This window comes from Arsenophonus nasoniae (assembly GCF_004768525.1).
Lineage (GTDB): Bacteria > Pseudomonadota > Gammaproteobacteria > Enterobacterales > Enterobacteriaceae > Arsenophonus > Arsenophonus nasoniae.
Window position 1 is genome coordinate 1 of sequence record NZ_CP038615.1, and the last position, 85,190, is coordinate 85,190.

The 85,190-nt window shown below is 41.0% G+C and carries 114 protein-coding genes and 12 pseudogenes; 87 read left to right on the top strand and 39 right to left on the bottom strand.

Translation table 11 applies throughout. The features are described 5' to 3' along the window. Nucleotides 1-32: 32 nt before the first annotated feature. From ArsFIN_RS20840 to ArsFIN_RS28925, 4 genes are all read left to right on the top strand, one after another. Nucleotides 33-617, top strand: a complete 585-nt coding sequence (locus tag ArsFIN_RS20840) for a helix-turn-helix domain-containing protein (protein ID WP_026824114.1) — start codon at nucleotides 33-35, stop codon at nucleotides 615-617. Further along, nucleotides 595-1,821, top strand: coding sequence for a PBSX family phage terminase large subunit (locus ArsFIN_RS20845; RefSeq protein WP_407062050.1), 1,227 nt, complete (start codon nucleotides 595-597; stop codon nucleotides 1,819-1,821). The genes ArsFIN_RS20840 and ArsFIN_RS20845 overlap by 23 nt, the downstream gene beginning before the upstream one ends. Nucleotides 1,822-1,948: 127 nt before the next feature. Then, nucleotides 1,949-2,554 (top strand): recombinase family protein, encoded by a 606-nt coding sequence (locus ArsFIN_RS20850; RefSeq protein WP_135678475.1) that lies wholly within the window; start codon nucleotides 1,949-1,951, stop codon nucleotides 2,552-2,554. Then, nucleotides 2,536-2,619, top strand: a complete 84-nt coding sequence (locus ArsFIN_RS28925; protein WP_370520691.1) for a helix-turn-helix domain-containing protein — start codon at nucleotides 2,536-2,538, stop codon at nucleotides 2,617-2,619. The genes ArsFIN_RS20850 and ArsFIN_RS28925 overlap by 19 nt, the downstream gene beginning before the upstream one ends. Here ArsFIN_RS28925 and ArsFIN_RS20860 read toward each other — a convergent pair. Together ArsFIN_RS20860 and ArsFIN_RS20865 are read right to left on the bottom strand one after the other, a co-directional pair. Next, nucleotides 2,616-2,897, bottom strand: a complete 282-nt coding sequence (locus tag ArsFIN_RS20860; protein WP_135678477.1) for a HigA family addiction module antitoxin — start codon at nucleotides 2,895-2,897, stop codon at nucleotides 2,616-2,618. The genes ArsFIN_RS28925 and ArsFIN_RS20860 overlap by 4 nt on opposite strands. A gap of 7 nt (nucleotides 2,898-2,904) precedes the next feature. Beyond that, nucleotides 2,905-3,186, bottom strand: coding sequence for a type II toxin-antitoxin system RelE/ParE family toxin (locus ArsFIN_RS20865; RefSeq protein WP_135678479.1), 282 nt, complete (start codon nucleotides 3,184-3,186; stop codon nucleotides 2,905-2,907). Nucleotides 3,187-3,201: 15 nt separating this feature from the next. On the opposite strand from ArsFIN_RS20865, the gene ArsFIN_RS20870 reads away from it, so the two are divergent. The 5 genes from ArsFIN_RS20870 to ArsFIN_RS20890 are packed head-to-tail and all read left to right on the top strand — an operon-like array spanning nucleotide 3,202 to nucleotide 7,441. After that, a complete protein-coding gene (locus tag ArsFIN_RS20870) occupies nucleotides 3,202-4,641 on the top strand; it encodes an anti-CBASS protein Acb1 family protein (RefSeq protein WP_135678481.1) in 1,440 nt (479 codons plus the stop codon). Next, entirely contained in the window at nucleotides 4,598-5,476 is an 879-nt protein-coding gene (locus ArsFIN_RS20875; protein ID WP_167876732.1) for a phage head morphogenesis protein, read from the top strand. The genes ArsFIN_RS20870 and ArsFIN_RS20875 overlap by 44 nt, the downstream gene beginning before the upstream one ends. Next, nucleotides 5,463-6,647 (top strand): DUF2213 domain-containing protein, encoded by a 1,185-nt coding sequence (locus ArsFIN_RS20880; protein WP_135678485.1) that lies wholly within the window; start codon nucleotides 5,463-5,465, stop codon nucleotides 6,645-6,647. Before ArsFIN_RS20875 ends, ArsFIN_RS20880 begins: the two co-directional genes overlap by 14 nt. Beyond that, entirely contained in the window at nucleotides 6,647-7,126 is a 480-nt protein-coding gene (locus ArsFIN_RS20885; protein ID WP_135678487.1) for a structural cement protein Gp24, read from the top strand. Before ArsFIN_RS20880 ends, ArsFIN_RS20885 begins: the two co-directional genes overlap by 1 nt. A gap of 3 nt (nucleotides 7,127-7,129) precedes the next feature. Beyond that, the gene (locus ArsFIN_RS20890; protein ID WP_246067524.1) at nucleotides 7,130-7,441 is read left to right on the top strand and encodes a DUF2184 domain-containing protein; all 312 of its coding nucleotides are present in this window, start codon (nucleotides 7,130-7,132) and stop codon (nucleotides 7,439-7,441) included. A gap of 155 nt (nucleotides 7,442-7,596) precedes the next feature. Here ArsFIN_RS20890 and ArsFIN_RS20895 read toward each other — a convergent pair whose 3' ends face one another. Both ArsFIN_RS20895 and ArsFIN_RS20900 read right to left on the bottom strand, forming a co-directional pair. After that, nucleotides 7,597-8,799 carry an IS91 family transposase gene (locus tag ArsFIN_RS20895; RefSeq protein ID WP_135678014.1) on the bottom strand — a complete coding sequence of 401 codons (1,203 nt, stop codon included), beginning with the start codon at nucleotides 8,797-8,799 and terminating at the stop codon, nucleotides 7,597-7,599. Between the two features lie 9 nt (nucleotides 8,800-8,808). Further along, the gene (locus ArsFIN_RS20900; protein WP_135678317.1) at nucleotides 8,809-9,267 is read right to left on the bottom strand and encodes a hypothetical protein; all 459 of its coding nucleotides are present in this window, start codon (nucleotides 9,265-9,267) and stop codon (nucleotides 8,809-8,811) included. A gap of 82 nt (nucleotides 9,268-9,349) precedes the next feature. On the opposite strand from ArsFIN_RS20900, the gene ArsFIN_RS20905 reads away from it, so the two are divergent. From ArsFIN_RS20905 to ArsFIN_RS20920, 4 genes are read left to right on the top strand one after another with little or no spacing between them, the layout of a single operon-like run. Further along, a complete protein-coding gene (locus tag ArsFIN_RS20905) occupies nucleotides 9,350-9,817 on the top strand; it encodes a recombinase RecT (protein ID WP_276489436.1) in 468 nt (155 codons plus the stop codon). A gap of 1 nt (nucleotide 9,818) precedes the next feature. Further along, nucleotides 9,819-10,277 (top strand): hypothetical protein, encoded by a 459-nt coding sequence (locus ArsFIN_RS20910; protein ID WP_026824131.1) that lies wholly within the window; start codon nucleotides 9,819-9,821, stop codon nucleotides 10,275-10,277. Between the two features lie 60 nt (nucleotides 10,278-10,337). Beyond that, on the top strand, nucleotides 10,338-10,580 hold the full coding sequence (gene relB, locus ArsFIN_RS20915; RefSeq protein WP_026824132.1) for a type II toxin-antitoxin system RelB family antitoxin: 243 nt from the start codon (nucleotides 10,338-10,340) through the stop codon (nucleotides 10,578-10,580). Beyond that, nucleotides 10,567-10,830 carry a type II toxin-antitoxin system RelE family toxin gene (locus ArsFIN_RS20920; protein WP_211229687.1) on the top strand — a complete coding sequence of 88 codons (264 nt, stop codon included), beginning with the start codon at nucleotides 10,567-10,569 and terminating at the stop codon, nucleotides 10,828-10,830. Before relB (ArsFIN_RS20915) ends, ArsFIN_RS20920 begins: the two co-directional genes overlap by 14 nt. A gap of 244 nt (nucleotides 10,831-11,074) precedes the next feature. On the opposite strand, the pseudogene ArsFIN_RS20925 reads toward ArsFIN_RS20920, so the two are convergent. Continuing rightward, a pseudogene (locus tag ArsFIN_RS20925) lies at nucleotides 11,075-12,186 on the bottom strand (IS91 family transposase); the annotation flags it as partial. An 89-nt stretch (nucleotides 12,187-12,275) separates the two neighbouring features. Between ArsFIN_RS20925 and istA the strand changes: the two are divergent. From istA to ArsFIN_RS26625, 3 genes and pseudogenes are all read left to right on the top strand, one after another. Beyond that, nucleotides 12,276-13,314 (top strand): annotated as a pseudogene (gene istA, locus ArsFIN_RS20930) (IS21 family transposase). Beyond that, entirely contained in the window at nucleotides 13,301-14,062 is a 762-nt protein-coding gene (gene istB / locus ArsFIN_RS20935; RefSeq protein ID WP_135677409.1) for an IS21-like element helper ATPase IstB, read from the top strand. Before istA ends, istB begins: the two are co-directional and overlap by 14 nt. A 67-nt stretch (nucleotides 14,063-14,129) precedes the next feature. Beyond that, nucleotides 14,130-14,267, top strand: a pseudogene (locus tag ArsFIN_RS26625) (IS91 family transposase); the annotation flags it as partial. A gap of 324 nt (nucleotides 14,268-14,591) precedes the next feature. Here the strand turns inward: ArsFIN_RS26625 and lpxP are convergent. After that, nucleotides 14,592-15,496: pseudogene (lpxP, locus tag ArsFIN_RS20940) on the bottom strand (kdo(2)-lipid IV(A) palmitoleoyltransferase); the annotation flags it as partial. Between the two features lie 271 nt (nucleotides 15,497-15,767). Between lpxP and ArsFIN_RS28355 the strand changes: the two are divergent. The 5 genes and pseudogenes from ArsFIN_RS28355 to ArsFIN_RS28940 all read left to right on the top strand — a co-directional run bounded on the left by ArsFIN_RS28355 (nucleotide 15,768) and on the right by ArsFIN_RS28940 (nucleotide 19,409). Further along, on the top strand, nucleotides 15,768-15,890 hold the full coding sequence (locus ArsFIN_RS28355) for a hypothetical protein (protein WP_276489417.1): 123 nt from the start codon (nucleotides 15,768-15,770) through the stop codon (nucleotides 15,888-15,890). 340 nt (nucleotides 15,891-16,230) lie between these two features. Further along, nucleotides 16,231-17,434, top strand: a pseudogene (locus tag ArsFIN_RS28935) (IS91 family transposase). Between the two features lie 276 nt (nucleotides 17,435-17,710). Next, nucleotides 17,711-17,833 carry a hypothetical protein gene (locus tag ArsFIN_RS28370; protein WP_276489434.1) on the top strand — a complete coding sequence of 41 codons (123 nt, stop codon included), beginning with the start codon at nucleotides 17,711-17,713 and terminating at the stop codon, nucleotides 17,831-17,833. A 126-nt stretch (nucleotides 17,834-17,959) separates the two neighbouring features. Continuing rightward, nucleotides 17,960-18,163, top strand: a complete 204-nt coding sequence (locus tag ArsFIN_RS20950) for a hypothetical protein (protein ID WP_135678491.1) — start codon at nucleotides 17,960-17,962, stop codon at nucleotides 18,161-18,163. 9 nt (nucleotides 18,164-18,172) lie between these two features. Then, nucleotides 18,173-19,409, top strand: a pseudogene (locus ArsFIN_RS28940) (IS91 family transposase). A gap of 273 nt (nucleotides 19,410-19,682) precedes the next feature. Here the strand turns inward: ArsFIN_RS28940 and ArsFIN_RS20960 are convergent. Beyond that, a pseudogene (locus ArsFIN_RS20960) lies at nucleotides 19,683-20,817 on the bottom strand (IS3 family transposase). A gap of 155 nt (nucleotides 20,818-20,972) precedes the next feature. Here ArsFIN_RS20960 and ArsFIN_RS20965 point away from each other — a divergent pair. Both ArsFIN_RS20965 and ArsFIN_RS28945 read left to right on the top strand, forming a co-directional pair. Then, the gene (locus ArsFIN_RS20965; protein WP_135678491.1) at nucleotides 20,973-21,176 is read left to right on the top strand and encodes a hypothetical protein; all 204 of its coding nucleotides are present in this window, start codon (nucleotides 20,973-20,975) and stop codon (nucleotides 21,174-21,176) included. A gap of 9 nt (nucleotides 21,177-21,185) precedes the next feature. Continuing rightward, a pseudogene (locus ArsFIN_RS28945) lies at nucleotides 21,186-22,382 on the top strand (IS91 family transposase). A 190-nt stretch (nucleotides 22,383-22,572) separates the two neighbouring features. Here ArsFIN_RS28945 and ArsFIN_RS20975 read toward each other — a convergent pair. Further along, nucleotides 22,573-23,454: a replication initiator protein A gene (locus ArsFIN_RS20975; RefSeq protein WP_338023360.1), complete on the bottom strand. Its 882-nt coding sequence runs from the start codon at nucleotides 23,452-23,454 to the stop codon at nucleotides 22,573-22,575. A gap of 602 nt (nucleotides 23,455-24,056) precedes the next feature. Here ArsFIN_RS20975 and ArsFIN_RS20980 point away from each other — a divergent pair. Continuing rightward, nucleotides 24,057-24,329 carry an HU family DNA-binding protein gene (locus tag ArsFIN_RS20980; protein ID WP_135678493.1) on the top strand — a complete coding sequence of 91 codons (273 nt, stop codon included), beginning with the start codon at nucleotides 24,057-24,059 and terminating at the stop codon, nucleotides 24,327-24,329. A 116-nt stretch (nucleotides 24,330-24,445) separates the two neighbouring features. Here ArsFIN_RS20980 and ArsFIN_RS20985 read toward each other — a convergent pair whose 3' ends face one another. The 6 genes from ArsFIN_RS20985 to ArsFIN_RS21010 form a co-directional block, all read right to left on the bottom strand. Continuing rightward, on the bottom strand, nucleotides 24,446-25,672 hold the full coding sequence (locus ArsFIN_RS20985; RefSeq protein ID WP_135678495.1) for a PBSX family phage terminase large subunit: 1,227 nt from the start codon (nucleotides 25,670-25,672) through the stop codon (nucleotides 24,446-24,448). Further along, nucleotides 25,650-26,237, bottom strand: a complete 588-nt coding sequence (locus tag ArsFIN_RS20990) for a hypothetical protein (protein WP_026824067.1) — start codon at nucleotides 26,235-26,237, stop codon at nucleotides 25,650-25,652. Before ArsFIN_RS20990 ends, ArsFIN_RS20985 begins: the two co-directional genes overlap by 23 nt. 263 nt (nucleotides 26,238-26,500) lie before the next feature. After that, nucleotides 26,501-27,496, bottom strand: a complete 996-nt coding sequence (locus tag ArsFIN_RS20995) for a tyrosine-type recombinase/integrase (protein WP_167876733.1) — start codon at nucleotides 27,494-27,496, stop codon at nucleotides 26,501-26,503. Nucleotides 27,497-27,569: 73 nt separating this feature from the next. Continuing rightward, entirely contained in the window at nucleotides 27,570-27,983 is a 414-nt protein-coding gene (locus ArsFIN_RS21000; RefSeq protein ID WP_135678499.1) for a hypothetical protein, read from the bottom strand. A 34-nt stretch (nucleotides 27,984-28,017) separates the two neighbouring features. Next, nucleotides 28,018-28,443: a lysis protein gene (locus ArsFIN_RS21005; RefSeq protein ID WP_167876734.1), complete on the bottom strand. Its 426-nt coding sequence runs from the start codon at nucleotides 28,441-28,443 to the stop codon at nucleotides 28,018-28,020. Beyond that, nucleotides 28,443-29,099 (bottom strand): HP1 family phage holin, encoded by a 657-nt coding sequence (locus tag ArsFIN_RS21010; RefSeq protein WP_135678503.1) that lies wholly within the window; start codon nucleotides 29,097-29,099, stop codon nucleotides 28,443-28,445. Before ArsFIN_RS21010 ends, ArsFIN_RS21005 begins: the two co-directional genes overlap by 1 nt. Before the next feature lie 162 nt (nucleotides 29,100-29,261). Here ArsFIN_RS21010 and ArsFIN_RS26630 point away from each other — a divergent pair, with 162 nt between their 5' ends. Further along, nucleotides 29,262-29,417 carry a hypothetical protein gene (locus ArsFIN_RS26630; protein WP_167876735.1) on the top strand — a complete coding sequence of 52 codons (156 nt, stop codon included), beginning with the start codon at nucleotides 29,262-29,264 and terminating at the stop codon, nucleotides 29,415-29,417. On the opposite strand, the gene ArsFIN_RS21015 is transcribed toward ArsFIN_RS26630, so the two are convergent. The 4 genes from ArsFIN_RS21015 to ArsFIN_RS21030 all read right to left on the bottom strand — a co-directional run bounded on the left by ArsFIN_RS21015 (nucleotide 29,401) and on the right by ArsFIN_RS21030 (nucleotide 32,007). Then, on the bottom strand, nucleotides 29,401-29,580 hold the full coding sequence (locus ArsFIN_RS21015; protein ID WP_135678505.1) for a hypothetical protein: 180 nt from the start codon (nucleotides 29,578-29,580) through the stop codon (nucleotides 29,401-29,403). The genes ArsFIN_RS26630 and ArsFIN_RS21015 overlap by 17 nt on opposite strands. A 521-nt stretch (nucleotides 29,581-30,101) precedes the next feature. Beyond that, nucleotides 30,102-30,647 (bottom strand): ATP-binding protein, encoded by a 546-nt coding sequence (locus ArsFIN_RS21020; protein ID WP_026824214.1) that lies wholly within the window; start codon nucleotides 30,645-30,647, stop codon nucleotides 30,102-30,104. Between the two features lie 99 nt (nucleotides 30,648-30,746). After that, nucleotides 30,747-31,448 carry a hypothetical protein gene (locus ArsFIN_RS21025; protein ID WP_135678507.1) on the bottom strand — a complete coding sequence of 234 codons (702 nt, stop codon included), beginning with the start codon at nucleotides 31,446-31,448 and terminating at the stop codon, nucleotides 30,747-30,749. Nucleotides 31,449-31,731: 283 nt separating this feature from the next. After that, a complete protein-coding gene (locus tag ArsFIN_RS21030) occupies nucleotides 31,732-32,007 on the bottom strand; it encodes a hypothetical protein (RefSeq protein ID WP_135678509.1) in 276 nt (91 codons plus the stop codon). A gap of 657 nt (nucleotides 32,008-32,664) precedes the next feature. Between ArsFIN_RS21030 and parM the strand changes: the two are divergent. Together parM and ArsFIN_RS21040 are read left to right on the top strand one after the other, a co-directional pair. Next, nucleotides 32,665-33,611 (top strand): annotated as a pseudogene (gene parM / locus ArsFIN_RS27045) (plasmid segregation protein ParM domain-containing protein). 7 nt (nucleotides 33,612-33,618) lie between these two features. Beyond that, a complete protein-coding gene (locus tag ArsFIN_RS21040; protein ID WP_135678511.1) occupies nucleotides 33,619-33,978 on the top strand; it encodes a plasmid partitioning/stability family protein in 360 nt (119 codons plus the stop codon). 220 nt (nucleotides 33,979-34,198) lie between these two features. On the opposite strand, the gene ArsFIN_RS21045 is transcribed toward ArsFIN_RS21040, so the two are convergent. Beyond that, on the bottom strand, nucleotides 34,199-34,471 hold the full coding sequence (locus ArsFIN_RS21045; RefSeq protein WP_135678513.1) for a hypothetical protein: 273 nt from the start codon (nucleotides 34,469-34,471) through the stop codon (nucleotides 34,199-34,201). A 3-nt stretch (nucleotides 34,472-34,474) separates the two neighbouring features. Beyond that, nucleotides 34,475-34,747 carry an HU family DNA-binding protein gene (locus ArsFIN_RS21050; protein ID WP_135678515.1) on the bottom strand — a complete coding sequence of 91 codons (273 nt, stop codon included), beginning with the start codon at nucleotides 34,745-34,747 and terminating at the stop codon, nucleotides 34,475-34,477. 955 nt (nucleotides 34,748-35,702) lie between these two features. Here ArsFIN_RS21050 and ArsFIN_RS21055 point away from each other — a divergent pair. The 14 genes from ArsFIN_RS21055 to ArsFIN_RS21110 all read left to right on the top strand — a co-directional run bounded on the left by ArsFIN_RS21055 (nucleotide 35,703) and on the right by ArsFIN_RS21110 (nucleotide 44,218). Then, on the top strand, nucleotides 35,703-35,999 hold the full coding sequence (locus tag ArsFIN_RS21055; protein ID WP_167876738.1) for a RepB family plasmid replication initiator protein: 297 nt from the start codon (nucleotides 35,703-35,705) through the stop codon (nucleotides 35,997-35,999). A 222-nt stretch (nucleotides 36,000-36,221) separates the two neighbouring features. Further along, nucleotides 36,222-36,635 (top strand): hypothetical protein, encoded by a 414-nt coding sequence (locus ArsFIN_RS21065; RefSeq protein ID WP_135678521.1) that lies wholly within the window; start codon nucleotides 36,222-36,224, stop codon nucleotides 36,633-36,635. Between the two features lie 775 nt (nucleotides 36,636-37,410). Continuing rightward, on the top strand, nucleotides 37,411-37,815 hold the full coding sequence (locus ArsFIN_RS21070; protein WP_167876740.1) for a replication/maintenance protein RepL: 405 nt from the start codon (nucleotides 37,411-37,413) through the stop codon (nucleotides 37,813-37,815). Nucleotides 37,816-38,197: 382 nt separating this feature from the next. Next, nucleotides 38,198-38,608 (top strand): replication/maintenance protein RepL, encoded by a 411-nt coding sequence (locus ArsFIN_RS21075; protein WP_026824089.1) that lies wholly within the window; start codon nucleotides 38,198-38,200, stop codon nucleotides 38,606-38,608. A 78-nt stretch (nucleotides 38,609-38,686) separates the two neighbouring features. Next, a complete protein-coding gene (locus ArsFIN_RS28380; RefSeq protein WP_276489435.1) occupies nucleotides 38,687-38,821 on the top strand; it encodes a hypothetical protein in 135 nt (44 codons plus the stop codon). Between the two features lie 579 nt (nucleotides 38,822-39,400). Then, the gene (locus tag ArsFIN_RS21080) at nucleotides 39,401-39,820 is read left to right on the top strand and encodes a replication/maintenance protein RepL (protein WP_135678523.1); all 420 of its coding nucleotides are present in this window, start codon (nucleotides 39,401-39,403) and stop codon (nucleotides 39,818-39,820) included. 74 nt (nucleotides 39,821-39,894) lie between these two features. After that, the gene (locus tag ArsFIN_RS26655) at nucleotides 39,895-40,035 is read left to right on the top strand and encodes a hypothetical protein (protein WP_167876742.1); all 141 of its coding nucleotides are present in this window, start codon (nucleotides 39,895-39,897) and stop codon (nucleotides 40,033-40,035) included. Beyond that, entirely contained in the window at nucleotides 40,032-40,430 is a 399-nt protein-coding gene (locus ArsFIN_RS21085; RefSeq protein ID WP_135678525.1) for a hypothetical protein, read from the top strand. Before ArsFIN_RS26655 ends, ArsFIN_RS21085 begins: the two co-directional genes overlap by 4 nt. A 339-nt stretch (nucleotides 40,431-40,769) precedes the next feature. Next, on the top strand, nucleotides 40,770-41,174 hold the full coding sequence (locus tag ArsFIN_RS21090) for a replication/maintenance protein RepL (RefSeq protein WP_026824196.1): 405 nt from the start codon (nucleotides 40,770-40,772) through the stop codon (nucleotides 41,172-41,174). A 75-nt stretch (nucleotides 41,175-41,249) separates the two neighbouring features. Beyond that, nucleotides 41,250-41,390 carry a hypothetical protein gene (locus ArsFIN_RS26660; protein WP_167876743.1) on the top strand — a complete coding sequence of 47 codons (141 nt, stop codon included), beginning with the start codon at nucleotides 41,250-41,252 and terminating at the stop codon, nucleotides 41,388-41,390. Beyond that, on the top strand, nucleotides 41,387-41,941 hold the full coding sequence (locus ArsFIN_RS21095) for a helix-turn-helix transcriptional regulator (RefSeq protein WP_135678529.1): 555 nt from the start codon (nucleotides 41,387-41,389) through the stop codon (nucleotides 41,939-41,941). Before ArsFIN_RS26660 ends, ArsFIN_RS21095 begins: the two co-directional genes overlap by 4 nt. 68 nt (nucleotides 41,942-42,009) lie before the next feature. After that, nucleotides 42,010-42,369: a hypothetical protein gene (locus ArsFIN_RS21100; protein WP_135678531.1), complete on the top strand. Its 360-nt coding sequence runs from the start codon at nucleotides 42,010-42,012 to the stop codon at nucleotides 42,367-42,369. After that, a complete protein-coding gene (locus ArsFIN_RS21105) occupies nucleotides 42,369-43,967 on the top strand; it encodes a PD-(D/E)XK nuclease-like domain-containing protein (protein ID WP_135678533.1) in 1,599 nt (532 codons plus the stop codon). The genes ArsFIN_RS21100 and ArsFIN_RS21105 overlap by 1 nt, the downstream gene beginning before the upstream one ends. Further along, nucleotides 43,964-44,218: a recombinase RecT gene (locus ArsFIN_RS21110; RefSeq protein ID WP_135678535.1), complete on the top strand. Its 255-nt coding sequence runs from the start codon at nucleotides 43,964-43,966 to the stop codon at nucleotides 44,216-44,218. The genes ArsFIN_RS21105 and ArsFIN_RS21110 overlap by 4 nt, the downstream gene beginning before the upstream one ends. Before the next feature lie 155 nt (nucleotides 44,219-44,373). On the opposite strand, the gene ArsFIN_RS21115 is transcribed toward ArsFIN_RS21110, so the two are convergent. Both ArsFIN_RS21115 and ArsFIN_RS21120 read right to left on the bottom strand, forming a co-directional pair. Continuing rightward, the gene (locus ArsFIN_RS21115) at nucleotides 44,374-45,576 is read right to left on the bottom strand and encodes an IS91 family transposase (protein WP_135678014.1); all 1,203 of its coding nucleotides are present in this window, start codon (nucleotides 45,574-45,576) and stop codon (nucleotides 44,374-44,376) included. 9 nt (nucleotides 45,577-45,585) lie between these two features. Next, nucleotides 45,586-46,044, bottom strand: a complete 459-nt coding sequence (locus tag ArsFIN_RS21120; RefSeq protein WP_135678317.1) for a hypothetical protein — start codon at nucleotides 46,042-46,044, stop codon at nucleotides 45,586-45,588. An 82-nt stretch (nucleotides 46,045-46,126) separates the two neighbouring features. Between ArsFIN_RS21120 and ArsFIN_RS21125 the strand changes: the two genes are divergently transcribed. The 4 genes and pseudogenes from ArsFIN_RS21125 to ArsFIN_RS28950 all read left to right on the top strand — a co-directional run. Then, a complete protein-coding gene (locus ArsFIN_RS21125; protein ID WP_276489436.1) occupies nucleotides 46,127-46,594 on the top strand; it encodes a recombinase RecT in 468 nt (155 codons plus the stop codon). 1 nt (nucleotide 46,595) lies between these two features. Further along, the gene (locus ArsFIN_RS21130; protein WP_026824131.1) at nucleotides 46,596-47,054 is read left to right on the top strand and encodes a hypothetical protein; all 459 of its coding nucleotides are present in this window, start codon (nucleotides 46,596-46,598) and stop codon (nucleotides 47,052-47,054) included. A gap of 60 nt (nucleotides 47,055-47,114) precedes the next feature. Next, a complete protein-coding gene (gene relB / locus ArsFIN_RS21135) occupies nucleotides 47,115-47,357 on the top strand; it encodes a type II toxin-antitoxin system RelB family antitoxin (protein ID WP_026824132.1) in 243 nt (80 codons plus the stop codon). Between the two features lie 91 nt (nucleotides 47,358-47,448). After that, a pseudogene (locus ArsFIN_RS28950) lies at nucleotides 47,449-47,603 on the top strand (type II toxin-antitoxin system RelE family toxin); the annotation flags it as partial. A 244-nt stretch (nucleotides 47,604-47,847) separates the two neighbouring features. Here the strand turns inward: ArsFIN_RS28950 and ArsFIN_RS29185 are convergent. Next, nucleotides 47,848-48,961: pseudogene (locus ArsFIN_RS29185) on the bottom strand (IS91 family transposase); the annotation flags it as partial. A gap of 89 nt (nucleotides 48,962-49,050) precedes the next feature. Here ArsFIN_RS29185 and ArsFIN_RS21150 point away from each other — a divergent pair. The 6 genes from ArsFIN_RS21150 to ArsFIN_RS28385 all read left to right on the top strand — a co-directional run bounded on the left by ArsFIN_RS21150 (nucleotide 49,051) and on the right by ArsFIN_RS28385 (nucleotide 51,576). Then, complete coding sequence (locus ArsFIN_RS21150; protein WP_246067520.1) at nucleotides 49,051-49,536, top strand: LuxR C-terminal-related transcriptional regulator; 486 nt, start codon at nucleotides 49,051-49,053, stop codon at nucleotides 49,534-49,536. Between the two features lie 25 nt (nucleotides 49,537-49,561). Then, on the top strand, nucleotides 49,562-50,176 hold the full coding sequence (locus tag ArsFIN_RS21155) for a major capsid family protein (protein ID WP_246067521.1): 615 nt from the start codon (nucleotides 49,562-49,564) through the stop codon (nucleotides 50,174-50,176). Nucleotides 50,177-50,281: 105 nt separating this feature from the next. Then, nucleotides 50,282-50,560, top strand: coding sequence for a hypothetical protein (locus tag ArsFIN_RS21160; RefSeq protein ID WP_167876744.1), 279 nt, complete (start codon nucleotides 50,282-50,284; stop codon nucleotides 50,558-50,560). A gap of 37 nt (nucleotides 50,561-50,597) precedes the next feature. Continuing rightward, nucleotides 50,598-50,984: a DUF4054 domain-containing protein gene (locus tag ArsFIN_RS21165; RefSeq protein ID WP_135678541.1), complete on the top strand. Its 387-nt coding sequence runs from the start codon at nucleotides 50,598-50,600 to the stop codon at nucleotides 50,982-50,984. Further along, nucleotides 50,984-51,451, top strand: a complete 468-nt coding sequence (locus ArsFIN_RS21170) for a phage virion morphogenesis protein (protein WP_135678543.1) — start codon at nucleotides 50,984-50,986, stop codon at nucleotides 51,449-51,451. Before ArsFIN_RS21165 ends, ArsFIN_RS21170 begins: the two co-directional genes overlap by 1 nt. Beyond that, nucleotides 51,448-51,576, top strand: a complete 129-nt coding sequence (locus tag ArsFIN_RS28385) for a hypothetical protein (RefSeq protein ID WP_276489430.1) — start codon at nucleotides 51,448-51,450, stop codon at nucleotides 51,574-51,576. Before ArsFIN_RS21170 ends, ArsFIN_RS28385 begins: the two co-directional genes overlap by 4 nt. 218 nt (nucleotides 51,577-51,794) lie before the next feature. Here the strand turns inward: ArsFIN_RS28385 and ArsFIN_RS21175 are convergent, their stop codons facing one another. After that, the gene (locus ArsFIN_RS21175; protein ID WP_135678545.1) at nucleotides 51,795-52,064 is read right to left on the bottom strand and encodes a CCDC90 family protein; all 270 of its coding nucleotides are present in this window, start codon (nucleotides 52,062-52,064) and stop codon (nucleotides 51,795-51,797) included. Nucleotides 52,065-52,131: 67 nt separating this feature from the next. Between ArsFIN_RS21175 and ArsFIN_RS21180 the strand changes: the two genes are divergently transcribed. The 16 genes from ArsFIN_RS21180 (at nucleotide 52,132) to ArsFIN_RS21250 (ending at nucleotide 62,915) form a co-directional block, all read left to right on the top strand. After that, complete coding sequence (locus tag ArsFIN_RS21180; protein ID WP_135678547.1) at nucleotides 52,132-52,395, top strand: hypothetical protein; 264 nt, start codon at nucleotides 52,132-52,134, stop codon at nucleotides 52,393-52,395. Further along, complete coding sequence (locus tag ArsFIN_RS21185) at nucleotides 52,392-52,670, top strand: phage neck terminator protein (RefSeq protein WP_135678549.1); 279 nt, start codon at nucleotides 52,392-52,394, stop codon at nucleotides 52,668-52,670. The genes ArsFIN_RS21180 and ArsFIN_RS21185 overlap by 4 nt, the downstream gene beginning before the upstream one ends. Then, nucleotides 52,660-52,923, top strand: coding sequence for a DUF3383 family protein (locus ArsFIN_RS28390; protein WP_135678551.1), 264 nt, complete (start codon nucleotides 52,660-52,662; stop codon nucleotides 52,921-52,923). The genes ArsFIN_RS21185 and ArsFIN_RS28390 overlap by 11 nt, the downstream gene beginning before the upstream one ends. Then, the gene (locus ArsFIN_RS21195) at nucleotides 52,886-54,190 is read left to right on the top strand and encodes a DUF3383 family protein (protein ID WP_167876745.1); all 1,305 of its coding nucleotides are present in this window, start codon (nucleotides 52,886-52,888) and stop codon (nucleotides 54,188-54,190) included. The genes ArsFIN_RS28390 and ArsFIN_RS21195 overlap by 38 nt, the downstream gene beginning before the upstream one ends. A gap of 9 nt (nucleotides 54,191-54,199) precedes the next feature. Further along, nucleotides 54,200-54,631 (top strand): hypothetical protein, encoded by a 432-nt coding sequence (locus ArsFIN_RS21200; protein ID WP_135678555.1) that lies wholly within the window; start codon nucleotides 54,200-54,202, stop codon nucleotides 54,629-54,631. Nucleotides 54,632-54,643: 12 nt separating this feature from the next. After that, the gene (locus ArsFIN_RS21205; RefSeq protein ID WP_026824172.1) at nucleotides 54,644-55,009 is read left to right on the top strand and encodes a hypothetical protein; all 366 of its coding nucleotides are present in this window, start codon (nucleotides 54,644-54,646) and stop codon (nucleotides 55,007-55,009) included. Between the two features lie 86 nt (nucleotides 55,010-55,095). Further along, the gene (locus ArsFIN_RS26665) at nucleotides 55,096-55,239 is read left to right on the top strand and encodes a hypothetical protein (protein WP_167876746.1); all 144 of its coding nucleotides are present in this window, start codon (nucleotides 55,096-55,098) and stop codon (nucleotides 55,237-55,239) included. A 3-nt stretch (nucleotides 55,240-55,242) separates the two neighbouring features. Continuing rightward, nucleotides 55,243-57,237, top strand: a complete 1,995-nt coding sequence (locus ArsFIN_RS21210; RefSeq protein WP_135678557.1) for a phage tail tape measure protein — start codon at nucleotides 55,243-55,245, stop codon at nucleotides 57,235-57,237. Continuing rightward, a complete protein-coding gene (locus ArsFIN_RS21215; protein WP_135678559.1) occupies nucleotides 57,234-58,022 on the top strand; it encodes a phage baseplate protein in 789 nt (262 codons plus the stop codon). Before ArsFIN_RS21210 ends, ArsFIN_RS21215 begins: the two co-directional genes overlap by 4 nt. Nucleotide 58,023: 1 nt before the next feature. Further along, nucleotides 58,024-58,347 carry a phage baseplate plug family protein gene (locus tag ArsFIN_RS21220; protein WP_135678561.1) on the top strand — a complete coding sequence of 108 codons (324 nt, stop codon included), beginning with the start codon at nucleotides 58,024-58,026 and terminating at the stop codon, nucleotides 58,345-58,347. After that, entirely contained in the window at nucleotides 58,344-59,201 is an 858-nt protein-coding gene (locus tag ArsFIN_RS21225) for a baseplate hub protein (protein WP_135678563.1), read from the top strand. Before ArsFIN_RS21220 ends, ArsFIN_RS21225 begins: the two co-directional genes overlap by 4 nt. Further along, the gene (locus tag ArsFIN_RS21230; RefSeq protein WP_135678564.1) at nucleotides 59,198-59,800 is read left to right on the top strand and encodes a Gp138 family membrane-puncturing spike protein; all 603 of its coding nucleotides are present in this window, start codon (nucleotides 59,198-59,200) and stop codon (nucleotides 59,798-59,800) included. The genes ArsFIN_RS21225 and ArsFIN_RS21230 overlap by 4 nt, the downstream gene beginning before the upstream one ends. Beyond that, complete coding sequence (locus ArsFIN_RS21235) at nucleotides 59,775-60,170, top strand: hypothetical protein (RefSeq protein ID WP_135678566.1); 396 nt, start codon at nucleotides 59,775-59,777, stop codon at nucleotides 60,168-60,170. The genes ArsFIN_RS21230 and ArsFIN_RS21235 overlap by 26 nt, the downstream gene beginning before the upstream one ends. After that, complete coding sequence (locus tag ArsFIN_RS21240) at nucleotides 60,167-61,078, top strand: hypothetical protein (protein ID WP_135678568.1); 912 nt, start codon at nucleotides 60,167-60,169, stop codon at nucleotides 61,076-61,078. Before ArsFIN_RS21235 ends, ArsFIN_RS21240 begins: the two co-directional genes overlap by 4 nt. Further along, entirely contained in the window at nucleotides 61,075-61,812 is a 738-nt protein-coding gene (locus ArsFIN_RS21245) for a DUF2612 domain-containing protein (RefSeq protein ID WP_135678570.1), read from the top strand. The genes ArsFIN_RS21240 and ArsFIN_RS21245 overlap by 4 nt, the downstream gene beginning before the upstream one ends. Before the next feature lie 2 nt (nucleotides 61,813-61,814). Next, complete coding sequence (locus tag ArsFIN_RS21250; RefSeq protein WP_135678572.1) at nucleotides 61,815-62,915, top strand: phage tail protein; 1,101 nt, start codon at nucleotides 61,815-61,817, stop codon at nucleotides 62,913-62,915. Nucleotides 62,916-62,975: 60 nt separating this feature from the next. On the opposite strand, the gene ArsFIN_RS21255 is transcribed toward ArsFIN_RS21250, so the two are convergent. Genes ArsFIN_RS21255 through ArsFIN_RS21275 form a run of 5 tightly spaced genes read right to left on the bottom strand, consistent with a single transcriptional unit; the run spans nucleotide 62,976 to nucleotide 67,109 of the window. Then, a complete protein-coding gene (locus ArsFIN_RS21255) occupies nucleotides 62,976-64,460 on the bottom strand; it encodes a glucosyltransferase domain-containing protein (protein ID WP_026824050.1) in 1,485 nt (494 codons plus the stop codon). 7 nt (nucleotides 64,461-64,467) lie between these two features. Beyond that, nucleotides 64,468-65,388: a glycosyltransferase family 2 protein gene (locus ArsFIN_RS21260; RefSeq protein ID WP_135678574.1), complete on the bottom strand. Its 921-nt coding sequence runs from the start codon at nucleotides 65,386-65,388 to the stop codon at nucleotides 64,468-64,470. Then, nucleotides 65,388-65,771, bottom strand: coding sequence for a GtrA family protein (locus ArsFIN_RS21265; RefSeq protein ID WP_135678575.1), 384 nt, complete (start codon nucleotides 65,769-65,771; stop codon nucleotides 65,388-65,390). The genes ArsFIN_RS21260 and ArsFIN_RS21265 overlap by 1 nt, the downstream gene beginning before the upstream one ends. A 13-nt stretch (nucleotides 65,772-65,784) precedes the next feature. Continuing rightward, complete coding sequence (locus ArsFIN_RS21270; protein WP_135678577.1) at nucleotides 65,785-66,927, bottom strand: recombinase RecT; 1,143 nt, start codon at nucleotides 66,925-66,927, stop codon at nucleotides 65,785-65,787. Beyond that, on the bottom strand, nucleotides 66,924-67,109 hold the full coding sequence (locus tag ArsFIN_RS21275) for a hypothetical protein (protein ID WP_135678579.1): 186 nt from the start codon (nucleotides 67,107-67,109) through the stop codon (nucleotides 66,924-66,926). The genes ArsFIN_RS21270 and ArsFIN_RS21275 overlap by 4 nt, the downstream gene beginning before the upstream one ends. On the opposite strand from ArsFIN_RS21275, the gene ArsFIN_RS26670 reads away from it, so the two are divergent. From ArsFIN_RS26670 to ArsFIN_RS21290, 4 genes are read left to right on the top strand one after another with little or no spacing between them, the layout of a single operon-like run. Beyond that, a complete protein-coding gene (locus ArsFIN_RS26670; RefSeq protein WP_167876747.1) occupies nucleotides 67,104-67,253 on the top strand; it encodes a hypothetical protein in 150 nt (49 codons plus the stop codon). The two genes, ArsFIN_RS21275 and ArsFIN_RS26670, sit on opposite strands and share 6 nt — an antisense overlap. 59 nt (nucleotides 67,254-67,312) lie before the next feature. After that, nucleotides 67,313-67,621, top strand: coding sequence for a hypothetical protein (locus tag ArsFIN_RS21280; RefSeq protein WP_135678581.1), 309 nt, complete (start codon nucleotides 67,313-67,315; stop codon nucleotides 67,619-67,621). Nucleotides 67,622-67,680: 59 nt separating this feature from the next. After that, complete coding sequence (locus ArsFIN_RS21285; RefSeq protein ID WP_135678583.1) at nucleotides 67,681-68,139, top strand: hypothetical protein; 459 nt, start codon at nucleotides 67,681-67,683, stop codon at nucleotides 68,137-68,139. A 9-nt stretch (nucleotides 68,140-68,148) separates the two neighbouring features. After that, nucleotides 68,149-69,351, top strand: a complete 1,203-nt coding sequence (locus ArsFIN_RS21290) for an IS91 family transposase (RefSeq protein WP_135678014.1) — start codon at nucleotides 68,149-68,151, stop codon at nucleotides 69,349-69,351. 136 nt (nucleotides 69,352-69,487) lie between these two features. Here ArsFIN_RS21290 and ArsFIN_RS21295 read toward each other — a convergent pair whose 3' ends face one another. The 8 genes and pseudogenes from ArsFIN_RS21295 to ArsFIN_RS28395 all read right to left on the bottom strand — a co-directional run bounded on the left by ArsFIN_RS21295 (nucleotide 69,488) and on the right by ArsFIN_RS28395 (nucleotide 73,404). After that, on the bottom strand, nucleotides 69,488-70,297 hold the full coding sequence (locus tag ArsFIN_RS21295) for a PD-(D/E)XK nuclease-like domain-containing protein (protein ID WP_167876748.1): 810 nt from the start codon (nucleotides 70,295-70,297) through the stop codon (nucleotides 69,488-69,490). 149 nt (nucleotides 70,298-70,446) lie between these two features. Continuing rightward, nucleotides 70,447-70,833: a hypothetical protein gene (locus tag ArsFIN_RS21300; protein ID WP_135678587.1), complete on the bottom strand. Its 387-nt coding sequence runs from the start codon at nucleotides 70,831-70,833 to the stop codon at nucleotides 70,447-70,449. Further along, a complete protein-coding gene (locus tag ArsFIN_RS21305) occupies nucleotides 70,833-71,120 on the bottom strand; it encodes a hypothetical protein (protein WP_135678589.1) in 288 nt (95 codons plus the stop codon). Before ArsFIN_RS21305 ends, ArsFIN_RS21300 begins: the two co-directional genes overlap by 1 nt. Before the next feature lie 67 nt (nucleotides 71,121-71,187). Then, nucleotides 71,188-71,385: pseudogene (locus ArsFIN_RS21310) on the bottom strand (helix-turn-helix domain-containing protein); the annotation flags it as partial. 35 nt (nucleotides 71,386-71,420) lie between these two features. After that, nucleotides 71,421-72,047 (bottom strand): helix-turn-helix transcriptional regulator, encoded by a 627-nt coding sequence (locus ArsFIN_RS21315; protein WP_135678592.1) that lies wholly within the window; start codon nucleotides 72,045-72,047, stop codon nucleotides 71,421-71,423. Continuing rightward, the gene (locus ArsFIN_RS26675) at nucleotides 72,044-72,187 is read right to left on the bottom strand and encodes a hypothetical protein (RefSeq protein WP_167876749.1); all 144 of its coding nucleotides are present in this window, start codon (nucleotides 72,185-72,187) and stop codon (nucleotides 72,044-72,046) included. Before ArsFIN_RS26675 ends, ArsFIN_RS21315 begins: the two co-directional genes overlap by 4 nt. Nucleotides 72,188-72,265: 78 nt before the next feature. Then, the gene (locus ArsFIN_RS21320; protein WP_026824164.1) at nucleotides 72,266-72,781 is read right to left on the bottom strand and encodes a hypothetical protein; all 516 of its coding nucleotides are present in this window, start codon (nucleotides 72,779-72,781) and stop codon (nucleotides 72,266-72,268) included. A 488-nt stretch (nucleotides 72,782-73,269) separates the two neighbouring features. Beyond that, the gene (locus ArsFIN_RS28395; RefSeq protein ID WP_276489431.1) at nucleotides 73,270-73,404 is read right to left on the bottom strand and encodes a hypothetical protein; all 135 of its coding nucleotides are present in this window, start codon (nucleotides 73,402-73,404) and stop codon (nucleotides 73,270-73,272) included. A gap of 186 nt (nucleotides 73,405-73,590) precedes the next feature. On the opposite strand from ArsFIN_RS28395, the gene ArsFIN_RS21325 reads away from it, so the two are divergent. From ArsFIN_RS21325 to ArsFIN_RS21345, 5 genes are all read left to right on the top strand, one after another. Further along, nucleotides 73,591-73,770: a hypothetical protein gene (locus tag ArsFIN_RS21325; RefSeq protein ID WP_135678593.1), complete on the top strand. Its 180-nt coding sequence runs from the start codon at nucleotides 73,591-73,593 to the stop codon at nucleotides 73,768-73,770. A 338-nt stretch (nucleotides 73,771-74,108) separates the two neighbouring features. Next, on the top strand, nucleotides 74,109-75,296 hold the full coding sequence (locus tag ArsFIN_RS21330; protein ID WP_135678595.1) for a replication initiation protein: 1,188 nt from the start codon (nucleotides 74,109-74,111) through the stop codon (nucleotides 75,294-75,296). A 33-nt stretch (nucleotides 75,297-75,329) separates the two neighbouring features. Then, nucleotides 75,330-76,148 carry a phytochelatin synthase family protein gene (locus tag ArsFIN_RS21335; RefSeq protein WP_051297195.1) on the top strand — a complete coding sequence of 273 codons (819 nt, stop codon included), beginning with the start codon at nucleotides 75,330-75,332 and terminating at the stop codon, nucleotides 76,146-76,148. Nucleotides 76,149-76,189: 41 nt separating this feature from the next. Further along, on the top strand, nucleotides 76,190-76,474 hold the full coding sequence (locus tag ArsFIN_RS21340) for an HU family DNA-binding protein (protein ID WP_276324692.1): 285 nt from the start codon (nucleotides 76,190-76,192) through the stop codon (nucleotides 76,472-76,474). A 3-nt stretch (nucleotides 76,475-76,477) separates the two neighbouring features. Then, the gene (locus ArsFIN_RS21345; RefSeq protein WP_135678513.1) at nucleotides 76,478-76,750 is read left to right on the top strand and encodes a hypothetical protein; all 273 of its coding nucleotides are present in this window, start codon (nucleotides 76,478-76,480) and stop codon (nucleotides 76,748-76,750) included. 237 nt (nucleotides 76,751-76,987) lie between these two features. On the opposite strand, the gene ArsFIN_RS21350 is transcribed toward ArsFIN_RS21345, so the two are convergent. Both ArsFIN_RS21350 and ArsFIN_RS21355 read right to left on the bottom strand, forming a co-directional pair. Then, the gene (locus ArsFIN_RS21350; RefSeq protein ID WP_135678598.1) at nucleotides 76,988-77,350 is read right to left on the bottom strand and encodes a plasmid partitioning/stability family protein; all 363 of its coding nucleotides are present in this window, start codon (nucleotides 77,348-77,350) and stop codon (nucleotides 76,988-76,990) included. A 7-nt stretch (nucleotides 77,351-77,357) separates the two neighbouring features. Continuing rightward, complete coding sequence (locus ArsFIN_RS21355) at nucleotides 77,358-78,314, bottom strand: plasmid segregation protein ParM (RefSeq protein ID WP_135678600.1); 957 nt, start codon at nucleotides 78,312-78,314, stop codon at nucleotides 77,358-77,360. Between the two features lie 709 nt (nucleotides 78,315-79,023). Between ArsFIN_RS21355 and ArsFIN_RS21360 the strand changes: the two genes are divergently transcribed. From ArsFIN_RS21360 to ArsFIN_RS21400, 11 genes are all read left to right on the top strand, one after another. Further along, entirely contained in the window at nucleotides 79,024-79,302 is a 279-nt protein-coding gene (locus ArsFIN_RS21360) for a hypothetical protein (RefSeq protein WP_135678602.1), read from the top strand. A 101-nt stretch (nucleotides 79,303-79,403) separates the two neighbouring features. After that, entirely contained in the window at nucleotides 79,404-80,189 is a 786-nt protein-coding gene (locus ArsFIN_RS21365; protein WP_135678604.1) for a hypothetical protein, read from the top strand. Between the two features lie 204 nt (nucleotides 80,190-80,393). Beyond that, nucleotides 80,394-81,122: an ATP-binding protein gene (locus ArsFIN_RS21370; RefSeq protein WP_246067522.1), complete on the top strand. Its 729-nt coding sequence runs from the start codon at nucleotides 80,394-80,396 to the stop codon at nucleotides 81,120-81,122. 16 nt (nucleotides 81,123-81,138) lie between these two features. Next, a complete protein-coding gene (locus ArsFIN_RS21375; RefSeq protein WP_135678606.1) occupies nucleotides 81,139-81,360 on the top strand; it encodes a hypothetical protein in 222 nt (73 codons plus the stop codon). 262 nt (nucleotides 81,361-81,622) lie between these two features. Then, the gene (locus ArsFIN_RS21380) at nucleotides 81,623-81,835 is read left to right on the top strand and encodes a phage holin family protein (RefSeq protein WP_135678622.1); all 213 of its coding nucleotides are present in this window, start codon (nucleotides 81,623-81,625) and stop codon (nucleotides 81,833-81,835) included. Continuing rightward, on the top strand, nucleotides 81,795-82,277 hold the full coding sequence (locus ArsFIN_RS21385; protein WP_135678608.1) for a lysozyme: 483 nt from the start codon (nucleotides 81,795-81,797) through the stop codon (nucleotides 82,275-82,277). Before ArsFIN_RS21380 ends, ArsFIN_RS21385 begins: the two co-directional genes overlap by 41 nt. Next, a complete protein-coding gene (locus ArsFIN_RS26680) occupies nucleotides 82,247-82,627 on the top strand; it encodes a hypothetical protein (protein WP_167876750.1) in 381 nt (126 codons plus the stop codon). The genes ArsFIN_RS21385 and ArsFIN_RS26680 overlap by 31 nt, the downstream gene beginning before the upstream one ends. Continuing rightward, the gene (gene lysC, locus ArsFIN_RS29190; RefSeq protein WP_455708622.1) at nucleotides 82,551-82,712 is read left to right on the top strand and encodes an Rz1-like lysis system protein LysC; all 162 of its coding nucleotides are present in this window, start codon (nucleotides 82,551-82,553) and stop codon (nucleotides 82,710-82,712) included. Before ArsFIN_RS26680 ends, lysC begins: the two co-directional genes overlap by 77 nt. An 11-nt stretch (nucleotides 82,713-82,723) precedes the next feature. Further along, nucleotides 82,724-82,789 (top strand): hypothetical protein, encoded by a 66-nt coding sequence (locus ArsFIN_RS28955; protein ID WP_407062051.1) that lies wholly within the window; start codon nucleotides 82,724-82,726, stop codon nucleotides 82,787-82,789. Nucleotides 82,790-82,843: 54 nt separating this feature from the next. Continuing rightward, nucleotides 82,844-83,671, top strand: a complete 828-nt coding sequence (locus tag ArsFIN_RS21395; RefSeq protein WP_135678611.1) for a hypothetical protein — start codon at nucleotides 82,844-82,846, stop codon at nucleotides 83,669-83,671. 292 nt (nucleotides 83,672-83,963) lie between these two features. Next, the gene (locus tag ArsFIN_RS21400) at nucleotides 83,964-84,956 is read left to right on the top strand and encodes a tyrosine-type recombinase/integrase (RefSeq protein WP_135678613.1); all 993 of its coding nucleotides are present in this window, start codon (nucleotides 83,964-83,966) and stop codon (nucleotides 84,954-84,956) included. Nucleotides 84,957-85,190: the final 234 nt, after the last annotated feature.

An 85,190-nucleotide genomic window follows, 5' to 3' on the forward strand; every position in this document is an offset into this window, starting at 1 on the left:
TGCACAAATGTTAAATTAATTGAAGGTAAGTCATGCCAGCGAGAATAGTTTTTAAGAAAAACTACATTGATTTTGTCCGTGATGTAGCGCTAGCGAATGGCAAAGTTTCTAATCGAATGATCGCAAAACGTCTTGCTATCGATGAGAAAACTATCAGAAATTGGAGGCGTGAGTATTATGATTTTGATAGGGCTTTTGGTGAAGCTCTATCGATGATTAGAGAAAAGATAATAAAAACGGCGGTAAAAAACCTTGATGTCAGAAAAATGAAAACTATCAATAAGACCCCTGACGGTGAAAGCGAAAGTATCAAGGAAATACACCCTACCCACAATGATATTGCCGTTTTTGAGAAGATTGGATTAAGTAGTGTGATTATGTCTCAGGAAGAAGAAAAAATATGTTATTTGCAAACAATTCTAGAACGAAAGAATTCAGGGGAAATTACTCCGCTTCAAGCTGGTCAACTTATTGAGATAGAAGGTATACCCGTCCCTAACACGCTATTGCTAGAAATCAAACAAGCATCGGGACTTGATGAATCACAAGATATTTTCCCTTCTGTCATTCAAGTTATCGGTGGAAAATTTAAACATGATGAAAATAGCAACCGTTAAAATTCCTCCAAAACTCGTTAAGGTTTTTAACCGTTGTGCTCGTTATCGTTGCGCTTACGGTGGGCGAGGAAGTGGAAAAACCCGTACCTTTGCGTTGATGTTGGCGGTTAATGCTTTTAATGCAGCAAGGGTGGGCAAAAAAGGCGTGATACTTTGTGCCCGTGAATTCATGAACTCACTTGAAGACTCGAGTATGCAGGAAGTGAAACAGGCAATACAAAGCGTCAGTTGGCTTAATCCTTTTTTTGATATTGGTGAAAGATATATTCGTACCAAAGACAAGCGGGTTTCTTTTGTATTTTGTGGATTAAGGCATAACTTGGATAGCCTAAAATCAAAATCATCAATTTTGTTCTGCTGGATAGATGAGGCTGAAAACGTACCAGAGTACGCATGGCAAAAATTAATCCCTACGGTGCGAGAAGAAGGCTCTGAAATTTGGGTGACGTGGAATCCTGAGCGAAAAGGGAGCGCAACCGATGTTCGCTTCAGACAGAAAAAACCAAGTAACTGTATTTCGGTTGATCTTAACTACAATGACAATCCGTGGTTTCCTAATGTTTTGGAGGAAGACCGGAAAAACGACCGGATCCGGCTTGATGCCAATACCTATGCGTGGATTTGGGAAGGGGCTTATTTGGAAAATTCCAATAAGCAAGTATTGAACGGCAAATATGATGTTGTTGAGTTTGATGATGATCTCTGGAAAAAAGCAGACCGATTGTTGTTTGGAGCCGATTTTGGATTTTCGAATGACCCTAGCACCCTGATACGTAGTTTCATCCTTGGTGACTGTCTGTACGTTGAATACGAAGCCTACAAGGTTGGCGTGGAATTGGACGCACTACCTCAATTCTATCAAGCGATACCGGAAACAAGACGTTGGCCAATTAAAGCAGACAACAGCAGACCAGAGACTATCAGCTACTTAAAACGACAGGGCTTTAATATTGCTCCGGCATCTAAATGGAATGGTAGCGTAGAAGACGGCATCGCGCACCTACGAGGCTTCAAAAAAATCATTATTCACCCGCGTTGCAAACACACAATTGAAGAAGCGCGGCTATATTCGTACAAAATTGACCGTAATACGGGTGATGTTCTGCCTGTCATTGTTGATGCTCACAATCACTGTTGGGACGCAGTGCGTTATTCTTTGGACGGGTATATCAAAGGCTCAGTCTCTTTTCTGGATACGCTATAGTGTATTACTGGAAGTACAAAAACGTTCGTTTTCGTACATCCTACAAAACGCCTGTACAAAAATAGGTTAAATTAATTTCGTACATCCTGTATAATAAGTACATCTATTTCGTACAGGAGAAATAAATATGTCACGGGTTTTTGCCTACTGCCGAGTATCCACCTTAGAACAGACCACCGAAAATCAACGCCGAGAAATTGAAGCAGCCGGATTTAACATTAAACCGCATCGAATTGTCGAAGAGAATGTTAGCGGTTCGGTGGCTGCTAATGAAAGAAATGGATTTGTCAGATTAACAGACAGATTAGAAGCAGAAGACGTTCTTGTGGTAACCAAATTAGACCGACTCGGGCGAAATGCCATGGATATTCGCAAAACCGTTGAAAACCTAGCCTCCTTAGGTGTTAAAGTTCACTGTCTTGCATTAGGTGGCGTCGATCTCACCAGCCCAGCCGGAAAAATGACAATGCAGGTGATTTCTGCTGTTGCTGAATTTGAACGGGATTTGCTAATTGAGCGCACTCAGGCAGGAATAGTCAGAGCAAAAGCACAGGGTAAAAAGCTCGGCAGACCTCGATCACTGGACGACAAACAAAGAGAAGAAGTGATATTGCATTTAAAAAACGGTCAAAGCATCAGTTCTCTTGCAAAAATCTTTAATACAACCAGACAAACGATCATGCGAATAAGGGATGCGGAATTTGCTACGGCAAAATATGGGGTTCCGGCGTAGAACCCCTAGCAAAAGAATTTGGCGCATCACGCGAAACCATTTATCGGTATTTGCGGACTGGCTAGGATTGAGGTAGTAGCCTATGAACTTCAGGTCGTGGTTTCTGAGATGCTTGCCAAAGTTCATATTGAGTTTGCATTTCGATCCACATTTCAGCACTTGTACCAATTGCGCTTTCTAGTCTTAAAGCCATATCAGCAGAAATACCTGAATTACCATTCAATATACGAGAAAGAGAGACTCTAGTAACACCTAATGCTTTTGCTGCCTCAGTCACTGAAACGTGGCTTAAATATTCACGTAAAACGATTCCTGGATGAGAAGGGTTATACATTCTAGTCATAATTACCTCAATGATAGTCTTGATAATCAACAAGGATCACGTCCTCACCTTCAAATTTAAACGTTAATCTCCAATTTCCATTAACAGATATTGCCCAGTGACCTTTTAGCGATTCTCCTTTTAATGGATGCAACTTCCAGCTTGGGGCTGACATATCAGAAGGTTTTTTTGCGACGTTTAAGGCGGTTAATTGCACTCGTAACTTTACAGCATGTTTAGCTTGAATCCCTGAAGTTACACCTGTTTTAAAAAATCGCTCAATCCCTTTGTGACGAAAATTCTTAATCATACATCACCTTGTAAAATGTATATATACACTATACAAAATGGTGATAAAAAAATCAATATAAGAGGTTGTATGTTCCTTTCTCTTAAACGAAAAAAATCACCCCAAAAACTCGCCGATGGCGGATTGGATAACTTGATGCGTGAGGTGAATGCGATAGGGGCGTCCACGACGACATTACCCTCTAGTTTTGCTGCACTTGGCATAACAGGTGCGGGCTATTTTGAAACCGACAAAGGCTTGGCGTGGCTCTATGAGCGTGTGTCAATTGTGCGGAAATATATCAACAAAACGTCAGGCGACTGTATCAAGCACTGGCGTACCGTGCGTTTTACGGGCGATGATGAAGCACGAACCGAACAACTGAATGATGTGTTCACGGGCGAAGAAAAGCGCCTTAACATCAAAAAGCACGCAGAACTGGCGTTAAAACTGGCTTCGCTCTACGGCGGTAGTCTGTTAATCGCGGTGACCGACGAAGAAAATCTGGAAAAGCCGCTCAATGTGAACAACGAACAGTTAAAAGGCTTTTTGGTCGTCCGGCAAGGCGAGTATCGCATTCGCAAAATCGCTACCAACATTTTTAGTCCGTACTTTAACAAGCCATTGTTGTTTGAGTTAGAAAGCGCCGAGAAAATACTTGTTCATCACTCCCGTTGTTGTTTGACGGTCGTTAATCAAATTACCAATAGCACCGTTAGAGCGAATGAAAAAGCCAATGATGGTAAAAGCGATATTTTGGCGTTTATCTCTGATTTACTCGGTTATCTTTACGTCAACGATGAAGTGCTTGGCATGTTGCGTGAGATGAAATCCGATATTTTCTTGCTGAAAGATTTGAACACGGGGATCACCAACGGAAGAGGCAAAGAAATTATCGACTGGCTGCAATTGGTATTGCAAGCCAAGAAAAGACACAACGTGTTGATGCTGGATGCAGACAGCCAGTATGAGCAAAAAGAGTTGTCGCTGGCAAATGTTTCAGACATCTGGACAAAAGCGCAAGACCGATTGGCGATTGCGATGGACAGACCGAAAACGATTTTGTTTGGCGATGGGGCAGCCGGATTTTCCACCGGACAGGAAGATTTGCAATCTTACTACGACACCATTTTCGAAATTCAAGAATCCCGTTTGCGCCCGATTATTAACTTCTTCGACAAATTCATTTGTGCCAAGCATGGCATTAGCGAAACGGAAGTCGCCTTTGAATTTGTCCAAATCAAAACGGAAAACAAAGCCGAGTCTGCCACTAATCTGAATACCGTGACCACGGCATTAATGTTGTTGCTGGAACACGGCGTGATTGAGCCACAAGACGCGCTCAATGAGTTAAACCGTCGTGAACTGGTTGACGTGAAAAACGTACCGGAAGTGACGATGATGGCAAACCTACTCAGTGAGGAGGATGACCGTGAATTTACCACCCAAGGGAAAATTAACGGGGAGGGAGTGTAAGCCGATTAATCCGAGTAAGCGCGCAGAAGTCTATTATGCCGCCTCAGTTAAACATCTTATTTCACTTTTTAAGCTCGTGGTTAAGCAAGAAATTGCCAGAGAAAATCAACAAAAAAATCTTGGCGATGCCAGCCCCAATTCTATCCAAAAACGCTTCCAAACCTTTAACCGCATTGTTGACCGTTTTTTAACGATTGACATCAGCGCATTTGCAACACGGGTCGCGCGTAATTTTGCCAACATTACTAATGCGGATAACAAAAAACGGTTAAGCCGTGAATTTGAGTCTGTGATTGCAATTAACCCCGCAGCGGTGTTGGACAGCAAACAAACGCAGGATTTCTTTAACGGCATGATTGGCGAAAACGTCCAGTTGATTAAAGGATTGCATACCGAGTCATTAAGCCATATACAAAAAATTGTGCAATCGATGATAGGCGGCAACAAAACGTTGCGCGACGCCGGAAAGGAAATCACGGCAGCGTTGAATATTCAGCAAAACCGAGGTATGCGGATTGCGATTGACCAAAGCCGCAAAGCAATGGGTGATTTAACCAATCTCAGAATGCAAAAATTGGGCATTAAGTTATATCGCTGGTCAGCGGTGATGGATAAGCGAAAAAACGGCGGAACCCGTCCCTCTCATGCAGCGATGAATAATCGCATTTGCCGATTTGATGACCCAAGCGTGTATTTCAACGAAAAAACCAAGCAGTGGGAAAAACGAAAACGGATTGGGGGCGTGGAACTTCACCCTTCGCAAGATTTTAACTGTCGCTGCGTTAGCAAAGTAATTTTACAAAGCATAGAAGGATTGAACGATGAACGGCAATAACCGATTGCCTATTGATATTAAGGGCGCACAGCAATTGGAAACGGGTTATCGCATCCCGAGCAAAATTGCCAAAGTGGGGATACAGGAATTTGAAGGCAAAGAACTCTCCAGTCATGTTCCTAATTTGCTCCCCACCCAACGCTACAAGGTTGAGGTATTACCCGAAGACCTTTTTGACGCTGAAACCATCGCCTCGTTTGAGGGAAAACCGCTTACCTTTTTCCATGCACCCAATAACGAGGTGACCAGTGATAACTGGAAGGAAACCGCTATTGGGCATGTGCAGAATGTGAAACAAGACGGCGATTATCTTTCAGCCGATGTTTTCCTTTATGACGCTGAGGCGATTGCTGCCATTAAAAATTACCAAATCAAAGAACTCAGTTGTGGTTACAAGTCGTTTATTGAACCGACTGGCACAACGGGGATTGATTTCAAGAAAACCCATATCAGAGGTGACCACGTCGCAATTGTTGACGAGGGACGCTCTGGACATGATGTCAAACTAGGAGATAGCGCTGTGTCTATGAAAGCAAAACTCGCTGCCGTTAAGGGTCAGCATACGTTGGGGGATGAGGGCGAAACACCCGATACCCTTGATACTCTATTGATTCAGATGAGTGATTACATTCAGTTGCTCACCGAATCCGCCGATGAAGCCACCAAAGAAATTGGCGAGATATTAACGGGATTAATCGGAAAAGCCCAAAGTCTGAATGTGACGCCGTCACCTACCAGTGAGGTTAAGCAAGGCGATGCAGCCAGTGAAATCACCTCCGTGCCTGAAAATACAGAGGTTACCGATGATAAATCGCTGATTGAGACGCTGAAAAAGCAGCTTGAAGAACTGACGGAAAAACTCAAAGCACTGGAGGAAGAAAACGCCCGACTGAAAGCTGAAAAAGAGCTAGCCGAAACGGAAGCCGAAGCGAAGTCAACGTTTGGGGATGTGGCAATTGGACATGCCCGAACCGCACGGCAAATCAAGGAAAATGTGATTATTGCGAAAGGTTTGGTGACACAACAGGAAGCCAGAAAACTCGGCGATTCTGCGATTAACGGTAAGTATGACTATCTCATCAATCGTCAGCGTGAACAGAATAAGCCACGATTAAATCTTGGCGATAGAAAACCCACTAAATCCGCATCACAACGCCTAGGAGGTCGCTAATGGCATTTGGATTCACAAATTGGGATTCCGATAAAGGAACCTTGCGCGCGGGCACAATCTATCGCGCCTCAAGCTCCAATGACAAAGTGTGGGGCGAAGAAAACAACACCACGACTGACCTACCCTACGGCGTGTTTGTGGCGGTGAACCCTGACGGTGGTGTTAAGCCGATTTCTGCTGCCACCGATGTTATCCACGGTATCGTGGTGAGGGATATTTACAGCGAGAAAGCACCACACAACAAGCAAGTCAATATAGGGCATTTTTCCCACGGTGATTGCGTTGGGGCAGCAACGGCAAAAGATGAAACCTTTAAACGGGGCGATAAAGTTTATGTGGTCGCAAAAGGTGACGATGTTGGCAAAGTTTCCAAAACGGCAACAGGCAATATTGATTTGGGGTATTGGGTTGAGAATGTCAGTTCAGGCAGTCAGTGCGTGGCAATAACGCTTGGCTTCATACAAAAGGTAGGAGAATAACCGATGGCAATTGAAGAAGCCTATTTTGAAACGGTGTTGCAAGGAGCGTTAACCGAACGTGACACGCAGCTACAGGAAAAACAGTTACCTGAAATCAATATCGGGGAGGCAATCCCAATCAACGAAGGACTGGATTTTGCCGATGAATACGTAGAATACGGTATTACCGAGGTGTTGGGCTCTGTCAAAGACGGCATTATCGGCAACAAAACCAACTCGCTGGTGACGATTGATAGCACCATTGAGATGTACAAAGCGCCTGTTTGCCAGTGGGCAAAAGCCGTTGTATGGACACAACAGGAGCTTGATGGTTAGGAAATTGAATCGCTTTTAAAGTGAGTAGCAAAAGCCATCCCTTATTGCAAAAAGGAGATGGGGATCGATTTATTGTGTTTAGTGCCAGTTAACATTTCCTCAGAGAGTGTAATTTCTAACCTGATTTCCTTATTTTAGACACATTGATCCTGCGTTTAGCTGCGTAACCATCGCTTTTTCTCCAGGTTATGCAGTCTTTCTGACAACAATTCCGTTGCTTTTTTACCCATTTGCGCCCCGGTGAAAAGCAGCCTGTCGCCACACAGAATACATTTGTACGGATCGGTACGCAGAAATCCTTTCATCAGCACAGAAAAACCTGGGTTCTCCGGTTTTTTACGTGCCGTCATCTCAAGTGCCTTATACACTTTCGGCAATAGTTTTCCTCGTTTACGATTCGACAAAAAACCAGAGTAACGCACCATTTTAAAATGCCTGGCCGGAATATGGCTTATATAGCGTCTAATCATCTCTTCCTGCGGCAGAGTCTGCTGCCGATGCTGGCCAGTTCGGTGGTCATGGTAGTGATGAACAACGGCACCCCCTCGGTAATGCCGCAGTTTTGACGCAGATACCGGTGGGCGTTTAAGGTAGCGACCGAGGTACTTAACACTATGCCATGCCCCTTTCGTTTTTTTAGCAAAGTGCACTTTCCAATAACGTCCGTACTGCGCCCTCAAGTAACGCCGCCAATGTTTTTTGTCACGGATATGGCCAAGACCGGGAAGAAGGCCAGGGTTAATTAAATCATAACTGTGACGCAGTAGTCGGATAACAGCCCCTCGCCAGATTTCTTCGACATCCTTTTTTTTGAAAAACAGCTTTCGCCATACACTATGTTTACTATCCAAACCCCCTCGAGTGACGGAAACATGAACATGCGGATGTTGATTGAGTTGCCGGCCATAAGTATGCAAGGCACAGAAAATACCAATTTCGATACCCTGTTTGCGAGCCAACTGCAGCATAGCTCGAGTGGCTGCCCGAAACAGAGCATTAAGTAGCGGCCAGTTATTGTTAAAAAAAGGCCAAAGGAGATGTGGCATGGTGAAAGTAATGTGTTGCCAGTCGCAGTCGGGTAAAATATGAACCTGCTGTGCTAACCACTGCTCGGTGGCTTTAAAGCCACATGAACTGCAGGCTTTTGACTTACAGCTTTGGCAGAAAAAACGGCTGTGAGAACAATCAGACGAAGCGCAACAATAGCGCCGGACACCCATGGCACAAGTGCCGCAGGCAAGCATGCGCTCCACAGATAAACTCGTCCACGAACTAACGCTATCGCCGTATTTTTCGAGGAATTTATTCCAACCGTCATCAATGGTGAAAAGTAGTTTAGCAGGACGAGGGATATACATCTGACTCAATTACCTTATGGGCATCTTGCCAAAGAAACAGAAATTGTCAGATTCGTCAGCCCAGTTATCGGTGTGTTTATCCCAGGGTTCAAAGGAAACAGGGATTATTCCTAGCTCCGTATAGGTGATGAATTCATCGGCAGGCAGACTTTCAGTTATTCCCCCCTCAGTGTAGTCGTATCCAGCGTCATCGGCTTGGTCTTGGCGTTGTTCAAAACTCCTGATAATCGTGACTAGCGGCGGGTAATACTGCGTGTCGAGAAAAAATTGGGGGCCGAGTCGGACGCAGTGGCGTATGGCTTCTTTTAGGGTGTCATAAAAAAATTCAGGCGGTCTGTCATCATCATTTTCGGGTGGGAGAGAGATCATAAAACGTTTCAGATAAACAGGCGTTGTGGCACGTGAAGTGACGGGCAGCCTGCCTGATTTAACCGGTTTACGCTTTCTGGGAGATTTATTGCGAGCCATCGAGATGAATCCCTGAAAAAAATTAACCTACTGCAGAGTATAAAACAGTACTCAACTCATTAACATCCCCGAAGCAGCACCGCTGCGCCGCTCACGCGTAGCGTGCTACGTTCGCAAACAAAAAGCCGTCTATATGCCGATGGTGGACGGTGTTATCAAACGTGCCCGTCAATCCGGTCAGGTAGCTAATATCATTGCAAAAGTGGTTTATGCTCAAGACGAGTTTGAATATGTGATTGACGAAAATGGCGAGCATTTAACGCATCGTCCGTCGTTTGTTGACGGTGATGAGATAGTGAAAGTCTATGCCTTCGCCAAACTTAATAGTGGTGAACTCGTTGTCGAAGTGATGAGTCGTGCTGACGTGGAAAAAATACGGGATACGGTACAAAGCGCAAAATACGACTCAAGTCCGTGGGTGAAGTGGTTTGATAGAATGGCACTCAAGACAGTGATTCATCGCCTCGCTAGACGGCTTCCTTGCGCTTCTGAGCTATTTTTGATGCTTGAGGTATACGAAGGATGTAAATTCAACAGAAAAACCGCTTAGAATGGCTCCTGCTTCGTTTAAACGGCTATCACTGAGGGATGTTCTGCGCGAACGAAACGAAAAACAGCGTCAAAAAGCAGAAACGGTGATAGAAGCACCAACAGAAACACAACCAGCAACCCATCCAAAACTGGAAGCCGCATTAATTGCCCTCGACGATGCCACCGACGAAAAAAACCTTGCTGAAATCGTTGAGTATTGTACAGTATTGTCCGCCGAGTTGTCTGAGGACGAAAAAATACAACTCAGAGAGAAAATTAAAGTTAGCAAAAAGCGGTTAATTCCAGCCAAAAAAGATAGCGAAGTGTGGATCGCAAGGCTGGCCAACGGCACAGGCGACGCTTGGCGATTTCCAGACGGTGAAATCGTCCACGGATTTTTTGAGGCCGAGAGGAAAGCTAAAGAGATGGGCGTGGTACTTGAAAAGAGAAAACAATACCGATTTAGTCCCAGTCATTGACTTAAATGTTATCACTAACCTATAATGTATTTGCAATGCACTTGCATTATAGGTGAGTAAATGGAAAATTTAACCATTAGAATATCCAAACAAGATAAAGAATTGCTGAAAGATTTTGCAGATTTTAACGGTATTTCTGTTTCAAATCTGTTAAGACAGTCAGCGCTTGAACGTATTGAAAATGAAATTGATATCAAGCTTTATCAGCGCGCAAATAAAATTATGAAAGAAATGACTGATGATGATGTTATTAATCATGATGAGCTAATCTCTGATTTAGGTCTTGATGATGTACACAGTTAAATATCATAAAAATATTGTAAAAACTTTAAAAGGAATCAGTAAATCAGACCAATTATTTATTTTATCTTGGATAAATAAAAACCTAATTAACACCAAAAACCCAAGAATTTATGGAAAATCTTTAAATGGAGAAAAAAAAGGTTTATGGCGTTATCGGGTCGGGAATTATCGAATTGTGGTAAATATTCAAGATAAAGAATTAATTATTCTAATAATAGATATTGGTCACAGAAAAGATATTTATCGTTGAGATTGCAAAACAAACGCTAATGACAGGGATGGATACGCAATCGGTGATGAAATTTACGGGTTTAACTGATTCTGAAATGAGCAACTTGATGGTTAGGAATCTCAATCAATACAGTAAGGCATTAATGGAGGTGTTTTGAACTCAATATTTCTATTAAATTCTGACAGTTTTCTCGTTGATTAACCATGAGAACAGTAATTCGGTTAAATTATCATCTAAAAGCCTAATAATAGGCACACTGCTCCTAGGCTGCGGTTTGTAACCATCGTTTTGACCATTTTATCCCGCCTTTCTGACAGTAAAGTGACGGCGTGTATTCCTTTTTCCGCACTCATAAACCGCAATCGGTTTCCACATAAAATACATTGGTACGGGTCAGTATTTAAAAAACCTTTGATAAGGGCCCCAAACCCAGGTTTTTCAGGCACATTAGGAGATATCATGTCTAACGCCTCATACACCTTCGGTAATAAGCACCCGCGTTTGCGATTGGCTAAAAAACCGTAATAACGGATCATCTTAAAATGTCGCGCAGGGATATGACTGACATAACGCCGTATCATTTCTTCTTGGGATAAGGTCTGTCGTCTGTATTGTTGGCTGTGGTGGTCATAGTAATGATGAACCACGGTGCCGCCGCTGTAGTGTTTCAATTGAGAAGCGGAGATAGGGGGACGTTTAAGATAACGGCCCAGATATTTCACATTATGCCAGGCCCCGCGTGTCTTTTTGGCAAAATGTACTTTCCAATAACGTTGAAACTGGGCATTAAGGTAACGGCACCAGGTCTGATAATTGCGAATGTGCCCGAAGCCAGGCAATTTATTGGGTTGTAACTGAAAATAGTTATCCCTAAGGAGTCGAATGACCGCACTGCGCCAGACCTTTTCAACGTCTTTCTTTTTAAAGAAAATCGGTTTCCAGGTGTCATATTGAGTGAGTCCCCACGCGTGACGGATAAATGAATATGCGGATGTTGATTGAGTTGGCGACCGTAAGTATGCAGCGCACAAAAATGCCAATTTCGAGGCCTTGGCGCTTGGCGTGTTTGAGTATGGCGCGGGTTGCACAGCGAAAGAGTTGGTTGAGCAAGTACCAGTTATTGTTAAAAAAAGGCCAAAGTAGGTGAGGCATAGTGAGGGTAATATGTTGCCATTCGCAATCCGGCAAAATATGGCGCTGCTGGGCAATCCACTGTTCGGTGCCTTTGAGGCCACACGCACTGCAGGCTTTGGATTTACAGGTTTGACAAAAGAAGCGTGAATGAGAGCATTCAGGTGAAGAACAGCAATAACGGCGAACGCCCATAGCGCAGGTGCTGCAGGCGAGCATCTTTTCGACAGAGAGTAGTTGCCATTGTCACCGATCATGCAAAACTGATCCACTAACGATCATCTAAAACTGATCCACTTGGTATTATTCGCACATTTTTGTACGGATAATTTATGTTAACCAAGGAGATATTTGTGGATATTCATGTTCGCTTTGCACAAGGACAAAGCCTTCGAAAAATTGCCAGTGAGTTGGGTATATCCCGTAACACCGTAAAACATCATTTACAACAACAGACAATGCCAACTTATGCTAAAAGAAGTCAACAACCGACTAAATTATCCCCCTTTAAACCTTATTTGCTTCAGCGAATTGAACTGGCTAAACCTGATTGGATCCCTGCAACAGTCTTATTTGATAAGGTAGTTGAAAACGGCTATCAAGGTGGTATTGCTCAATTACGCCGATTTGTTTGTCAATTTAAACCAAGCATTGTTCCCGAAGTAGTCGTCCGTTTTGAAACACAGCCAGGTCAACAAATGCAAATCGACTTCACCAGCATCCGGCGAGGTAAAAAATCGCTGAAAGCGTTTGTTGCAACGCTAGGCTATTCGCGTGCGAGTTATGTAAAGTTCTTTGATAATGAACGAGCAGAATCGTGGCAGCAAGGTTTAAGAGAAGCTTTCGACTACTTTGGTGGTGTACCACAGGAAGTATTGTGTGATAACGCAAAATCCCTCATCATCGAACGGGATGCTTATGCAGAAGGTGATCATAAATTACATGTCGAAATGCTTCAAATGTCGAAAGATTACGGGTTTAAATTGAAGGCTTGCAAGCCCTACAGGGCAAAACGAAAGGGAAAGTAGAGCGCTTTAACCACTATTTAAAAACAGCTTTATCGTGCCATTAAACACCGACCTTCGTGCTCATAATCTTGAACTGGATATTGAAATAGCTAATGCAAAAGTGGGTCCATGGTTACAACGCGTTGCCCATCAGCGAATTCATGGAACAACGTTAGAGAAGCCAGCAGATAGATTAGCTAAGGAAGTTAAGTCTCTTCTACCCTTACCAGCAAGGGTTTGCCAATCTATCCCACAGACTAATACGCTTAATATCCCTATCGTACCGCCCCTTGAATCTGTCAGTTTGCAACACTCAATCAGCGTATACGAAGCATTACTGGGAGGTGAACATGTTATTGCATGAACAAATTGAACACCTGTGTGAGTCATTGAAATTAAATTCTATTCCGACTCATTGGTCATCACTTGCCGAAAAATGCATTGCCCAAGACAAAAGCTACGGAGAGTTTTTACTGTCCCTGTTAAAATGTGAGCAACAACAACGAGATGAACGAACTCGTAATCTTTTGAGTCGGATGGCAGGATTCCCAGCACATAAAGAACTTAATACGTTCGATTTTAAGTTTGCAACGGGGATCCCCAAACAACACATACAGGAATTAAGCGCATTAACGTTTATTGAACGTAATGAAAATGTCGTGTTGCTTGGCCCAAGCGGTGTAGGCAAAACGCATTTAGCTATTGGGTTAGGATTAAAAGCAGTACAGGCCAAGAAGAAAACCCGCTTTACCACGGCAGCTGAACTGATGTTGCAACTCTCAACTGCCAAACGACAAAATAAGCTCAAACAATATCTATCACGTTCGGTGATGGCCCCGAAGTTGTTGATTATCGATGAGATTGGATACCTACCGTTTGGGCGAGAAGAAGCAAACCTGTTTTTCAATGTGATTGCCAAGCGTTATGAGCATGGCAGTGTCATATTGACGAGTAACCTATCATTTGGGCAATGGCCAAGTGCTTTTGCTGATGACGCAACATTAACTGCCGCTATGCTTGATCGTTTACTTCATCATTCGCATGTACTGCAATTAAGCGGTGAAAGCTACCGATTGAAAGATAAGCGGCGCTCAGGAGCAATAACTGAGTAAAACAGTGGATCAATTTTGATTGATCGGATTTAGATAAAAAGTGGATCAGTTTTCGGTGATCGTTGACACTGACCCGTACCAATGTATTTTATGTGGAAACCGATTGCGGTTTATGAGTGCGGAAAAAGGAATACACGCCGTCACTTTACTGTCAGAAAGGCGGGATAAAATGGTCAAAAAACGATGGTTACAAACCGCAGCCTAGGAGCAGTGTGCCTATTATTAGGCTTTTAGATGATAATTTAACCGAATTACTGTTCTCATGGTTAATCAACGAGAAAACTGTCAGAATTTAATAGAAATATTAAGTTCAAAACACCTCCATTAATGCCTTACTGTATTGATTGAGATTCCTAACCATCAAGGAAAAATGTGTTGCGGTCGAACACCCATGGCAACTTTACACGATGGAAAACAAATTTGGAGAGAAAAAGATTTAAATCAAATTTGGCCTGACAGATACTGTATAAATAACCGGTAACTGTCAGATCTAGTTTGAGCTACTACAATTTAATTCAGATGTTGTTTTTCAATAAATGGAATCTTCACCTTGAGGGCGGGTTTTAAATCTACGGTGTAACCAAAGATACTGTTCTGGTGCTCGTAATATTTCTTTTTCCACCACTTTATTCATATAGGCTGCGGCGGCCACTTTATCATCTTTCGGATAATTAGTTAATTCTTCACCTATTATCAAACGATATCCATCCTTATCCTTATTGCGTATCAGTACTATTGTTAACATAGCTGGTTCCGCTAACTTTGATAATACAAATGTCCCGTTTGTTGTCGCTGCGTTTTTAACAGAAAGAAAGGTGCAAAGACACTACCTTTAGGGCCATAATCTTGGTCTGGTGCAAACCAGACACATTCCCCACTTTTAGTGCTTTTACCATCTCCCTTAAATTTTTCTATTAATCATTGCCTTATTTGAACGCATTCGTCCCTTGGTTTGTACCCATTCCATCACCTTGTTGTTGTGCGGTCGATACATAGCCATCATCGGTTGGCATAATCCTGTAATTCTGCCGCCAAGTTCTAGCGACATGAAATGTATACCAATAACCATGACGCCGCGCTTCTCTGTTGTTACCTTCTGTAAGTGAGTTATTCCATGCACAGTAAATAGTTTTCTTACGCGTCTGTCAGGCCAGAACCATGCTATTCCAGTCTCAAGTAATGCTATTCCTAACGAAGAAAAAACATCTTTAATAAGTTCTTCTCTTTTATTTAATGAAATAAGAGGAAAGCATAATTCTATATTTCTGCGCGCTATTGCTTTTCTGCGATTTAAGAAGAATCCAGATAAACTACCAATCGTTGAACCCAGCCGTACAAGTAATGGATAAGGTAGTTGTACTAATAGAAAAGGACTGATAATCCAAACCACGTTAACCAGTAACGAGGGTGAAGTAAAAATAGTGATAACTTTTCTTTTTATGCACTTACTATCCATGTTCATGTTTTTCACCCTAATATATCATATTCATAAGCGATTTACTCTATTGTTAGACGATTAAAAGCTCTGCTTCAAGCTCCCCAATGACAGCATCTCTTCTTTGGGGATATTTAAGCCCTTTTTTAACCATTGATGAACGTAGCACGCTACGCGTGAGCGGCGCAGCGGTGCTGCTTCGGGGATGTTAATGAGTTGAGTACTGTTTTATACTCTGCAGTAGGTTAATTTTTTCAGGGATTCATCTCGATGGCTCGCAATAAATCTCCCAGAAAGCGTAAACCGGTTAAATCAGGCAGGCTGCCCGTCACTTCACGTGCCACAGCGCCTGTTTATCCGAAACGTTTTATGATCTCTCCCACCCGAAAATGATGATGACAGACCGCCTGAATTTTTTTATGACACCCTAAAAGAAGCCATACGCCACTGCGTCCGACTCGGCCCCCAATTTTTCTCGACACGCAGTATTACCCGCCGCTAGTCACGATTATCAGGGTTTTGAACAACGCCAAGACCAAGCCGATGACGCTGGATACGACTACACTGAGGGGTAATAACTGAAAGTCTGCCTGCCGATGAATTCATCACCTATACGGAGCTAGGAATAATCCCTGTTTCCTTTGAACCCTGGGATAAACACACCGATAACTGGGCTGACGAATCTGACAATTTCTGTTTCTTTGGCAAGATGCCCATAAGGTAATTGAGTCAGATGTATATCCCTCGTCCTGCTAAACTACTTTTCACCATTGATGACGGTTGGAATAAATTCCTCGAAAAATACGGCGATAGCGTTAGTTCGTGGACGAGTTTATCTGTGGAGCGCATGCTTGCCTGCGGCACTTGTGCCATGGGTGTCCGGCGCTATTGTTGCGCTTCGTCTGATTGTTCTCACAGCCGTTTTTTCTGCCAAAGCTGTAAGTCAAAAGCCTGCAGTTCATGTGGCTTTAAAGCCACCGAGCAGTGGTTAGCACAGCAGGTTCATATTTTACCCGACTGCGACTGGCAACACATTACTTTCACCATGCCACATCTCCTTTGGCCTTTTTTTAACAATAACTGGCCGCTACTTAATGCTCTGTTTCGGGCAGCCACTCGAGCTATGCTGCAGTTGGCTCGCAAACAGGGTATCGAAATTGGTATTTTCTGTGCCTTGCATACTTATGGCCGGCAACTCAATCAACATCCGCATGTTCATGTTTCCGTCACTCGAGGGGGTTTGGATAGTAAACATAGTGTATGGCGAAAGCTGTTTTTTCAAAAAAAAGGATGTCGAAGAAATCTGGCGAGGGGCTGTTATCCGACTACTGCGTCACAGTTATGATTTAATTAACCCTGGCCTTCTTCCCGGTCTTGGCCATATCCGTGACAAAAAACATTGGCGGCGTTACTTGAGGGCGCAGTACGGACGTTATTGGAAAGTGCACTTTGCTAAAAAAACGAAAGGGGCATGGCATAGTGTTAAGTACCTCGGTCGCTACCTTAAACGCCCACCGGTATCTGCGTCAAAACTGCGGCATTACCGAGGGGGTGCCGTTGTTCATCACTACCATGACCACCGAACTGGCCAGCATCGGCAGCAGACTCTGCCGCAGGAAGAGATGATTAGACGCTATATAAGCCATATTCCGGCCAGGCATTTTAAAATGGTGCGTTACTCTGGTTTTTTGTCGAATCGTAAACGAGGAAAACTATTGCCGAAAGTGTATAAGGCACTTGAGATGACGGCACGTAAAAAACCGGAGAACCCAGGTTTTTCTGTGCTGATGAAAGGATTTCTGCGTACCGATCCGTACAAATGTATTCTGTGTGGCGACAGGCTGCTTTTCACCGGGGCGCAAATGGGTAAAAAAGCAACGGAATTGTTGTCAGAAAGACTGCATAACCTGGAGAAAAAGCGATGGTTACGCAGCTAAACGCAGGATCAATGTGTCTAAAATAAGGAAATCAGGTTAGAAATTACACTCTCTGAGGAAATGTTAACTGGCACTAAACACAATAAATCGATCCCCATCTCCTTTTTGCAATAAGGGATGGCTTTTGCTACTCACTTTAAAAGCGATTCAATTTCCTAACCATGAACGTAGCACGCTACGCGTGAGCGGCGCAGCGGTGCTGCTTCGGGGATGTTAATGAGTTGAGTACTGTTTTATACTCTGCAGTAGGTTAATTTTTTTCAGGGATTCATCTCGATGGCTCGCAATAAATCTCCCAGAAAGCGTAAACCGGTTAAATCAGGCAGGCTGCCCGTCACTTCACGTGCCACAACGCCTGTTTATCTGAAACGTTTTATGATCTCTCCCACCCGAAAATGATGATGACAGACCGCCTGAATTTTTTATGACACCCTAAAAGAAGCCATACGCCACTGCGTCCGACTCGGCCCCAATTTTTTCTCGACACGCAGTATTACCCGCCGCTAGTCACGATTATCAGGAGTTTTGAACAACGCCAAGACCAAGCCGATGACGCTGGATACGACTACACTGAGGGGAATAACTGAAAGTCTGCCTGCCGATGAATTCATCACCTATACGGAGCTGGGAATAATCCCTGTTTCCTTTGAACCCTGGGATAAACACACCGATAACTGGGCTGACGAATCTGACAATTTCTGTTTCTTTGGCAAGATGCCCATAAGGTAATTGAGTCAGATGTATATCCCTCGTCCTGCTAAACTACTTTTCACCATTGATGACGGTTGGAATAAATTCCTCGAAAAATACGGCGATAGCGTTAGTTCGTGGACGAGTTTATCTGTGGAGCGCATGCTTGCCTGCGGCACTTGTGCCATGGGTGTCCGGCGCTATTGTTGCGCTTCGTCTGATTGTTCTCACAGCCGTTTTTCTGCCAAAGCTGTAAGTCAAAAGCCTGCAGTTCATGTGGCTTTAAAGCCACCGAGCAGTGGTTAGCACAGCAGGTTCATATTTTACCCGACTGCGACTGGCAACACATTACTTTCACCATGCCACATCTCCTTTGGCCTTTTTTTAACAATAACTGGCCGCTACTTAATGCTCTGTTTCGGGCAGCCACTCGAGCTATGCTGCAGTTGGCTCGCAAACAGGGTATCGAAATTGGTATTTTCTGTGCCTTGCATACTTATGGCCGGCAACTCAATCAACATCCGCATGTTCATGTTTCCGTCACTCGAGGGGGTTTGGATAGTAAACATAGTGTATGGCGAAAGCTGTTTTTCAAAAAAAAGGATGTCGAAGAAATCTGGCGAGGGGCTGTTATCCGACTACTGCGTCACAGTTATGATTTAATTAACCCTGGCCTTCTTCCCGGTCTTGGCCATATCCGTGACAAAAAACATTGGCGGCGTTACTTGAGGGCGCAGTACGGACGTTATTGGAAAGTGCACTTTGCTAAAAAAAACGAAAGGGGCATGGCATAGTGTTAAGTACCTCGGTCGCTACCTTAAACGCCCACCGGTATCTGCGTCAAAACTGCGGCATTACCGAGGGGGTGCCGTTGTTCATCACTACCATGACCACCGAACTGGCCAGCATCGGCAGCAGACTCTGCCGCAGGAAGAGATGATTAGACGCTATATAAGCCATATTCCGGCCAGGCATTTTAAAATGGTGCGTTACTCTGGTTTTGTCGAATCGTAAACGAGGAAAACTATTGCCGAAAGTGTATAAGGCACTTGAGATGACGGCACGTAAAACCGGAGAACCCAGGTTTTCTGTGCTGATGAAAGGATTTCTGCGTACCGATCCGTACAAATGTATTCTGTGTGGCGACAGGCTGCTTTTCACCGGGGCGCAAATGGGTAAAAAAGCAACGGAATTGTTGTCAGAAAGACTGCATAACCTGGAGAAAAGCGATGGTTACGCAGCTAAACGCAGGATCAATGTGTCTAAAATAAGGAAATCAGGTTAGAAATTACACTCTCTGAGGAAATGTTAACTGGCACTAAACACAATAAATCGATCCCCATCTCCTTTTTGCAATAAGGGATGGCTTTTGCTACTCACTTTAAAAGCGATTCAATTTCCTAACCATGAACGTAGCACGCTACGCGTGAGCGGCGCAGCGGTGCTGCTTCGGGGATGTTAATGAGTTGAGTACTGTTTTATACTCTGCAGTAGGTTAATTTTTTTCAGGGATTCATCTCGATGGCTCGCAATAAATCTCCCAGAAAGCGTAAACCGGTTAAATCAGGCAGGCTGTGTAATGGTCAACAAATTCTGTAGAAGATCTAAGCGGCATTTTTAGTTCATGATATTTTTGATGTGGCGTTAAATAACCAATCGTTGAATGGCGTCGATAATAATTGTAAAACTGAATATAATTTTCAACTTCACAGACAACAGATTGATGATTCATAAACGATAAACGGTTAAGTCTTTCTGTCTTTAAACTCCTAAAAATCTTTCCATCACGGCATTATCGAGGCAATTACCTCGCCGACTCATGCTTTGAGTTATTTTCCGTTCAAAGAGGTGCGCCCTAAACTCCTCCGATGAATATTGGCAACCTTGATCTGAATGGAACATCAAACTTGTCGTATCCGGTAATTGCCGTTCAATTGCGTTATCTAAGGCTTCTTTCACTAATTTCGAATCCGGTTTTGTTGATAAGGCATAACCAATAATTTCTTTGGTGGCTAAATCCAACACACAGGCTAAATAGCTCCACCCATAGTGATGTCTAATATACGTGATATCCCCGACATAATAGTGATTATGCTGTTCAGGGAAAATTGTCGTTTAAGCAAATTAGGGGCATATCGATGTTCGTTACCCAATGAGTGATAGTAGTGCTTTTCGTTGGTCTAATTGCAACTAATTGATTTAATTTCATGATGTTCGATATTTTATAAGTGCCAATTTGGTGCCCTAAACCCTTTAACTCGGCTTGAATACGTCTTTTGCCATAAATTTGACCCGATGTATAAAAAATACGTTTGATTTCGCCACACAGTCTTTCATTTTCAACTGTCGGTATTTTCGTTTCATAATAAAACTACTGCTGCTTACTTCAAAAGATGGCATAACTCAGTGACCGTAAAATTGAGTACATGATTTTCAGTTGCTTCACGATTTTGAGTTTTGATTGTCGAGGATGAAGTAAGCCGCGGCTTTTAATATGTCATTATCCCTCTGAGCACGCTTAAGTTGAACTTCTAATTCTTGTATGCGCTGTTGCTCGGGTGTTAACGCTTTTGATTTTACAGGCGTATTCCCATTTAACTCGGCAAGATATTGTTGCTTCCATCGTGATACGGCAGATTTACCCGCACCGGATATTTTTCAACTTGGATATTGCTATATCCACCTTCAACCATGAGTTTTGCATATTCCAGTTTTGCTTTCCGCTAAAGGTTACTTTTACTTTTCGGGTCATATTTATACCTATAAGATTTTGCTTAATTATAAGCTATAAATCTCTACAGTTTTATTAGACCACTACACCCGCCGCTAGTCACGATTATCAGGGGTTTTGAACAACGCCAAGACCAAGCCGATGACGCTGGATACGACTACACTGAGGGGAATAACTGAAAGTCTGCCTGCCGATGAATTCATCACCTATACGGAGCTAGGAATAATCCCTGTTTCCTTTGAACCCTGGGATAAACACACCGATAACTGGGCTGACGAATCTGACAATTTCTGTTTCTTTGGCAAGATGCCCATAAGGTAATTGAGTCAGATGTATATCCCTCGTCCTGCTAAACTACTTTTCACCATTGATAACGGTTGGAATAAATTCCTCGAAAAATACGGCGATAGCGTTAGTTCGTGGACGAGTTTATCTGTGGAGCGCATGCTTGCCTGCGGCACTTGTGCAATGGGTGTCCGGCGCTATTGTTGCGCTTCGTCTGATTGTTCTCACAGCCGTTTTTCTGCCAAAGCTGTAAGTCAAAAGCCTGCAGTTCATGTGGCTTTAAAGCCACCGAGCAGTGGTTAGCACAGCAGGTTCATATTTTACCCGACTGCGACTGGCAACACATTACTTTCACCATGCCACATCTCCTTTGGCCTTTTTTTAACAATAACTGGCCGCTACTTAATGCTCTGTTTCGGGCAGCCACTCGAGCTATGCTGCAGTTGGCTCGCAAACAGGGAATCGAAATTGGTATTTTCTGTGCCTTGCATACTTATGGCCGGCAACTCAATCAACATCCGCATGTTCATGTTTCCGTCACTCGAGGGGTTTGGATAGTAAACATAGTGTATGGCGAAAGCTGTTTTCAAAAAAAAGGATGTCGAAGAAATCTGGCGAGGGGCTGTTATCCGACTACTGCGTCACAGTTATGATTTAATTAACCCTGGCCTTCTTCCCGGTCTTGGCCATATCCGTGACAAAAACATTGGCGGCGTTACTTGAGGGCGCAGTACGGACGTTATTGGAAAGTGCACTTTGCTAAAAAAAACGAAAGGGGCATGGCATAGTGTTAAGTACCTCGGTCGCTACCTTAAACGCCCACCGGTATCTGCGTCAAAACTGCGGCATTACCGAGGGGGTACCGTTGTTCATCACTACCATGACCACCGAACTGGCCAGCATCGGCAGCAGACTCTGCCGCAGGAAGAGATGATTAGACGCTATATAAGCCATATTCCGGCCAGGCATTTTAAAATGGTGCGTTACTCTGGTTTTTTGTCGAATCGTAAACGGGGAAAACTATTGCCGAAAGTGTATAAGGCACTTGAGATGACGGCACGTAAAACCGGAGAACCCAGGTTTTCTGTGCTGATGAAAGGATTTCTGCGTACCGATCCGTACAAATGTATTCTGTGTGGCGACAGGCTGCTTTTCACCGGGGCGCAAATGGGTAAAAAAGCAACGGAATTGTTGTCAGAAAGACTGCATAACCTGGAGAAAAAGCGATGGTTACGCAGCTAAACGCAGGATCAATGTGTCTAAAATAAGGAAATCAGGTTAGAAATTACACTCTCTGAGGAAATGTTAACTGGCACTAAACACAATAAATCGATCCCCATCTCCTTTTTGCAATAAGGGATGGCTTTTGCTACTCACTTTAAAAGCGATTCAATTTCCTAACCATCAAGATAACATAATTACTTATTATTTTTCATTTTCCACCTCGCTTAGCTGCCAGTGAATTTTTTAACTTATAAATCTCACGCTTACCTTTTTCCCTTTGTTGCTCTTTCTTTTCCTGTTCCGCCGTCAGATTACGGTTATTAAAAATCACCATATCCACTTTTGAATCGTAACGAACACTGTAATCAGGTAAGTCATTCGCTTTAGCCAGTTGCTTAATGTTATGTCTGAACATTTTCAACAATGCAGTGCTTCCTGTTTTTAAATGCAATTTTTCAAGGGATATCGTAAACTCCCCCTGATTACCACAATGCTTACGAGCAATTTCATAAAGTCGCCTGTCTATTGCTTTTCTGATACGGAAGTAATCGTGACTGATTTTTAGCATTTTCTTTTTATGTAAAGCCTGGTAGAGCCAGTCAGGTAGCGTTACCTCTACCATCCCGATATCCAACTTGCCTTTTTTTTCTTCTAAAAAAAACCATTTATCAATCAGTCCAAAGTTTTCTGTTTTCCTAGAATCATCAGAGTATATGATATTTGTTTCGATTCTAGTACCTGCAAGACGAGCTAATGCCTTTCTTAAATCATCGTATGCTCTACCACTTTTATCTCTGTTGGTCGTGACAAAAAAATCATATGGTGTAAAACAAACTGTTCTGCTTATTTCTTCATGATTATTCATCGCTTCCTGTAACTTTGATATACTATAAATCCATATATCTTTATCAAAAATTGTTGCTAGTCCAATTACAGATGGAGGACTAACCATCAAAGTTACATTGCCATTTTTATATTCTCTAACCTTGGTATCTCCTCCTTTCATGGCAAAATGGATGTTCCATGCTAGCAATTTCATCTCTAAAACTTGAAATTTCCACTTCATCAGCAATAAAAAATTCCAGTTCATGTTTACGGGGTCGTAATGTTTTCAAGTTACTTACTCTCTGATTACTTGTATGATCTGCCATAGCTTCAATCCTATCTATCCTAGGGTTGTTAGTCAGAGACGGTTAGATGCTAGTAACATCTAGCCGTTTCGCTATTCGGCTTTTAAAAACCAAAACAAGAAAAAACACCGCTCCAAGATGTGGATAACGTAAAAATCATTCGGCTTTTAAAAACTTTTGAATCGGCTTTTAAAAACCAACAAGTAGTAAAATTTATTGTATTTCATATACTTACACAAAAAAATCCTTTAACTTGTTTAACTTATACATAACTAATCTTTTAATCAGGTTTTACCCTCTTGAGTCTGTGGATAACTTTTTTTTCTAACAAAACCCTAAACCCAAAAATAGGTGACTACTGAGTGACCGTATTTCTCTTTTGCAATTGTGATATTCCGCTTCCTCGTCTGTTCACTCGCTACGCTCGGTCACAGACTGGCGGCGAGCGGCGGGATTTTAATAAAAAAGATTTTTTTGAGTTAATTAACACTGAAACATTGCACTACCCAGTTACTACCGCTAGCATCTCTAGAATTGACTTATCCATTAATTCAGGCACAACATGAACAAAACAGAAGTCATTAATCAAATCGCTGAAAAAACCAACTTAACAAAAAAAGATTCAGAGAAAGCACTGAACACTTTCATTGAAACCGTGACAGAAACGCTAAAGGCAGGAGATGAAGTACAACTCGTTGGCTTTGGCAACTTTCAAGTTAAGCAACGCGCAGCCAGAGATGGACGTAATCCTAAAACGGGCGAGACACTTAAAATTGCTGCTGCAAACGTACCGAGTTTTAAAGCGGGTAAGACTTTGAAAGAAGCCGTCAAATAACTGACCGAAATTGATGTACGAATTAAAACACCTGTACGGAACATAATTTACCTATTTTTGTACAGGTGTTTTGGATGATGTCCGAAACCGAACGTTTTTGTACTTCCAGTAATACACTATAGCGTATCCAGAAAAGAGACTGAGCCTTTGATATACCCGTCCAAAGAATAACGCACTGCGTCCCAACAGTGATTGTGAGCATCAACAATGACAGGCAGAACATCACCCGTATTACGGTCAATTTTGTACGAATATAGCCGCGCTTCTTCAATTGTGTGTTTGCAACGCGGGTGAATAATGATTTTTTTGAAGCCTCGTAGGTGCGCGATGCCGTCTTCTACGCTACCATTCCATTTAGATGCCGGAGCAATATTAAAGCCCTGTCGTTTTAAGTAGCTGATAGTCTCTGGTCTGCTGTTGTCTGCTTTAATTGGCCAACGTCTTGTTTCCGGTATCGCTTGATAGAATTGAGGTAGTGCGTCCAATTCCACGCCAACCTTGTAGGCTTCGTATTCAACGTACAGACAGTCACCAAGGATGAAACTACGTATCAGGGTGCTAGGGTCATTCGAAAATCCAAAATCGGCTCCAAACAACAATCGGTCTGCTTTTTTCCAGAGATCATCATCAAACTCAACAACATCATATTTGCCGTTCAATACTTGCTTATTGGAATTTTCCAAATAAGCCCCTTCCCAAATCCACGCATAGGTATTGGCATCAAGCCGGATCCGGTCGTTTTTCCGGTCTTCCTCCAAAACATTAGGAAACCACGGATTGTCATTGTAGTTAAGATCAACCGAAATACAGTTACTTGGTTTTTTCTGTCTGAAGCGAACATCGGTTGCGCTCCCTTTTCGCTCAGGATTCCACGTCACCCAAATTTCAGAAGCATCTTCTCGTACCGTGGGGATTAATTTTTGCCATGCGTACTCCGGTACGTTTTCAGCCTCATCTATCCAGCAAAAAAGAATCGATGATTTTGATTTAAGGCTATCCAAGTTATGCCTTAATCCACAGAAAACAAAAGAAACCCGTTTGTCTTTCGTTCGTATATACCTTTCACCAATATCAAAAAAGGCATTAAGCCAACTGACGCTTTGTATTGCCTGTTTTACTTCCTGCATACTGGAGTCTTCAAGGGAGTTCATGAATTCACGGGCGCAAAGTATCACGCCTTTTTTACCCACCCTTGCGGCATTGAAAGCCTTAACCGCCAACATCAACGCAAAGGTACGTGTTTTGCCACTTCCTCGCCCACCGTAAGCACAGCGATAACGGGCACTTCCGTTAAACACTGTGGTTAACTTAGGCGGAATATCAATTGCCATTTCTTTCGTCATTGTTAAAACTTCCTGCGTTAACATGGATAATAGATGGGAAAATATCTTCCGATTCATTGAAATCTGATGATTGCTTAATTTCGAGCAATAGCGTGTTGGGAACGGGAATACCTTCAATCTCCAAAAATTGCGCTGCTTCCAGTGAAGTCATTTCACCCGCTTTTTTGCGCTCAAGTATCGATCTTAAATATTCTTTTCGTTGCTGCTTTTCTTCGTCAAAGAAGACTTCGTTAATCCCCATTTTTTTGTAAACGGCAATATCATTGTGACTGGGTAATACTTCTTCTATCGTTGTCGTTTCGCCGTCAGGGGTTTTCTTAATGATTTTGCGTGTGCGCATTTTGGTATTTTGCCTTGCCGTTTCCGCGATCTCTTTTTTCAAAATGTCCGCGGCATGATGAAAGGCATGATCAAACTCGTAATAATCCTTTCGCCAGTTTCGGATTGTTTTTTCGTTAACGTGCAGCCACTTTGCAATGAAGTTATTTGACACTTTGCCTTTCACCAAAGACAGGTTGATCACGTCATCAATATACGCTTTTTGATATTTCGCTTTCCCTGACATGACAACCTCTTATTAACATTTGTGCAACATTCGTGAAATTAGCCGTTTTGAGTTCGGACTTATTCTTCGGAACTATGCGTAAGAAATCCCTCTTAATAATTTGTAATTATTAGTTTTTTTTGATTTTCAAAAATTCGGAAGTATGACTTCGGAATTATGCGTTTTTGGCTATTCTGTGATTTATACGACTGAATACTTCATGATTATTGAGTTTGATCGCTTTCCACCTGTTTTGGATTGTGATTAAAAAATAAACGCAAATGTTAAATTTCTATGTCCAAAACTGACCGACAAAAACGTCCATAAGTATCATGCGTGATTTTGATACTTCGATGACCCAACATTTTCGATACGACATTTATTCCGTAGCCTCTTTGGATTAATGAAATCGCAGCAAAATGCCGTAAGTTATGAAATGTACCAATCTCATATTCCAATAACCGTTTTTTGATAATCCCACTTCTTCCGTACGTTAATGACAAACGAGATTGACGTTCTGACATCAACAATGGAATAGGCTTTCCTCTCTTTTCTTTATCCAAAAATTGCATTAAATCTTTTGGCAGCGGTAAAATCCTTTGCAAATCCGCTTTCATCCCCAAATTTACAACGCCATATCGTGTTAAGTGCTTTGAGATGTGAATTCTCTGTTCACGAATATCGCTATAGTCCAATGCCAAGATTTCACTTATCCGTAAGCCCAATTTTGATGCCAAAATAAAAGTTATCTTTTCACGAACAGGCGATTGCTTGATCATCTCTTCTACATTGCAAAATGCCGGAATAAAAATCGGCTTTTCCACTTTCTTTTTCAGTTTTGGTATTGGACTCACGCCAATATTTCGCATTGCTTTTAACAACAAATAAGCCGAATGCAGATGTTTAAGCGTATTCTCAGGTAAGCCATTAAATTCACTCGGACGAATATTCAACGCCAATTTTGCTTGCAACGTTTCGTCAATCGAAAACAATGCATGTTTAATCGTATCAAGGGAACTTTGGCGCAAATGCCCCGTTTCACATTGTGAGACTTTTTTACCCACATAAAACTGAATCAACTTGCGAAGATGCCAATCTCGGCATCGCTCTTTTTCTTTTGCTGTCATCTCACCAAATCGCTCAGATTCACTCAAAAAAAGAAAACGGCAAGCTGCATCCAACGTTTTGAAACTTTTATGAAATCGCCCTGCTGCATTTTCATAATGCACACGAAAACCCTCGCTACCGTGGCGAGTTTTGGGTAATTTGATTGAACTCATATTGAGATTATCTGGTGTGGAATGCGTTAGCATCCTACTCGATATGAAGGATGCCGTTTTATTGCGTATTTCGCTAATCCACCCATTCTCCTATCTCATATCCAGAAAAACTCAAAGTAGTAGATCCTGCATGAATATATAATTTCTCTTTTACACCATCAGCATAAATATTAGGTTCTATTTGCCATTCAACATTAACGTCTTCATTTTTAAGATTCTCCATAAAACCAAAATAGCGACTATTATTTTGACTAAAAACCACATTACCAGAAGCATTTTTTAGTACAATCCGATACTTATTACCGACTATAAGAGGAAGCGCTTTTATGATAACAGCCGTATGTTCACTTAGGGTCAAAATACCATTCTCCAGTTTAGGAGAAATCTTGCCCATATGGGACATATAAGGTTGAAGATGGTATTCTTCGAGGCTTTTATTGGTCGAAAAATCGTATACTTCTGTTATTCTATAAGGGTACAAAGACATATTTATTACTCCTGACATATTGTTGATTATCGAATCAATGAAATTGACACTGAGTTTTGATGTACTGCTGTAGATATTCTGTCTGCTTCTCATTCTCCACTATCATTTCTCGGAAACGGAAATAATCCTGTCGAGCTGATGCGTTAAGTTGTGGGGTGGCTTCATCATATCGGCTCTGGGCGGTAACGGTTTTGGATGTATGACACACGGCATTGACGCGCAACCGCTTGTTGCCAGCACGCACAGCATCATGCAGCTTAGCAATTTCAGCTTTGGCATTATTCACTTCCTCGGTGTGTTGAATATCGAGTTGGTGCAAGGAATCTATCTTCTGTTGTTGCAATTTCAACGCTTCAATTTGCTCGTGATATTGCTGTTTTAGCGTGTGGTAGTTTTGCTTGACTGTTTGGTAACGTGCGTTGATGAAAATCAGTGAAATAATTAACCCCGCAATAATCACTACGACAAATGCGTAAGGTCGCCATAATATATTACGCTCTCTATTTCTCGACGGGTCATTAACCCTTTCCATTTTCTACCATCAACATAAACCCATCGCTTCATTTCATCACAAGCGCCTTGTGGGTCTCCTGCATTGAGCTTTTTGAGTAACGTGGATTTGGCAAAATTGCCCACACCCACGTTGTAAGCAAATGAGTAAAGGGCTGCCTGAGTCAGTGTATTGATATTGACCTTAACCAGCGGGTCAACATAGCGTTTAACCGCCCTTAAATCGTCATCAAGCCACTTATCGCAGTCTTTTTGCGTGTACGTCCGATTACGCTCAATATCGTTACCTGTATGTCCATAGCAAACAGAAAGAATACCACCACCATCGAAATAGGGCTTAAACCTCAATCCCTCAAAATGCGTTATCATGCTTGATGCCAGCAATAACGCACTACCGCCCGTTGCCATCAATATTTTTTCGGTATCTTCATAGTGATGTTCCTTGAGTTCAAATTCCTTTTTGCGGTAATACCAATTAACAAAAAATGTCCCTATCGTGCAGACAATACCCACTACAGCTACCCACTCTTCGAGCGTGAGAATGCCAATAGCGGTTGTCGCCCCAGCCCATAGATACGACAAGGGGCTGGAATACTTTTCCATCATGTGATTTCTTCCGGTGAGGTTTTTGAGGTAGTGAGGCGTGAATTTTTGTTTGAAAACGCCTGTCTTTTCACCACGTCAGGCTCGGTGGTATCCTTATCACTCTTCAACTTATAAGGAATTTTTTATGTCTAAACTGTATTTTATCCATACGACGCTCGTGCTTTGGCTGTTGAATATTTAAAACGCAACGATAAAGAACTTACGCCGGAAGAATACATTAGTGAGATTTTGAAGTTGGAGGAAACTTATAAAATCCGTCTTGAAACAATGAGTGATAATTCTTGTAACTTCCTCGATACGGTTAAGAAGGAAAAATAGAGGTCATGCCTTCGACGATCGCCTCGGCGGTCGTTTTTGCTGCTTCGATGACCTCCGCTTTTTCACACCGTTCTTTGACCAAATGCGTCACCACCTCAAAAATAGCTGGTTCCACTTTTCCAAGCAGTACTTGGCAATTTCCTTGTCTATTTGCCTGTCGCAAATAGTGACCAGTTTCTCAGTTGAATTATCCTTGTTTTCCATAATTTGACCTCTTGATTTAATTAAGCGTTTAACTGTCATCACCCATCAAAGATAGCTTCGCTTTCACAAGCGGACTGGGATCCCAAGGAAAACTCAGTTTATCTGATGTGAAGAAATGATTTGCACGCTCTAATATCCGATCTACCTCTGATAGCCGCTTAGTCAAGGCGGCTTTTCTCGTTTTAAATTATTGTAATGCGCTAAGGCAGTTTTGCGTAGCCAGCCAATCCTCAAGCTCTTCACTGCTTAAGTTCGGATTGAAAAGTATGGCGCTTTATTCATTTTGACCTCGTATTTGTTATTGAATTTTCCGGCGGTAGCTTGACCAGTTGAAATTAACTACGGTAGGTTTGCCCATCCTTAAGCGATCGACGATTCGCTCCCCAATACCTCGGTTAATTGTTGTTGCGGTAAATTGGTCAAAATTCCGGTTGGTTTTTTGCTTGATGTTCTACGATCGATAATTTGGAAAATGACTAGTCATTCATTGAGATTGTTTCTCTGAACGCCAACATCATCAAATACGAGCAAATCAACACCGCACAAATCATCGATTAATTGTGATTCGGTATATTTAGGGGCGCTCTCGTAAGTTTTTCTCAATCTCATCATCAGCTCAGGAAAAGTGACAATTAAAATACTCAGTCCGTCTTGAATTAAGTGATTACCTATTGCTGCTGCCAGATGATTTTTGCCTGTGCCAGAATGACCGCTAAAAACAAATCCACCAAAATATTTTCCAAAATTGTCAGCATAGTTTTTTGCTTTGAATTTCGCTTGTCTTTGTTCCGTCGTCAAAGCCTCAAAGTTGTCAAAAGTACAATGCTGATAAAGTTCAGAAATACCGGAGTTACCCATGATATTATTCAGCCTTCTGACTCGATTTTCTTCGGAGATTCGGTTTGAGTCCAATTTAGCTTGTTCACGATGCCACGCTAACAACTCGTCAACGGTATTAAATTTCGGTTTAATGTGCTTTGGCATCAGTTTGAGAAATCGGGTTAATACTCCATTTGCTGTATTCAAAATTCCTCCTGCGTAAGCAGATTAGCAAAACTTCGTGTATCGCTTCATAATCGACGATAAATTTTAGCTGTAAGAATTTACATTTTTCCGAAAAATGGCTCAGAATGGATTACAGAGCGTTTTAGAGGGGTCTGAGCGATAATTTGAGATTGAATTTTCAATTTCAGCTAAAATCCAAATGCCAATGTTTTTCTGCCAATCAAAATCATCGGTGATGAAAACATCCGTTTTGGCGATCTCTTTAAATCCAAATCGGGATTTCTGCGTTTGGGTCTCTTTGGGTTCAAAAAGTCCTTGCCAGCCATTGGCGATACTGGTGTTGATGATGTCTTCTGGCGAATAACCCCTATCACGGCACTTTGCCAACAGCTTGATAGTCTGGTTAACCGTCATTTTGGATTTGACTGGTTTGTTAATTTCCTTGCGGTACTGCAACCAAGAATGCCAAGTTGATCTTGATAACCAGTTTGGAAGTTCTAGCGAATTTGGGTCAAAAACCTTCGATTTTTTCGTAAGGGAGATTATAGAGGGATCTATTGTAGTAATCTTTGTAGTAATCTCTTGATCTAACGAACTCGATAATGTCGATTCCCCGAACTCGACAATGTCTACTTCGGGAGCTCCACTTTCTCCATCTCGCGAAAATCCCTTTTTTGAATTGGCGAAATTATCCAGAATCTCGTTTAATTTTTCTTCGTCAATCCGGTAATAAGTTTTGTGTTCAAGACGCTTTTCAGTCACGATTAACACACCGATTGAAACTAATTTTTTTATTGCTGTTCGTTGTTCGTCATGTGTCAATCCGGTTTCTTCTTCGAGATCAGCTCGAGTTTTGTAAACCCTAATTCAGAATTCGCTTTGTCCTGCCAGTAAAATATTTGGGAAAAAAGAATTGCTGAGGTTAATCCGCCAAGCGGTTTGGCTAAATTTGGATAATATGCATGAGGATTACCTATCAGTCGTAATGTAGCGGCACTTTTCACTCAATCACTCCAATTATTAAAATTGTGCAAACAAGTTCATAAAAAATATGAAATAACGTGTGATTTCCCTGATGTGGTTGAAAAAATGACAAAGAAAGGCTTTAATTCCAAAAGAGCGCATCAATATGCGCTTTCTGTTCGATGATTTTTGTTTTGCTGTTTTTGCGGTAATTCATAAACAGATTGGCGTAAACTACTATCTGTCGTTGAAAATCCCGTAACTGCTGACGTGGATTTTCGTGTCGCCAAAAGGCTTTTTTGAGTTTTTGGTTAAATACCTGTTGTTCCGCTTTTTCTCTCGAAAACTCAATTGCACGAAGTATTTTCCTTCTTTTGACGTTATCTCTCTTTTGAAGAAAGATGATTTTTTGGGGCATACCTCTCCTGAACGCTATATTTTGATGTTTCTGAATTTCAGACGATAACAACCCTCGTAAAACGAAGATTTTAAATACGATTTCCACAAATCGATTGAATGTGATAACGGTGTTATTGAATAAAAAACACCAACACAGAATGCCAAAAATCACATTATGTGCTCTGCGAACCACAGAGAAAACCCCAAATTGTGAAAGAGCAAAAGCCGTACAAAAAACAGCTAAAAATTGATTTCTAAATTGTAAACAGAAATTTCACCATGTCAATAATTCGATCTATTTCAATAACTTACGTGAAATTTGAGATTAAAATAAAGTGATCAAAATCAACGACTTACGTGAGCAAAAAAATTTCACTTTTTTAAATTTCAAATTTGCAATCGGAAATAAATTCCTAAAATCTCTTCTACCTCTAGACGCCGGATATTGGATATCTGGCGTTTTTTTGCTATCAAATAGAACATCTCAATATTTTCTCTGTAATATCTCTCATTTATCTCACCTAACCGGAATAAACTCATTTTATCTCTTAAAGTTACCAATTAATAACTTATATTGAGACTTATTTGAGAATAAGTGGCATTTCAAAACCTTAAATGATTATGTTATTCTCATATTTTAAATTTAATTATCTCTTATTTTTCTCAATGGTGACTCGTGAAAATATATATCGATGATGGCTCAACAAATATCAAATTATCATGGAGTGAGGAAGGAATTCAGAAACTTCATTAGCCCAAATAGCTTTAAGCGTGATTGGTCAGTTTCTTTTGGTGACAGCAATAGTTCAAATTATACCATCAATGGCGAATGTACTCTTTCGATGCGATAAGTCCTATTGCTGTTACGACAACCAATGTGGGTATCAGTATAGCGATGTGAATGTAATTGCAGTGCATCACGCCTTACTCCAGTCAAAATTACCCCTCAAGATGTGGAAATCGTCGTCTCTTTGCCGATTGCTGAATATTTCGATACCAAAATCAGCCGAATTTTGCGAACATACAGAGGAAAAAAGACAATTTTAAAAAATTGGTTGAAGTTAAAGGTGGACAAACTTTTAACATCATAAATGTTGAAGTCATGCCGGAATCCATCCTGCTGGATTTTCCATAGCAAAAGCGCTTGATGACCTCGACTCGCTTTTGATTGTGGATTTAGGGGTACAACGCTGGATATAGCGCAAGTGATGGGAAAATGAGTGGTGTGTCGAAGATATACGGAAACTCTCATCTCGGTGTCTCAATGATGACGCAATCTGTCAAAGAAGCGCTTAGTTTGGCAAAAACCAACGGCAGCAACTACTTGGCGGATGATATTATCATCAACAGTCACGATATGAATTACTTAAAACGCCGTATCAACGATGCAAGCCAAATAAATCAGGTTCTTGCTTCACTCAAGGAATCAAAACATCGACTGATTAATCGTGTACTGGACGCCGTTAATACATTCAGTGGGTATACCCATGTGATGGTGATAGGTGGAGGTGCAGAAATTATTGCTGATGCAATTAAATCCCACTGTGTAACGAGGGAAGACAGATTTTTAAAAGCGAAAACCCTCAGTTTGATTTGGTCAATGGCATGTTTTCTATAGGGTGATACAGAAATGGACACACGTAGAAAAATTCAATTTTATATCAATCCTGATAGACACGGTGCTGACAAGTACACAGCCGAAGTATTGGAGAATATGCCGCAAGGTGAAAGAGGGAAATTCATGCGCGCGGCGTTTTTATCCGGTGTGGCACTTTTCAAACAAGAGCCTAGATTAATTTATATGCTGAGTGAACTTTTGACAGACAAAACCACACTGGAAGAAATCACGAAAGTGATGGAAACCGTGTTAAAAAACAAAATGTCTAATTTTCATGATGAGCATGTTGAATTGGAGTCATTGAATTCAATCGACGATTTAAGGGTATTTGAAACCCGAAAAAACGCCAAAAATATTTTTGGTAATTTGTGACGATTTGAAATTTTCAGATTAAGCGCCACACTAAACGAGTAGTTAGATTTTTTAGCTCAAACATGATTACATCTTTTTGCCAACCGTCGGGGTTGGCTTTTTTCTCTCTGAAATCAAAAAATCAAAATTCACCAAACGCATTGTGAGTGACGATAAATTTAAAGCTGTGCGAATTTACGTTTTTTTCGAGAAAACGGCTCATAATGGATTACAGGAGCTTTTAGAGGGTATTCTGACTCTTCTTTCTGTCTTCCTTTAGCACTTCGATGAAGACTTGCTCGAATTCGTCATTTTTGGGGAGGTCCTGTTTGAGGATATACTTGTTGACGAAGAATTCTGGTTCAATACCGAGTCGTCTTGATGCTTCAAATCCGCGTTTGACCCAATCTAGGGGCAAAATGTGTTCGTGGGCTAATTCCTCAGCCCAATGCCAGTCAAACTGTTTAATTTCGTCTTCACGTAGAATGCGAATTGACTTTGCGTCATAGGTCATGAATTACTTAACCGCCTCTTTGAGTCTTTGACCCGCTTTAAAACTCGGTACGTTTGAAGCAGCAATTTTAAGAGTCTCGCCCGTTTTTGGATTGCGTCCATCTCTGGCTGCTCGGGGCTTCACCTGAAAGCTGCCAAAGCCAATAAGCTGTACATCATTTCCCGCTTTCAAAGCCTCTGTCACCGTTTCGATGAAAGCATTAACCGCCTTCTCTGAGTCCTTCTTGCTTAAGCCTGATTTCTCTGCAACTTTGCTGATGAGTTCTGTTTTGTTCATGGTGTGCCTGAATTAGTGGATACGTTAATCCAAGAGATGCTAGTTGTATAGCCTGTATAGTGCAATATCTTGATTAAATTATCTGACAAAAATATATAGATAATACTAACTTGATCAATTTTGCATAATAAAAATCTATAAAGGCGATTGTCTATCTTTCCCGTGATAACATTCAATTTCTCCCCATGGTCGTTTACAACAGCGATCCCCATCAACTGTCCAACAGGCGTCAAGATTTCCTGGTATTTGGTGTGTTTTTTGGGCAGATACAGAATAAGTTAAACATAAACAAATAGCCCCAATAGTTAATTTAGTAACCATGTGTAAACTCCCTTAAAAAATATTACTAATAATAGTAGTAATCGAGATTGAATATTGAAAATTTTTTTGATTAAAATTCCTACGCTCGCCACAGTCTGTGACCGAGCGAAGCGAGTGAGCAGACGAGGAAGCGGAATATCACAATTGCAAAAGAGAAATACGGTCACTCAGTAGTAACATACTTCTCGGTTTAGATGGGAAAAAGTTATCCACAGGTGGATTACGGTAAATAAAGGTATTTTATTTATAAGGTAAAAGAAAGGTAAAGACCAAGATTAAGTTATTGATTTTACTTTATATAATAGATGTTATGCGGTTATGTTTTTTACTATAGGCGGATTCGTTTTAATTAGATATTCTTTTTTATGCGGTTATGTTTTTTACTATAGGCGGATTCGTTTTAAATACTATTAACAAGCATGAATTTACATTTATTCATGGTGTATTTGTTTAAAATGCAAGCAAAATTTGATGTAAATTTGCTCATCTTTGTTATTTATACAATTATAATCATCTGTTTTTTGTTAAGAATATATTATTTGATATTTTTTTGGCGGATTTTTATTTGACTATATGCGGATTTTTATTATAATTAAATCCACATATGAACAATATTCTTAAAGTTACTGCCATCATGGGAACAAAAGTTAAAAAGTCACACCACTTTATAGCTTCGAGGATGAGCCTCTCACCTAGAGAACAAGATTTATTAAGTTTGATTTTTGTTGGCTTAAAACGTGAGGCAGATAAAATTAAATTCGGTAATGAAGACGCTAATGCTATGTCAAAAAGATTTAAATTTTCGACTGGTGAATTAATTGAATTTTTTAATTTATCTAGACAGGCATTGTACATAACTTTAGATGAAGCAACTAAGCATCTTATTTCACGGTTTGTTGAAATCAAAAAATACACAAATGGAATATTTTGAGCGTATATCCTTTTGTAGTTATGCAGAATTTAGGAATGGCGTGCTTACTCTTGATGTTGGAGATGAAGCAATTAAGTATATGCTTGATTATAGCAAAGGTTTTGCAGAGGTTGACTTAAAACTTTTACTTTCATTAAGAGGTGGGTATGAAAAAGAATCCTTGAACTTGTTAGTAGATTTAAAATTAATGGTTATACAACGACGCTTGGTGAATTTTGTAAGATGGTTGGGTCTGACTATAGAAAATTTAATAAATTCAATGACTTCAAAAAGACAGTTATTCAACGTCCAATTCTTAATATTGTAAAAAAATCAGATGGTATATGGGAATTCGATTCAGACTTACCTTCAGGTTTCTCTATACAAAGAATAGGAAGAAAGTATACCGATACTGATAAAATAATCATAAAGCTAAAATATAAAGTATCAGATAAAAAAGAAACTAACAATATAAACAAAGAAGAACAAGATAGTAAGTTAGTTGAATTTATTGATTATTTAGCCTCTAAGATAGATAAAGGTGAGGCTTCTAAAGCAGAGGCGTTAGCATTTATTTCAATAATGAAGGAAGGGGATAATAATTATACTAATTCCTTTATGATGAAAGCCAAAAAGATAGCAAAAATAGAAGTATAACACTTTACGCCAGTGCTCTAACACTGACGTAAAGCTAACCCTAAACCTAACTGTGATAGGAGTAAGGCTATGAAAAAGTCTACCTTCCGCGTGCTTGTCTGTGAAGCACCGAATCAAATAATCGAGTTATTTGCTCGAACCTCACGCAATTTAACCCTTCGTCAACGCGCCCGAATTCTGAATAGAGTCGGAGGTGCGGCATGAACTCCGATTTAAAATTATTCAGAAGATTAACCAAGCGTGAAAATGAGGTGCTTCATTGGGTAAGTATGGGCAAAACCTATTGAGAAATCTCTGTAATTTTCGAGTGACCGTGCTTTCTGTAACTTCCGGTTATCTTCCGCTTCCTCGCCCGTTCGCTCGCGTTGCTCGGTCACTTGGCTGTGGCGAGCGGGGGCGGTTAAATTTTAAAAAGATTTTTTGGTTTTTTTTAACGCAGGAGACGTTGAGACGGAGCGCAGCTTGCGAGCACCGAACAGCGTCGACGAGGAAGCTGAAGTTAGTTTGTTGCTAATGAGTTGTATGTAGCTCTCTCCAAAACTTCAAGATTAAGAGAGGAGAACTAGATGTTAAGTTTTTGATTTTAAATAATTTTAATTTTTTATATGTTTAACAAGCTACTGAACATATATGTTCAGTATTATCGAACATGTGTTTATAAATAGATGTTCGTTTTTTCATAAAAGGTGTTTGACATTAATAACAACTGTGTTTATAGTTTTACATAAACAGATGTTTAAAATTGTGAACCTATATGTTTATAGATAATGTGGATATGCGGAAAAATAAAGACCTTTTTATTCAATTTTCCGAAAAAAATATTGGTGCTGTTAGAGAGATATTTAAGAAAAATACCGTTTCGGGTGATATTTTTTTATTCTTAACCGAATTTATGAATAAAAATAATGCGGTAGTTTGCTCACATCGTGTTCTTGAAGAAGTTACGGGTAAAAAAAGAACAACTGTAAGTTTAGCTATTAAGTGTTTAAAAGATAACGGATTTATAACCATTCTAAAAATGGGTACAAGTAATGTCTATGTTCTAAATCCTCATGTGGTATGGAGGGCATGGAGAACAAATAAAGCGTATTGCAAATTTGAGGGACCCATTTTACTTTCAAAAAGTGAAAATGAAAAAATTACAAAAGAAATGCTCAGATCAATAAATATTGATGAGTAATCGCTGATAGCAAGAGTTTTCGCCTCTTACTACCAGCTAACCCTAAACCTACCGATGATAGGAGTAAGGCTAATGAAAAAGTCTACCTTCCGCGTGCTCGTCTGTGAAGCACCGAATCAAATTGTTAAATTATCACATTCCATGAGAACGGTGAAGGGTTATCTGAAATAAGATTATTTTTTATATTTATTAATGTATTGCATTAGTTTTAGGTAAATTTTTTGTATTCATTTTTGATAATAAGAAATGTTTATATTGGAATTTTTGTTATCAAATTTGATAACATAATGTTTTTTGATATCATTTTTTTGGAACATATAATTGATTTATGTGATAACAAATGTTAGAGTTAACCGAACAAACGTTATCATGAGTATTAAACATGAATGTTAAGGAATTGAATTTGGAAGAATGGCATTTAGTGCACAAGACAACAGGTGAGTGTATGAGTATAGACATCCTTAAAACTCAGGATGGTGGTTCCTTTAACAAAGTCTTCCTTAATGAATTAGCTTTAATGATTGGTTGTACAGGTAACGGAAGTGAGAAAGTTTTGGGATGGATTTTAAAAAATAAGAATAATCAAAATGAAATACATGGAACTCAAAGAGAGATAGCTAAAGAAGAGTCCGTTGGCGTTGCTACAGTTGCTAGAGTTTTTAAAGCATTAAAAGATAATGGTTACTTAAAACAGAAAAGATCAGGAACCTACCTTTTAAACCCTAGCGTAATTCATTATGGAGGAGTAGGAAATCGTTTAACTATATTACGAATTTGGAATAACTTAATTTAAAAATAGTCGGTACTTGCTGAGATCGTAACTCCCAACAAGCACCTAATCCAACAACCTAACTATCCTAGGAGTCGGACTATGCAAAATAGTACCTTCCGTGTGCGCGTAATTGAAGCGCAAAATCAAATAATCGAGTTATTTGCTCGTGAATCCCGCAATTTAACCTTTCGTCAGCGTACCCGAATTCTGAATAGAGTCGGAGGTGCGGCATGAACTCCGATTTAAAATTATTCAGAAGATTAACCAAGCGTGAAAACGAGGTGCTTCATTGGGTAAGTGTGGGCAAAACCTATTGAGAAATCTCTGTAATTTTCGAGTGACCGTGCTTTCTGTAACTTCCGGTTATCTTCCGCTTCCTCGCCCGTTCGCTCGCGTTGCTCGGTCACTTGGCTGCGGCGAGCGGTGGGCGTTAAATTTTGAAAAGATTTTTGATTTTTTTTAAAAGAAAATCGGTTTTCCTTAACTCAGTCCGCTCACCGCAGGAGACGTTGAGGCGGAGCGCAGCTTGCGAGCACCGAACAGCGGCTACGAGGAAGCGGAAGTTAGTTTGCTACTAATGAGTAGTTTGGGTGTTCCTATATCATAGATATAGAGTGAAATTTAAGTGGATGTTATTTAAGACTTTGATTTTATTTTATTTTTATGATTTTTGTGTATAAGGATTTTTTTACAGACGTATAAAAATCCTTTATTTTGTATAAAAATTTTTGTACAAAATAGTAAATTTAAATATTAACCAAAATACTAATATTTGCTAATTTGTATAAATTATAATTAAACAGAAAGTAAAATATGAAAACAACCAAGCGCAAATCAAAAATTATCGGTAAAAAGACATATCTTGACCAATCCACCGGTGAATTAGTCGATATGAATGTTGTTCATATGGAGGATACCGATTTCAACTTTGAAAAAATATGGCTTGGGCATATTTTACAAGCATTAGATTGTATGGGAAGTAAAAAAATAAAAGTAGTGACGTGGTTATTGGATAATAAGAACTTTGAAAATACGATAATTGCCACACAAAGAGATATATCTATTAAATGTCAGGTTTCTCTCCCCATAGTTACTGAAACTCTAAAAATATTACAAAAAGGGGATATTTTGAAGATGAAACAAAATGGAGTTTATATGCTAAATCCTAATGTTATTTTTAAAGGAGATAAGAATAAACGGCTAAATATATTACTCATGTACAACAGATTATAATTTTAGCGGTACTTGTAGTGGCTGTCACCACAACAAGCACCTGATCCAAACCCTAAATAGACTAGGAGTGGACTATGCGAAATAGTACGCATATTGCACGCATAATGAAAGCGTGTGACATATCAATCGAGCAGCTTTTGAGCTTTGCTCTCACATCAAAACACCTTACCAATCGTCAGCGTGATTATCTTCGTAGTATCGGAGGTGCAGTATGAAATCTGAAATGATTAAATTCTTTTTGAGTAGCGGTGTTCCCTGTGGGTTTGTTGATAGTGAAGGTGAATTTCAAATGAATCTCACAATGTCAGATTTGCTTCACTCAATGATTTTCTCTGCCGAATTGAAAACGTTGATAGAGAAAGTTCACGCTGAAAAATTGCCGTTTTCTTTGATGTGCAATTTGCCCGCTAATTTCAAGAAAGCACCCACCATTTGGCAATTTCATTTTCTACCGCTTTTTGGTCACTTCTTCTGTCAATTTCGAGTGACCGTGATTTCTGTAACTTCCGGTTATCTTCCGCTTCCTCGCCCGTTCGCTCGCGTTGCTCGGTCACTTGGCTGTGGCGAGCGGTGGGCGTTAATTCTTGAAAAGATTTTTTGGTTTTTTTAAAAGAAAATCGTGTTTTTCCGTAACTCAGTCTGCTCACCGCAAGAGACGTTGAAGCGGAGATTAGTAGGTTGCTATTGAGTCGTCTGAAACTATTTATGGAAAGATTTAAGATAAGAATGGTGGGTTTAGTGTTTTCAAGGCTTAAAGCTAATATTAATACCGCTAGGCGGTATTTAAAATCATTGTGTTGAGTATCTATATTACCGTTGAGAAGTATTTTAGTTACCGTTAGGCAGTATTTTAAAGATTTAAAAGTATCTTAGATACTTAAAAAAAGTATTTATATATTGCTATTTTATTACTATGATACTTATAAATCGGTATTTAATGGAGAGTTTAATGGCTTCAACGTATATAGATCATATAACTGGAGAGATTTTAACAGAACCTGAATTTGTTAAGGTTTATATACGTGATCTCTGTCGTGTTAAAGGGATAAACGCCACTCAGTATAAAATTTTTAACTTTATGTTATTAAATATGAACTATGAAAACGTTGTTGCTTACGGTTCAAAAACTAAAGCTGCTTTTTTGAAAGCAAACAATCTTAAGTTACAAACTTTCAATAATAATATTAATTTTTTGATTTCTGCTGGTTTAATAGAACGAATTAGCAGAGGTGAATTTAGAGTAAATAAAAAATATGCTGTGAAAGTTGATTGGACAAGAGTTCAGTCGATTGAGTGGACATCAGTTTACAGCAGAAATGGTATATTAGATAAAGTAAAAATTAACCAAGAATAATTTTCGCGCTGACTGAACGGGAGGCAACCCGAACAGCCAGCTAATCCAAAACCTAGCTAAAGTAGGAATCAGACTATGCGAAATAGTACGCATATTGCACGCATAATGAAAGCGTGCGGCATATCAATCGAGCAGCATTTGAGCTTTGCTCTCACATCAAAACACCTTACCAATCGTCAGCGTGATTATCTTCGTAGTATCGGAGGTGCAGTATGAAATCTGAAATGATTAAATTCTTTTTGAGTAGCGGTGTTCCCTGTGGGTTTGTTGATAGTGAAGGCGAATTTCAAATGAATCTCACAATGTCAGATTTGCTTCACTCAATGATTTTCTCTGCCGAATTGAAAACGTTGATAGAGAAAGTTCACGCTGAAAAATTGCCGTTTTCTTTGATGTGCAATTTGCCCGCTAATTTCAAGAAATCGCCCACTGTTTGGCACTTTCATTTTTTACCGCTTTTTTGTAGTGAAAATGGCTACCTAGGCACTTTCTTTCACGCTCACGAATTCCTGTTTTTGTCGCCGATGGAGTATGTCGATGGCATGCAGCCTTATGCGGTCACTACAGAAAAACCTAACAAGCTGTTCACTGATAGAGAGAGGGATGTTCTGTTTTTAGCGTTTCAGCGATTAAGTCTTAAGGAAATTGCGAGACGGCTAGATATCGGAACGAGAACGGTAGGGCATCATTTAAATATTATTTATGAGAAAGCTGACGTGCATTCAGCTTGTCAGCTAAGGGCATTTTGCAAATCGAAAGGCTTTTAGCGCTATATTCCGGTGAATTTGCTTCCTCGTTCGTGTGGTAAAGCCGTTCAGTCTGTTGGAGGTGTAGCATGAAATATACCTACACCCTCAACGGATTTCGTCGAACTAGTCAGGGACGCCCTGATGTGCGTTTCACCTGTTGTCATTGTGGCAAACTTTCCTTAAATCTCGTGAGTTTTTTCTGGCGTGCAAGACTGGATAACCGCCCCTGTGTTTTTCCTGAAGAAGCGTGTATCGAGTTTGTTGAAAAAATTAACCGTAAACAATTCAAGGCGCTTTTTTACCATCCTTCGATGATGAAAGCGTGTTCGAGTGCTTGCTGCCACTGCTCTGATAACCAGCGAGAACAGTCATTACCCAAAGCCAGAGGCAGCATTTTGCGGAGATTGGAACAACAGGCGAATAACCGCATTGAGGGGGCGAAATAATGAAATACTTCAAAGCAACCATTATCACAACCGTTGACCACAAGAACGGCAAAACAACATCGCATATCTATCTTGCATCTGAGACGAAAATTGCCGCCAAGAAATTGGCTTCTCAACATATCTTTGAAACTGACGGCGCAAATTGCTGTTTTTACAAATCGCCGCGATTGGAAGAAATCAGCGTTGAGGAATGCCTCGCTAATACGGAAAAGCAGACGGATATTACCGAAGAGCAGGAAATAGACCAGTTTTGCGCTTTGCTGACGATATTTGGGATTCAGGAAGAGTACGACGAAGGGGAAATTCGAGATGCAGATGAATTGCTCGCCAATCCAGCGGAAGAGCCAGAGCTTTTTGAGCAATATACCGAACTGCGTGAATTGTTGTCTGTGAAAATACAGGAAGCAGACAAGATTATTTCCCTTAATGAAGTTAAAGAAATAGCGATTAATCTTGTAGATGGCGTACAAAAAGAGAGGTTATTCACACAATCAACAGAGTTATCCACTGAATCTGTAGTTATACCTGTGGAAAACTTGGGAGAAGTCGAAAAAAGCGTGACGAATGTCGCACTTGATGAGTTGGTTAATAATTATACAGAAGAAAAAGAGTTAATTAACTCGGTCATCAAAAATATCGAAGACAACTCCATTTTCTCTGCTTTCCCACCCGTTAACGGAAAAATCATGAGCGGCGAGGGTATCGAGCTTGAGATGTTAAACGGCTGTGTTGATGCGTTAAAACCCACAGAAAGTCTGATTGTTCGCCACCTCGCAAATAGCACCTATCATGCGGCAAACGGCTATTCCAGTACGCAAATACGAGAGATTCAGAAAGCAAAAACAATAGCTGTCGTAGATTCAAACAAGGACGCTCCCTACAAAGAGACTAAAAACGGTGCGTTTTTGATTGGTACGGCTGTACATGCCGCTATTCTTGAGCCGGAGCGCTTCCGTGAACAGTACCTTTGTGCGCCAGATGTTGATTTGCGAACCAAAGATGGCAAACAAACCTTGGCGGATTTTGAGGCGCAATCCGTGGCCAAAAATCAAATCGTGCTCAAAAAAGACGACTTTGAGCAAGTTGAAATGATGCGAGATTCTGCACTGGCTTACCCAATGGTTGACGAGCTACTAGAAAACGGCGAACCAGAGGTTTCAATTTTCTATCGTACGGAAAAGGGAACACTCTTGAAAATCCGCCCTGATTTTTTCGGCATATATTCCGACAAACCCTCCTTGTTGGATGTGAAAACAACAGAAGATGTTTTTGATTTTGGTAATTCCGTTAACAAGTATAGCTATCACATACAGGCGGAATTTTACCGTCTGGTTGCCTATTGGGTTTTTGGTCAAGCGATGACTTTCACTTTCTGCGCGATTGGAAAAAAAACAGTTTGCGGGCGTTTTCCGGTGATACTTTGTGAGCCAGACGACGAAGATAGCGAACAGGGCGTATACGAAGTCAACCGTGTGATTGATATGCTAGAAAGCGTCATTGAAACTTATCCGATAGTTAAAATATCCCGTCCTTTCTGGTCAAAACAGGCGGATAGAAAACGCAGAGAAGCGTTGATGTTGGAAGGAGGTGTGGCATGAATACCGAACTGGAAACCATGACCAACGTTTATACCAATCTGCAATCTGTCATCATGCAACAGGGAATCGCCGCCCTGTTACCCGCTCAGGTCACGCCTGAGCAGTTTACCCGAACCGCAGCGACTGCACTGATAGAGAACGCGGAGTTGCAAAAAGCCGATAAACAATCACTTGTACTGGCTTTAACTCGCTGCTCCAAAGACGGACTGATGCCGGACGGCAGAGAGGCAGTGCTAGTTGTTCATGGTTAGGAAATTGAATCGCTTTTAAAGTGAGTAGCAAAAGCCATCCCTTATTGCAAAAAGGAGATGGGGATCGATTTATTGTGTTTAGTGCCAGTTAACATTTCCTCAGAGAGTGTAATTTCTAACCTGATTTCCTTATTTTAGACACATTGATCCTGCGTTTAGCTGCGTAACCATCGCTTTTTCTCCAGGTTATGCAGTCTTTCTGACAACAATTCCGTTGCTTTTTTACCCATTTGCGCCCCGGTGAAAAGCAGCCTGTCGCCACACAGAATACATTTGTACGGATCGGTACGCAGAAATCCTTTCATCAGCACAGAAAAACCTGGGTTCTCCGGTTTTTTACGTGCCGTCATCTCAAGTGCCTTATACACTTTCGGCAATAGTTTTCCTCGTTTACGATTCGACAAAAAACCAGAGTAACGCACCATTTTAAAATGCCTGGCCGGAATATGGCTTATATAGCGTCTAATCATCTCTTCCTGCGGCAGAGTCTGCTGCCGATGCTGGCCAGTTCGGTGGTCATGGTAGTGATGAACAACGGCACCCCCTCGGTAATGCCGCAGTTTTGACGCAGATACCGGTGGGCGTTTAAGGTAGCGACCGAGGTACTTAACACTATGCCATGCCCCTTTCGTTTTTTTAGCAAAGTGCACTTTCCAATAACGTCCGTACTGCGCCCTCAAGTAACGCCGCCAATGTTTTTTGTCACGGATATGGCCAAGACCGGGAAGAAGGCCAGGGTTAATTAAATCATAACTGTGACGCAGTAGTCGGATAACAGCCCCTCGCCAGATTTCTTCGACATCCTTTTTTTTGAAAAACAGCTTTCGCCATACACTATGTTTACTATCCAAACCCCCTCGAGTGACGGAAACATGAACATGCGGATGTTGATTGAGTTGCCGGCCATAAGTATGCAAGGCACAGAAAATACCAATTTCGATACCCTGTTTGCGAGCCAACTGCAGCATAGCTCGAGTGGCTGCCCGAAACAGAGCATTAAGTAGCGGCCAGTTATTGTTAAAAAAAGGCCAAAGGAGATGTGGCATGGTGAAAGTAATGTGTTGCCAGTCGCAGTCGGGTAAAATATGAACCTGCTGTGCTAACCACTGCTCGGTGGCTTTAAAGCCACATGAACTGCAGGCTTTTGACTTACAGCTTTGGCAGAAAAAACGGCTGTGAGAACAATCAGACGAAGCGCAACAATAGCGCCGGACACCCATGGCACAAGTGCCGCAGGCAAGCATGCGCTCCACAGATAAACTCGTCCACGAACTAACGCTATCGCCGTATTTTTCGAGGAATTTATTCCAACCGTCATCAATGGTGAAAAGTAGTTTAGCAGGACGAGGGATATACATCTGACTCAATTACCTTATGGGCATCTTGCCAAAGAAACAGAAATTGTCAGATTCGTCAGCCCAGTTATCGGTGTGTTTATCCCAGGGTTCAAAGGAAACAGGGATTATTCCCAGCTCCGTATAGGTGATGAATTCATCGGCAGGCAGACTTTCAGTTATTCCCCCCTCAGTGTAGTCGTATCCAGCGTCATCGGCTTGGTCTTGGCGTTGTTCAAAACTCCTGATAATCGTGACTAGCGGCGGGTAATACTGCGTGTCGAGAAAAAATTGGGGGCCGAGTCGGACGCAGTGGCGTATGGCTTCTTTTAGGGTGTCATAAAAAAATTCAGGCGGTCTGTCATCATCATTTTCGGGTGGGAGAGAGATCATAAAACGTTTCAGATAAACAGGCGTTGTGGCACGTGAAGTGACGGGCAGCCTGCCTGATTTAACCGGTTTACGCTTTCTGGGAGATTTATTGCGAGCCATCGAGATGAATCCCTGAAAAAAATTAACCTACTGCAGAGTATAAAACAGTACTCAACTCATTAACATCCCCGAAGCAGCACCGCTGCGCCGCTCACGCGTAGCGTGCTACGTTCGCAAACAAAAAGCCGTCTATATGCCGATGGTGGACGGTGTTATCAAACGTGCCCGTCAATCCGGTCAGGTAGCTAATATCATTGCAAAAGTGGTTTATGCTCAAGACGAGTTTGAATATGTGATTGACGAAAATGGCGAGCATTTAACGCATCGTCCGTCGTTTGTTGACGGTGATGAGATAGTGAAAGTCTATGCCTTCGCCAAACTTAATAGTGGTGAACTCGTTGTCGAAGTGATGAGTCGTGCTGACGTGGAAAAAATACGGGATACGGTACAAAGCGCAAAATACGACTCAAGTCCGTGGGTGAAGTGGTTTGATAGAATGGCACTCAAGACAGTGATTCATCGCCTCGCTAGACGGCTTCCTTGCGCTTCTGAGCTATTTTTGATGCTTGAGGTATACGAAGGATGTAAATTCAACAGAAAAACCGCTTAGAATGGCTCCTGCTTCGTTTAAACGGCTATCACTGAGGGATGTTCTGCGCGAACGAAACGAAAAACAGCGTCAAAAAGCAGAAACGGTGATAGAAGCACCAACAGAAACACAACCAGCAACCCATCCAAAACTGGAAGCCGCATTAATTGCCCTCGACGATGCCACCGACGAAAAAAACCTTGCTGAAATCGTTGAGTATTGTACAGTATTGTCCGCCGAGTTGTCTGAGGACGAAAAAATACAACTCAGAGAGAAAATTAAAGTTAGCAAAAAGCGGTTAATTCCAGCCAAAAAAGATAGCGAAGTGTGGATCGCAAGGCTGGCCAACGGCACAGGCGACGCTTGGCGATTTCCAGACGGTGAAATCGTCCACGGATTTTTTGAGGCCGAGAGGAAAGCTAAAGAGATGGGCGTGGTACTTGAAAAGAGAAAACAATACCGATTTAGTCCCAGTCATTGACTTAAATGTTATCACTAACCTATAATGTATTTGCAATGCACTTGCATTATAGGTGAGTAAATGGAAAATTTAACCATTAGAATATCCAAACAAGATAAAGAATTGCTGAAAGATTTTGCAGATTTTAACGGTATTTCTGTTTCAAATCTGTTAAGACAGTCAGCGCTTGAACGTATTGAAAATGAAATTGATATCAAGCTTTATCAGCGCGCAAATAAAATTATGAAAGAAATGACTGATGATGATGTTATTAATCATGATGAGCTAATCTCTGATTTAGGTCTTGATGATGTACACAGTTAAATATCATAAAAATATTGTAAAACTTTAAAAGGAATCAGTAAATCAGACCAATTATTTATTTTATCTTGGATAAATAAAACCTAATTAACACCAAAACCCAAGAATTTATGGAAAATCTTTAAATGGAGAAAAAAAGGTTTATGGCGTTATCGGGTCGGGAATTATCGAATTGTGGTAAATATTCAAGATAAAGAATTAATTATTCTAATAATAGATATTGGTCACAGAAAAGATATTTATCGTTGAGATTGCAAAACAAACGCTAATGACAGGGATGGATACGCAATCGGTGATGAAATTTACGGGTTTAACTGATTCTGAAATGAGCAACTTGATGGTTAGGAATCTCAATCAATACAGTAAGGCATTAATGGAGGTGTTTTGAACTCAATATTTCTATTAAATTCTGACAGTTTTCTCGTTGATTAACCATGAGAACAGTAATTCGGTTAAATTATCATCTAAAAGCCTAATAATAGGCACACTGCTCCTAGGCTGCGGTTTGTAACCATCGTTTTTTGACCATTTTATCCCGCCTTTCTGACAGTAAAGTGACGGCGTGTATTCCTTTTCCGCACTCATAAACCGCAATCGGTTTCCACATAAAATACATTGGTACGGGTCAGTATTTAAAACCTTTGATAAGGGCCCCAAACCCAGGTTTTCAGGCACATTAGGAGATATCATGTCTAACGCCTCATACACCTTCGGTAATAAGCACCCGCGTTTGCGATTGGCTAAAAAAAACCGTAATAACGGATCATCTTAAAATGTCGCGCAGGGATATGACTGACATAACGCCGTATCATTTCTTCTTGGGATAAGGTCTGTCGTCTGTATTGTTGGCTGTGGTGGTCATAGTAATGATGAACCACGGTGCCGCCGCTGTAGTGTTTCAATTGAGAAGCGGAGATAGGGGGACGTTTAAGATAACGGCCCAGATATTTCACATTATGCCAGGCCCCGCGTGTCTTTTTGGCAAAATGTACTTTCCAATAACGTTGAAACTGGGCATTAAGGTAACGGCACCAGGTCTGATAATTGCGAATGTGCCCGAAGCCAGGCAATTTATTGGGTTGTAACTGAAAATAGTTATCCCTAAGGAGTCGAATGACCGCACTGCGCCAGACCTTTTCAACGTCTTTCTTTTTAAAGAAAATCGGTTTCCAGGTGTCATATTGAGTGAGTCCCCCCACGCGTGACGGATAAATGAATATGCGGATGTTGATTGAGTTGGCGACCGTAAGTATGCAGCGCACAAAAAATGCCAATTTCGAGGCCTTGGCGCTTGGCGTGTTTGAGTATGGCGCGGGTTGCACAGCGAAAGAGTTGGTTGAGCAAGTACCAGTTATTGTTAAAAAAAGGCCAAAGTAGTTGAGGCATAGTGAGGGTAATATGTTGCCATTCGCAATCCGGCAAAATATGGCGCTGCTGGGCAATCCACTGTTCGGTGCCTTTGAGGCCACACGCACTGCAGGCTTTGGATTTACAGGTTTGACAAAGAAGCGTGAATGAGAGCATTCAGGTGAAGAACAGCAATAACGGCGAACGCCCATAGCGCAGGTGCTGCAGGCGAGCATCTTTTCGACAGAGAGTAGTTGCCATTGTCACCGATCATGCAAAACTGATCCACTAACGATCATCTAAAACTGATCCACTTGGTATTATTCGCACATTTTTGTACGGATAATTTATGTTAACCAAGGAGATATTTGTGGATATTCATGTTCGCTTTGCACAAGGACAAAGCCTTCGAAAAATTGCCAGTGAGTTGGGTATATCCCGTAACACCGTAAAACATCATTTACAACAACAGACAATGCCAACTTATGCTAAAAGAAGTCAACAACCGACTAAATTATCCCCCTTTAAACCTTATTTGCTTCAGCGAATTGAACTGGCTAAACCTGATTGGATCCCTGCAACAGTCTTATTTGATAAGGTAGTTGAAAACGGCTATCAAGGTGGTATTGCTCAATTACGCCGATTTGTTTGTCAATTTAAACCAAGCATTGTTCCCGAAGTAGTCGTCCGTTTTGAAACACAGCCAGGTCAACAAATGCAAATCGACTTCACCAGCATCCGGCGAGGTAAAAAATCGCTGAAAGCGTTTGTTGCAACGCTAGGCTATTCGCGTGCGAGTTATGTAAAGTTCAAAAATCAACAAAATCAATATTAATCTGCAAAGCAAAAAACAGGATGATTTGTACGCCAATGCCCTGTCAACGCTGCAATATGCAGGTTACCTAGGACATCAACATGTGAAAGGACAAGAAGGTTTGTTAACAGGCGGTAAAATACAGGTGATGCAAGAAGCATCGGGTAAATCGCTGAAAGATATGACCGCCAATGAGTTTATCAAACTGGTACTGGATGCTTACAACCAAGCGTGGGCAAATTCAGGTTATCGGGTGCAACCAACGCATATTGCGATGGATGCCGCAGATTTCATGCTGGCGATGCAGAAGTTTGATAGCCAAAGCCCCATTGTTGGGACTGATTTACTGCCTGTTTCTGCGATGGACAGGATCATGGCTGCGTTGAGGAAGGCATCGGGTAATGACAGCTTTACGATTACCTTTGTGAAAGTTCCGGCAGGATATGCCAGAGAAATAACCAAAGGCAAAACCCGCTTGGCAATTTACACCTACGACGAAGAGTATGTGGAGATGAAAGTGCATATGCCAGAGTTGTTAGCCGTTCGCCAGCGTGATTTACTGACTTACGAGTGTGGCTATCGTTCCGCCTTTGGTGGGGCAATGTGGAAACAGCCACTATCTGCCGTTTATGCCGATTACAAAACCGCCCCAAAGTCATAGACGGCGGCTTCCCAATCGGAACAACCTTGCCGTCTGATAATTACTTTCCGCAATCACCATCATGAGGGCAAGCCCCTCATTTTTATTTGAATCCTGGAGTCAATGATGAGCTACACAAAAACAAATTGGGAAAATTCACCGTCAACCAAAACCCCATTGAATGCGGAGAATCTCAACAATATTGAAGCGGGGGTATCTGCCCTTCACGAAGCACTGGACGCCGGAACACTTAAGGGTGAAAAGGGAGATAAGGGCGAAAAAGGCACGAAAGGTGATGCAGGGGTTGGCATTAAAAAAATCACCGCTGCCAAACAAGGGAATGTCGTGACGTTGACGATTGAGTTAACGGACGGCACAAAACAAACCCCTTCGTTTGAAGTATAATGTAGCGGATTTTATCCGCTTTTTTTTGGGGGGCTTCATGCAAGAAATGATAAAGAAATTCCGTGATCGTTTTGGCGAACAAACCTTTACCGCCGATGACAACAAATTGTTGCTCTATTTAACCGATGCAGAAAACCGGATGGACAAGAAAGTGTGGGGAGCGATGTATGAGCAAGGCTTGCTGTACCTTACCGCGCATCTGCTTTTTTTGGCGGGCTTCCATGAAAATAGTCCAACCAAGGATTCTCATTCAGCCGATCCGAATGCACTGTTTGGTAGTGAAGGTGTGGGCGATGTCAGTTTCAGCGCCAATTTTTCAGGAACCGAGAATGATTGGTTTAAAACCTCCGCATTTGGTGAGCAATATTTGGTGCTGGAAAGTCGCATAAACAATTACGCCTTGGCAATCGGGATGAACTGGTGATGCTGAAATCAAAATTGCTTGAAAAGCCAAAACAATTTGAGGAACTTAACAAACTGAAAGTGGAAGTGGGCGTATTGGAAAATACCAGACCGTACAAAGATTCCGATATTAGCGTGGTGGAAGTGGCAACGATCCACGAATTTGGCACGGAGAAAATCCCGCCTCGCTCATTTTTGCGCGTACCGATTCGTGATCACCAAAAAGCAATTATTGAAAAGGTGGTAAAAGAAAAATACCGCTTATTTATTTCAGGTGAAATTAGCGCAAAAACATTTCTGGCTTATATCGGTGAATTATCTGTTGGGTGGTCAATTGAGGCATTTGATACGCAGGGTTTTGGGGCGTGGCCTTTGCATGCTGAAAGCACCAAAGCGCAGTTGAAAAAGAAAGGTGTCATTGAAGCAAGGCTATTGCAAGACACGGGCGCATTGAAAAAATCGATAACTTATCAGGTGGTGAAAAAATGAGACTACCCAATATGGCAAGAACCCTCCGCCGATTTTCGCAACCGTTAACTTTCATCACAGAAGTGATTACTACGAAAGATTTTAAGCCGGACTTTGCGGTGACACGAAATCGATTGAAGGCGTAATCAGCAGTTTGCCGGATGAAGCCATTAACAAAGATAGTCTCGATTGGTCATTGAGTATTTCACGGTGCATGTGCAACCGAAGTATGCCGATTTGCTCGGTGTTTACTTGGAGTACAAAGGAAAAATATTCAAATCGATTAACCGCAAAGACTATAGCGACTATGGCTATGTACGCTATGTCTTTGAGGAAGTGAAAGATAGTGAGATGGTAGGAAGGCTCACCCAATGAAAATATATTTCAACGCAGCAATGACGACAGCAATACCAACAGCGAGAATAAGTTTTTTAATCCAATCTAAATCTGTTTTAATGCTTGCCATATCTGACTTAATGCTTTCTGTAGCTACACTTAGATCTTCCTTCGTAACCGTACCTACATTTTGAAATTCAGCAATAACCTCTACGATTTTCTCAGCTTGTTTTTCATCAATTCCTGATTCTTGTAAGGCTTTTATCGCTTTATGGGTGTTCATCGTTATTGTTGCCATCTTTACCTCCAAATTTGGCTTTAGGAATTGCGCTATTTCCTTAATCTTAACGCATTAAGAGGGCGGAATGTCAAATAACACCAATTTACACCACAAAAACTACCAGACACCGATCCAACGACTGGCAATAGTGATTCGAGATACGCTAGAGGTTGCTGAAAACACCATATTTATCGGACGTGAAAATCTGGCGAATCAAGATTTTAATGCGCCTGTTATCAGTATTGAGCAATCTGGCAACAGTGAAGTCAAAGGCTTTAGCGAAACATACCGCCGAAACGTTGAAGTGATGGAATACAGCCAGCACGAGAAAATCCTTTTTTTGACGTGAATGTTTGGGGCAAGCAAGCCTTGCAACGGGCGCAAATTCTCTTGCGGTTACTTAGAACGCAAAAAGGCTTTGAGCAACAGTGGAAACACACCATTAGCTTATCTGCGCCAACGGGTGTGCGTGATTTGCACTTTGCGACAGGTAGCCAGTATCGAGAGCGCGTGATGTTTTCGATTAACGCCTCTGTCGCGGATTATATCAACGTCTCAACACCCTCAATCAATCATCTTACTTTCCAACTTTCCAACGAAAAAGGTTCACAGTATGAACAATAATCTTGGCATCGATATTGAAAATGTTGTCAATGTGCAGCTACTCAAAGAGCAGCGAGGCGCCAATTACGACAACATCAACCACGTCATCATGATGACATCTGAAACGGGCACGATTTTTGACGGTAAAACGATTTATGCCACCTACAAAAATATCGCCGGCGTGAAAGCCGATTTTGGCATTACCTCGAAAACCTATCAGATGGCAACTGCCTTTTTTGGCACATCCCCCCAATCCGATAGGCTCAGGTGGTAGTCTGATTATCGGACATTGGCGCAAAACTGATTTAACGCTGCCCGCGGTGGAATTTGATACGCTGACAGGCTCAGAGATTGACAGCAACGCGTTACTTAAAACGCTGCGTCAAATTGACGACGGCAGTATGAAAATTGGCGAATTGACACTTGAAAACCTGAATTTTGGTGACGCGGTCACGTTCTCTGATGTGATTAATGTTCTCAATGGCTCATTGCCAGCCGGTTATCCGTCTGCTGAAAATCAACCCAACGACAGCAATGTGCCTACCAACGGAAAATCCACCTTTGCATACCTTGACAAGCGTTTGGTGGTGTCAGGAAAAGGATTAGCCAACGCCAGCGAGGGGGGAACAGGTACGTTCATTGGGAATCTGCTAGGGCTGGGTGACAGTGCCGTGTTAACCAAAGCGACACCGCCTCAAACTTTGACCGCCCAATCACCGGATGAGGCAATTACCGATGTGGTAGCCGCGTCTTCGGGTTGTGGGTATTGTTTTATTGATGAGCTGACCAATGACCAAATTTTAAAGCTGGCAAGCTACAGTCAAGCCAACAAGATATTGGGCTATCAAGTCGTTTCACATCCTGACAATCTCACGACAAAAGGCTTGGCATGGCAAGTGAGCAAGAAAGGACAAGAATATTTTCGGCTGCTTTTTTCAAGGCGCAATCAAAAAGCCTTGGCGGTTTCCTATATGGCAAGGGTGCATGTGGTCGATTTCAGCGCTGAAAATAGTGCCATGACGATTCACTTAAAGGAGCTTGCGTGTGAGCCAGAAAGCTATAGCCAAACCGAGGTAGACAGTGCGTCATCCGTGGGTATCGATATTTACACGCTGATTAAAGACCGTCCGGTAGTGATGTGCTCAAATGCCAATGAATTTGTCGATAATGTCTACAACCTGAAAGCGTATGTCAATCAAGTACAGGTTGATACCTTTAATTTAATGAAAGCGACTGCTACCAAAATACCGCAAACGGAAAAAGGGGTGGATTTGCTGGTTGATTGCATCAATCAGGTGGCAGCGCGATTTGTGAGAGCCAGCGTATTTGCTGCCGGAAAATGGACATCACCGGATACCTTCGGCGATGAAGAGCAATTTAAGCGGTCAATTGAGAGTAAAGGGTATTTCACCTATGCCAATCTGTTAGCCGAACAATCACAGGTTGACCGCATAAACCGCAAATCGCCCACTATTCAACAGGCGGTGAAAAATGCGGGGGCATTTCATCGGGCAGACATCATCATTAATTTCAATTACTAGGGGCGAAACATGGCGCAAATTTCCTATGATGTGGATGCAACCACCGTCATTCTAGGCGGTCGAATCTTAAGTGATTTTATCGCAGGTACTACGGTGCAAATCACTTTCCCCAATCCCGATACTAGCCGTTTTAACGGCTCCGGTGGTTCGGTCAGTGTGGCAAAACGAACCGATGCCAAAGTTTCCGAGCTTGAGTTTCATATTTTAAGGGGCAGTGCCGATGATGTCTGGTTATCCTCGCTACAAGGCAGTGGTGAAGTGACGTTGCTCAATGCCTCAGTCAGCACGTTGTACAAGCTCGACGGCAAAGCCAAAACCGAAACCTTCACGTTTACAGGCGGCAGTATCACAGACCAGCCACAATTCACTTTTGCTAATACTGATCACAACGCAGAGATGACCTACAAGCTGCAATTTCGGGATTTCAACCGCTCAATTTAACAGGAAAAAATCATGACAGAACAAGGATTAGGTAGCCTGACCGGGCTATCACAGGATGATATTGTCGATATCACCAAAAACAAAACCTTTAAGGTGCAAGGTAACGAATTTCAGATTGGTAATTTCAATCATCATTTGCGGTTGAAAGCATTGGAAATTGTCGAAGACTTGGGGCAATCAAAACGCATTGCCGCGACACTTTCAAGCCATAGTGATGGCAATCTGAGACAGCTTTTCAACCAAATCACCCACGACGGCATGAGTATTAGCAAATTGCCAACCTTTTTTGATGAGAAACCTGAGCTTTTCATTCCCTTAACGTTAACGGTGTTACACCTCTACGCCGCCCCTTTTTTATCAGCATTAACGGCGAGCTGACCTTTACCCCGCGTTATCCCAATAGCTGGCGACAGTACGTTAGAAATTCCTCACTGAGTGAACACGACAAACTGCTTTTTTCACTGGTGAAGGCGGGTTACGGCTCCGTGGGTGAGCTTCTGGCGTTGCGCGATGATGACATGTTCTTCTATCTGAAAACTGCCGAGCACGCCTTTATCACGGGGGCGATTGAGTGGAAACAGCACGACGAAGCGAAGCAAAAGAGGTGACGGATGAGTGAAGAAAAGTTAAGTCTGGATATTGGAGTGAATGCCAATGCGGGCGTGATTGATACGTTAATCTCTGCGCTTAACGAATTATCCCGGCAATTAGGCGGAGTGACGGGGAAATTCACCACGGTGACCGCAAAAGTTGACCATCTTGGAAACGAGAGTGCCAACACCGCAAAAGACGTGCATAAAGCCAGTGATTCTGTTGATGACCTCGGCAAAAAGGCCAAGAAAACCAAAAGTAAACTCGGCAAATTGGGCGAAAAGCTCAGCGAATTTAAAGGCATTATCACGGGGGCGTTTACCCTGACGGCGATTATGAGCGCGGGTGAGCAAATTAATAGCTTTAACAAAGCGGTTCGACAAACAGGCATTGACGCAAAAAGTTTTCAGGTGTTAAGAGAAGGCGCACAGGAAGTTGGCGTGAGCTTTGACGAATTATCCGATGGGGTAAAAGAATTTCAACGTGCGATTAATAGTGACGGTGATACCGCAAGTCAAGTGTTTAAAAAGCTAGGCGTTGCCTTTAAAGACAGTAACGGCAACATCAGGGATGCCAACGTCTTGTTGCGTGAAACGGGCACCGCCATAAATAACATACAGGATAAAGGCGCCAGAACGGCGCTTGCCGAGCAGGTTGGGCTTTCCTATGAGATGGTTGATGCCATCGGCAAAACCCGTCAAGAGTGGGCAGCACTTGAGAAAAAAGTCGCGGAAGGTCGTGCATTAACCCAAGACGATTTAGAGCAGTCTGAAATTTTTCGGCGCACGTTCGCCAGTGTCTTACTGCAACTGCAACAGATTTCAGAAAAAGTGTTTGCCACGCTTGCGCCGATTTTCAATTTTGTGTTGAAAGGGTTGCAGCCTGTGATTGGTTTTATCGCCCGCGTCGTGGGGGCATTTGCCAAATTAATCACTTTTCTCAACAAAACCACTGACGGCTTTTGGCTGCTGGTTCCGGCAGCGTTGGCGCTGGTGAAAGTATTTCCGCTTATCACGGCAGGGATAAAGGCGATTGGCGCCGCGATTCTTGCTAATCCTGTTTTCTTTGGCGTTACGGTGCTGATTATCGGCATTATCGCCGCCCTTGAAGACCTATACGTCTGGTTGAACGGCGGAAAAAGCGTGATTGGCGAATTCTTGGAAGGTTGGGGAATATTTCCCGATGATGTGCGAAAAATGATTGCTACGGTCATCGGTTATTTTTCTGCCATGTGGGATAAAATCATCAAAGACTTTACCGATTTATCCAATTTCCTGACGGCGTTTTTCAGTGATGATTGGGACACGGTGATTGCCATGCTAAAACAGGCATTTGTGCAGTTTTTTGATGATTTGATTGCGATATTCACCCCACTGGATAACTGGTTTATTGAGAAATTTACCGAAGTCACCACGTGGTTTAAAAAAACCTTTGACGACGCCTGTGACGCGGTCACGCAATTTTTCACCCAGATGTGGGAAGATATTAAAGCGCCGTTTGTCGCTGCGTGGGATTGGATTAAAGGGATTTTCACGAGCGGTACTACTGAGACTACTGAGGAGATGACCGCTAGTTTACAATCGGTGGGCGAGATTCTGGAAACGATATTCACCGCACCGCTTGAAATCGTTAAAGCGCTTTTTTCCGGCAATTTTGGGGATATCGGTAACATCATCAGCGACAAATTTAAAAAAGTGGCGGATGGTGTGAAGAAAATATTTAGCAGTACGTGGAATGCCATCAAAAGTATTTTTAGCGATTCCGATAAAGAACTCGACAAAGCCACCAAAAACGTGGAATTCGCCAATGACAGGCTGCAACAAGCCAGTCAAACGATCAATCACATATCAACAAACAGCCAGAAAGTGATCAGCAATTCGGCCTCACAGACCAACAACATCAATGTGAATGTGGCAGGTAGCAACAGGGCAATCGGTCAACAGATTGGCAGGGAGGTTCACAATAATATCCCTATGCTGAGCCAAGACCAGCTGGTACGAGGAGGCGCATTTTGAGTTTTCTCTCTCAAGTCATTTCCAATCACATCTCCAATACGCCCACGCAAAAAATCGGCATCGCGGGATTTACTGCCTATGTCTGGACGGATAAAACCACGCAACGTAGTGCTACCGTCAGCGATATTCCACTGGAAACGGGCGTTGTGATTGCCGATCACATTAACCTTAGCCCTGTGCAAATTTCGATAGGCGGGGTGATTTCCGATTCGTTTTTAAGTTTGCGGAGTGAAAATACCGTCTTTGAGTCTTTCAATCGGCAAATTGGTTTTATTGATAGCTATGTAGGCAATCGGACACAGGCGGTCAGACAAAAAATCAATGACATGAACAGCAAAGCGCAGCAGATCCTGGATTTGAAAGCGCAAGTCGAAAACACGGCGCAAGGAATTTACCACACGGTCACGGGCAGTAAATCGGGTAACGGCATTGCGCAACAGTTTGTCGATACGTTCACGGGCATTTTTGAAAATCGGGAATTGATCAGCGTCGATATGGGCTATCAGGTGCTCGATAACATGGCACTGGAAAGTTTCGCCACCTCACAAAGCAATGAGGACAGCTTTTTGCTGTTCACCTTAACCCTGAAGCAAGTGCGCTTTGTCACCTTTGAGCAGGTGAATATCACCCCTGTTGCCAACAAATCCGCCGCAGGGATGAGCAAAACAGGGGCAGCACAAATGAGTGGGGCGAAAAACAACGGGAGCCAAACACCAACCTCCGTAACTTACGATGTTAAAGAAGGCGCCAAAGCCTTTTTTAAGCGTTTTTTTAGTTGGAATTAACATGTACAAAATCGAAAACCTATCAAGCGATCCGATTCAGACGCACACGCTGTTAACCGATATTGACGATATTGAACTGACATTAACGTTTCATCCGAGTATTTCAGCGTGGAATATGGATATTACCTATCGGAATATCACCATTAACGGGGTGGCGGTTTCGCTTAACGTACCGCTGCTACACGATAGCCGGTTGCCGTTTACGATTGTGGCTGTCGCCCGTGACAATCCGGATATTGAGCCTTCCTTGCTGGATGATTTTGCCAGTGGCAGGGTGACGCTCTATCTGCTGGTTGGTGAAGAAGAGAAGGAGGCCGTCTATTGAATCGTCAAACGCCGTTTTTTCGTGATTTTGAGTTGTTGATTGGTGAGGATAAAAAAGCAATAAAGATTATCCCTCCGTTTAAAATCGCCTTTTCGTTTTCGAAGGATTTAACCCGTGACCGCCCCAATATCGGGCAAATTTCGCTGTTTAACCTGTCGCCGTCGCGTCGGCATTCGCTGGCGGATTTCCAATACCGCAAGCAGCATATTGCCGCTCAACTTTCAGTAGGTTATCTGACCACGGGATTGAAGCTCCTGTTTTCTGGCTCTGTCACCAAAGTCACGCTATCAAAGCAAGGCACTGAGATAGTCACCACGCTGGAAATTGCCGATGGTGGGTTTGCTTTTCGTACGGCAACCATCAGTAAAGCCGTGACCGCAAAGTCTGAGGCGGTCGATGCTGCTTTGAGTACCATGACAGGCGTGAAAAAAGGCAAAGTGACCGCGCAATCGCCATTAAGTCGCCCCAAAATCATGACGGGGTTTTCGTTTGATGAATTACGCAAGCTCAAAGATGAGAAAGAGCAGCTCTACATCGACAACGGACAGCTGCATATTCTGAGACGAAACGAGGTGCAAAACGGGAAAGCGGAATTAATCAGTGTGAGTACTGGATTGATGGAAACGCCGACGCTTGACGATAAAAACGTATTGACCTTTAAAAGCGTCCTGAATCCGAATGTATCCATTGGCTATCAGGTGGCGATAGATAGCAAAATTTCACCACATCTTAACGGCGTTTATCGCATTTGCGCGATTGACTACGCAGGGGAAAGTGACACAGGTGAGTGGGCGATGACGTGCCAATGCCAGCAGGAAAAAAACTACGTGGTGGTTAAGGAGAGTAAGGTGTGAATATCGAACTGATGAAAACCATTGCCAATCACATCAAATCTGAGATGGGCTGTGCCTTGATTGCCAAAGTGGTTAAGGTGAATGAAACCACAGTGGATTGCCAGCCAGTCACTAAAAAAAACGTGGTGATTAACGATGAAATTCACGCGATCGAATTTCCGGTTTTTCCCGATGTGCCTGTTTCTTGGTCACAAGGGGGTGGCAGCTACACCGCCTATCCGGTCGCTGTGGGCGATTACTGCATTTTACTCACCTTTGATAGTTGCATTGATAATTGGTGGATAGGCAACGACAACGTGCGCGGGGCAGAAAATCGCTTGCATGATTATAGCGATTGTGTCGCGCTTTTGGGACTTTGCAATCGTAACGGGGCATTTGCCATACCGAAGGTGGCGACAACCGCAGGTGACCATCTTTTTACCCACAATATCCACGTGAAGCTCAATGTCACCATTGACGGTAACCTTGATGTGAAAGGCACTATCACCGCCCAACAAATCGCAGCCCAGCAATCGTTAACAGTGGGCAATATCGATGTTGGCAACCATACGCACGGAGGCGTAGAAACAGGTAATGACAGCACCGGAAAACCAAAATAACCCGAAGGTGATTTTCGTGAAAACAGCAAAGTTAACCGAACACAACGATTGGCGATTTGGTCATTCGCTTGATGATTACCTGATTGACAGCGAGGCAATTCACCAGAATATCAAATCCCGTTTGCAGTGTTTCAAATCCGATTGGTGGCTAGATGTTGAATTTGGCTTGGACTGGCTACAACTACTCGGCAGTCGTGGTACGGGTGAAACCTTGCGCCGTGAAATCTACAAGGTGGCATTAGGGACGGAGGGTGTTGTTCGCGTCGATAAGCTCAATATTAAGGTTGCCGACTTCACCGCACACATTGCGATGGATTACACCGATGTTTTTAACCGAACACGCAACCTTAATCAGGAGGTCAGCCAGTGAATATCAAGTTAGATGAAAACGGTATCACCATCGCAACGCTGCCCGAACTGATTGAAACCTTGATTGCTGAATTTAAAACAATTTACGGCAGTGATATCAATCTTTCACAAGATACGCCGGACGGGCAGCGCGTTGCGATTTATAGCCGGATTACCCACGAATGTTTGGTGTTGGTGAAAAAGCTCTATCAGAACTTGAAGCCCGAACAGGCCGAAGGGCTCCACCTTGATTATTTAGCCAGAATCAACGGGCTGTTACGCAAGGAAAACGAAAGCGACAGCGATTTGCGACGCAGACGGTTAAAAACCTTTGAAAATGCCAGTCAAAGCACGATAGGCGGCATCGCTGCCCGGTTGAATCTGGTCAAAGGTGTGACCGATGCCGTGGTGTACGAAAACACCACGAACGAGAGTGACACACTGAATATTCCGCCTCATTCGATTTGGGTGATTGCTGAGGGAGGTGAAAATCAGGCCATTGTGGATTGCCTCGCTTGCAACAAAACAGGGGGGACTGGCCTTAAAGGAACAATCAAAGGCAAATACATTGACAAGATAGTGAGATCCGACGGCACGTTTTTTGAGGTGGTGCATGAATACCGATTTGACCGCCCTAAAATCACCGAAATCAAGATTAAACTGACTGCCACGCGTGAAAAAGCCAACGAGCCTGTGCCGATACAGGAGATCAAAGACGAACTAGTCAAATCCCTTTATCGCATTGGCGAAAATATCAAGGTGACTGCGCTTTACTGCATTTTGAACCGCATTGCGCGTTCTTATTATGTCTCTGACCTACAAATCGCAAAAGATGGCAACACGTGGACGAGTGCCATTTTAAACGCCGATGTTGATGAGAAATTCACCATCGTCAGTGACAACATCGCGGTGAATGAGGTGATCACGTGAGTCTCGAAGAAGAATATCAAAAACTGCTGATCAAGCAGTATTACACCAAACCCAAGGCAAGGGCGGAGATTTCCGCCCTTTTTAATCTGTTCGCGGATTGCTTTGATACCGTTGATGCCTTTCGGGAAGCCTTCAATCTCGAAAAGGCGCAAGGTGACCCGTTGGACATCATCGGCAGTTGGGTAGGTGTCAGTCGCTTCCAGCCAAGCGGTGAGCGCAAAGGCTTTTTTGGCTTTGAAAATCACGCCAAAGCGTTGCCGTTTGGTCAAAAGAGTGGAAAAAAACAAGGGGGCTTTCGCTCCCGATTTGCACAGGATTTTTTGCCACTGAAATTACCTGACAAGCAATATCGTAGTCTGATTAAACTCAAAATCATCAAAAACACTGCCCTTGCTACCGCCACCCAAACGGGTGACGTGAGCCTGTCGTCACTGCAACAGGCCGTCAATTTTGCGATGGAAGGCGAAGGCTATTTGATTGACCACCAGAATATGAGCCTCACCATCGTTATTACGCCAAGAGCTGACCGAGAGTGGCTGGAATTCATCTTACGGCTTGATTTATTACCCCGTCCGCAAGGCGTGCAAATTAACTACGTCACGCAAGAACCCAAAGGCACGTTTGGATTTAGCGAACACCAAAATGCCATTTCGTGGTACAGCCGTTTTGACACCAACCCCGAAGCAAGAATTGGCTCCTTCGCCCAAAAAACTTTTCTTCAAAAAAGGAGATAACCTTGAAAATTGACAGACCCAACATTGATATTCAACCGTTTGCGGGCAGCAGCAAAACGGAAGAGCGAACCGCGTTTGGTTCAAAAGAAATCACCGATAATCTTGAGAAAAATCTCAATGCCGATTTTGCGCGGGGCTGGGGCATTGTGCCCGTGTCAGAATTACCAACGATGCAGGATTTTAATGCCGTGGGATTTACGATTAGCTCCCTTGTGACCCACCTCTACCAGAACGGCATTGCTGAATATGCTGAAAAGCAGATTTACAACAAAGGGGCGGTGTGTCTGTCTGATGGCAACATTTACATTTCAAAGACAGAAAATAACGCCGGAAATCCAGTCACCGATACCACCCAATGGCAATCACTGAAAGATGCTATTCTGGCTGCCAATATCGTGCAGCAATTGGGCAATGCCACCGATAAAGTGATGAGCCAAAAATCGGTAACCGATGCATTAAATACGAAACAGGCAAAAGGTGATTACGCCACCAAAACAGAATTAACCCAAGGACTTAATACCAAGCTCAACAGTTCCAATGTCAAACAAACAATCGGTAATTCGACAACCGAAGTGATGAGTCAGAAGGCTGTGACGGATGCGATAAGTGATAACGGCGTACCTGTTGGTACGATAATCATGCTTGCACATAAAAGCGAACCCAAAGGACGTTATCTTAAAGCTAACGGCGTTGCTGTATCCAGACAAAAATATTATGAACTTTTCGAGGTTATTGGCACTAATTACGGTGCTGGTGATGGTAGTACAACATTCAATCTTCCTGATTTACGTGATGAATTCCCTCGTTTTGCCGGAGACAATCGGGAAATTGGTAGTAAGCAAGGTGATGCGATAAGAAAAATAACTGGAAAATGGAATGGTGGAGTCAAAAATAAAAAACACACTGACGGCAGTGTCAGATTCATAAAAGATAGAATATGGGGGATTGATGGAGAATTAACTACCGAAGATACCGATTTCAATCGCGGAAATGGCCCAACCGAAGGATGGGATGCTTATGAGCTCGACTCATCTTTAGAAGTGCCAACTGCGGACGAAAATCGCCCACGTAATATAGCGTTAATTGGATGGATTAAATATTAATTTTTTGTATATGGGATCCATTTTGGAAAAGGATCCCTACATATTTCAAAATATGGATTTTTATTTAAGACTCTTATTTTGTTCAATTATTTTTGTTACGTCTATAATAATGCAGTTTTCATCACATTTAATATTTTCAGTATTAGTAATACTTCCTGCATATTTATAAGACATTTTTCTTTCTGATTTAATTTCTTCTGCCATTCCTGGAGTAGCAAATGGAATTATCATAGATGTTTGCCCAAACTCATCATAACCAATTAACGTATTGTCACTTATGTCTGAAAAAGTTTTATTTTCACTGTTTTTAACATTAAAAAGTAAATTTCCAGAAAAATCTTGTGGGACATTTTTAGCGATTTCATTATAAAGCAATCTAAACTCCAAAATTTGTGGAATAACAAATCCTTTTAATATATTTTTGAAAGAAAAAAACATGACTAAAATAATAATTGTTGGATATGTAACATGATTTATTTTAAATTTATCTGAAATATAAAATATTCCTATAATAAAAACCGATGTCATAATCAATTCTAGAGATACTAATGAGCGATAAGCAGCCCAACTTTCTTCAACAACTAAATTTGGCACATAAGAAGAAACGGCTAACAATAATGTTAAAAGTAGTTTTTTACCTCCATGTTTTTTATTATAAATAGAATACAATCCAATAATAACAATTATTATTGATATAATTTTATAAAAAAAACTAGGATTTATATTATAGTTGGCAATAGAATTCATTAACGGCTGATGAAAAAACCAAAGTGTTTTTTTTAAAAATTCACTTGTTAAGTTTGCTCTATTTATTAAATCATCATATAAAAATTGAGGAACTAATTTAGATATAAAAAAAGAGAATAACATACTTATTGATATAACAATCGCACAAGTAATTAGATTTTTTAAATTAAAATCTTTTTCCCTTACACAGTTATCAAAAAAAACAAAAAACAAAAAACACATTGCAGCTGGTTGATATATTGAAAATGATATACATAACAATATAAGTGAAATAAAAAATTTACAAATATTTGTATTCCCATTTGAATCAATTAAGCAGCAATAACTTAACAAAGACAATAAGATAGAAAGCACATACGGTGAGCAGATAGCCCAAGATGCGTACACTTGAAATGAAGGAAGCAAGCAAAGTATAAAAGGAAATAATATTTTTTGGTATTTATTTTCTAAAATTTTCCTATTACTTATCATTTTGTAAAAAAGACAGCATAAAATCCATATTGCCAGCACTGATACAAATCTTGTATATCTAAGATCGCCTAAGTTATTCAAAGATGTTGTGATTATTACTTTAAATAAACCATACAATGGTCTACCTGACTTAACATCCCAATCAATAATAGAAGTAGTCAAATTATTATATATAGCTTGTATCAAAATCCAATCATCAGAAAGAGCATAAGAAAATATATAAGTTGGCGATAATACTAATAAAAAAAATAAAAGATATATAAAATATAAATACAAATCTTTCTTAAAAAAATCAATTTTTGGTAAAGCATTTCTATCAAATGTCATCAATTAGTTATCCTTTATTTTTGTCTATCAAATAACGTGGTCTTTTTTTAGTTTCAATGTAAATTCTTCCGATATACTCGCCAAGAACACCGATACCAATTAGCTGAATACCGCCAATAAACAGAATAGAAACGAGAAGGGAAGGATAACCCGCAACAGGATTACCAAAAAACAGTTTATCTATAATCATCCAACTCCCGTAGATAAATGATACCGTTGCGACAGATAAACCTATATATGTCCACATACGGAGTGGGAAGGTAGAGAAGCTGGTTATACCTTCAAGTGCAAGATTCCACAATTTCCAGCCATTAAATTTTGATTTTCCAGCAACACGTTCAGAACGGGTATATTCTACTATATCTACATTGCCACCAACCCAAGAAAGCAAACCTTTCATGAATAAATTACTTTCGGGTAAAAGTTTTATATTTTCGACGGTAGCACGAGACATCAAACGAAAATCCCCCACATTTTCTTCAATTTTTGGCTGACTTATTTTGTTGTGTAATTTATAAAACCATTCGGCAGTTTTGCGTTTTAACAAGCTATCAGTAGAGCGATCTATTCTTTTTGCAAGCACTACATCAGCGCCGTTTTGCCATTTTTCTATTAACAATGGGATAATTTCTATGGGGTCTTGTAAGTCCACATCGATAGGGATTACCGCATCACCTGTAGCGTGTTCAATTCCGGCAAAAAGTGCAGGTTCTTTTCCAAAATTACGGGTAAATGACAATGGTATGACGAGCGGATCGGAAACAGCAAGCGCGTTGATAATTGATTCTGTTGCGTCCTTGCTTCCATCGTTGATGAAAACTATCTCAACTTCATGCTGTTTTAATTCGTTGAAATCCCGCACCGCTTTATAAAAAATAGGTACAGCTTCCTCTTCATTCAATACCGGAACAATTAATGAAATTTTCATTATTCAATGTCCTTGAATACAACAAATTTTGAATATAAAAACCCTAAAACAAAACTAATAGCCGAAAAAATAACTAATGTAAAAATTGGTTCACAATTAAATCTGTCAGCAATAAAACCGATAAAATAACTTATCATTCCCATAAATATGACAAAAGAAATATATCTTTTCCTCGTCGCTTTTTTTCGGAAAGTAAATCTTGCATTAGCTAAGAAAGAAAACGTGACAGCAACACTGAAAGCAAATAAATTACTGGATGCCTGCTGAAAATTCAAAAAGTGAATCAGAAAAACAAAAACAAACCAATGGATTAAAGTGTTTATCACTCCAATAGAAAAATACTTAACAAGCAATTCAATAAATTTGTTGTTTTTGTTAATCATTTTTTCACTACACTTAATGACTCGGGCTAAATCGGTATTTTTTACGTTCTTCGAGCACCTCACCTGTTTCTTTGGCTTTTTTCTCAGCCTCAAAAAACCCGTGGACTATTTCACCGTCTGGAAATCGCCAAGCGTCGCCTGTTCCGTTGGCCAGTCTTGCCATCCAAACATCGCTATCTTTTTTGGCTGGAATTAACCGCTTTTTGCTAGCTTTAATTTTCTCTCTGAGTTGTATCTTTTCGTCCTCAGACAACTCGGCGGACAATAGGGTACAATGCTCAACGATTTCAGCAAGGTTTTTTTCGGCGGTGGCATCATCGAGGGCGATTAATGCTGCTTCCAGTTTTGGATGGGTTACTCGTTGTGCCTCTGTGGGCACATCTATCACTGCTTCTGCTTTTTGGCGTAATTTTTCGTTACGTTCACGGATGACATCCCTCAGGGATAGCCGTTTAAACGAAGCAGGAGCCATTCTGAGCGGTTTTTCCGTTGAATTGGCATCTTCGTATACCTCAAACATCGAAAATAGCTCAGAGGCGCAAGGAAGCCGTCTAGCGAGGCGATGAATGACAGTTTTAAGCGCCATTCTGTCAAACCACTTCACCCACGGACTTGAAAGGTCTTTTGCGCTTTTCACGGTATTCCGTATTTTTTCCACGTCAGCGCGACTCATCACTTCGACAACGAGTTCACCACTATTAAGTTTTGCGAAGGCATAGACTTTCACTATCTCATCACCGTCAACAAACGACGGACGATGCGTTAAGTGTTCGCCGTTCTCATCAATCACATATTCAAACTCGTCTTGCGCATAAACCACTTTTGCAATGATATTAGCTACCTGACCGGATTGACGGGCGCGTTTGATAACGCCGTCCACCATCGGCATATAGACGGCTTTTTGTTTGCGAACAATCAAGGCCGCTTCTCGTCCGTCTGGCATCAGTCCATCTTTGGCGCAGCGAGTTAAAGCCAGTACTAGTGATTGCTTATCCGCGTTTTGCAACTCCGTATTTTCTATCAGTGCAGTCGCTGCGGTTCGGGTGAACTGCTCAGGCGTAACCTGAGCAGGTAACAAGGCGGCTATTCCTTGCTGCATAATGACCGATTGCAGATTGGTATAAACGTTGGTCATGGTTTCCAGTTCGGTATTCATGCCACACCTCCTTCCAACATCAACGCTTCTCTGCGTTTTCTATCCGCCTGTTTTGCCCAGAAAGGACGGGATATCATCGCAAAGGCTTGCGTTTCTCCGCCTTTTTCCAATGCATTAATCACGCCATTAACCTGAATCTCGCCTTCTTCGCTATCTTCTTCGTCCAACATACCCAGTTGCACGGGATAGCGTCCACACTCCGGCCTTTTGCCAATTGCACAGAACAGAAAATCAATATCAAGATTAAATACCTTCTGGGCGATAATCCGGTAGAACGTAGCACGCTACGCGTGAGCGGCGCAGCGGTGCTGCTTCGGGGATGTTAATGAGTTGAGTACTGTTTTATACTCTGCAGTAGGTTAATTTTTTTCAGGGATTCATCTCGATGGCTCGCAATAAATCTCCCAGAAAGCGTAAACCGGTTAAATCAGGCAGGCTGCCCGTCACTTCACGTGCCACAGCGCCTGTTTATCTGAAACGTTTTATGATCTCTCTCCCACCCGAAAATGATGATGACAGACCGCCTGAATTTTTTTATGACACCCTAAAAGAAGCCATACGCCACTGCGTCCGACTCGGCCCCCAATTTTTTCTCGACACGCAGTATTACCCGCCGCTAGTCACGATTATCAGGAGTTTTGAACGTAGCACGCTACGCGTGAGCGGCGCAGCGGTGCTGCTTCGGGGATGTTAATGAGTTAAGTACTGTTTTATACTCTGCAGTAGGTTAATTTTTTTCAGGGATTCATCTCGATGGCTCGCAATAAATCTCCCAGAAAGCGTAAACCGGTTAAATCAGGCAGGCTGCCCGTCACTTCACGTGCCACAGCGCCTGTTTATCCGAAACGTTTTATGCTCTCTCTCCCACCCGAAAATGATGATGACAGACCGCCTGACTTTTTTTATGACACCCTAAAAGAAGCCATACGCCACTGCCTCCGACTCGGCCCCCAATTTTTTCTCGACACGCAGTATTACCCGCCGCTAGTCACGATTATCAGGGGTTTTAAACAACGCCAAGACCAAGCCGATGACGCTGGATACGACTACACTGAGGGGGGAATAACTGAAAGTCTGCCTGCCGATGAATTCATCACCTATACGGAGCTAGGAATAATCCCTGTTTCCTTTGAACCCTGGGATAAACACACCGATAACTGGGCTGACGAATCTGGCAATTTCTGTTTCTTTGGCAAGATGCCCATAAGGTAATTGAGTCAGATGTATATCCCTCGTCCTGCTAAACTACTTTTCACCATTGATGACGGTTGGAATAAATTCCTCGAAAAATACGGCGATAGCGTTAGTTCGTGGACGAGTTTATCTGTGGAGCGCATGCTTGCCTGCGGCACTTGTGCCATGGGTGTCCGGCGCTATTGTTGCGCTTCGTCTGATTGTTCTCACAGCCGTTTTTTCTGCCAAAGCTGTAAGTCAAAAGCCTGCAGTTCATGTGGCTTTAAAGCCACCGAGCAGTGGTTAGCACAGCAGGTTCATATTTTACCCGACTGCGACTGGCAACACATTACTTTCACCATGCCACATCTCCTTTGGCCTTTTTTTAACAATAACTGGCCGCTACTTAATGCTCTGTTTCGGGCAGCCACTCGAGCTATGCTGCAGTTGGCTCGCAAACAGGGTATCGAAATTGGTATTTTCTGTGCCTTGCATACTTATGGCCGGCAACTCAATCAACATCCGCATGTTCATGTTTCCGTCACTCGAGGGGGTTTGGATAGTAAACATAGTGTATGGCGAAAGCTGTTTTTCAAAAAAAAGGATGTCGAAGAAATCTGGCGAGGGGCTGTTATCCGACTACTGCGTCACAGTTATGATTTAATTAACCCTGGCCTTCTTCCCGGTCTTGGCCATATCCGTGACAAAAAACATTGGCGGCGTTACTTGAGGGCGCAGTACGGACGTTATTGGAAAGTGCACTTTGCTAAAAAAACGAAAGGGGCATGGCATAGTGTTAAGTACCTCGGTCGCTACCTTAAACGCCCACCGGTATCTGCGTCAAAACTGCGGCATTACCGAGGGGGTGCCGTTGTTCATCACTACCATGACCACCGAACTGGCCAGCATCGGCAGCAGACTCTGCCGCAGGAAGAGATGATTAGACGCTATATAAGCCATATTCCGGCCAGGCATTTTAAAATGGTGCGTTACTCTGGTTTTTTGTCGAATCGTAAACGAGGAAAACTATTGCCGAAAGTGTATAAGGCACTTGAGATGACGGCACGTAAAAAACCGGAGAACCCAGGTTTTTCTGTGCTGATGAAAGGATTTCTGCGTACCGATCCGTACAAATGTATTCTGTGTGGCGACAGGCTGCTTTTCACCGGGGCGCAAATGGGTAAAAAAGCAACGGAATTGTTGTCAGAAAGACTGCATAACCTGGAGAAAAAGCGATGGTTACGCAGCTAAACGCAGGATCAATGTGTCTAAAATAAGGAAATCAGGTTAGAAATTACACTCTCTGAGGAAATGTTAACTGGCACTAAACACAATAAATCGATCCCCATCTCCTTTTTGCAATAAGGGATGGCTTTTGCTACTCACTTTAAAAGCGATTCAATTTCCTAACCATGAACGCTGCTTGCAGATGATAGCCAAACTTGTCAACGGATTTGCCAAAGTCATGAACATCATCAGTGGTTTTCACATCGAGGATGAACGGCACGCCGGAATACAGCCCTAACCAGTCAGGCCGGATTTTAAGCAGCGTCCCCTTTTCCGTGCGATAGAAAATTGAGAGTTCTGGCTCACCGTTTTCAAGCAGTTCGGCAACCAATGGGTAAGCTAGTGCAGAATCACGCATTAACTGGATTGCCTCAAATTCTTCTTTTTTCAAAACAAGCCTTGCCAAAGTTAGGTTTTTTTTCTCAAAATCCGATAATATTTTTTTGCCATCTTTGGTACGCAAATCCAGTTCAGGCGCAGAAACATATCTCAACGGAAAAAGTTCCGGCTCAAGGATAGCCGTGTGTACCGCATCCCCAATCAACAACGCTCTTGTTTTTTCTCCTTGAATGGGTGCTTTTTTGTACCAGTCCAGCGCCCCTAATCCACTTTTCTGAACTAATCGAATTTGCGTACTCGAATAACCGTTTGCCGCATGGTAGGTGCTGTTTGCAAGATGGCGAACAATCAAGCTCTCTGTCGGCTTCAATGCATCAACACAACCGTTCAACATCTCAAGCGCGATACCTTCACCGCTTATGATTTTTCCGTTAACGGGTGGGAAGGCAGAGAAGATAGAGTTGTCGTCAATATTGTTGATGACCGAGTTAATCAACTCCTTTTCTTCTGTGCAATTATTAACCAATTCATCAAGTGCGACATCTGTCACGCTTTTTTCAACTTCTCCCACGTTTTCCACAGGCATAACTACAGATTCAGTGGATAACTCTGTTGATTGTGTGAATAACCTCTCTTTTTGTACACCTTCTTCGATGCTAATCGCCAGTTTTTTGATTTCATTGAGTGAGATTGCTTTGTCACTCGCTGTTATTTCCGAGGTTACCTCGTCACGCAGTTTGGTATATTCCTCAAAAGCTCAGGCTCCTCTGACGGATTAGCCAACAAATCATCCGCAGCTCGCATTTTGCCCTCGTCGTATTCTTCCTGAATCCCAAAAATCGTTAGCAAAGCGCAAAACTGGTCTATTTCCTGCTCTTCGGTAATATCCGTCTGCTTTTCCGTATTAGCGAGGTATTCCTCAACGCTGATTTCTTCCAATCGCGGCGACTTGTAAAAACAGCAATTTGCGCCATCTGTTTCAAAGATATGTTGAGAAGCCAATTTCTTGGCGGCAATTTTCGTCTCAGACGCAAGATAGATATGCGATGTTGTTTTGCCGTTCTCGTGGTCAACGGTTGTGATGATGGTTGCTTTGAAGTATTTCATTATTTCGCCCCCTCTACGCGGTTACTCGCCTGTTGTTCCAATCTCCGCAAAATGCTGCCTCTGGCTTTGGGTAATGCTTGTTCTCGCTGGTTATCAGAGCAGTGGCAGCAAGCACCCGAACACGCTTTCATCATCGAAGGATGGTAAAAAAGCAGCTTGAATTGTTTACGGTTAATTTTTTCAACAAACTCGATACACGCTTCTTCAGGAAAAACACAGGGGCGGTTATCCAGTCTTGCACGCCAGAAAAACTCACGAGATTTAAGGAAAGTTTGCCACAGTGACAACAGGTAAAACGCACATCAGGGCGCCCCTGATAGGTTCGCCGAAATCCGTTGAGGGTGTAGGTATATTTCATGCTGCACCTCCAACGCTTTGGCTAAATTCCAATTCAACACTGGCTCTTATCGCTTGTTTTGCGCTGCATACATCCAGCTTCCGCACCACGTTTCCCATGTGGAATTTGACCGTGCCTTCCTTGATTCCCAATATTACAGAGATTTCCCAATACGTTTTACCCGCACTTACCCAATGCAGCACCTCGTTCTCACGCTTGGTCAATCTTCTGAATAATTTCATCTCGGTGTTCATGCGGCACCCCCAACATGTTGACCAGACTTAACGCATGAACGAGGAAGCAAATTCACCGGAATATAGCGCTCAAAACCTTTCGATTTGCAAAATGTTCTTAACTGGCAAGCAGAATGAACATTGACTTTTCCGTAGATAGCCTTCAAATAAAATTCAACCGTTGAGGGGAAAATCCCTAACTTTCTAGCAATTTGCTTGCTACTTAAGCGGTGCATCGTGAAAAACAATACTTGCCACTCTCTACGGCTTAATATGTCATTTGGTTTTTCAGTAGTCACAGCATAAGGCCTCATGCCATCGACATACTCCAACGGCGACAAAAACAGGAACTCATGGGCGTAAAAGAAAGTGCCAAGGTAAACCTTTTGTTCATCAAAAAGCGGTAGAAAATGGAATTGCCAAACTTTGGGTGCTTTGTTGTAATCAGATGGCAAATGGCATATTACGAAAAACGGGGATCTTTCAGTTTGTACTTTTTCTATCAATGTTTTCATTTCAGGAGTACGGATTAACTTAAAAAGTAAATCTGTCATTTTGGCATCAGTCTGAATTTTTCCCTCGCTATTGCTAAAACCACAGGGAACATTAGCGCTCAATGAAAGTTTAATCATCTCTGGTTTCATACAGCACCCCCAACTCTATTCAGAATTCGGGTACGTTGCCGATTGGTGAGATATTTTGATGTGTGAGCAAAGCTCAAAAGCTGCTCGATTGATATGCCGCACGCTTTCATTATGCGTGCAATATGCGTACTATTTCGCATAGTCCACTCCTAGTTACATTAGGTTTTGGATTAGCTCTACGTCGGTGGTGTAAACACTGGCGTAGAGTGTTTAAATAATTATTTTTTCTCTATCAAGGTTGTAAATGCGATACGATCTCCATTGAAACAAAAATTTGGATTTATAAAATAACGACCTGGTCTCAAAGTTTTTGCTATTATTAATGCGTTTTCTAACTCGTTTAATCCTCTTTTAAAGGTTGCTAAACTTAATTTAATTGAGGGATTATTATCTTTATGAGCTTCTAAAAAATCTTCTAAAGCTATACTGTCTAAATCAACTTGATCTTTTGCAATAGCTTTGAATTGAACAGCCCATATAAGAACATTAAATGCTTTGATTCCAGCAGAATTTAATCCAAAAGTTAACGCAATATTAGCAGTAAACAGCTTAACAAACTGTTCTGTGTCAACTTTCTTAAAGGTTGTAATATGAGTACCATAAATTTCACCAGTGTATTGATTAACCAATACATTATTATCTTTACCCAATTTCGATAACTGAATCTTCTTCCCTTTTATAGGAACAACCATTCCTTCTATAAATGGGTTTTCTTTATATCTAGTAAGGCTCATTTTTACCTTTAATTTTGGACTTTGCCATATCAACGAATGATTTATTAAGTTCAATATATAATAAAAAATAGATCTAGTAAAGATTGAATTTATAATTAATTTTGAGCTTCTATAGCTCTGATGTTAAACCTGGATAGCGCAAATCATGAAAATATGGTCATTGATTTTTAAGGATTTTTTGCGGTTTCTATTCTTAGTTCTTCTTGTTGTTTTAGAACCATCAGACAATTCATTAGCAACAAACTAACCTCCGCTTCCTCGTCGACGGTGTTCGGTGTTCGCAATCAAATTGAGAAAACTGAACCAATAAAAAAATAATCCAAAAAATCCTTAAAATTAAAACGCCCACCGCTCGCCGGAGTCTGTGACCGAGCAACGCGAGCGAACAGGCGAGGAAGCGGAAGATAACCGGAAGTTAAAAGGAGCACGAACACTCGAAAATCCACAGGGAACACCACTACTCAAAAAGCATTTAATCATCTCGGAGTTCATGCCGCACCTCCGACTCTATTCAGAATTCGGGCACGCTGACGAAGGGTTAAATTGCGGGATTCACGAGCGAATAACTCGATAATTTGATTTTGCGCTTCAATTACGCGCACACGGAAGGTAGACTTTTTCATTAGCCTTACTCCTATTGATACTAGGTTTAGGGTTAGCTCTGTGTAGGTGTTACAGCACTTACATAGAGCGAATATATTTAAAACTGAAAAGATTGAATTTATAATAACGCAACAAAAAAAAAAGTCAATTTTTTGTTGCGTTATTTTGTCTAATTGATACTATTATTGCAATTAAAGGAGAAAGTTATGTCAAAAAAAATCGTCTATGATGATTATGTATCTATAAGAATTCCAAGAGAAGTAAAAGAAAGAATAGATAAAATAAGAATGATAAAAAAATCACAAGGATATGAAAAATATAGATTAATTGATGCAGTTATGGAAGCAACTAATATGTTAGAAGAGTCACTATTAAAAAAAAATTAAACGACTTTTTGCTACGGCTATTATTAAGTAATAATAAAATGGCATAGTTTATTTAATGATGAAGATCCAACAGCAATAAAAATAAATAACTGATATATAAGAATTTATTTAAATTGATGATTTTCTAAACTTCAATTTTATCCACAGAAAAACGCTACGGCTATAACGACTTTTTGCTACGGCTATAACGACTTTTTGCTACGGCTATAACGACTTTTTGCTACGGCTTATTTTATGTAATGTCATGTTTATAAAGGAATAATTAACTAACAAAGTTAAAAGGAAAGATAAATAAAAACAGTCACGAATAATTATTTTTACATCAAAAGGATTAAGAAATGAGTGCAACTCTAGATAGAGATCCAAGTTACAACTTAGTACAAAGTAACGATTTGATTAATGCTAGCTATAAACTTAACCGTAATGAAATGCGTCTACTTGTATTAGCTTTATCTAAAGTAGACTCAAAAACAGAAAATCCAGGTAATATCACATTGTACCCAAAAGAATTTATCAAAATGTTCAGTACTAACGAACAAAAGGTTTGGGTCACTATGAGAGAAGCATTAATTAGTCTATCGAAAAAACAAATAGAGTTTTTTAGGGTAGATAAAAACAATATGAGAACAATTAATTTTTCTAACTGGATAGACGGAGGAAGTTTTTATGAAAGACAGGAAGATTGTAGCAAAATAGTTTTAAGATTTACTAAAAGTATAGAACCATACCTTTTTGAATTAAAGGGTAATTTTACAATATGTTCTATAGAGTCAATCCAAAATTTAACAAATCCAATAGCATTTAGATTATATCTAATAATGTTAAGTGAAATAAAAAAAGCTAAAAATATTGAATTAAAAAAATCTAAAAAGTTAGAAGTTCATATGCTGAAATTATCAATTTTGCAAATACGTAAGATTTTTCCAAACCTATCAAAAGAATTCAATAATATAAAAAAATTCACACTAATACCTGCTTTCGAACAAATCCAGTCACTTACAGACATTTCATTAAATTGGCGTACTATCAAAACCGGAAGATCAATAACAGACATTGAAATTACTTATATTCTAGAAAAAGATGATCTATTCAAAACAAAACCAATTCGCCCAAGACTAGCCAAGCGTCCGCATGTTAAATCTGGCTCTCACGATGAGGGCGAATGGATGAAGAAAAATGCAGAGATTCTCTATCAGTACGAGAAGAATTTGAAGAAATACGATCCTACATTGCGTCTAACAATGCCAGATTTGCGTAGAGCCGTTGAATGCTCAAAATATTGCAAACAAAATTGGCACGAAGAGAAGAAGCGAGAATTGGCGATAAGAGAAGGAAAAATTGAAGATTCAACGCCAACAAAAGCTATTCTTCAATCTCACAATAAAATACTAGCAAAATCCCAAGTTACATCTTTGGAAAAAGAGCTAGAAGAAATTCCAAACTTCGGCGGATTCAAGCAAATTAAAGGACAGTTTTTTGATAAGAGAAGCGCAGAAGCTGCTGGATATAATTGGGATGAATATTAGACTCTTTATCTTAAAAATTAGGCACAACCTGAAATGGCAATTTATTCTCAGTTTCATCATAAATTTTATACAAAACAAGTAGCTACTTTGCTTATAAGTAGTTTATTTCTGAATACTGCTGTATTTGCTAAAACAATTGATTTGAACACTCCTGAAGGTATTCATAGACTTGAGAGAACAAAATATAAAAATGATTTTTTTAGTTTAATTCAACAATTCGAAGGACAAGAAAATAAGGTCTATTGTGGAATTGCTTCAGCAACTATAGTAGTTAACGCTTTACGTGTTAAAAACAAAGAAAAAGCTAATCAGATTAAACCTGATTCGACAAGAATTTCCTTGGATGAGCAAATTTATTTTCCTAAAAACAAGAATTGGACTCCATTTTGGAACCGTTATACCCAAGAAAGTGTGGTAAATTTTAGTCCTAAAGCGAAAATAAACATTTTCGGTAAGCCCATGATTGAAAATGGTTTACAAGATTATGGATTAAATCTAAATGACGAAAAAATGCTTCTAACAACTTTAGATTTACAGGTAAAAAAAATCCATGTTACTTCCTTAAATAACATTACTAAAATGAAGAAGGAAATTATTAGCTCAATAAATGACTTTGATAGTTATGTTATCATAAATTATTTACGGACTTCTCTTGGACAATCCGGTGGAGGACATTTCTCCCCTTTAGTAGCCTGGGATAAAAATAGCGATTCATTCCTGATTATGGATGTTTCCAATACCAAATATAATTGGGTTTGGGTGAATAGCCTTGATCTTTTTCGAGCAATGAATACTTCTGACAATAATAATTGGCGAGGTTATTTGATAGTGAAAGAAAATGACCATAATTAGTTTTATAAATATTAAATACACTATCTAACGTTAAATTGAAAATCAGGCACACCATGAACAAAACCGAACTCATCAATCAAATTGCTGAAAAAGCTGACTTAACCAAAAAAGACTCAGAGAAAGCACTGAACGCATTCATAGAAACCGTGACAGAAGCGCTAAAGGCGGGAGATGAAGTACAACTCGTTGGCTTTGGCTGTTTTCAAGTTAAACAACGCGCAGCCAGAGATGGACGCAATCCAAAAACGGGCGAGACACTTAAAATTGCTGCTGCAAACGTACCGAGTTTTAAAGCAGGTCAAAGACTCAAAGAGGCAGTTAAGTAATTCATGACCTATGACGCAAAGTCAATTCGCATTCTACGTGAAGACGAAATTAAACAGTTTGACTGGCATTGGGCTGAGGAATTAGCACACGAACACATTTTGCCCCTAGATTGGGTCAAACGCGGATTTGAAGCATCAAGACGACTCGGTATTGAACCAGAATTCTTCGTCAACAAGTATATCCTCAAACAGGACCTCCCCAAAAATGACGAATTCGAGCAAGTCTTCATCGAAGTGCTAAAGGAAGACAGAAAGAAGAGTCAGAATACCCTCTAAAAGCTCCTGTAATCCATTCTGAGCCGTTTTCTCGAAAAAAAACGTAAATTCGCACGTCCAAAAAATTATCGTTGCTCATGATGCGTTTTAAGAGTTTTCTAGTTTTTGGATTTCAGAAAGAAAAAAGCCAACCGCAAAAGTTGGCTAATTTGTCGAAGTAAAACAGTTTTAATTTTAATCATCAAAATTGACTCATGGCAAACCCATCATAAGACTTCAATACAAAATTTCAACCAGTTATCCTGATTTTCCAAATAGATTTTTGGCATTATTGCGCGTTTCAAATGCTCTCAAATCTTCGACTGAATTCAATACGTCCAATTCAACATACTCATCATTAAAATCAGACATTTTGTTTTTTAACACGGTTTCCATCACTTTCGTGATTTCTTCGAGTGTGGTTTTATCTGTCAAAAGTTCACTCAGCATATAAATTAATCTAGGCTCTTGTTTGAAAAGCGCTACACCGGATAAAAACGCCGCGCGCATGAATTTCCCTCTTTCACCTTGAGGCATATTCTCCAATACTTCGGCTGTGTACTTGTCAGCACCGTGTCTATCAGGATTGATATAAAATTGAATTTTTCTACGTGTGTCCATTTCTGTATCACCCTATAGAAAACATGCCATTGACCAAATCAAACTGAGGGTTTTCGCTTTTAAAAAATCTGTCTTCCCTCGTTACACAGTGGGATTTAATTGCATCAGCAATAATTTCTGCACCTCCACCTATCACCATCACATGGGTATACCCACTGAATGTATTAACGGCGTCCAGTACACGATTAATCAGTCGATGTTTTGATTCCTTGAGTGAAGCAAGAACCTGATTTATTTGGCTTGCATCGTTGATACGGCGTTTTAAGTAATTCATATCGTGACTGTTGATGATAATATCATCCGCCAAGTAGTTGCTGCCGTTGGTTTTTGCCAAACTAAGCGCTTCTTTGACAGATTGCGTCATCATTGAGACACCTAGATGAGAGTTTCCGTATATCTTCGACACACCACTCATTTTTCCCATCACTTGCGCTATATCCAGCGTTGTCCCCCCTAAATCCACAATCAAAAGCGAGTCGAGGTCATCAAGCGCTTTTGCTATGGAAAAACCAGCAGGGATGGATTCCGGCATGACTTCAACGTTTTTGATGTTAAAGGTTCTTCCGTCTTTAACTTCAACCGATTTTTTAAAATTATCTTTTTTCCTCTGTATGTTCGCTGAATTCGGTTGATTTTTGGTATCGAAATATTCAGCAATCGGCAAAGAGACGACGATTTCCACATCTTGAGGGGATAATTTTGACTGGAGTAAGGCGTGATGCACTGCAATCACATTCACATCGCTATATTGATAACCCACATTGGTTGTTGTGACGGCAATAGGACTTATCGCATCGAAAGAGTACATCTCGCCATTGATGGTATAATTTGAACTGTGGCTGTCACCAAAAGAAACTGACCAATCACGCTTAAAGCTATTTGGGCTAATGAAGTACTTCTGAATTCCTTCCTCACTCCATGTTAATTTGATATTTGTCGAGCCATCATCGATATATATTTTCATGAGTCACCTTTGAGAAAAATAAGAGATAATTAAATTTAAAATATGAGAATAACATAATCATTTAAGGTTTTAAAATGCCACTTATTCTCAAATAAGTCTCAATATAAGTTATTAATTGGTAACTTTAAGAGATAAAATGAGTTTATTCCGGTTAGGTGAGATAAATGAGAGATATTACAGAGAAAATATTGAGATGTTCTATTTGATAGCAAAAAAAACGCCAGATATCCAATACCCGGCGTTCAGAGCTAGAAGAGATTCTAGGAGTTTAATATCAGCAATTCAATTTAAGTATAGCAGAATTCCAAAATAGCGATTTCCGATTGCAAATTTGAAATTTAAAAAAAAGTGAATTTTTTTATCACGTAAGTTATTGATTTTGATCACTTTATTTTAAGCTCAAATTTCACGTAAGTTATTGAAATAGATCGAATTATTGACATGGTGAAATTTCGGTTTACAATTTAGAAATCAATTTTTAGCTGTTTTTTGTACGGCTTTTGCTCTTTCACAATTTGGGGTTTTTTCTCTGCGAGTCGCGGAGAACAGAATACCGTTTTTGTGTGTTCTGTTTTGGTGTTTTTTATTCAATAACGCCGTTATCTACATTCAATATGTCTGTGGAAATCGTATTTAAAATCTTCGTGTTTACGAGGGTTGTTATCGTCTGAAATTCAGAAACATCAAAATATAGCGCTCAGGAGGAAAAATGCCCCAAGAAATTATTTTCAAAGAAAGTAAGAGTAATGCAAAAGTTAGGCGAGAAATCAGGAAATTTGATTTTCTTGCCAAAAAAGACGCTGAACGTGAATTTAACCAAAAACTCAAAAAAGCCTTTTGGCGACACGAAAATCCACGTCAGCAGTTACGGGATTTTCAACGACAGATAGTAGTTTACGCCAATCTGTTTATGGATCACCGCAAAAAACAGCAAAAACAAAAAATCATCGAACAGAAAGCGCATATTGACGCGCTCTTTTTGAATTAAAGCCTTTCTTTGTCATTTTTTCAACCACATCAGGGAAATCACACGTTATTTCATATTTTTTATGAACTTGTTTGCACAATTTTAATAATTGGAGTGATTGAGTGAAAAGTGCCGCTACATTACGACTGATAGGTAATCCTCATGCATATTATCCAAATTTAGCCAAACCGCTTGGCGGATTAACCTCAGCAATTCTTTTTTCCCAAATATTTTACTGGCAGGACAAAGCGAATTCTGAATTAGGGGTTTACAAAACTCGAGCTGATCTCGAAGAAGAAACCGGATTGACACATGACGAACAACGAACAGCAATAAAAAAATTAGTTTCAATCGGTGTGTTAATCGTGACTGAAAAGCGTCTTGAACACAAAACTTATTACCGGATTGACGAAGAAAAATTAAACGAGATTCTGGATAATTTCGCCAATTCAAAAAAGGGATTTTCGCGAGATGGAGAAAGTGGAGCTCCCGAAGTAGACATTGTCGAGTTCGGGGAATCGACATTATCGAGTTCGTTAGATCAAGAGATTACTACAAAGATTACTACAATAGATCCCTCTATAATCTCCCTTACGAAAAAATCGAAGGTTTTTGACCCAAATTCGCTAGAACTTCCAAACTGGTTATCAAGATCAACCTGGCATTCTTGGTTACAGTACCGCAAGGAAATTAACAAACCTATCAAATCCCTAATGACGGTTGACCAGACTATCAAACTGCTGACGAAGTGTCGTGATAGGGGGTATTCGCCAGAAGACATCATCAACACCAGTATTGCCAATGGCTGGCAAGGACTTTTTGAACCCAAAGAGACCCAAACGCAGAAATCCCGATATCGATTTAAAGACATCCCCAAAATGGATGTTTTCATCACTGATGATTTTTGATGGGCAGAAAAAACATTGGCATTTGGATTTTTAGCTGAAATTGAAAATTCAATCTCAAGTTATCGCTCAGACCCCATCTAAAACGCGCTGTAATCAATTCTGAGCCGTTTTCTCGAAAAAAACGTAATTCGTAAAGCTAAAATTTTATCGTTGCTTACAGAGCGATACACCAAGTTTTGATAATTTACTCACGTAGGAGGAATTTTGAATACAGCAAATGCAGTATTAACCCGATTTTTTAAACTGATGCCAAAGCACATTAAACCGAAATTCAATACCGTTGATGAGTTGTTCGCGTGGCATCGTGAACAGGCTAAATTGGATTCAAACCGAATCTTCGAAGAAAACCGAGTCAGAAGGCTGAACAATATCATGGGTAATTCCGGTATTTCTGAACTTCATCAGCATTGTACTTTTGACAACTTTGAGGCTTTAACGACGGAGCAAAGACAAGCGAAATTCAACGCAAAAAACTATGCTGACAATTTTGGAAAATACTTTGGGGGTTTTGTTTTTAGCGGTCATTCCGGCACAGGTAAAAATCATCTGGCAGCAGCAATTGGGAATCGGTTAATTCAAAACGGACTGAGTATTTTGATTGTTACTTTTCCTGACCTGATGATGAGATTGAGAAAAACCTACGAAAGCGGATCTCAATATACCGAATCACAGTTAATTGATGACTTGTGTGGTGTTGATTTGCTCGTATTTGATGATGTTGGCGTTCAGAGAAACAATCTCAATGAAGAACTAGTCATTTTTCAAATCGTCGATCGTAGAACATCAAGCAAAAAACCAACCGGAATTTTGACCAATTTACCGCAACAACAATTAACCGAGGTATTGGGGGAGCGAATCGTCGATCGCTTAAGGATGGGCAAACCTACCGTAGTTAATTTCAACTGGTCAAGCTACCGCCGTAAAATTCAATAACAAGCAAGAGGTTAAGATGGAAAACAAGGATAATTCAACTAAAAAACTGGTCACTATCGGTGACAGGAAAATAGACAAGGAAATTGCCAAGTACTGCTTGGAAAAAGTGGAGCCAGCTATTTTTGAGGTGGTGACGCATTTGGTCAAAGAACGGTGTGAAAAAGCGGATGTCATCGAAGCAGCAAAAACGACCGCCGAGGCGATCGTCGAAGGCATGACCTCTATTTTTCCTTCTTAACCGTATCGAGGAAGTTACAAGAATTATCACTCATTGTTTCAAGACGGATTTTATAAGTTTCCTCCAACTTCAAAATCTCACCAAAGCACGAGCGTCGTATGGATAAAATACAGTTTTTTCATATTTTTTAGACATAAAAAATTCCTTATAAGTTGAAGAGTGATAAGGATACCACCGAGCCTGACGAGGTGAAAAGACAGGCGTTTTCAAACAAAAATTCACGCCTCACTACCTCAAAAACCTCACCGGAAGAACTCACATGATGGAAAAATATTCCAGCCCCTTGTCGTATCTATGGGCTGGGGCGACAACCGCTATTGGCATTCTCACGCTCGAAGAGTGGGTAGCTGTAGTGGGTATTGTCTGCACGATAGGGACATTTTTTGTTAATTGGTATTACCGCAAAAAGGAATTTGAACTCAAGGAACATCACTATGAAGATACCGAAAAAAATATTGATGGCAACGGGCGGTAGTGCGTTATTGCTGGCATCAAGCATGATAACGCATTTTGAGGGATTGAGGCTTAAGCCCTATTTCGATGGTGGTGGTATTCTTTCTGTTTGCTATGGACATACAGGTAACGATATTGAGCGTAATCGGACGTACACGCAAAAAGACTGCGATAAGTGGCTTGATGACGATTTAAGGGCGGTTAAACGCTATGTTGACCCGCTGGTTAAGGTCAATATCAATACACTGACTCAGGCAGCCCTTTACTCATTTGCTTACAACGTGGGCGTGGGAAATTTTGCCAAATCGACATTACTCAAAAAGCTCAACGCTGATGACCGAAAGGGCGCTTGTGATGAAATGAAGCGATGGGTTTATGTGAAAGGCGAAGTCTGGAAAGGATTAATGACCCGTCGAGAAATAGAGAGCGTAATATGTTATGGCGACCTTACGCATTTGTCGTAGTGATTATTGCAGGATTAATCTTATGGGCATCTTGGTTGTTGACGTCCTTAAACGAAGTCAGGTCATTGAATAAAAAACTCACCGTTGAACTCAATAACCAGATAGCCATTACTACTAATGCTTTTCAGTCAATGAGGGTAATCAATGATATTGCACGAATTAATAGTGAGACCCGTCAGCGTAAAGCAGTTGACTCTGAGGCAACACAAGCAGCAATTAAAACGCATGTCGCCAATCGGGATTGCGCCAATCGCATTATCCCTAATGGGGCTGTTGTCGAGTTGCAGCAGCACACGAACCGAATACGTTCAGGCTCCTCACATTCCAATACCCTCTCATCTACTCGCTGACTGCTTGCCGCCAGCAATCACAGATAATATGACATGGCGTGATAGCCTGATACTTAATGAGCAGTTACTGACAGTGATTAATTGAAGAGCAGAGAAATGATAATTGAAAACGAAAAGCAGACGGAATATTTACAGCAGTACATCAAAACACAGTGTCAATGAATCGGTAATTGATACTTACGAATTTTAATAATCATGGTGCAAGAGGTGAATAAAATGAAATGTTTAATTACGGAAAATCAGTCAGGAAATGTAGTAATTCTTTCTAAAGGAGGAGAATATCAATCTAAAATAACAGAGAGTGAAATATTTAAAGATTGGATATCAGCTTCACAGAGAGAAAGTATTGCAAAGATTATCAGCGAAAAGATACCCAAAATTAATTATGGTAGGCTCCCGGAAAGTATCGTTTACTCTCCTGAAGGCCATGAAGATTTATACGCTAAAACTAAGAGTAAACATGTAGTAAAAAAAATATCAATTGATGACGTGGTACAAGAAGACTTTAGTAAACCATCAACGAATATAATAAGCGTGCAAGAATTTAGTAATGATAATAGTGATAGAAATGTTAGATTTACAGCAGCTATATCAGGGAGTAATACTATTACAGTACAATCATCATGGGATAAAAATAAAGCAGATCACCTCGATCTTGATATTGGCTTGTCTCTGGAAATATCGGGGTTTAAATTTGCTCCCACTTTTAAGATTGGTGAGACTGTATCTCATTCAGTAAATAGTGTTATAGGCAAGTCTGACTTAACATTACATCGCTCTACTGCAGACTTCACACTGAAACCAAAAGAAAAAGCGATTGTTGAGTTAAAAAATGATGAATATCAAGTAAATGCTAGAATTGTTTATTCTATTAGTTTGAGTGGTGTCATATTTGCAGGCTACCGAATCGAAAATAATAATATTCATTATACTGGAGTTAGTATAGAAGACGTTATGAGATTAGCGAATATTCCTAATGAAATAAAAGTCGAACAAAATTTAAATATCAGCGGTTACCTACATTCAAATATATTATTTAAATAAACATCCCTCGTATTAATCAAACACAGAACCTTACAGGAAAGTCGAGCCTGATAATCGCCGTTTAAAATGCTGCTTTTTATGTGTGAGCAGGTTCGATTTTCTATAAGGAAAAGTACGATGAATACCGTTTTAACTTTTAAAGAGAAAAGTATTACTCCTTTTTATAAGGGAGATAACAAAATTTGGTTTACAAGTAACTGAATTGCTGGCTTATTCGAAGACAAAATAGGTAACGAATTTATTTACTGTCCTTAATTCAGATTAAAGATTTTTTCCACATCAAATCACTAAAATGAGCTCAATCAAATTACTCAAAACTCGCCACGGTAGCGAGGGTTTTCGTGTGCATTACGAAAATACAGCAGGGCGATTTCACAAAAGTTTTAAAACGCTGGATGCGGCGTGCCGTTTTCTTTTTCTAAGTGAATCCGAGCGGTTTTTGTCGATGACGGCAAAAGAAAAAGAGCGATGCCGAGACTGGCATCTTCGCAAACTGATTCAATTCTATATAGGCAAAAAAGTCTCACAATGTGAAACGGGGCATTTGCGGAAAAGTTCGCTCGATACGATTAAACATGCGTTATTTTCGATTGACGAAACGTTGCAGTCAAAATTGGCGTTGCATATTCGCCCGCGTGAATTTAATGGCTTACCTGAGAATAGCCTTAAATATCTGCATTCTGCCTATTTGCTGTTAAAAGAAATGCGGAATATTGGCGTGAGTCCAATTCCAAAACTGAAAAAGAAAGTCGAAAAGCCTATTTTCATTCCTGCTTTTGAGAATGTGGATAGGATGATCGAAGTTGCGCCCGTCAGAGAAAAGATAGCCTTCATCTTGGCGTCGGTGATTGGGCTTCGGATAAGTGAAATACTGGCATTGGACTATAGCGATATTCAAGGGGAGTATTTGAATATCTCAAAACATGTCACACGAAACGGTGTTATTGAAGGTTTAAAAGCGGACGTTCAACGATTGTTGCCTATACCAAAAGCATTATTGGATTTATTGGATAAAACCAAACTTAGTTTAAATGAGCCTTTAATCACCAGTCAATCAGGGAAAAGGTTGTCATTAAATTACAGTACGACAGGAATCGTTAAGGAATTACTGGAAAAATACCGGATTGGGAAATTTCACAACTTACGGCATTTTGCTGCGGTACGTCTTATCAAAAAACACAATGATATTCACGTTATTTCTAAAATGTTGGGTCACAAAAACATTGAGACGACGTCAAATATTTATGGGCGATTTTCAGGGTCAATTTTCGAGTTAAATTTTTAACATTTGCGTTTATTTTTTAACCATTAAGGTAAATGGGGTTAAATCCTTACTTTTTTGCTATCAAAGGGATTCAGCAGGATAAATCACAGAATAGCCAAAAACGTCTATTTCCGCATTTTTTTTAATCCTATTTCCGCAGTGGATAACTCACTTAACTTAAACACCCGATTAAAATTTTTCTCTACGGTTTCCGCAAAATCTGTCCGCACCCAAAATGCGGATTCTCTGGTTTGT

What these genes read in the sequence shown, in the direction of transcription:
- relB (WP_026824132.1), top strand. Translation starts at nt 47,115, where the DNA reads ATGGAAAATTTAACCATTAGAATATCCAAACAAGATAAAGAATTGCTG.
- ArsFIN_RS20890 (WP_246067524.1), top strand. Translation starts at nt 7,130, where the DNA reads ATGGCAATTGAAGAAGCCTATTTTGAAACGGTGTTGCAAGGAGCGTTA.
- ArsFIN_RS21075 (WP_026824089.1), top strand. Translation starts at nt 38,198, where the DNA reads ATGAATGTTAAGGAATTGAATTTGGAAGAATGGCATTTAGTGCACAAG.
- ArsFIN_RS28395 (WP_276489431.1), bottom strand. Translation starts at nt 73,404, where the DNA reads ATGAAAAAGTCTACCTTCCGTGTGCGCGTAATTGAAGCGCAAAATCAA.
- ArsFIN_RS21030 (WP_135678509.1), bottom strand. Translation starts at nt 32,007, where the DNA reads ATGCCCCAAAAAATCATCTTTCTTCAAAAGAGAGATAACGTCAAAAGA.
- ArsFIN_RS21280 (WP_135678581.1), top strand. Translation starts at nt 67,313, where the DNA reads ATGGCTCGCAATAAATCTCCCAGAAAGCGTAAACCGGTTAAATCAGGC.
- ArsFIN_RS21200 (WP_135678555.1), top strand. Translation starts at nt 54,200, where the DNA reads ATGGCGCAAATTTCCTATGATGTGGATGCAACCACCGTCATTCTAGGC.
- ArsFIN_RS20995 (WP_167876733.1), bottom strand. Translation starts at nt 27,496, where the DNA reads ATGAGTTCAATCAAATTACCCAAAACTCGCCACGGTAGCGAGGGTTTT.
- ArsFIN_RS21285 (WP_135678583.1), top strand. Translation starts at nt 67,681, where the DNA reads ATGGCTCGCAATAAATCTCCCAGAAAGCGTAAACCGGTTAAATCAGGC.
- ArsFIN_RS21170 (WP_135678543.1), top strand. Translation starts at nt 50,984, where the DNA reads ATGCTGAAATCAAAATTGCTTGAAAAGCCAAAACAATTTGAGGAACTT.
- ArsFIN_RS28355 (WP_276489417.1), top strand. Translation starts at nt 15,768, where the DNA reads ATGGCTCGCAATAAATCTCCCAGAAAGCGTAAACCGGTTAAATCAGGC.
- ArsFIN_RS20845 (WP_407062050.1), top strand. Translation starts at nt 595, where the DNA reads ATGATGAAAATAGCAACCGTTAAAATTCCTCCAAAACTCGTTAAGGTT.
- ArsFIN_RS20985 (WP_135678495.1), bottom strand. Translation starts at nt 25,672, where the DNA reads ATGACGAAAGAAATGGCAATTGATATTCCGCCTAAGTTAACCACAGTG.
- ArsFIN_RS21080 (WP_135678523.1), top strand. Translation starts at nt 39,401, where the DNA reads ATGAAAACAACCAAGCGCAAATCAAAAATTATCGGTAAAAAGACATAT.
- ArsFIN_RS21160 (WP_167876744.1), top strand. Translation starts at nt 50,282, where the DNA reads ATGAGCTACACAAAAACAAATTGGGAAAATTCACCGTCAACCAAAACC.
- ArsFIN_RS28385 (WP_276489430.1), top strand. Translation starts at nt 51,448, where the DNA reads ATGAGACTACCCAATATGGCAAGAACCCTCCGCCGATTTTCGCAACCG.
- ArsFIN_RS21220 (WP_135678561.1), top strand. Translation starts at nt 58,024, where the DNA reads ATGTACAAAATCGAAAACCTATCAAGCGATCCGATTCAGACGCACACG.
- ArsFIN_RS21205 (WP_026824172.1), top strand. Translation starts at nt 54,644, where the DNA reads ATGACAGAACAAGGATTAGGTAGCCTGACCGGGCTATCACAGGATGAT.
- ArsFIN_RS21395 (WP_135678611.1), top strand. Translation starts at nt 82,844, where the DNA reads ATGAAATGTTTAATTACGGAAAATCAGTCAGGAAATGTAGTAATTCTT.
- ArsFIN_RS20895 (WP_135678014.1), bottom strand. Translation starts at nt 8,799, where the DNA reads ATGTATATCCCTCGTCCTGCTAAACTACTTTTCACCATTGATGACGGT.
- ArsFIN_RS21270 (WP_135678577.1), bottom strand. Translation starts at nt 66,927, where the DNA reads ATGAATACCGAACTGGAAACCATGACCAACGTTTATACCAATCTGCAA.
- ArsFIN_RS26675 (WP_167876749.1), bottom strand. Translation starts at nt 72,187, where the DNA reads ATGCGAAATAGTACGCATATTGCACGCATAATGAAAGCGTGCGGCATA.
- ArsFIN_RS21325 (WP_135678593.1), top strand. Translation starts at nt 73,591, where the DNA reads ATGTCAAAAAAAATCGTCTATGATGATTATGTATCTATAAGAATTCCA.
- ArsFIN_RS20865 (WP_135678479.1), bottom strand. Translation starts at nt 3,186, where the DNA reads ATGATTAAGAATTTTCGTCACAAAGGGATTGAGCGATTTTTTAAAACA.
- ArsFIN_RS21165 (WP_135678541.1), top strand. Translation starts at nt 50,598, where the DNA reads ATGCAAGAAATGATAAAGAAATTCCGTGATCGTTTTGGCGAACAAACC.
- ArsFIN_RS21335 (WP_051297195.1), top strand. Translation starts at nt 75,330, where the DNA reads ATGGCAATTTATTCTCAGTTTCATCATAAATTTTATACAAAACAAGTA.
- ArsFIN_RS21400 (WP_135678613.1), top strand. Translation starts at nt 83,964, where the DNA reads ATGAGCTCAATCAAATTACTCAAAACTCGCCACGGTAGCGAGGGTTTT.
- ArsFIN_RS21180 (WP_135678547.1), top strand. Translation starts at nt 52,132, where the DNA reads ATGTCAAATAACACCAATTTACACCACAAAAACTACCAGACACCGATC.
- ArsFIN_RS20910 (WP_026824131.1), top strand. Translation starts at nt 9,819, where the DNA reads ATGGCTCCTGCTTCGTTTAAACGGCTATCACTGAGGGATGTTCTGCGC.
- ArsFIN_RS21375 (WP_135678606.1), top strand. Translation starts at nt 81,139, where the DNA reads ATGGAAAACAAGGATAATTCAACTAAAAAACTGGTCACTATCGGTGAC.
- ArsFIN_RS21000 (WP_135678499.1), bottom strand. Translation starts at nt 27,983, where the DNA reads ATGTCTTTGTACCCTTATAGAATAACAGAAGTATACGATTTTTCGACC.
- ArsFIN_RS21290 (WP_135678014.1), top strand. Translation starts at nt 68,149, where the DNA reads ATGTATATCCCTCGTCCTGCTAAACTACTTTTCACCATTGATGACGGT.
- ArsFIN_RS20900 (WP_135678317.1), bottom strand. Translation starts at nt 9,267, where the DNA reads ATGGCTCGCAATAAATCTCCCAGAAAGCGTAAACCGGTTAAATCAGGC.
- ArsFIN_RS20880 (WP_135678485.1), top strand. Translation starts at nt 5,463, where the DNA reads ATGAACGGCAATAACCGATTGCCTATTGATATTAAGGGCGCACAGCAA.
- ArsFIN_RS21380 (WP_135678622.1), top strand. Translation starts at nt 81,623, where the DNA reads ATGGAAAAATATTCCAGCCCCTTGTCGTATCTATGGGCTGGGGCGACA.
- ArsFIN_RS21355 (WP_135678600.1), bottom strand. Translation starts at nt 78,314, where the DNA reads ATGAAAATATATATCGATGATGGCTCGACAAATATCAAATTAACATGG.
- ArsFIN_RS21085 (WP_135678525.1), top strand. Translation starts at nt 40,032, where the DNA reads ATGAAATCTGAAATGATTAAATTCTTTTTGAGTAGCGGTGTTCCCTGT.
- ArsFIN_RS20990 (WP_026824067.1), bottom strand. Translation starts at nt 26,237, where the DNA reads ATGTCAGGGAAAGCGAAATATCAAAAAGCGTATATTGATGACGTGATC.
- ArsFIN_RS20870 (WP_135678481.1), top strand. Translation starts at nt 3,202, where the DNA reads ATGTATATATACACTATACAAAATGGTGATAAAAAAATCAATATAAGA.
- ArsFIN_RS20885 (WP_135678487.1), top strand. Translation starts at nt 6,647, where the DNA reads ATGGCATTTGGATTCACAAATTGGGATTCCGATAAAGGAACCTTGCGC.
- ArsFIN_RS21360 (WP_135678602.1), top strand. Translation starts at nt 79,024, where the DNA reads ATGCCCCAAGAAATTATTTTCAAAGAAAGTAAGAGTAATGCAAAAGTT.
- ArsFIN_RS21255 (WP_026824050.1), bottom strand. Translation starts at nt 64,460, where the DNA reads ATGACATTTGATAGAAATGCTTTACCAAAAATTGATTTTTTTAAGAAA.
- ArsFIN_RS21260 (WP_135678574.1), bottom strand. Translation starts at nt 65,388, where the DNA reads ATGAAAATTTCATTAATTGTTCCGGTATTGAATGAAGAGGAAGCTGTA.
- ArsFIN_RS21235 (WP_135678566.1), top strand. Translation starts at nt 59,775, where the DNA reads ATGACAGCACCGGAAAACCAAAATAACCCGAAGGTGATTTTCGTGAAA.
- ArsFIN_RS21095 (WP_135678529.1), top strand. Translation starts at nt 41,387, where the DNA reads ATGAAATCTGAAATGATTAAATTCTTTTTGAGTAGCGGTGTTCCCTGT.
- relB (WP_026824132.1), top strand. Translation starts at nt 10,338, where the DNA reads ATGGAAAATTTAACCATTAGAATATCCAAACAAGATAAAGAATTGCTG.
- ArsFIN_RS21055 (WP_167876738.1), top strand. Translation starts at nt 35,703, where the DNA reads ATGGGAACAAAAGTTAAAAAGTCACACCACTTTATAGCTTCGAGGATG.
- ArsFIN_RS21210 (WP_135678557.1), top strand. Translation starts at nt 55,243, where the DNA reads ATGAGTGAAGAAAAGTTAAGTCTGGATATTGGAGTGAATGCCAATGCG.
- ArsFIN_RS20975 (WP_338023360.1), bottom strand. Translation starts at nt 23,454, where the DNA reads ATGAACTGGAATTTTTTATTGCTGATGAAGTGGAAATTTCAAGTTTTA.
- ArsFIN_RS28370 (WP_276489434.1), top strand. Translation starts at nt 17,711, where the DNA reads ATGGCTCGCAATAAATCTCCCAGAAAGCGTAAACCGGTTAAATCAGGC.
- ArsFIN_RS21070 (WP_167876740.1), top strand. Translation starts at nt 37,411, where the DNA reads ATGCGGAAAAATAAAGACCTTTTTATTCAATTTTCCGAAAAAAATATT.
- ArsFIN_RS20980 (WP_135678493.1), top strand. Translation starts at nt 24,057, where the DNA reads ATGAACAAAACAGAAGTCATTAATCAAATCGCTGAAAAAACCAACTTA.
- ArsFIN_RS21330 (WP_135678595.1), top strand. Translation starts at nt 74,109, where the DNA reads ATGAGTGCAACTCTAGATAGAGATCCAAGTTACAACTTAGTACAAAGT.
- ArsFIN_RS20840 (WP_026824114.1), top strand. Translation starts at nt 33, where the DNA reads ATGCCAGCGAGAATAGTTTTTAAGAAAAACTACATTGATTTTGTCCGT.
- ArsFIN_RS21265 (WP_135678575.1), bottom strand. Translation starts at nt 65,771, where the DNA reads ATGATTAACAAAAACAACAAATTTATTGAATTGCTTGTTAAGTATTTT.
- ArsFIN_RS20860 (WP_135678477.1), bottom strand. Translation starts at nt 2,897, where the DNA reads ATGACTAGAATGTATAACCCTTCTCATCCAGGAATCGTTTTACGTGAA.
- ArsFIN_RS21115 (WP_135678014.1), bottom strand. Translation starts at nt 45,576, where the DNA reads ATGTATATCCCTCGTCCTGCTAAACTACTTTTCACCATTGATGACGGT.
- ArsFIN_RS21110 (WP_135678535.1), top strand. Translation starts at nt 43,964, where the DNA reads ATGAATACCGAACTGGAAACCATGACCAACGTTTATACCAATCTGCAA.
- ArsFIN_RS21300 (WP_135678587.1), bottom strand. Translation starts at nt 70,833, where the DNA reads ATGAAATACTTCAAAGCAACCATCATCACAACCGTTGACCACGAGAAC.
- ArsFIN_RS20920 (WP_211229687.1), top strand. Translation starts at nt 10,567, where the DNA reads ATGTACACAGTTAAATATCATAAAAATATTGTAAAAACTTTAAAAGGA.
- ArsFIN_RS21345 (WP_135678513.1), top strand. Translation starts at nt 76,478, where the DNA reads ATGACCTATGACGCAAAGTCAATTCGCATTCTACGTGAAGACGAAATT.
- ArsFIN_RS21150 (WP_246067520.1), top strand. Translation starts at nt 49,051, where the DNA reads ATGTTAACCAAGGAGATATTTGTGGATATTCATGTTCGCTTTGCACAA.
- ArsFIN_RS28390 (WP_135678551.1), top strand. Translation starts at nt 52,660, where the DNA reads ATGAACAATAATCTTGGCATCGATATTGAAAATGTTGTCAATGTGCAG.
- ArsFIN_RS21350 (WP_135678598.1), bottom strand. Translation starts at nt 77,350, where the DNA reads ATGGACACACGTAGAAAAATTCAATTTTATATCAATCCTGATAGACAC.
- ArsFIN_RS21065 (WP_135678521.1), top strand. Translation starts at nt 36,222, where the DNA reads ATGGTTGGGTCTGACTATAGAAAATTTAATAAATTCAATGACTTCAAA.
- ArsFIN_RS21090 (WP_026824196.1), top strand. Translation starts at nt 40,770, where the DNA reads ATGGCTTCAACGTATATAGATCATATAACTGGAGAGATTTTAACAGAA.
- ArsFIN_RS20850 (WP_135678475.1), top strand. Translation starts at nt 1,949, where the DNA reads ATGTCACGGGTTTTTGCCTACTGCCGAGTATCCACCTTAGAACAGACC.
- ArsFIN_RS21175 (WP_135678545.1), bottom strand. Translation starts at nt 52,064, where the DNA reads ATGGCAACAATAACGATGAACACCCATAAAGCGATAAAAGCCTTACAA.
- ArsFIN_RS21130 (WP_026824131.1), top strand. Translation starts at nt 46,596, where the DNA reads ATGGCTCCTGCTTCGTTTAAACGGCTATCACTGAGGGATGTTCTGCGC.
- ArsFIN_RS21040 (WP_135678511.1), top strand. Translation starts at nt 33,619, where the DNA reads ATGGACACACGTAGAAAAATTCAATTTTATATCAATCCTGATAGACAC.
- ArsFIN_RS21385 (WP_135678608.1), top strand. Translation starts at nt 81,795, where the DNA reads ATGAAGATACCGAAAAAAATATTGATGGCAACGGGCGGTAGTGCGTTA.
- ArsFIN_RS21320 (WP_026824164.1), bottom strand. Translation starts at nt 72,781, where the DNA reads ATGAGCCTTACTAGATATAAAGAAAACCCATTTATAGAAGGAATGGTT.
- ArsFIN_RS21315 (WP_135678592.1), bottom strand. Translation starts at nt 72,047, where the DNA reads ATGAAACCAGAGATGATTAAACTTTCATTGAGCGCTAATGTTCCCTGT.
- ArsFIN_RS21050 (WP_135678515.1), bottom strand. Translation starts at nt 34,747, where the DNA reads ATGAACAAAACAGAACTCATCAGCAAAGTTGCAGAGAAATCAGGCTTA.
- ArsFIN_RS28380 (WP_276489435.1), top strand. Translation starts at nt 38,687, where the DNA reads ATGCAAAATAGTACCTTCCGTGTGCGCGTAATTGAAGCGCAAAATCAA.
- ArsFIN_RS21120 (WP_135678317.1), bottom strand. Translation starts at nt 46,044, where the DNA reads ATGGCTCGCAATAAATCTCCCAGAAAGCGTAAACCGGTTAAATCAGGC.
- ArsFIN_RS21105 (WP_135678533.1), top strand. Translation starts at nt 42,369, where the DNA reads ATGAAATACTTCAAAGCAACCATTATCACAACCGTTGACCACAAGAAC.
- istB (WP_135677409.1), top strand. Translation starts at nt 13,301, where the DNA reads ATGTTATTGCATGAACAAATTGAACACCTGTGTGAGTCATTGAAATTA.
- ArsFIN_RS26655 (WP_167876742.1), top strand. Translation starts at nt 39,895, where the DNA reads ATGCGAAATAGTACGCATATTGCACGCATAATGAAAGCGTGTGACATA.
- ArsFIN_RS21045 (WP_135678513.1), bottom strand. Translation starts at nt 34,471, where the DNA reads ATGACCTATGACGCAAAGTCAATTCGCATTCTACGTGAAGACGAAATT.
- ArsFIN_RS21100 (WP_135678531.1), top strand. Translation starts at nt 42,010, where the DNA reads ATGAAATATACCTACACCCTCAACGGATTTCGTCGAACTAGTCAGGGA.
- ArsFIN_RS21010 (WP_135678503.1), bottom strand. Translation starts at nt 29,099, where the DNA reads ATGATGGAAAAGTATTCCAGCCCCTTGTCGTATCTATGGGCTGGGGCG.
- ArsFIN_RS26660 (WP_167876743.1), top strand. Translation starts at nt 41,250, where the DNA reads ATGCGAAATAGTACGCATATTGCACGCATAATGAAAGCGTGCGGCATA.
- ArsFIN_RS26680 (WP_167876750.1), top strand. Translation starts at nt 82,247, where the DNA reads ATGTTATGGCGACCTTACGCATTTGTCGTAGTGATTATTGCAGGATTA.